Below are 82641 nucleotides of genomic sequence, written 5' to 3' on the forward strand. Positions count from 1 at the left end.
GTGCACGGCCAGGCCGGCGCAGGCAAGTCGGCCCTGGCCGTGCACGCCGCCTGGCGGGCCCGCGAGTCCTTCCCCGACGGCATCCTGTATGCCGACCTGCGCGAGACCACGGCCCCCTCGGCCGTCCTGGAGGACTTCCTGCGCTGGCTCGGCTGCCCGGCCCAGGCCATCCCGGCCGGGCTGGAGCAGCGCGAGCGCCTGTTCCGCACCTACACGGCCAACCGCCGCCTGCTGGTCCTGCTGGACAACGCCGCCGGCGAGGCCCAGGTGCGCCCGCTGCTGACGTCCTGCCCGACGGTCGTGACCAGCCGCTCGTCGCTGGGCGGCCTGACCGGCGCGACCCGGCTGTCGGTCGGCGTGCTCGGTCAGCAGGACGCCCTGGCCCTGCTCGTGGCCGGCTCCGGACGGCCCGCGGACGAGGCGCTGCACCGGCTGGCCCGCTTCTGCGGCGGCCTGCCGATCGCGCTGCGCATCGCCGCGTCCAGGCTGGCGGCCCGCCCGAACTGGACGGTGGACTACCTGGTGGGCCTTCTTGAGGACGAGCACAAGCGGCTCGACCGGCTGCACGCGGGCGACCAGACGGTCCGCAGCGTGTTCGCCATCGGCTACGACGGGCTGCCCGAACCGGCCAGGCGGACGTTACGCGGCCTCGGCGCCCTGTCGGCCCCCGACTTCGCCGACTGGCTCACCGACCGGCTCGGCGGCGGCGCCGAGGCCCTGGTGGACGCCGGCCTGCTGGAGACGCACGGCGTGGACGCGGCCGGCCAGATCCGCTACCGCATGCACGACCTGACCCGGCTGTTCGCGCGCGAGCAGCCGCTGCCGGGCGTGCTGGCCGAGGTGTCGGAGCTCGTTCTGGCCCGGGTGCGCGCCTCGCGCTTCTCGCTGGTGTCGGGCGACCCCGCCACGGCCGTGGCGACCAGGGACATCAGGGAGTCGGTCGAGTGGCTGGACGCCGAGCGGCCGTTCCTGGTGAGCCTGGTGGCCGACCTGCACGCCGCCGGGCTCGACGAGCCGTGCTGGCGGCTGGCGCACCTGCTGGGGCCGTACCTGGAGCGGCACCGGTTCCTCGACGACTGGCGGGCGGTCTCGGAGCGGGCGCTGGAGTCCGCGCGGCGGGCCGGCGACGACCGGGGTGAGGCGCTCGTCCTGCTCGGCCAGGGCGACCTGCACCTGGCCGAGCGCGAATGGGACCTGGCCCACGAGAAGCTGCGGCTGGCGCTCGGCATGTTCCTGCGGCAGGGCCGCACCCGCGACGTCAACCACACCCGCCGCCGCCTGGGCCGGGTGCACCTGGAGCGGGACCGGCTTGAGGAGGCCGAGCGGGCGCTGCTGGCCTGCCTGGAGGCAGCCGACCACCAGCGGGACGCCGCCGACGCCGAGCGCGTGCTCGGCGCGGTGCTGCGCCGCGCGGGCCGGCTGGAGGAGGCCGCCGTCCACCTCCTGGCGGCCGTCGGTCACCTGACGGAGCTGGGCGACCGTCATCGGCAGGCCGACACCCTGCTCGACCTGGCCGCCGTACGGCTGGCGCAGGGCGCCAAGGCCGACGCCAGGTCGGCCGCCGAACGTGCCAGGGGCATCGCCGTACGGCTCGGCGACCGCCTGCTGGACGCGTACGCGCTGCTGGCCCTGGCCGGGGTCAACCGGGCCGAGGGGGCCGCCGGGCGCGCCCGCGAGCTGGCCGCGGCCGCCCTGGAGGTCTTCGACGAGACCGGCGACCGCCGTGCCGCCGCCAACGCCCGCGCCTTCCTCTCCACCCCCTGACCCCGTCCCCCGCCGCCCCCGCTGCTCGGCTTGGTGACGAGTCCGTCGCGTCGGGTGGTGGGGGCCGGGGGCGCGGCTTACAGTGATCGTGTGGCCGATGACCTCAAGCCCGCCCGGACGACGTCCGCCCGCCGCGGCGCCGCGCTGGCCGTCGCCGTCGCGGCCGCCCTCCTGGTGCTCACCGCGATCATGCCCTGGGCCGGCGTCGAGGCCCGCAGCGACCTGATCGGCGCCGGCGTCTCCGACGACGTGCGCGGCGTCGACGTCAGCACGGGCCTCTACACGCTGCTCGCCGGGCTGGCCGCGCTGGCGCTCGGCGTCACGGGCCTGCTGGGCGGCCGGCCGCGCGTGGCGGCGCTGGCGGTGGTGCCGGGCGCGGTGGCCACGCTGCTGCTGGTGATGTTCGTCGCCGACCCGCAGCGCGTCGGCGACCGGCTCTCCATCGACCTGGGCGGGCTGCTGTCGGTCGAGCCGGTCATCAGGTTCGGCTGGTTCGCCGCGCTGGCCTGCTCGGTCGCGATCGTGGTGCTGTCCGTGCTGGCCCTGGTGCGCCGCGCACGCTGACCGCCCGGCCCGGCGGGATCACCGGCGGGGTCAGTCGAAGAAGCCGAGGCGGCGCAGCTGCTTGGGGTCGCGCTGCCAGTCTTTGGCCACGCTGATCCGCAGGTCGAGGTAGACCCGCGTGCCGAGCAGCGCCTCGATCTGCTTGCGGGCCTTGGTGCCCACGTCGCGCAGCCGCTCGCCCTTGTGCCCGATGACGATGGCCTTCTGGGAGGGCCGCTCGACGAACATGTGGGCGTAGATGTCGAGCAGGTCGTCGCGGCCCTCGCGGGGCATCATCTCGTCGACGACCACGGCGATCGAGTGCGGCAGCTCGTCGCGCACGCCCTCCAGGGCCGCCTCCCTGATGAGCTCGCCCACCATCACCTGCTCGGGCTCGTCGGTGAGCTGCCCGCCCTCGTACAGCGGCGGCGACTCGGGCAGGTGCTCGATCAGCACGTCGCCCAGCACGTCGAGCTGCTCGCCCGACTGCGCCGACACCGGCACGACCGCCGCGAACTCGGCCACCTGCGACACCGCGAGCAGCTGCTGGGCGACCTGCTCCCGGCTCGCCAGGTCGCACTTGGTCACCACGGCGACCACTGGCGTCTTCTTCACCGCCGCCAGCTTGTCGGCGATGAAGCGGTCGCCCTTGCCGATCGGCTCGTTGGCCGGCACGCAGAAGCCGATCACGTCGACCTCGGTGAGCGTGGACAGCACCAGGCTGTCCAGTCGCTCGCCGAGGAGGGTGCGCGGCCGGTGCAGGCCCGGCGTGTCCACGATGACGATCTGGGCGTCGGGGCGGTGCACGATGCCCCTGATGACCCGCCTGGTCGTCTGCGGCTTGGACGAAGTGATCGCCACCTTGGCGCCGACCAGGGCGTTCATCAATGTGGACTTGCCGACGTTCGGCCTTCCCACGAAGCAGGCGAATCCGGCGCGATGATTGTCTGGCGAAGTCACATTGTGCATTGTCGCTTATCAGCTGCCATGTTCACGCCACCAGGCGAACGCGTCGGGCAGCGCCAGGGGTGTCCAGGCCGGCGTCGTCAGGCCGCCGGCCTCGTGCTCGGTCACCCACCGGTAGTCGTTGATCTCCTCGCCGTCGGGGGTCGGCGTGCCGGCGGCGAGGGTGCAGGCGTACATGGCGATGACGTACGCCACCTCGTGGCCGTTGGGGTAGACCGTGCGGTACTCGGGGCCGCCGTAGACGCCGACCAGCCCGCGCACCTCGACCTCGATGGCCAGCTCTTCGCGCAGCTCCCTGACCACCGCGTCCTGCGGGCGCTCGCCGGGGTCGACGCCGCCGCCGGGGGTGGCCCACAGGCCGTCGTCGCCGTGCCGGGCCATCAGCACCCGCCCGGCGCGGTCGAAGACGCACCCGTTGACCGACGGCAGCATGAGCAGGTCGTTGCCGATCTTGGCGCGCAACCGGGCCAGGAACGGCGACATGGCCACGTCAGGACCTCAGCGTGCCGTCGGGACCGGCCACGAGCAGGGCTTTGACGCCCAGCTCGGCCGCGACCGCCTCGTCGGCCGGGTCCGGCTCGCCCGCCGTCACCAGCGCGACCGCCTCCAGCGAGCGCGCGCCGCCGGAGACCGCCATGGCCACCGCGACCTGCACGGCCGACAGCCTCAGCGACGACAACGCGACGCCGGTCGCCGAGTACGTGCGGCCGGTCTCGTCGCGCACGGCGGCGCCCTCGGCGGCCTCGTTGCGCGCCCTGACCGCCCGCGCCAGGGTGATGATCTTGCTGTCTTCAGGATCGAGAGTCACGGGAACCAGGTTAGGCCGTGGACATCGACAGCAGGGCGGCGACCAGCTTCCTCGTCCGGTCCCGGTCGACGTCGCTCATGCCCGCGTGCACGACCGACACCAGCGTGTCGCCGTCCCGCGACAGCACGACGTCGAGGGCGTACGGGTAGCCGTTCAGCCGTCCGCGCAGCCGTGCCGCGGCGGCCTCGTCCCCGGAGCGGGCGGCGTCGCCGACGTCCAGCCTGCGGGCCCGCAGGGCGGTGCCGCCCGACGTCCGGATCTCCCTGCACGACTCCAGGGCGTCGCTGAGGTCGTCGAAGCGCGCCTCGGCCTCGTCGCCGGCGTACCTGGCCAGGCCGACGGCCGCCCGCTCGCCCAGGCCGTCCCCCTGGTAGCTGACCGCCGCCTGGCCGGTGAGCCCCTCCTCGGGCGCGTGCCCGGCCGCCACGTCGAGCGCGGCCCGGCACGCCTGGTCCACCCGGCCGAACGGCACCCGCCAGGCCTGCTCCGGCCGTTGCGCGAAGCCGTCCGGCAGGCTCGGCCGCCTGGTGAGCACCTCCCGGAGCTGGGCCATGGCCTGGGCGTCGACGACGGCCGCCACCTTCCCGTCCGCCCCGCCGCCGCTGCCCGCGCAGCCCGCCAGGGTCGCGGCCAGCAGCCCGTACACGATGATCCGCGCTTTCATGATTCCCCCTGGACCGCAGCCTCCCCCGGCGACGAATGCGGCAATCTCCGCAGAGGTTCCACCAAACGCAAAAAGGGTGCCCTCGCCCGGTTTCCAGACGAGAACACCCTTTACGCCGATCGACGTCCTGGCCGGCTAGCTGGCCGGAACGCCGTCGTCCCCCCAGGAGCGCCCTCCGGCCGCGAACCCCACCCGGCGTTCGGACGCTTCCTCGTGACACCCACCGCACCGGGTGTCAGGTATGAGACTGCCGGACCCCGCTTGCAGACGACTTGTAGAACGCTTGCGACATCTCCCCGCAAAGTGGTCAGTCACGGTCGGCGGCGGCCTGGACGTCGTCCTCCGCGGACGGCGCGACCCGGCGGACGACGACCGTGCTGATGCGGTTGCGCCGCCCGGCCAGGCTCTCGGCCGTCAGCTCCAGCCCGGCCACCTCCGCCTGCGACCCGGCGATCGGCACCCGGCCGAGCGCGTGGGCCAGCAGGCCGCCGACGGTCTCGACGTCGTCGACCTCGATCTCGGTGTCGAACAGCTCGCCCAGCTCGTCGACCGGCATGCGGGCGGTCACCCGCAGCGCGCCCTCGGACATGGTCTCCACGCGCGGGGCCTCCTGGTCGTACTCGTCGGTGATCTCGCCGACGATCTCCTCCAGGACGTCTTCGATGGTGACCAGGCCGGCGGTGCCGCCGTACTCGTCGATGACGATCGCGATGTGGATCTGCCGGGCCTGCATCTCGCGCATGAGCTGGTCGATGGGCTTGCTCTCCGGCACGTACGCGGCCCGCCGCATGATCGACTCGACCGTCTCCTTGCCGCCGCCCTCGCCCGACTCGTGGATCTTGCGGGCGATGTCCTTGAGGTAGGCGATGCCGATGACGTCGTCCTCGTTCTCGCCCACGACCGGGATGCGGGAGAAGCCGCTGCGCAGCGCGAGCGACAGCGCCTGGCTGATCGTCTTGCCGCGCTCGATGTAGACCATGTCGGTGCGGGGCACCATGACCTCGCGGACCAGCGTGTCGCCCAGCTCGAAGACCGAGTGGATCATCTCGCGCTCGTCCGGCTCGATCACCCGGCGCTCCTCGGCCAGGTCGACCAGGTCGCGCAGCTCGGCCTCGGAGGTGAAGGGGCCGTCGCGGAAGCCCTTGCCGGGGGTCAGGGCGTTGCCGAGCAGGATGAGCAGCTTGGGCAGCGGGCCGAAGATGCGGGTCAGGCCGTAGACGATCGGCGCCCCGGCCAGCGCGACCGGCTCGGCGTGCTGGCGCCCCAGCGTCCGCGGCATGACCCCGACGACGACGTAGCTGACCACGATCATGACGGCCGCGGCGGCCACGTAGGCCCAGCCCTGGTCGTGCATGAGGTCGATGAACAGCAGCGTGGCGATGACCGTCGCCACCAGCTCGCAGCTCAGGCGCAGCAGCAGGAGCAGGTTGAGGTAGCGGGGCGGGTCGGTGACGATGGCCTGGAGCCGATCGGCCCCGCGCCGGCCCTCGCGCACGAACTCCTCCGCGCGCACCCGGGAGATGCGCGTCAGTGCCGTTTCCGCACTGGCGATCAGGCCACCGATGATCACAAGGGCGATGGCCCACAGCAACCAGGCGTTCACCGCGAGTCGCGCACCTCCTGCCAGGACTCGAGCATCTGGGCCTGCAGCCCGAACATCTCCTTGTGCTCCTCGGGCTCGGCGTGGTCGTAGCCGAGCAGGTGCAGGATGCCGTGGGTGCACAGCAGCTCCAGCTCGGCCTGGGCGCTGTGCCCGGCCTCCTTGGCCTGCCTGGCCGCGACCTGCGGGCAGAGCACGACGTCGCCGAGCAGCGCCGGGTCGGCCGGGCTCTCGCCGTCGCCGCGCGCGCCGCCGCCGGGACGCAGCTCGTCCATCGGGAAGGCCAGCACGTCGGTCGGGCCTGGCTCGCCCATCCACTTCTCGTGCAGCTCGGACATGGCGTCTTCGTCGACCACCACGATGGACAGCTCGGCGAGCGGGTTGATGCCCATCTCGCCGAGCACGTGGGTGGCCAGCGCGACGAGGTTCTCCTCGTCGACGCCGACGCCGGACTCGTTGTTGATCTCGATGCTCACGGGCGTCGTTTCCCCCGGTGGATGGCCTTCGGCTCCTGGGCGGCCTGGGTGGCGTCGTAGCGCCCGTAGGCGTCGACGATGTCGCTCACCAGCTTGTGGCGCACCACGTCGGCGCTGGACAGGCGGGCGAAGTGGATGTCGGGGATGCCCTCCAGGATGTCCTGGACGACCCGCAGCCCGCTCACCGTGCCCGAGGGCAGGTCGACCTGGGTCACGTCGCCGGTCACCACGATCTTGGAGTTGAACCCCAGCCGGGTCAGGAACATCTTCATCTGCTCGGCCGAGGAGTTCTGGGCCTCGTCGAGGATGATGAAGGCGTCGTTGAGGGTACGGCCGCGCATGTACGCCAGCGGCGCGACCTCGATCGTGCCCGCGGCCATCAGCTTCGGGATCGAGTCGGGGTCGACCATGTCGTGCAGCGCGTCGTAGAGCGGCCGCAGGTAGGGGTCGATCTTCTCGTAGAGGGTGCCGGGCAGGAAGCCGAGCCGCTCGCCCGCCTCGACCGCCGGCCTGGTCAGGATGATGCGGTTGACCCGCTTCTCCTGCAGCGCGCGCACGGCCTTGGCCATCGCCAGGTACGTCTTGCCGGTGCCCGCGGGCCCGATGCCGAACACGATCGTGTGCTGGTCGATCGCGTCGACGTACCGCTTCTGGTTGACGGTCTTCGGCCTGATCGTGCGGCCGCGGGAGGACAGGATGTCGAGCGAGAGCACCTCGGCCGGACGGTCGGAGGTCATGCGCAGCATGGCGATGCTCCGCTCGACCGCGTCGGGCGTGAGCTCGCCCCCGCTGCGCAGCACCTCGACCAGCTCCTCGAACAGGCGCACGACCGCGCCGCTCTCGTCGGGGCTGCCGGTGACGGTGATCTCGTTGCCCCGCACGTGGATGTCGGCCCTGAAGGCGCCCTCGATGACGCGAAGCAGCTCGTCACGGGAGCCGAGGAGGCTGACCATCGGGTATTCGTCCGGAATCAGCACCTTGGCTTGAGTGCGCGAGGGAGGTGCCGTGCGTCGGGATTCATGTAGTTCGGACATGGGCAGGCCAGCGGCCTGATGCCTCCCGGTCTGTTCGGTGTTCTTCTCCGCCCATCGTATCCGGCACCAGGCTGATTGCTCGCGTCAATATCAGCCGGGCGGCCACGTGAGGTCACGCCCTCCGAGAACATGGGCGTGCACGTGGAAGACGGTCTGGCCGGCGCCGGGCCCGGTGTTGAAGACGATCCGGTAGCCCCCCTCGGCCACGCCGTCCTGGACGGCGACGGCGTGCGCGGCCTTGAGCACGTCGTCGGCGAGCCCGTCGTCGGCGGCGGCCATGGAGGCCGCGTCGGGGTGGTGCGCGCGCGGGATGACCAGCACGTGCGTCGGGGCCTGCGGATTGACGTCGCGGAACGCCAGCGCCCTGGCGTTCTCGTAGACGACGTCGGCCGGAATTTCCTTGGCCACGATTTTGCAGAAGAGGCAGTCGCTCACGGCAGTACCCTATCGAGAGCGACCGTTCGGCAGTCCGTTGCGAATCGGTAATCCGTGGTGTCGTGCGCCCGAAGATCCGCGCGGTTAGGGTGAGTGTGCGACACTTCAGAGCAAAAAAGTTGATTCAGGGTCGGGCGAGCGCCACCTGGCGAGGAACACGACTGGGTAATGCACCCTAAGGAACCGGGGAAACCTTCAGAACCGGAAGAGAGTAAACCCTCTGGGAAGGCCGCGCGTCCCACTGATGTGACCACCGAAACCCTTCTGGCCGACAGGTCGATGGGGGCGGTGCCGGTCGGGTGGGATGCCGACATGGCCGTGACCGCGCTCTACAGCGCGCATTTCCGGTCATTGGTGCGTCTCGCGGTGTTGCTGGTGCGTGACATGGCAACCGCCGAGGAAGTCGTGCAGGACGCGTTCGTCGCCATTCACGGCGCCTGGCGCAGACTGCGCGATCCCGACAAAGCACTCGCTTACCTGCGTCAGTCTGTCGTCAACCGGTCCCGTTCCGTGCTGCGTCACCGCGCGGTCGTCGAGAAGTACGCCCCCAAGGGCCTGCCGGACGCCCCGAGCGCCGAGAACGGCGCGATCGGCGAGCTGGAACGCTCCGCCGTCATCGAGGCGTTACGCGCCCTGCCGACCCGACAGAGAGAAGCACTGGTTCTGCGTTATTACGGAGATCTGTCCGAAGCTGAGATCGCCCACGCCATGGGCATCAGCAAGGGCGCGGTCAAGAGCCACACCGCCCGTGGAATGGCCGCGTTGCGGTCCGTCCTGGAGAAGATGTCATGACCCAGCCCCCCGACGAGTACGGCGACGTCCTGCGCCGTGCGCTCCGCGCGGAGGCGGACGCGGTCGTGCCCTCGCCGGAAGGACTGCAGATCATCCGCGCCCGCATCGAGCGGCGCGGCGTCCGTAACCTGTTCTGGTGGCGTGCGGGCGCGGCGGCGGTCAGCGCCGTGCTGGTGGCGGGGACGATCGTGATGGTCGTTCCCGGGCTGCGCTCCCAGATCTTCGAGACGCCCGTCAAGGTGGTGGACAACTCGACCACCACCCCCGGCAACTCCTCGACCAGGCTGTCCACGCCGCCCAGGCGCGACAGTCACAGCGCCGAGCCGCCGCCCGCGGTGATCGTGCCGCCGAGCCACAGCGAGACCCACCGGCCCTCGGAGACGGCCAGGTCGACCAGACAGCCCACGCCGTCGCCGACGCCGTCCTCGACGCCCTGCCCGAGCGGCGAGCCCGCCGGCGACCAGGAGTGCCCCGAGATCACGCCGACCCCCACGCCGACCCCGCCGGAGACGACCGAATCGCCGACGTCGTGCCCCTCCGACGAGTGCCCGCCGGACGACCTGCCCACCGGCCCGAGCGACCTGAGCAGCCCGCTGGTGGACGTGCCGCACACGACACCCTGAGCTGGGATCACCAGCGCCCGGTACGCGCGAGCAGCACGGCCGCCGCCGCCACCCCCGCCGTGGAGGTGCGCAGCACGGTCGGCCCGAGCAGCACGGGCACCGCCTTGGCCGCGGCGAACCTGCGCAGCTCCTCCGCCGAGACCCCGCCCTCCGGCCCCACGACGACGACGATGTCGCCGCCGGGCGGCAGCGCCACCTTCGACAGCGGCTCGGCGGCCTCCTCGTGCAGCACGAGCCCCAGCGCCGCGTCGGCCAGCAGCCCCTCGACCTGGGCGGTGGAGGCGAGCTCGGCCACCTGCGGCAGGTGGAACCGGCGCGCCTGCTTGCCGGCCTCGCGGGCCGTGGCACGCCACCGGCCCAGCGCCTTGGCGATCTTGTCGCCCTTCCACTGCGTGATGCTGCGCGAGGCGGCCCAGGGCACGATCACGTCGACCCCCACCTCGGTCATCATCTCGACGGCCAGCTCGCCCCTGTCGCCCTTGGGCAGCCCCTGGACGACCACCAGCCGCCGCGCGGGCGGCTCGACGGTGTAGCGGGCGAGCACGTCGAGCGCGAGTGCGTCCTTGAACACCTCGCGCACCACGCACTCGGCGACGTCGCCCGCGCCGTTGGTCAGGTCGACCCGCTCGCCGGCGCGCAGGCGCCGCACGGAGGCCGCGTGCCGCCCCTCAGGGCCGTCGAGCGTGAGCTCGGCGCCGTTGAGGTCCTCGGCGAGGAACACGGGGACGGTCACGGGTGATCGTCACCTGCCGTTGAAGGCGTCACGCAGGCGGGAGAAAAAACCCTGCTGCCCCGGGGCGAACTTTCCCGGCGGCCGCTCCTCGCCGCGCAGCCTGGACAGCTCGCGCAGCAGGTCCTCCTGCGTCTGGTCGAGCCGCATCGGGGTCTCGACGTTGACGTGGATGAGCAGGTCGCCCCTGCCGGACTCGTTGAGCCGCTGCACGCCGCGCCCGTACATGGTGATGACCTGGCCGGACTGGGTGCCGGGGCGCACGTCGATCTCCTCGGAGCCGTCGAGCGTCTCGACCGCGAGGATGGTGCCGAGCGCGGCGGCCGTCATCGGGATCTGGACCGTGCAGTGGAGGTCGTCGCCGCGCCGCTCGAAGATCTCGTGCGCGCGTTCGACGATCTCCAGGAACAGGTCTCCGGGCGGGCCGCCGCCGGGGCCGACCTCGCCCTCGCCGGCGAGCTGGATGTGGGTGCCGTCCTCGACGCCCGCGGGGATGCGGACCTTGATCGTACGGCGGGTGCGCACCCGGCCGTCGCCCGAGCACTCCTGGCAGGGGTGGCGGATGATGCTGCCGAAGCCGCCGCACTGGGGGCACGGCCGCGAGGTCATGACCTGGCCCAGGAACGAGCGGGTGACCTGGGAGATCTCGCCGCGCCCGTTACACATGTCACAGGTGTCGGGATGGGTGCCGGGGGCCGCGCCGGCGCCGTGGCACACCTCGCACAGCACGGCGGTGTCCACGACCAGCTCGCGGGTGGTGCCGAACGCCGTCTCGCGCAGGTCGAGCTCGACCCGGATGGTGGCGTTGCGGCCCCTCCTGGCGCGCGAGCGCGGCCCGCGGGTGCCGCCCGCGGTGCCGAAGAAGGCGTCCATGATGTCGCTGAAGGGGAAGCCCGCGCCGAAGCCGCCGGCGCCCGCACCCGCGCCGCCGCCGAAGGGGTCGCCGCCCAGGTCGTACATCTGGCGCTTGTTCGGGTCGGACAGCACCTCGTAGGCCTGCGTGATCTCCTTGAACCGCTCCTGGGTCTCAGGATCGGGGTTCACGTCGGGGTGCAGCTCGCGGGCGAGGCGGCGGTAGGCCTTCTTGATCTCGTCCTGACTGGCGTCACGGCGCACCCCGAGGGTGGCGTAGTAGTCGCTGTTTGCCACTTATCGACCTCTTAAGATGCAGCCAGGATCTGGCTGACGTAGCGTGCCACCGCGCGTACGGCGCCCATCGTCACGGGGTAGTCCATCCTCGTGGGACCCAGCACGCCGAGCCGGGCCAGTTGGTTGTCGCCAGAACCGTATCCGGTTGCGACGATGGACGTGCCGCGAAGGTAGGGGTTTTCCGAGCCGATGCGCACGGTGAGCGCGGACGGGGTGTCTGTGGATGTCTCGCCGAGCAACCGCATGAGCACGACCTGCTCCTCCAGCGCCTCCAGCACGTCGCGCAGGCCGGTGGAGAAGTCGGCGCCCGCGAGATTGGCCGCGCCGGCGAACACGATCTTCTCGTCATGGCGTTCGACGAGGGTTTCGAGCAGCACCGACAGGATCGTGGCCACGGCGGGCCGGTCCTCGGCGGGCAGTCGCTCGGGCAGGTCGGCGACCAGCTCGGGGACGTTGCTCAGCCCGCAGCCGTCGAGGCAGGAGTTGAGCACCGCGCGCAGATGGGCGATGCGGTCGTCCTCCACCACCTCGGGCAGCTCGATCACGCGCTGCTCGACGCGCCCGGTGTTGGTGATCAGCACGAGCATGACCCGCCGCTCGTTGAGCGGGACCAGCTCGACGTGCCTGACCGTGGAACGGGTCAGCGTCGGGTACTGCACGACCGCGACCTGCCTGGTGAGCTGCGCGAGCAGCCGCACGGTGCGGAAGACCACGTCGTCGAGGTCGACCGCGCCGGCGAGGAAGGTCTCGATCGCCCGCCGCTCGGCCCCCGACAGGGGCTTGACCTGCGAGAGCCGGTCGACGAACAGGCGGTAGCCCTTGTCCGTCGGCACGCGGCCCGCGCTGGTGTGCGGCTGGGTGATGTACCCGTCCTCCTCCAGAGCGGCCATGTCGTTCCTGACCGTTGCCGGGGAGACCTTGAGGTTGTGGCGCTCCGCCAGCGCCTTGGAGCCCACCGGTTCGTTGGTGGACACGTAGTCTTCGACAATGGCGCGGAGCACCGCCAGCTTCCGTTCGTCGAGCACGTGCTCACCTCCTGCCTCTGCCTAACAGGGAAACGACAGGTCTAGCACTCCGTGTTCCCGAGTGCCAAGTGTACGGCTCTCGCCCACAAGGTGCGATAACACCAGGTCCCATCCTGTTGCTAGCGACTTACAAGCGACAGGCCTCACACTTGCCGCATGACCGACAATTCCCAGCCCCCGCAGTACGGACCGCCCCAGGGGCAGGGTCCCTACTACGGTCAGCCGAACCAGTACGCCCAGCCTCCGTACCAGCCCCAGCAGCACGGCCAGCCGCCCTACCAGCAGCAACAGCCGCCCGCCCAGTACGGCCCCCCGCCCCAGTACGACCAGCAGAACCAGTACGGCCAGCAGAACCAGTACGCCCACCCCGACCAGTACGGCCCGCACAACCAGTACGGCGGGCAGCCGCAGTTCCCGGCCAGGATCGACGGCAAGGCGATCAAGCCGCGCCTGTGGTGGATCGCCGTCGTGTGGGCGGTGGCCGTCGTGCTCGGCGTCGTGGGCGTGGTCGTGTTCGCCGGCGGCGTGCTGAGCAGCGTCTCGGACATGGCCCCGACGAGCACGTTCGCGTCGGGCGAAAGCGTGAAGGTCGCGATCGACCCCGCCAAGCGTCCGGCCGTCTACATCGCGACCGACACGCGGGTCAACTACCAGTGCGAGATCTCCGGCGGCCCGGCCCAGGCCAGGCTGGTCAAGGTCTCCGGCACCCAGACGCTCAGCGCCGGCGGCACCACCTGGCAGGAGATCCTCGCGGTCAACGCCCCCGCCAAGGGCGACTACCAGCTGACCTGCGCCACGCAGGAGGAGTCGTCGGCCCGCTTCGGCGTGGGCCGTGACGTGCTGTCCGCGGCGGGCGGCCTGTTCGGCGGGGTGGCGGCGCTGTTCCTGTTCCCCGGCGCCGGGCTGCTCATCGGCATCATCGGAACCGTCGTCGTCCTCGTACGGCGCAGCGGCGCGCGTAAGCGCCTTGCGGTCAGCGGGTGATTTGCTACGGTCCCCGTGTGTACGAGGGCGATGTGCTGGCGGGCAATTGGCGGCGGCCGGGCAAGGGCAAGATCCCGAAGGTGCCCGCCGAACTCGACCTGGTCGTGGAGGACGCCGACAGCGGCTTCTGCGGCGCCGTGGTGGCCTGCGACAAGGAGGCCGTCACGCTGGAGGACCGGTTCGGCAAACGCCGCCTGTTCCCGCTGGCGCCGGCCGCGTTCCTGCTGGAGGGCAGGCCCGTGACGCTGGTGCGCCCGGCGGCCGCGGCCCCGGCGGGGCCCAGGCGCAGCGCGTCCGGGTCCATCGCCGTGGAGGGGCTGCGGGCCCGGGTCGCCAAGGAGAGCCGGATCTACGTCGAGGGCGTGCACGACGCCGCGCTCGTGGAGAAGATCTGGGGCCACGACCTGCGGGTCGAGGGGGTCGTGGTCGAGTACCTGGAGGGCGTCGACGACCTGCCCGCCATCGTGGCCGAGTTCGCCCCCGAGCCGGGCCGCAGGCTGGGCGTGCTGGTCGACCATCTGGTGCCGGGGTCGAAGGAGAGCCGGATCGCGGCCCGGATCACCTCGCCGCACGTGCTCGTCGTGGGTCATCCGTACATCGACATCTGGCAGGCGGTCAAACCGTCCGTGCTGCGCATCCCGGGCTGGCCCGACGTGCCGCGCGGGGTGCCGTGGAAGGAGGGCGTGCTCGCCGCACTGGGCTGGCGCATGGAGCCCGCGGACGCCTGGCGGCGCATTCTGGGCGCCGTCTCGTCCTACGCCGACCTGGAGCCGGAGCTGCTCGGCCGGGTCGAGGAACTGATCGACTTCGTTACGGAGGCATCATGAGCCAGGCCCCGCCACCCCCCGACGACTCCACCCCGGACGTCCCGCCCTCTGACGTACCGCCTTACGACGTGCCGCCTTCTGACGTGCCCCGCGACCAGGGCTCGGGCCCCCAGCTCGGCTACGGGCAGCAGCCGGGCTCCCAGCCCGACTACGGGCGGCAGCCGCCGAGCCGGCCCGGTCCGCAGCCCGGCCCCATGCCGACGCCGCCGCCCTACGTGCCCCCGCCGCCCGGCTACGGCCAGCCCCCCGGCCACGGCCAGGCTCCGGGCTACGGGCAGCAGCCGGGCTACGGCTACCCCGCCGGGCCGTACGTGCCCGGCCGGTTCGGCCCGCGCCGCGGCAGCGACGACACCACGATGGCCATGCTCGCCCACCTGCTCGGCCTGCTGGTCTCGTGGATCGGCCCGCTGGTCATCTACCTGATGAAGAAGGACGAGTCCCCCTATGTCAGGGATCAGGCGGCCGAGGCGCTGAACTTCCAGATCACGATGTTCATCGGCTACGCGGTGGCGATGGTGCTGTCGATCGTGCTGGTCGGCCTGCTGCTGTTCCCGATCATCTGGATCGTGTCGCTGATCTTCCACGTCCAGGCGGCCATCGCCACCAACCGGGGCGAGAACTACCGCTACCCGTTCGCCATCCGCCTCGTCACATGAGCTCGGTGATCAGGGCGTCGGCCAGCAGCCGCCCCTTGAGGGTGAGCACCATCCGGCCCGCCCTGAACGGCTCGGGCTCCAGCAGCCCGCGCGCCAGCGCGCTCGCCACGGACGTGCGGGCGCCGGGGGCGACCTCGGCCAGCGGGTAGCCGGAGATCAGCCGCAGCTCCAGCATCAGCCGCTCGGCGGCCCGGTCGTCGCCGGTGAGCACCTCGCGCGCGTGCGCGGGCGAGGTGTCCGCCGCCAGGCGCTGGGCGTAGGCGGCCGGGTGCTTGACGTTCCACCAGCGGGTGCCGCCGACGTGGCTGTGGGCGCCGGGGCCGGCGGCCCACCAGTCGCCGCCGGTCCAGTAGAGCAGGTTGTGCCGGCAGCGGGCCTGCTCGGAGGTGGCCCAGTTGGACACCTCGTACCAGGAGAAACCGGCCTCGGCCAGCATCTCCTCGGCGATCAGGTAGCGGTCGGCGGCGACGTCGTCGTCGGGCATCGGCAGCTCGCCGCGCCGGATCCGGGCCGCGAGCCTGGTGCCGTCCTCCACGATCAGCGAGTACGCCGACACGTGGTCCGGCCCGGCCTCGATCGCGGCGGCCAGCGAGGCCCGCCAGTCGTCGTCGGACTCCCCCGGCGTGCTGTAGATCAGGTCGAGGTTGACGTGCTCGAACCCGGCCGCCCGCGCCTCCTGAACGGCCCGCGCCGGACGGCCCGGCGTGTGCCTGCGGTCGAGCACCTGGAGCACGTGCTCACGCGCGCTCTGCATGCCGAAGCTGACCCGGTTGAAGCCGCCCTGACGGAGTTTGTCGAGGTAGGCGGGGTCGACGGACTCGGGGTTGGCCTCGGTGGTGACCTCCGCCCCCGGCCGCAGCCCGAACTCGGCGTCGATCGCGGCCAGGACGCGCGCCAGGTCCTCGGGCGGCAGCAGCGTGGGCGTGCCGCCGCCGAAGAACACCGTCTCCACGGGCAGGTCGGCGTCGCCGAGCACGCGCCGGGCCAGGCGCACCTCCGCCACGACCGTGTCGGCGTAGTCGCGGTGGGAGGCGCCGGGCCCTAGCTCGGCGGCGGTGTAGGTGTTGAAATCGCAGTAGCCGCAGCGGGTGACGCAGAAGGGCACGTGCACGTAGAAGCCGAACGGGCGCTCGCCGAGCCCGCGCAGCGCGCTGTCGGGCAGCTCGCCGGAGGCGGGCGCCGGATCGCCGTCGGGCAGGGTGGATGGCACGTCATCCAGTGTGCCTGCTCACGGGTGTGCTCCGAGCCATCGAAGGAGGCGGCACATGACGGGCGTGGGAATCGTGGGCGCGGGGATCTCCGGCCTGACGCTGGCCCTGCGACTCCAGCAGCTCGGCGTCGCGACCACGCTCTACAGCGAGGGCGACGCGGCCGACCTGGGCCGCGGGCGGCTGCCGAACACGGTCGGCAGGATGGGCCGCGCGCAGGACCGCGAGCGGGAGCTGGGCAGCCTGCACTTCCTCGACCCCGGCTGCCTGCTGGTCAGCGGCAGGCTCTCGATCAAGGGCGATCCGCCGCTGGAGTTCACCGGCCGCGTGACCGAGCCGTTCCACGGGGTCGACTTCCGGGTGCTGCTGCCGGCGCTCATGGACGACTACACGAGCAGAGGCGGCCGGCTGGTCGTCGATCCCCTCCCGCCGGACGCGGGCCAGGTCGCCCACTGGTCGCGCGACCACGAGCTGATGGTGGTGGCCACCGGGCGGCGCTCGGTGCGCGAGCTGTTCCCGCGCGTTCCGGCCTGGTCTCCGTACGAGGCGCCGCAGCGGATCCTGGCCGCCGGGCTGTTCCACGGGTTCGATCCCGGGCCGGCCTTCGGCTTCAACATCTCGCCCGGCTGCGGCGAGATCCTGTGCATGGCGATGATGACGCGGTCGGGCGTGCATGGCGGCGTCCTGGTCGAGGCGATTCCCGGCGGGCCGCTCGACGTGCTGGCCCGGGTGCCCGCCGACGAGTTCTGCAAGACCTTGCTCGCCCTGCTGCCCGAGCACGCGCCGCGCCTGGCCGAGCTGATCGATGCGGCGGCGTTCGAGCTGCTCGGGCCGGAGGACCTGTTGCAGGGCGCGATCACGCCGGTCGTGCGCGAGGCGGTGGCCGAGCTGCCCGGCGGCGGCGTGGCGCTGGCGATCGGCGACGCCTGGGTCACCAACGACCCGATCACCGGGCAGGGCGCGAACCTGGGCTCGGCCTGCGCCTGGATCGCGGCCGACGCCATCGCGGCGGGCGGCCCCTACGACGCGGCGTTCGCGCGGGAGACGGCCCGGCGCATGTGGGTGGCGGCCGAGCCGGTCGTCGCGTGGACGAACGCCTTCCTGCGGCCGCCGGCCGAGCACGTCCTCACCCTGCTCGCCGCCGCCGCGACCAGGCAGGAGGTGGCCGATCTGGTGCTGTCGCTGTTCGGCGACCCGGCGCGGGCGTGGCGGCTGTTCTCCAGCGCCGAGGAGGTGTCGCGCGTCGTTGACGGCACGGGGTGACGGTTCTACGATCGCGTCAACTTATAGGAAAGTTTCTTATAAGTTCACCCCCCAGGAGCGCCCGTGAAGAAGATCGTCCTCGCACTCTCGCTCTTACTCGGGCTCACGGCGGTGTCCGCGCCCGCCGAGGCCCATCCCGGATTCAAGCGGGTCGCCTACTTCATCCAGTGGGGCGTGTACGGGCGCAACTACCACGTCAAGGACGTGGACACCAGCGGCGCCGCCGCCAAGCTCACCCACCTCAACTACGCCTTCGGCTTCGTCAACGCCGAAGGCTCCTGCTACTCGGCCGACCCCTGGGCCGACTGGCAGCGCCCGGTGCCGGCCGAGCAGAGCGTGGACGGCGTCGCCGACCAGCCGGGCCAGGCGCTCAACGGCAACCTCAACCAGCTGCGCAAGCTCAAGGCCAAGCACCCCGGCCTCAAGGTGCTGATCTCGCTCGGCGGCTGGACCGGGTCCAAGTACTTCTCCGACGCCGTGCTCACCGCCGAGTCGCGGTCCGCGCTGGCCCGGTCGTGCGTCGACCTGTGGCTGCGCGGCAACCTGCCGGGCCTGGAGCCCGGCGCGGGCGCCGGCGTGTTCGACGGCGTCGACCTGGACTGGGAGTGGCCGGGCTCGGCGGGCAACGACGGGAACGTGATCAGGCCCGAGGACCGGCGCAACTTCACCCTCTTCGTCGAGGAACTGCGCGCCCAGCTCCGGGCCTTCTCGGCGAGCTCCCAGCTCACCGCCTTCCTCCCGGCCGCCGCCGCGAAGATCGACGCCGGGTTCGAGGTGCGCCGGGTGTTCCGGTCGCTCGACTTCGCCACCGTCCAGGGGTACGACCTGCACGGCACCTGGGAGTCGCGGACCGGGCACAACGGGAACCTGTTCAACGACCGGCGCGACCCCAACCCCGTCAGGTACAGCGTGGACCAGACCGTCCGCGACTACCTGTCGCGCGGCGCGCCCGGCCGCAAGATCGTCGTGGGCGTGCCCGCGTACGGGCAGGGCTGGACCGGCGTGACCGGCGGCGGCGACGGCCTCTGGCAGCCCGCGACCGGTCCGGCCGCCGGCAAGTGGGGGCCGGGCAGCGAGGACTACAAGGACCTGGCCGCCAAGCCCGGCAAGCGCTACCGGGACGTGCGCACCGGCGCGATGTGGCTCTACGACGGCAACGAGTTCTGGTCCTACGACGACCCGGCGTCGCTGCTGGAGAAGGCGGCCTACATCCGGCTCAAGGGCCTGGGCGGCTCGATGATGTGGTCGATCGACCAGGACGACGCCCGCGCCTCCCTCACCTCGGCCCTGTACACCGTCCTGCGCTAGACGGACGCCCGGCCGGGTGGGCGGTTCTCCAGACGGACGCCCGGCCGGGTGGGCGGTCCCTAGTCGCTCGCCCGGCCCGCGCGCGCGGCCAGCTCGTCCCATTCCGGGGCGTGGCCGGGGACCGCGAGCACCCGGGCCAGCGCGTCGGCGTCGCCGTGGCGGGCGCGGAAGGCGTCCGCCACGGTCATCCCGGTCTCCGGGCGCGAGACGATCTCCACCTCGTCGCCCGCGCCCAGCTCGCCCGGTTCGACCACGGCCAGGTAGGCGCCCGGCCGCGCGGCGCGCGTGAAGCGCTTGAGCCAGCCCGGCTCGTCCATCCAGTTGCGGAACACCACGCAGGGGATGCGCGGGCCGGTGACCTCCAGCAGGGCGCTGCCGACGCGCCACCGCTCGCCCACGAGGGCGCCGTTGACGTCGAGGCCCGCGGTGGTCAGGTTCTCCCCGAAGCGGCCGTCGCGCAGGTCGCGGCCGAGCTCGCCCTGCCACCAGTCGTAGTCCTCGCGGGCGTAGGCGTAGACGGCGTGGGTGGGGGCGCCGTGGTTGGGCGTGTCGGCCCGCTCGTCGCCGGCCAGGCCGTTGCGCAGCACCTCCACCCGGTGGGGCACGGCCCGCTTGTCGATCGCCGTACGGCCGAGCTTGCCGGCCCATTCCGCGTCGGACGACAGCCCGACGTTGACGGAGAGGATGCGCATGCCGCGACGGTAGCGGACGGACGGGCCCGCGACGCACCGATTTTTCCGCCTTTCTCGCCCTACCAACAGAGAAGTACGGACATGTGCCTATTCGGTCTGTTCGCCGAGCCGTCACCCGGGCCTGTCGCCGGGCTCCGGCGCCACCCGGGCGAGCTGCGACTCGGCGTCGAACTCGGCCAGCTGTAACAGGGTCTCCAGGGCCGCCTGCCTGGTCTCCTCGACCGAGCCGCCGCGTTCGCCGAAACATTCGGCCGCGACGTCGAGCAGCGCCGCCACCACCGCCGCGTCGGGATAGGGCACGTCGACCACCACCCTGCCGTCGCCGCCCACCTCGGCGGGTCTCAGGTGAAGCCGCAGCAGCCGCCTGGTCTCCTCCGCCACGGCCACCCCCAGCACAGCGGCACGCTCGAATCGCTCAGAAGCAATCACGTCACCCTCCAGTAGCACTGGTGTTCGGGAACAGCAAAGGTAGCGACCGGCACCGACAGAATCGGCTCTCCCGCCCCGGGAAGGCCCCGGGAAGGCGGGGGGAAGGCCCCGGGAAGGCCCTGGAGACCGGTCGCGCGGGCGGCCGGTGGGGTGGCTACGCTCGAACGGTGAGCGGTTTGATCATCGAAGTCGCGGACCTGTCCGTCGAGCTCGGGGGCAATCCCGTGCTCCGGAGCCTCGACCTGGCCGTCGAGCCGGGTGAGGTCGTGGCGGTCGTCGGGCCCAACGGATCGGGCAAGTCCACGTTGCTGCGCTGCCTGGCCGGCCTCCAGCCCGCCACCTCCGGCGAGGTCCGCGTGTTCGGCGCCGAGCCCGCCGACGACGCGCCCTTCTGGCGCCGCGTTGCGCTGCTCGGCGACGAGCCCGCCTGGTACCCGGGGCTGACGGCGCGCGAGCACCTGGAGCTCATGGGCGCCGTGTACGCCGAGGCGCGCATGACGGTGGACTCGGCGCTGGAGGAGTTCGCGCTGACCGAGCGGGCCGACGCGCCGCCGCTCAACCTGTCCACCGGCCAGCGCCAGCGCCTCTGCCTGGCCGCCACGCTGCTCAGGCCGAGCACGCTGCTGCTGCTCGACGAGCCAGAACGCGGCCTCGACGCGGCCTTCCGCGTCCGGCTCGGGGAGCTGCTGGAGGAGTACGCCGGCGAGGGCGGCACCGTGGTGATGGCCACCCACGACCAGGCCCTGGCCGACGCCGCCCGCCGGGTCTCCCCCGCCGGGGTGCCCGCATGAGCGGCCACGACGCCGTCGTCCGGGAGACCGGCCTGACGGGGAAGGCGGGCGGGCGGTGAGCGCGGGCGAGGTGAGCGTGCGGTCGGTGCGGGCGTTCGTCCGGGCGCGCGGGCGCGCCCCGGCCGGGCTGATCGATCGTTACGTCAGCCTGTTCGGCCTGTGCATGCTGCTCGCCGTCGTCGGGCAGCCGCTGTCCTCGGTGGTCTCCGGCCTGGGCGGGACGGTCGAGCCGGGGCGGATGGGCGCCGGGGTCGCCCTGGTGCTGCTGGGGTTCGCGGGCTGCCTGGCGCTGGCGCGGGCGGCCGGGCCGGTGATGGTGCCGGCGGCGGAGGCGTCCTGGTTGCTGACCTCGCCGCTGGACCGGCGGCGGCTGCTCGGGCGTTCCGGGCGGGTGCTCATGGTCGTCGCGCTGGTGGCGGGGCTGCTGCTCGGGATCGGGCTGCTGGCGGCGCTCGGCGCGCCCGGCGCGCTGGTGTGGCGGCTGCTGGCCGCCCTGGCGGTGGCGACGGCGGCGAGCGTGGCGGGCATGGCGCTGGCGATGCTCGCCCAGTCCTCCCCGACCTGGAACCTGTGGCTGACCGGCGTGCTGGTCGCGCTCCTGGTGCTGGCCGTGGTCGCCGTCAGCGGGCAGGCCCGTACGGCGCTCGCGGCCGCCGCGAACGCGCCCCTGCCCGCGCTGGCTGCAACGGCGTCGGCCATGGCCGCGCTCGCCGCCGTCCTGGCCCGCCGGGCGTGGGGGTCGCTGGCCGCCATCCCCACCCGTCTGCTGCTGACCGCCTCCACCCGGGCCGGGCACGTGGCCAGTGCCGCCGTCACCCTCGATCCCGGCGCGCTGACCTGGATCGCCGAGGACAACCACTGGCGGGCCAGGAAGCTCGCCTCGCGGCCGTGGCCGGGGCTGCCCGCGCCGCTCGCGCTGGCCTGGCAGGACTGGGTGCGGCTCGGCCGCCGGCCCTGGCGGCTGGCGGCCACGGCGGCGAGCGCGGCGTTGCCCGCCGTGTTCGCCCAGGCGGGCGCCGCTCCGGCGGCTCTCGGGCTGGTCGTGCTCGGCGGGGCGCTGGCGGTGGCGGCGTCCGGCACGTCCGGGGCGCGCCGGGACGCCGACAACCCCGCCCTGGCCCGGCTGACCGGCGTGGGCCGGCGTCCGGCGCTGGCGGCGCGGGCGCTGCTGCCCGGCCTGCTGGGTGGCGTGTGGGCGGCCCTGGCCCTGGCCGGTGTCGCGGCGGTGGGCGGCCTTCCGTCCGGCACGTGGGTGTTAGGGCTGCTCACTGCGCCCGCGCTCGCGGCCGGCGCGTTGCGGATGGCCAGGAGGGGGCCGGTCGACCATTCGATGCCGGTCATCGACACCCCCGGCGGCGCGGTCCCGACCGGCCCGGTGTTGTGGGCGGCGACGGGCGCCGACCTGGCGCTGCTCGGCTGCCTGCCCGCGGTGGTCGCGCTGGCCACCGGGCCGGCCGCGCCGGGCGGGTTCCTGGCGGCCCAGGCGGTGGCGGGCCTGGTGGCGCTGGCGGGCGTCCTGGTGCGGCCCCGTCCTGGCGGGCGTTCCCGCCTCTGAGCGGCCAGACGACGGCTCAGGAAACAACTCAGAGCGGCCAGGCGACGGCACACGCGACCCGGCTCAGAGCGGTCAGGCCGCTCTGGGCGGTCAGGCGACGTAGCGGTCAGGCGACGTAGCGGTCAGGCGACGTAGCGGTCAGGCGACGTAGCGGTCAGGCGACGTAGCGGTCAGGCGACGTAGAGGTCGCTCGGCACGCCGCCGTACGGGATCGTGCGCTCCCTGTGCAGGCCCGCCTTCTCCGCCACCCGGCGGGACGGCTCGTTGCCGTCCCCGATCAGGGCCACCACGGTGCCCAGGTCGCGCCCGACGCGCAGGGCCGCCCTGGCGAGCTCGACCGCGTACCCGTGGCCCCAGGCGGTGGGGCGGAAACGGTAGTACAGGTGGAGCACGTCCTCACCGTCCAGGGCCGCGTGCCGCAGGCCGCCGACGCCCAGCACCTGCGAGCCCTCGGTCAGCCGGGCGGCCCAGTAGCCGATCCCCCGGTCCGCCCAGTCGGCCAGCCACAGGTCGAGCATGACCCGGCTGGCCTCCAGGTCGACGGTGGGCCCGGCGGAGCTGTAGACGTTCGTGCGCGGGTCGGAGTGGATCTCGTGCACGGCTTCGAGGTCCTCCGGGCGGATCCGGGACAGGACCATTCGTTCCGTACGCACCACTTCCACCCTTTCAGGGTATCCGCTGCCATCGCTAAGCTATCGGTAGCAATCGAACAGCGATGAGGGAGCGCCGATGGACATCGCCCGCGTGCAGGCCTCGCTGCGTCTGATGGCACGCGGCCTGGAGGAGCTGGCCGCCGCCCTGGGCGACGAGGAACTGGGCGAGGCCGAGCGCACGGCCCGGGTCATCGCGGAGTGGGGCCGCCGCGGTCTCACCCAGAAGGAGGCGTCGGCGCTGTTCCAGCGGCACGGCTTCGCCCCCCAGACCACGGGCGGCTGGGCCCGCGGCGACTGGGTGGAGCTCGGCGACGACGGCCTGCGCTACCTCACCGCCAAATCGCACGCCTGGCTGGAGGAACGATCATGACCTTCTCGGTACGCATCGCCGTACGCGGCTACGAGCTCGACACCCAGGGCCACCTCAACAACGTGGTCTACCACCAGTACGGCGACCACGCCCGCTGGGAGTGCCTGCGCGCGGCCGGCATCTCGACCGAGGACCTGCGGGAGGCCGGCGTCGGTCCGGTGACGCTGGAGAACACCATCCGCTTCCACCGCGAGCTGCGCGCCGGCGACGAGGTTGAGGTGACCTGCGCGTTCGAGTGGGGCGAAGGGAAGACGTTCCGGATCAGGCAGGAGTTCAGGGGCGCGGACGGCGAGCTGGCCGCCGAGCTGACCGGCGTCGGCGGCCTGATGGACCTGCGGGCCCGCCGCCTGCTCCCCGATCCGGGCACGCGCTGGCGGGCGCTCGCGCGAACGCCCGCCGTGCTGGGCCTGTAGCGGCTACTTCTTGCCCTTGTCGGCGGCGGCGCTGGAGTCGGTGGACAGGGCGGCGACGAAGGCCTCCTGGGGCACCTCGACGCGGCCGACCATCTTCATCCGCTTCTTGCCTTCCTTCTGCTTCTCCAGCAGCTTGCGCTTACGGGAGATGTCACCGCCGTAACACTTGGCCAGGACGTCCTTGCGGATGGCCCGGATGTTCTCGCGGGCGATGACCCGGGCGCCGATGGCGGCCTGGATCGGCACCTCGAACTGCTGCCGCGGGATCAGCTCGCGCAGCTTCTTGGCCATGTCGACGCCGTAGGAGTAGGCCTTGTCCTTGTGGACGATCGCGCTGAAGGCGTCGACGGCCTCGCCCTGCAGCAGGATGTCGACCTTGACCAGCTCGGCCTCCTGCTCGCCGGCGGGCTCGTAGTCGAGCGAGGCGTAGCCGCGGGTGCGCGACTTGAGCTGGTCGAAGAAGTCGAAGATGATCTCGCCGAGCGGCAGCGTGTAGCGGATCTCGACGCGGTCCTCGGACAGGTAGTCCATGCCGAGGAGCTGGCCGCGCCGCCCCTGGCAGATCTCCATGATGGCGCCGATGAACTCGGCCGGCGCCAGGATCGTGGACTTGGTGACCGGCTCGAAGACCTGCGCGATCTTGCCGCCCGTCGGGAACTCGGACGGGTTGGTGACCGTGAGCTCCTTGCCGTCCTCCATGACCACGCGGTAGACCACGTTGGGCGCGGTGGAGATCAGCGACAGGCCGAACTCGCGCTCCAGCCGCTCGCGCACGATCTCCATGTGCAGCAGGCCGAGGAAGCCGACGCGGAAGCCGAAGCCGAGCGCGGCCGAGGTCTCCGGCTCGTAGATCAGCGCGGCGTCGTTGAGCTGGAGCTTGTCGAGCGCCTCGCGCAGCTCGGGGTACTCGTCGCCGTCGATCGGGTAGAGCCCGGAGAACACCATCGGCTTGGGGTGCTCGTAGCCGGCCAGCATCTCCTTGGCGGGCTTGACCGAGGAGGTGACGGTGTCACCCACGCGCGACTGGCGCACGTCCTTCACGCCGGTGATCAGGTAGCCCACCTCGCCGACGCCGAGGCCGCGCTCGGCGGGCTTGGGCTCGGGCGAGATGACGCCGATCTCCAGCGTCTCGTGCGTGGCGTTGGTGGACATCATGAGGATGCGCTCGCGCTTGCTCAGATGGCCGTCGATGACCCTGACGTACGTCACGACGCCGCGGTAGGTGTCGTAGACGGAGTCGAAGATCAGCGCCCGCGCGGCGGCGTCGGCCTGGCCCACGGGCGCCGGGACGGTCGCCACCACGTGGTCGAGCAGCTCGCGCACGCCCACGCCGGTCTTGCCCGACACCTTGAGCACGTCGGAGGGGTCGCAGCCGATCAGGCCGGCCAGCTCCTCGGCGAACTTCTCCGGCTGGGCCGCGGGCAGGTCGATCTTGTTGAGCACCGGGATGATGTGCAGGTCGGCGTTCATGGCCAGGTAGAGGTTGGCCAGGGTCTGCGCCTCGATGCCCTGCGCGGCGTCGACCAGCAGGATCGCGCCCTCGCACGCCTGCAGCGACCGGGACACCTCGTAGGTGAAGTCGACGTGCCCGGGGGTGTCGATCATGTTGAGGACGTGGCCGTCCCAGGGCAGCCGCACGGCCTGCGACTTGATCGTGATGCCGCGTTCGCGCTCGATGTCCATCCGGTCGAGGTACTGGGCGCGCATGGAGCGGTCGTCGACCACGCCGGTGATCTGCAGCATCCGGTCGGCAAGGGTCGATTTGCCATGGTCGATGTGCGCGATGATGCAGAAGTTGCGGATCAACGCGGGGTCGGTCTGGCCAGGCTGAGTGCGCACCGAAGTCCGTTTCGACAGGGTTGAGGTCAAGCGTCTTTCATGGTGACATGCCCAGATGATTATCCGGACCGTCGTCCGCCGCGGCCTGCGCCTGGTCGCGCTGGCCTTGGCCGTCGTGGTGGCGCTGGCCGGCCTGCTCGCCGTCGCGCTCCGTCTCCAGTTTACCGGTGCCCCGGCGGCCTGGGCGAAGAGCACCGGCAACGACGCCCTCTGGCTCGGCCACGCCTGGGTCGACGGCCGCCGTACGGAGCGGGACGTGGAACAACTCGCCGTCCGTCTGCGCACCACCGGAATCAAGGACGTGTACGTCCATTCCGGCCCGTTCGAGTGGGACGGCCGCCTTGATCCCGCCAAGTACCCCAAAGCCGCAGATTTCGTGACCTGGATGCATCGGCACCTGCCCGGCGTCCGCGTCTCCGCCTGGCTGGGCCAGTCCGTCAAGAACGGCCTCGACCTCGACGACGCCCGGTCCCGGGCGAACGTCCTGGCCGGCGTGGCCGCCGTCATGAAGGCGGGCTACGACGGCGTCCACTACAACTTCGAGCCGATCGGCGACGGCGACAAGGAGTTCCTCGACCTGCTGGACCGGACGAGGACGCACACGAAGCTGCTGTCCACCTCGACCCCGCAGATCGAGCCCTATCCCCTCATGCGCCCGGCGGGCAGGCTCGTCCTGGGCCACGACAAATACTGGTCGCAGGGCTACTTCCAGGAGGTCGTGAACCGGGTGGACCAGGTCGCGATCATGACGTACGACTCGGGGGCGCCCGCCCAGTCCCTCTACGGCGGCTACGTGGCCAGGCAGGCCGCGCTCGCCCTCGACCTCGTCCCGGAGGGCAAGTCCCTGTTCGTCGGCGCCCCCGCCTACCACGACCACGGCCTGCCCTGGCTGGACGCCGCCGAGAGCGTGGCGATGGCCGCCGAGGGCGCCCGGCTGGCCCTGTCCGGCCATGGCCGCCGCGAACGCTTCGGCCTGGCCCTGTACGTCGACTTCGCCGCCACCGAAGAGGACTGGACGGAGTACATGACCCGCTGGCTGGCCTAAACTGAGAACACCCGGGGCGTTGATTTGAGCAGCCACCTGGGTTATTGGTACCCTGTTCACTTGCGTGTGGCGCGCCCTCTCATCGAGCCCGCGCGCCCCATCCATCCTTAGACTTTCACCGAGGCTTCTTCGTGGCGAACATCAAGTCCCAGATCAAGCGCAACAAGCAGAACGAGAAGGCGCGTCTGCGCAACAAGGCGGTCAAGTCCTCTCTGAAGACGGCCGTCCGCAAGTTCCGCGAGGCCGCCGAGCAGGGCGACGTCGAGCAGGCCGCGGCGCTGCAGCGCGTCGCCGCCCGCCAGCTCGACAAGGCCGTCAGCAAGGGCGTCATCCACAAGAACCAGGCCGCCAACCGCAAGTCGGCGATCGCCAAGCAGGCTGCCGCTCTGGCTGCCAAGTAAGCTCCTGCCGCCCGGACACCCGGGCGAGCGCTGACGCCGCACTCCTTCCCGGGGTGCGGCGTTCTTGGTTTTGTGCACTTCTTGTCACAGTTTCGATATCACATCGGCATCGCCGCGGGGTATCGGCTGAGCATCCCTTAACAAGATCACCTTGCCTCCCGTCCGCCCTCTCCGTGAGGGTTCACCTAAACGGACGAAGGGGGACACATGCGGGGGCCGTTGGTCGTCAAACGGGCGTTCAGCGAGCCTTTGCTCCTCCTGGCCGCGTTCGGCTCGATCCTGCTCGCCACCACCACGCTGGTGGCGCTCACCATGTACGCCTCCTCCATCGCCGACGCCGGCGTGCGCAGGACGATGGAGACCGCCTCCCTGCGCCAGACGTCCGCGACGATCAGCGCGCCGGTCACGGACAAGACGTTCCCCGTCTACGACCGGGCGGTGCGCGCCGAGCTGGCCAAGGCGTACACCAAGGCGCCGGCGCTCACCACGAGCTTCCGCTCCGACTCCTACGCCATGCCCGGCCAGGAGCAGCAGGAGCGGCCCGAGCTGCTCAGGTTCGGCAGCTACGACGGCCTCGACCAGCACGCCAAGCTCGTCTCCGGCGCCTGGCCCAAGGCCGCCGACGGCCGGGTGGAGGCGGCGGTCTCGCTGTCGGCGGCCTCGGCGGCCGGGTTCAAGGTCGGCCAGGAGCTGACCACCGTGGGGCGGTTGTCGCCGGAGCCCGTCCAGGTGCGCATCACCGGCGTGTTCCAGCTCGACGACCCCTTCGGCGAGCGCTGGACCGGGGAGACACTGCTCAGCAGAGGCGTCGAACGCGGCGACTTCACCACGTACGGGCCGCTGATGGTCTCGCGCGAGACGTTCATCGGCCGCTTCGCCACCAACGTGAACGCCACCTGGACCGCCGAGCCCGACCTGCGCTCGCTGACGCCGGCCCAGCTGCGCCCGCTGGCCGCGGCGGTCGGTGAGGTGGGCGCGCACCTGAAGGCCGGCGACTGCCCGAGCTGCGTGACCACCAGCCGCCTGCCCGAGATGCTCACCCAGCTCGACACCGCCTCCCTGGTGGCCCGCTCCACCATGCTGATCCCAGTGCTGCAACTGCTGCTGCTGGCGGCGTACGCGCTGATGCTCACCGCGCGGCTGCTGGCCGACCACCGGCGCATGGAGGTCGCGCTGCTGCGCTCGCGCGGCGCGGGCACGCTGCGGCTGGCCGCGCTGGCCGGGGGCGAGGCGATGCTGGTCGCGCTCCCGTGCGCGATCGTCGCGCCGTTGCTCGGGCCGCCGCTGCTCGGGCTGGTGAGCCGGCTGCCCTGGATCAAGGCGTCGGGCGTGCGGCTCGACCCCTCGGTCGGCCTGGGCACCTTCCTGGTGTCGGTGGCCGTGGCCGTGGCCTCCGCGGTGCTGCTGGTGCTGCCCGCGCTGGCGGGCGCGCGGCGCACGTACGTGGAGGAGCAGTCGGCGCGCGGGCGCGGCGGCGGGCGCGGGCTGATCCAGCGCGCGGGCGCCGACGTCGCGCTGCTGGTCGTGGCCGGCCTCGCGATCTGGCAGCTCCAGCACTACGGCGCGCCGGTCACCACGACCGCGGGCGGCGGGCTCGGCATCGACCCGCTGATCATCTCCGGTCCCGCGCTGGCCCTGCTCACCGGCGGCATGCTCGGCCTGCGGCTGGTCCCGCGCATCTCCGCGGTGGCCGAGCGGATCACCTCCAGGCGCCCGTCCCTCGCCCCGGCGCTCGGCGCGTGGCAGGTCAGCAGGCGCCCGCTCAAGTACGCCGGCCCCGCGCTGCTGCTCACCATGGCCATCGCCATCGGCATCGTGTCCATGGCCACCGCCGCCACCTGGCGTGGTTCCCAGCTCGACCAGGCCCGCCACCAGGCCGGCGCCGACCTGCGCCTGTCCGGCCCGCCGGACGCCCCGGAGCTCGGCCCGCTGGGCCGCGGCACGGCGTTCACCGCCCTGCCCGGCGTGACCGCCGCCTCGCCCGTCTTCCGCGGCCAGACCGAGGTCAGCAGCGAGAACGCCATCCTCATCGGGATCGACGCGGCCAAGCTCGGCACGCTGTTCCAGCTCCGTCCCGACCTGGCCGACCGGCCCGTCGCGGAGATCTCCCGGGCGCTGACCGGGCCGCAGGCGGGCAAACTGGACCTGCCGGGACAGCCGGCCGCGCTCACCCTGCGCGCCACGGCCGACGACGACCTGCCGGTGCGGCTGGTCCTGTCCGACGCGCTCGGGGTGTGGCGCGACGTGTCGCTGGGCGTGCTGAAGAAGGGCGAGAACACCCTCGACGTGGACCTCGCGGCGCTGGCGGGACGGAGCGGGAAGATCACGTACCCGCTGTCGTTGCGCGGGCTGGTCGTGAGCGCGCCGGCCTCCGGCAGCGGGAGTCTGACGGTGACCGGGATCAGCGCCGACGGGCGGCCGGTGACCGCGCCCGCCATGTCGGTGAAGGCGGCCGGGCGGCAGCCCGCGACGGCCGTCTTCGGGTCGCCGCCGGCTCAGGGGCCGCTGCCCGTGGTGCTCACCGCCGGCCTGTCCGAGTCGCTCAAGCTGGGCGTCGGCCAGGTGGGACGGGCCAGCATCGACCGCAGAGTGATGGACGTCAAGGTCGTGGCCGTCGTGGAGACGATGCCGACGACGACCGCCGGGCAACACGCCGTACTGGCCGACTGGGGGACGATGCAGGCGCAGGATCTGGCGGCGGCGCAACTGCCCAGGCCCGCCACCGAGTGGTGGCTCGCCACCCCGGACGGCCGGGCGGCGGCGGCGCTCACCAGCCGCCCCGCATGGGACGTCACCGCGATCGACCAGCGCGCCCTGGCCGCCAAGATGCAGGACGACCCGCTGGCCAGCGGCCTCCAGGGCGCGCTGATGCTGGGCTTCCTCGCGGCGCTGGTGTTCGCGGCGCTCGGCTTCCTGGTCAACGCGGCGGTCGCGGCCCGCGAGCGGATGAACGAGTTCGCGATCCTGCGGGCGCTCGGCGTGAACTCCCGGCAGATGTTCGGGATGCTGGCCATCGAGCAGACGTTCGTGATCGCGCTGTCACTGGCGGCCGGGACCGGGCTGGCCGTGGTCGTGGGCATGCTCGTGGTGCCGCACATCGTGCTGACCGGGCAGGCGTCGGCGGTCACCCCCGGCGTGGTGCTCGACATTCCGTGGGGCGCCACGGGCGCCATGCTCGCCGGAGTGGCCGCCGTGCTGCTCGCCATCGTCGCCGGACTGGCGCGCAACCTGCGCAGGCAGGGTCTCGGCATTCGGGAGGAACAGTGAGGATCCCGCTGCTGGCCCGTACGCACCTGGGCGCGGTGGCCGTGCTCTTCGTGCTGACGCTGAGCGCCTGCCTGCTCGTCGCGGGGCTGCCCAGGGCGATGCAGTCGTCGTTCGACCAGGCGCTGCGCGAGGCGCTCAGGACCGCGCCCGCCGAGCAGGCCGACCTGACCGTGACCGTCGGGTCGATGTCGAAGGAAGAGGACCTGCACGAGCGCGAGCAGTTCGAGTCCAGGGACCGGCGCTGGCGTCAGCTCCTGCCCCCGGCGCTGCGGCCGCTGGTGGTGCCCGCCGGCACGGGCGACAGCCACATGAGCGCCAAGACCGAGGTCACCCCGATCCACGGCTCGGGCGGCACCATGTTCATGAACCTCGGCTGGCTGTCCGACGCCGACCGGCGGGTGGACTGGGTCCAGGGGCAGGCGCCGGGCAAGCCCTCGACCATGCGCTTCGAGGGCGAGACGATCCCGCTCATCGAGGTGGGCCTGGTCGAGTCCGCGCTGACCGCGATGGACCTGAAGATCGGCCAGGTCAAGGTGCTCGGCGAGAGCCACTACGTGGCGGTGAAGCTGGTCGGCGCGTTCAGGGCCAAGAAGGCCGACGACCGCTACTGGAGCCACAACAGCGACATCCTGACCGTCACCAGGATGTTGCCGCCGGGCAAGCTGGAGTTCGAGAAGCACATCACGACGATCATGTCCGACGACGGGCTGACCGCGCTCAGCGGCGACGGGCGCAACCTGTCCTACTACTGGGTGCTCCCCATCGCCCCGGACAAGGCCGACGCGCTGGCCGCGACCGACGTCCAGGCGGCACTCAGCGAGTTCGAGCGGGTGATCGGGTTGCAGGCGTCGGGCTCGTACAGCCCGTACCGGGTGCTGACCGCGCTGGCCAAGCTGCTGACGGACTTCCTGGCCGCCCAGTCCACCGCGCAGACCGTGATGTACCTGGTGCTCGGCGGGCTGCTGCTGGTCGCGGTCGGCGTGATCGTGCTGGCGGTGCAGCTGCTCTCCGGCCGGCTCGACCAGACGCTGGCGCTGACGCGGGCGCGTGGCGGGTCGCTCGTGCAGGTGGCGGGCACCGGCGCGGCGCTGACCGCGCTCGCCGTCGTGCCATCCGGGCTCGCCGGGTACGCGCTGTCCTGGTTCGTCCCCGGGCCCGTGCTGCCGATCGTGCACGTCGGGCCGCTGCTGGTGGTGCTGGCCGCCGTCGGGTTCACCGCCGCCGGGCTGGCGGTCACCCACCGGGTGCCGCTGCACGAGCAGCGCGCGGACGTCAGCACCGCCCGCCCGTCCGCCCGCCGGCTCACGCTGGAGGTGCTGGTCGTGGTGCTCGCGCTGGCCGGGGCGTACCTGCTGCGCACCCGCGGGCTGGCCGCCTCGGCCGGGTTCGACCCGTTCCTGCTGGTGGTGCCGATCGCGCTGACGCTCGCCGCGGCGGTGATCATCCTGCGCTGCTACCCGTACCCGTTGCGGCTGCTCGTCCGGCTGACCGCGCGGCGGCCCGGTGCCGTGCCGTTCCTGGGGTTGACCAGGGCGGCCAGGGCACGCTCCGCGTCGGTGCTGCCGGTGCTGATCCTGCTGCCCGCGCTCGGCGTGTCGGTGTTCGCCGCGGTGATCTCCGACGGCCTGGTGAGCACGCAGCGGCTGGCGTCCTGGCAGCAGGTGGGCGCGCCGGTCAAGATCACGTCCCGGGTCGAGATCCCGGCCGACGTGATCGAGCGGGTGCGCAAGGTCGCCGGCGTCGAGCAGGTCGTGCTCGCGCAGACCGGCCGGGTCCAGGTCGGGTACGGCGCCGAGCGCGCCGAGGCCATCGCCGTGGACCTGCCCGAGTGGCGGCGGCTGCTGGCGGGGGCGCCGATCGGCGTGCCCACCGGGAGCGGCGCCTTCGTCTCGCCCGACCTGAAGGGGCGGGGCACGTACGAGATCGGCTGGCAGTCGCGGCTCAAGGTCCCCGAGGGCGGTGTGATCACCTCCGTGCCCGGCTTCTACACCCAGGGCAAGTTCATGATCCTGCCGATGGACTCGCTCGTGCGGCCCGCCGTGAACACCCTGCTCATCCGCGGCAACCCCGCGCTCGACCAGCTGCGCCCGCTGGTCCCGCTCAGCACCGTGGAGTCCCAGTCGCTGGCCCTGGCCGCCATCCAGGACGACCCGCTGACCAGCACCGTGCGCACCACGCTGGTCGTGGTCACGGTGTCGCTGGCCGCGTACGCGCTGGTCGCCGTCATACTCTCGCTGGTGATCGGCGCGGCCGACCGGGCCAGGGCGCTGTCGTTCCTGCGCACGCTGGGCCTGTCGGACCGGCAGGCGCAGCGGCTCACCGTCCTGGAGATCATGCCGATGATCCTGCTGACCGCCCTGGCCGGCCTGCTGCTCGGCCTCGGGCTGCCCGCGGCGCTCGGGCCGGGCGTCGACCTGTCCTCCTACGCCGGCGACCTGCCCGTCGGCGACTACTCCCTAGACCTGATCACGCCGACCGCGCTGGCGGCCGGGCTGGCCGTCGTGGCCGTGCTCGGCGCGTACACGCACACCGCCATCAGCCGCCGTCGCAGCCTCGGCGCCGTCCTTCGAGTGGGGGACCTCACATGAACCCGACCCTGTCAGAGCTGGAAGCCAAGGCCACGCGGGAGAAGACCGCGTTCGGCGCCGACGCGCACATCGTCTGCGACAACCTGGTGCGCATCTACAAGACCGAGGGCGTCGAGGTCGTCGCCCTGCAGGGCCTCGACCTGGTGATCGACAAGGGCGAGCTGGTGGCCATCGTCGGCGCGTCCGGGTCGGGCAAGTCCACGCTGCTCAACGTGCTGTCGGGGCTCGACGTGCCGACCGCGGGGGTGGCCAGGGTCGCGGGCACCGACCTGCTGGCGATGACCGCCAAGGACCGGCTGCGCTACCGGCGGTCCGTGGTGGGCTTCATCTGGCAGCAGACCGCGCGCAACCTGCTGCCGTACCTGACCGCCAGGGAGAACGTCGAGCTGCCCATGAAGCTGGCCGGCGGCGGCCGGGCGCGCCGCGCCCGCGCCGGCGAGCTGCTGGAGCTCCTCGGCGTCGGCTACTGCGCCGACCGCCGCACGCCCGAGATGTCGGGCGGCGAGCAGCAGCGGGTCGCCATCGCCGTCGCCCTGGCCAACGAGCCGCAGCTCATCCTGGCCGACGAGCCCACCGGCGAGCTGGACAGCGAGACGTCCGAGCAGGTCTTCGACTCCCTGCGCAAGGCGAACCGGGAGCTCGGCGTGACCGTGGTCATCGTGACCCACGACCCGCTGGTGTCGGAGCAGGTGGACCGCACCGTGGGCATCCGCGACGGACGTACCAGCAGCGAGACGCTGCGGCGCGAGGGCGCCGAGGGGCAGATCGTCGCCGAGGAGTACGCCGTGCTGGACCGGGTGGGCCGCCTGCAGCTCCCCCGCGACTTCATGAACGCCCTGGACATGGAACGCCGGGTGCGCCTCGAACTCGAATCCGACCACATCGGCGTCTGGCCCGCCCGAGAGGAGCCCTCCCATGAGCAATGAGCCCCTGGTCGTGGTGGAGGGGGTCCGCAAGGTCTACCGGAGCGGGCCCAAGGAGGTCGTCGCGCTGCGCGAGGTGTCCTTCGAGGTGTTCCCCGGCGAGCTGGTGGCGGTCCGCGGACGTTCGGGGTCGGGCAAGACCACGCTGCTCAACCAGATCGGCGGCCTGGACCGTCCGGACGCCGGACGGGTCGTCGTCGCCGGGCACGAGGTCACGTCCATGTCCGAGGACGCCCTGCTGGCGCTGCGCCGGGACGTGGTGGGCTTCGTGTTCCAGTCGTTCGGGCTGATCCCCGTGCTGTCGGCGGCCGAGAACGTGGGGGTGCCGATGCGGCTGGCCCGCGTGCCGTCCGCCGAGCGGGAGGAGCGGGTCCGGCTGCTGCTGGCGCTGGTGGGGCTGGACAAGCACATGAACCAGCGGCCGTACGAGCTGTCGGGCGGTCAGCGGCAGCGGGTGGCGATCGCCCGCTCCCTGGGCAACCGGCCCAAGCTGCTGGTGGCCGACGAGCCGACGGGGCAGCTCGACTCGCAGACCGGGCGGCAGATCATGGAGCTGTTGCGCGCGCTGGTGCGCAGCGAGGGGGTCACGGCGCTGGTCGCCACGCACGACCCCAACCTGATCACGCTGGCGGACCGGGTGCTGGAGATCAGCGACGGCGTCGTCCGGGAACCCTCCCTCACCTGACCCGCCCCTCCTCTGCCCGCTCCGCCCGCTCACCGGCGGGCGGAGCGGGCGCGGGCCTGGGCGAGCGCGCCACGGCGGCGAGGTTGGCGACGGCGACCACCACCCCACCGGTGACCATCAGCACCCCCATCCCGGTCACGCCCGCCAGCGGCGCCGCGACGGCCAGCCCGACCGGCCGCGCCGCGAACGAGATGAGCTGGTCGAACGAACGCACCCGGCCCAACGCCCCCTCCGGGATCTCCTCGGCCACCACCGTCTCCCACAACGGGCTGAGCACCCCGAGCCCCACCATGGCCACGAAGTACGCCACCGCGACCACCACGGCCGACAGCCCGAACCCCACCGCCACCGGCAACGCCACCATCGGCAGCAGATAGAGCGCGGCCCCCACCTGAACGGCGACCAGCGGCCTGCGCACCGGCAACCGCGGCGCGACCAGCACCCCCGCCAGCAGCCCGACCGTGCCGCTCTGCACGATGATCATCCAACCGGTCTCGCCTCCCAGCCGCTGCACGGCCGCCACCGGCCCCAGGGTGAGGAACAACCCGGCCATGAAGTGCCACACGCCGTGCGACAGGACACAGGCCAGGAACCACGGCCGCCTCCTGACCTCCCCGAACCCCTCGACCAGCTCCCGTCCGAACCCGACCCCCCACCGCCGACCGGCCTCCCCGCCGGGGACCGCCTCCCGCTCCTGCACGACCTTCTCGCGCCCTGCGCCCCCGGCAGCCGTACGGACCCCGCCGAGCGTCAGCGCCGAGCACGCGAACAACATCGCCGTGCCCCCAGCGGCCCACCCGGGCCCGGCGGCCAGCGTGAGCGTCCCCGCGAGCGCCGGCCCCAGGACGGCCGACACGCTGGTCACCACGCCGATCCGGGCGTTCACCCGCAACCGGTCCGGGCCTGGCACCACCGCCACCACCAGCCGCGGCACGGCCGGACTCCCGAACGCGATCGCCGCCCCCGAGACCGCCGACAACACGGCGAGGTCGGGAATCCGAGCCACCCCGGCCAGCAGCTCGACCGCCATGAGCCCCTGGGCCAGGCATCGCGTGAGGTCGGCGAGCAGCACGACCCGTCCGGGCCGGACGCGGTCGGCCAGCACGCCGCCGACCGGCAGCAGCAACAACAGCGGCACCATCTCGCAGGCCAGCACCAGCCCCAGCGCCTCCCCCGACCCCGTGGCGCGCAGCACGGCCAGGGTCAGCGTGGTGGGGATCATGGCTGTGGCCAGCGCGGACATGCAGCGTCCGGCCAGCAGCCGGTTCCTGGGTCCGGCGAACAACGAGAACGACATGACCAGGAAGGTATTTCGTCAGCGAATGATTCGTCAACAAATTACTTGTTGGCGTATGATCCTGTGCCGTGGAGGACTCCGTCGATCGTCATCTGGCCCGCTGGCGCGGCAAGGCGCCCTTCGACGAGCGGGTGGAGGGCATCGTGACCCGCATGCAGTCGCTGGTGAAACACCTCGGCCACGCCAAGGCGGCCGCGCTGGCCCAGACCGGCGTCCAGGACTTCGAGTTCCAGACGCTCCACCGGCTCGCCGCCCACAACGGCACCGCCACCCCGACCGAGCTGGCCGCCGAGCTGCTGCTCTCCCCCGCCGGCATGACGGGCCGCCTCGACACGCTGGAGAAGGCAGGTCTGGTACGCCGCGTCCGCAGCACCGAGGACCGCCGTCGCGTGGACATCGAGCTCACGCCCAAGGGGCACGACCTCTGGATGGAGGCCATGGCCGTCCTGGCCGTGCTGGAGACGGCCATGGTGAACGCCCTCTCCCCCGACGACCAGGACACCCTGGACAACCTGCTCAAACAGCTCCTGCTCTACGTGGAGACGAACCCCCATCAATTGCATTGAGGCGGGCGGGCGTCCGGTGATACCCATGCTGGGATGACACTTCCGACCTCGGAGCCCACATGGCCGTGACGCCGTTCCGCATAGAGGTTCCCGACGACGTACTCGACGACCTGCGCACCCGTCTCCGCAACGCCAGATTCACCCGCTCGCTGGACCACCGCCCCTGGGAGGGCGGAACCGACCCCGCCTACCTGCGGGAACTGGTGACGTACTGGGCCGACGGCTTCGACTTCCGCGCCCAGGAAGCCCGCCTCAACGAGCTGGACCACTGCAAAGCCCCCGTCCGGGGACGAGACCTCCACTTCGTCCGCATCCCCGGCACCGGCCGCGCGCCGCTGCCCATCCTGCTCTGCCACGGCTGGCCGAGCAGTTTCATGGAGATGCTTCCCCTGGCGGCCCGCCTGGCCGACCCCGCCCGGTACGGCGGCGACCCCGGCGACTCCTTCGACGTCGTGATCCCGTCGATGCCCGGCTTCCTCTACTCCGACCTGCCGGACGAGCCCCTCACCCGGCCCGCGATGGCCCGCATGCTGCATCTGCTGATGACCGAGGTCCTGGGCCACGAACGCTACGGGGCCTTCGGCGGCGACATCGGCGGCGCGGCCGTCGGCTGGCTCGGCGCCCTCTATCCGGACCAGGTGACCGGAATCCACCTCATCCACCCGCCCGCCCCCGCGTCCCTGGACGTCCCGCCGCTGACCCCCGACGAACAGGCCTTCCTGGACGCCGAGGCGGCCTACGACGAGCGCGACGGCGGCTACAGCGAGATCATGCTGACCCGTCCGGACACGATCGCCGCCGCCCTGCTCGACTCACCGGCCGGACTGGCCGCGTGGATCGTGGACAAGCTGCGCGCCTGGAGCGACTGCGACGGTGACCTGGAGTCCCGGTTCGACCGCGACACCCTGCTCACCATGCTGACCCTCTACTGGGCCACCGGCTCGATCGGCACGTCGTTCAAGTCGTACTACGACTGGCCGAGCAACCCGCCCCGGCCGCCGATCACCGTGCCGTCCGCCGTGACCCTCAGCCACGAGCCCTCCGTGGCGAGCCTCCCCCGCAGCTTCGCCGAACGTGCCCTGACCGACCTGCGCCACTGGAACACCCCGGCCCGGGGCGGCCACTTCATGGCCCTGGAGGAACCGGCCCAGCTGGCGGCCGACATCACCACGTTCTTCCGCGCCCTACGCCTCGCCTGAGGAGCGCCGCCGCCGTGCGGGTGTTCGCTACCGGCCCGTACGGCTGGCGACGATCACCTGCACGGCATGCTCCAGGGCGTAGGCCGTGTCCGCGCCGCCGCCCTTGACCTGCTCGTCCGCGGTGGCCACCGCCTGGATCGCCCGGGACAGCCCCTCCGGCCCCCAGCCGTTCAGCTGGCGCTTGACCCGGTCGACCTTCCAGGGCGGCATCCCCACATGGGCGGCGAGCTGCCCCCCGCGCAGGTTGCGCGGGGCACTCCCCACCTTGGCCAGCGACCTCAGCCCGCCGGCCAGCGCACTCACCAGCAGCACCGGGGCGACGCCGGTGCTCAGAGCCCAGCGCAACTGCTCCAGGGCCTCGGCCAGGCGCCCCTCGATCGCCGAGTCGGCCACGTTGAAGCCGGTGACCTCGGCCCGGCCCTTGTGATAGCGCGCCACGGCCGCCGCGCTGATCGTCTTGTCCTCGGTGTCGAACGCGAGCTGGCTGCACGCCGCCGCCAGCTCCCGCAGGTCGTTGCCCACCGCGTCGAGCAACGCCTGGGCCGCGTCACCCGCGATGTTCCGCCCGGCCCGCTTGACCTCTCCCTTGATGAACTCCAGCCGCTCGCCGGGCTTGGTGACCTTGTTGATCGTCACCACCTGGGCCCCGGCCTTCTTCACCCCGTCGACCAGCGCCTTCCCCTTCACCCCACCCGGGTGCGCCAGCACGAGAACCGTGTCGTCGGAGGGCTGCTTCGTGTACGACACCACCTCGGTGATGACGTCCTTCGGCAGGTCTTGCGCCGAGCGGATGACGACCACCGAGCGGTCGCCGAAGAGCGAGGGCGAGGTCAGCTGGGTCAGCTCGCCGGTGGCGACCTTTCCGCCGACGAGATCATGCACCTCGGCCCCGGGATCGCCGGCCCGCGCCGCCGCGACGACGGCGCCCACCGCCCGCTCGGCAAGCAGCTCCTCGTCGCCGAGGACCAGGGTGACTAGTGCTGGATCGGTTCCCGCCATGTCAGGCAGCATGCCATGCGGCACCGACAACCTGGTACTCGACCGTTGCAGTTCGTGTCACGAACGACTATAGTTCGGGGCGCGAACTACATTTGGTCGGAGTCATGATGAGTCGTACGGTTGTGATGATCGTGGGGGGCGCGGCGGCTCGGCGGTCCCACGGACGTCGGCCGCCGAGATCGCGTTGCGCGAGGGCCCGTCCGGCAATCGCTTCGCCGAGCAGTCGGTCTGTCGGTGCCCCAGTTGGCTCTGGGCACGATGATTTTCGAGGCGGAGACGTCCGAATCAGACAGTCACGCGATCATGGATCCGCACACGAGCATGGCATCGACTCCTTCGACACCGCCGACGTCTATGCCGACGGCCGCACCGGGCAGATCATCGGCCGCCGATTCGCCCAAGGGGACGGCAGGCGCGACAGTACCGCAAGCACCCCCGACCAGGCTGGACGAGTTGTTCCGCCGCCTGGTCCCACGGCTCCAAACCCGCACCAGAAGCGTAAGCCTGGTGACCTCCTCTTTTTCTCCGTGTGACGTATGAAAGGCAATACTGTGTCTGCATCTGATGTGGTGTTCGGTTTCGGCGCGCATTCCGGTTTCGAGGACCTGCCCGAGCTGTTGCGCATGGTTCAGCAGGCCGACCGGGACGGGCTCGATCTCTTCTCGCTGTCCGACCATCCCTATCTCGGCGAGCGCCTGGACGCCTACGCCACGATCGGCTTCCTGCTGGGCGGCACGCGGCACATCGCCGGTCTGGCCAATGTCACCAACCTGCCGACCAGGCCCGCCCCCATGCTGGCCAGGACGGTGACGTCGTTGTCGGCGCTGTCGAACGGCCGCGTCGTGCTCGGCATGGGCGCGGGCGGGCTGTGGGACCGCATCGCCGACATGGGCGTGCCCCGGCAGTCCCCCGGCGACGCCGTGGACGCCTTCGAGGAGGCGATCGTGCTGATCCGGAAGCTGTCGGGCGGCGGCGCGCCGGTCACCCACGAGGGACGCCACTACCGGGTACGCGGGATCGAGCCCGCCCCCGTGGCCGCACCCCCGGTATGGACCGGCTCGAACGGGCCCAAATCCCTGGCCGCCACGGGCAGGGTGGCCGACGGCTGGATCCCCGGCCACGCGGCCGACTGGCGCAGCGAGCGGTATCGCGCCTCGCGGCCCATCATCGATGAGGCGGCCGCCGCGGTGGGCCGCGACCCACGCGAGATCCGTACGATCTACAACTTCCCGGGCCGCATCACCGACCGCCCGTTGCCCGCCACCCGCGACCACGACGGACGCTGGATCGGCGGCTCGGTCGGGCAGTGGGTCGAGGAGCTGACCGAAGCGGTGCTGGAGCACGACGCCTCGGGTTTCGTCCTCTTCTCCGCCGGCCACGGCGCCACCGACCTCACCACGCTGGCCCGCTGGGCCCAGGAGATCGTGCCGTCCGTCCGCGAGGCGATCGCGAAGTAGCACGACGTGCCGTCCGCCTGCACGCGGCCGCCCTAATCCACGGACTTGCCGAGGGAACGGAGCTCGCGCTGCAGATCCCGCCAGTGGCCAGGCAGTCCCGCGTCGATCAGGGTGATGCCCTCGCTGGTGTCGACGAGATAGCACGCCACGACGTCATTGCCGAGGCGGTGCAGATGAGGCGCCAGTCATGGAACTTCTTCCGGGAGGACTGGACGGAGGACTGGGCTGAGGACGGAGACTGACGGCGCGGCCCTCGGCCCGCGGCCTGACGGCGAAGGCCGCACTCGGCGGGCGAGGCCGCAGCCTGACGGCGAGAGCCGCAGCCTGACGGCGAGAGCCGCAGCCTGACGGCGAGAGCCGCAGCCTGACGGCGAGAGCCGCAGCCTGACGGCGAGAGCCGCAGTCGGAGGGCGAGAGCCGCAGTCGGAGGGTGAGGGGCGCGGACTGAGGGCGAGGGGCGCGGCCGTGATCGCTAGCCCGCCAGGCCGTGCAGTGCGGTGATGACGCCGCGGCCGACGGGGGCGGTGAAGTCACGCACCATGCTCGTGACGAAGCTCGCCACGGACGTCACCGTGCCACCCGCCGCTTCGATCTGGCGGAAGGCCGCGCTCTCCGTGCGCTCCGACATGCCGCCGCTCGCGTCAACCAGCACGATCACGTCGTAGCCGTCAGCCAGGGCGTCGAGCGCGGTGTGCAGGACGACGATCTCCGAGGTCACACCGCAGACGGCCAGCGTCTTGCGGCCCTCGGCGGCGATCGCCTCGCGCCATGCCTGGTCGTCCCAGCAGCACGGTCCGCCGCGCACGAAGGGGGACGCCTCGGGAAGTTCGGCGATGACACCGGGCCCACCGGGCCTGGGGGCGACCGACACGGTGAAGGGGATGTCCAGCGCCTGCGCGACCGCGGCGAGCACGCCAGCCGACCGCCTGATGACGTCGGGGCTGTTCGTGCTGCTCAGGGCGACGATGCTGTCCTGCAGGTCCGCGAAGACGATCTGCACGGTACGGGGGTCGATCACTATTCTCTCCCAAAATCGTTCAGAAGTTGAATGATAAGAGGACAGTAGCATGTCGCACATGAACGATGCCAAGTGAATCTGCCCCCCGTTTTCGGCTCAGCGGGCCGACTCGCGACGCCCTGCCCGCATACCTCGACCCATCCGGGCACCCTCGAACGGCCCCACGCACCGACCGGCCGTGGGCCGCCACGCCGCAAGGCCCGCCCGTGCCACCACCGCCGACCCCGACCCTCAGTGGCCATGGCCTCCCGAAGGCCAGGGGCCCTGGCCGGACGCCAGTGGCCCTGGCCTCCCAAAAAGCGGCCGCCGCAGAGGACCGCGTTTTTCACGGTGGCTGATGGTCACACCTGCCCCTGACCTCTGCAAGCAGCGCAAACACTGCCGAGAGGGTGGGGAGCGGGCCGCCGGTGACTCTCCACGCCGGCGGCAAGCCGATCTCTCGGCAGGAACGCTGCATCAACCGCACAGAGGATCTGCAGGCCGGCCTTCTGATGCGACAGAACACCCGGCAGCCGTTCGAGCGGCCCACGTCGGCGGGGAGCCCTTACTGCCCCGGGCTCCTCCAACCGGCCCAGAGACCCAACTGGGCATGAAGAGACACCGTCCCTCGCCCCACTGACATCCCCGTCGGAAGACCGGCTCGCCACCAGGCGCGAACGGTCACCGCCCCAAGAACCGCTGACATGCCCGTCCAGGGGATCAGCTCCCCCATCGGACGTGAAGGGGCACCGGCCCGAGCCCCAGCGTCACCCCCGTCCGGAAGACCGGCTTGCCACCAGGTGTGAGACGTCACCAGCCCGTGACCCGCTCATGCCTCGACCACGGCTCCGGTGGCCAGTTCCTGATCCGTTCGTGCGACCCACCGGTGCCAGTTCCTGCCCCCTTCCGCCTCAATGAGCCTGGGTCGCGCTCGTTCGGTGTCGGATCACTCATGGCCCACGGGGGACTACGGCCAGGCTGCCTTCGTGTTCGACGACTGCCAGGTCACCCGATCGATCGGTGCGGTAGATGGCGGTGCCGAGGCGGTGGAGGAGGGCGAGGGTCGATGTGGCCGGGTGGCCGTAGTCGTTGCCGGCGCCCACGCTGATCAGGGCGGCCCGTGCACCCAGCGAGCCGAGGAAGGCCGGGGACTGGCGATTCGAGCCGTGGTGCGGGGTCTTGAGGATGTCGGCACGCAGGGCGAGGTGGCGTGCGAGATCGTCCTGGGCCTCGGTCTCCAGGTCTCCGGCGAGCAGGGCGGAACCGGCGCGCCAGCGTACGTGGATCACGACGCTGGAGTTGTTGATCACGCTGCCTTCGCCTTGGCCGTTGCTCCCGCCTGACGTCGGGTCAGGGGCGACGACGGTGAGCTCGGACGGGCCGAACCGCCATCGCGTGCCAGGTTCCGCGTTCCCTTCGGGAATCCGGTGTCGAGCCAGTACGGCCGAGATCCGCGCGCTGGACTGCACCGCCGTCGGCCGAGGGCTGACGATCACGGCTCCCACGCGTCGGTTCCTGAGCACGCCTGGCAGGCCGTCCACGTGGTCGGCGTGCGGGTGGGTCAGGACGAGCAGGGGAACGTCCTCGACGCCGAGCCTGCGCAGGCATCGATCCATGACGACCGGGTCCGGGCCGGTGTCCACGACCACACCTCGTCCAGGTCCGGCCGCCACCACCAGCCCGTCGCCCTGCCCGACGTCGCACATCACCATCAACCAGCCCTTGGGCGGCCAAGCTCCCGCCAGCGGACGGATCACCAGCACGGCGACCAGAGCGGCCCCTGCCGTCAGCAGCGCCATCGTCCGCCAGCGGCGGTGCCTGAGCACCGGGATCGCGACGGCCACGGCGAGGGCGAGGAGCCCCAGACCGGGGAGGCCGCCCGGCCAGGGCAGGGTGGCGAGAGGGACGTTCACGGCCCAGCGAGCCACGGTGACGATCCAGCCCACCGCGTAACCGGCCGGGATGACCAGCATGCCGGCGGCGTCCGGCCAGATCGGGGCCACCAGGGCGGCGGCGAAACCGAGCAGGGTCGCGGGAGCCACGGCGGGAGCCACGAGCAGGTTGGCGGGCACCGCCACCAGCGTCAGCTGACCCGACATGAGCACCAGGACGGGCGTCACGGCCGCTTGCGCGGCAGCCGACACGGCCAGCGCCTCCGCCAGCCATCTCGGCAAGCGGCGCATCCTTGCGACGGCACGTCGTCGTCCGGTGGACGCGGCTTCGAGGGGAGAGGTCGCGCGGCAGTCGCCGGCCTCTTCGGATGCACTTGCCGCACGCCCCTGTACGTTGCCGCGTTCCCTTCCCTTCTCCGGTTTCCGGTCTGTCGTCGTGGGCGCTTCGGTGGCGTCGCGGTCGCCGGTCTCCGTCGGTGGTGGAGTGGAGAGTTTGTCGCGCCAGCGTGGTGCGAGGAGGAGGATGCCGGCGGTGGCCGCGACCGAGAGGGCAAAGCCGTACGAACGTGCCAGTTCCGGCGCGAACAGAACCAGCAAGAGGACGGTTGCCGAGAGGGCGGCGAGGCCGTCCTTCGCCCGCCCGGTACCCAGGGCGAGGGCGGCGGCCAGGCCCATCAACAGGGCACGCAGAACGCTCGGGGACGGCCTGGCCACCACGGTGAACGCGAGCATCGCGACAGCCGCGAAGACGGCTCTCAGCGGCAGGGAGAGGCCGACCAGGCGGGAGAGTGCCAGGGCGGCGCCTGCGACGATGGCGAGGTTCGCGCCGCTTACGGCGTTCAGGTGGCTCAGGCCCGCCTCTTTGAGGTCGGCGGCCACCTGAGGGTCGATGCGGGAGACGTCTCCGACGACCAGGCCGGGCAGGAGGCCGCGCTGGTCGGGCGGGAGAGGGTCGGCGGCTGTCCGGAGGCCGGTTCTGAGGGTGCCCGCCATGGTGTGCATGGACGAAGGCGGCGTCAGGATGCGGGGCTCGCCTCGTACCAGGAGGATGGCTGCCACCAGGTCGCCGGGCGTTGGTTGCGCCAGGCGACCGGTGACCTGGAGGCGTTGGCTCGGCAGCAGGCTGCTCCAGGCGTTGCCGCCGGCGAACACCGTGATGGGGACGTCGACGGCCTGGCGCTCCGGTGGCGGAGATGCCTGCGCCACACCTCCGTCACTGCCTCCAGGGACGTCGGGACGGTTCCCCTCAGGGCCATCAGTAGTGGATCTGCCTCTTTGTCGCACAGCCAGCTCGATGATCTTGAGGGTGGCCGGGATCACGTAGCTGTCCCGGTTGAAGTGGCCGCTTCTGCGTGGCCTGCGCTTCGGGTCGTCGGACAGGACGATCTGAGCGGTCACGTTCGCGTTACTGGCGGCGAGTTCAGCCACTGGGCCGGTGGTCAACGCCTGGACGCGGAAGGCGACAGACGCGGAGGCCGCCGCCGCGCAGATGAGTGTCGCGAGCACCACGTTCCGCCAAGCCCCCAAGAAGGGCGAAGGCCGACCGGGAGGGATCCGTCCTGAGGGAGGGGGCGACGAACGGTGGGGCCTGAACGGTGGGAGCAGTGGGAGGGCGGACAGAACGGATCCGAACGACGCAGGCAGGAACCTGCTGATCAGCGAACCGATGAGGGGCCAGCGGGTGAACGGTGAGCGGGTGCGCCAGGTCAGGACGCCTGCGGCCAGGGCGGTGACGGCGGCTGTCGTCATACCCACAATGGGCGATTGGCCGAGCATGATCAGGGCGCTCGCCCAAGCGGACAGCGCCGGGAGGACCAGTGTCCAGGAGCGCTTGTGCTCGCCGCCGCCTGCGGTGGCCAGGCGCAGAGGGTCGGTGGCGGCAGGGCGCGGAGGATCGGTGGCGGCGAGGCGCAGAGGATCGGTGGCGGCGAGACTCAGAGGGGCGGTGGCAACGGGGCGTATGGGGCTGGCAGAAGGGCCGGGGGCCGAGGGGTCGTTGAAGGACGGCATGTCAGACGCGGACCTTCGGCTTGATTTCCTCATACTTTCTCGGGCCGATGCCACTCACCTCGCGGAGCTGGTCCACGCTGGTGAAGCCGCCGTGGGCGGTACGGAACTCGGCGATCCTGGCGGCCAGCACCTCTCCCACTCCCGGGAGTTCTTCCAGTTGGTCGGGGGTGGCGGCGTTGAGGTCGAGGATGGCTGTGGCGGGGTCCGCGCCGGGATATCCGGGAGGTACGGCGGCGACGACCGCAGAGGGGGCACCCACGATGATCTGCTCTCCGTCGATCAGGCGTCGGGCCAGGTTGAGAGGGCCCGTGGAGGCGCCGTGTTTGAGCCCGCCCGCCGCCGTCACCGCGTCCGTCACACGGGAGCCCTGCGGGAGCAGGTAGACGCCGGGGTTGCGGACCTTGCCCGCCACCTGGACGGTCACCTTGGCAGCGGTCGGGGACGGGGATGGAGGGGTTGTCGCAGGTGGCGGCGGGAGGGGCTCCGGAGTGGGCTGGGAGCGCCAGACGAAGAAGACGGCGACCGCCACGGCCAGGGCACCGACGGCGACGAGCACGCGCAGGCCGGGCTTGCTGAGATCGATGGTGGTGGACGGCTGGGCCGAGGTGATGGCGTCGCGGAACGCTTGGAAGGTCGGGGGCATGGGTGCTGGGCTGCCTGTGACCCGCCGAGGGATGTGCGGGGGCGCCCCTGCGGCGGCCTGGGGCTCGATCCCCGGCCCGCTCCGACGCCCAGCCCGACGCTCGGCTCCGGGGACGCTCTCCTCCGGCTCATCCTGCCGCACTACCTGCTGCTCAGGCTGCGACATCGCCTGAGGCCCCGCCGAACGCCCGCCCCACGATTCAGGCCGAGGCTCACTCCACAGTTCGGACGAAGGCTCATCCCCGCCCTCACTCCCCGGCTCGCGGGAAGGCGCAACCCCACGGTCGCCCCACAGCTCGGAAGCTGACTCAACCCCACGCCCATCCCACCGCTCGGAGCAGGGCTCAACCCCGCGCCCATCCCACCGCCCGGGAGACGCGAACGCAGGAGCATCGAGCACAGGAGCACCGAGCGCAGGAGAAGCGCTCACAGAAGAAGTAGGCGCAGAGGGTGATGGGGATGCGCTGAGTCGGGAGGTCGGAAGGTTCTGGGCCTCGTCGCCGTATGGATGTCGGTTGCGTCGTCCCGGACGCGGCCGCCGGGCAGGACTCGTGATCGACCGGAGCCTGGATTCGGCTATGGTCCGCTCTGCCGTCGGGTCCTGAGATCGCACGCCGACGAACCTAGGGATGTCACCCCCACCTCCGAGCTACCGAACCGAATTCTGGGGACGACGGAGCCAGTACACGAGACGACTGTGGAAAACACAGCACCGACCAGAGAAAGGCCCTCAAAAAAAAAGCCGATCTACCCCTCGTACGCCGTAACAGTCACCCCCAGCATCCCGGGCCCCACATGAGCCCCGATCACCGCCCCCACCTCCACCACCCGCACCTCACAACCCCCCGCCACCCGCTTCGACAACCGCTCCCCCAACGCCTCGGCCCGCCCCCGAGCCCCCATGTGCTGCACCGCCACCCCGGCCCCGCCCAGCTCCACGGCCGCCTCCACCGCCAGGTCCTCCAGCCGCGCGATCGCCCGTCCCGACGTCCGCACCTTCTCCAGCAGGGAGATGCGCCCGTCCACGATGTGCAGCAGCGGTTTGATCATGAGGGCCGACCCGAACAACGACGTGGCGGCGCCGATGCGGCCGCTCCGTCTCAGGTACTCCAGGGTGTCCACGTAGAAGAAGGTCCGGGTGACGGCGGCGGTGCGGCGGGCGGCGTCGGCCACGTCGCCCAAGGAGGCTCCTGCGGCGGCCGAGCGCGCCGCCGCCAGCACGGGATAGCCCAGGCCCATCGCGATGGACCGGCTGTCGATCACCTCCACCGGCACCGGCGCGTCCTTGGCCGCCGCGAGGGCGGACTCGACGGTGCCGGACAGTTCGCCGGACAGGTGGATCGACACCACGCCCGTGGCGCCGGCGGCGGCCAGCTCGTCGTAGCAGGCCGCGAAGCGCGCGGGCGACGGACGTGAGGTGGTGGCGGTGGCCAGGTCGCCGGTGAAGGTGTCCTCGTCGCGTGGGATGCCGCGGGCGACCACTTGTACCGGCACCACCGTCACACCGGGCACAGCGGGCAGGTAAGCGGTGGAATCGGTGACAACAGCGACAGAGGGCGGCATATCCCGAGATTAGCCACCCGCTCCCGAGTCCGGGATTACTGGACCGGCGTGCCGCCCCGCCAGACCCGGCGCGGCTTGAGCCCGAAGGACCAGGCGAAGGCGCCTTCGTGGTCGGCGTCCCACTGGACGATGTCGGCCAGCCGCCCGGGAGCCAGCACCCCGCGGTCGGGCGCCCCGAGGACGGTCGCGCCGCCCAGCGTGGCCGCGCGCAGCGCGTCGTTGACGCTCATGCCGAACGCCGACACCGCCATGGCGATGACCAGCGACATCGAGGTGATGCCGCAGTAGCCGGGGTTGTGGTCGCTGCCGAGGGCGATCTGCACGCCGTGCTTGATCATCTGACGGACCGGCGGCACGTGGCCGCGCTGCAGCGCCGTGGCCGGGCAGACCACCGCGGGCACGCCGTAGCGGGACATGATCGCGATGTCCTCGTCGGACATGTGGTGCAGACCGTCGGCGGAGGCGCAGCCGAGCTCGGCGGCCAGCTGCACGGCGCCGCGACGGCTGAACAGGCCGGCGTGGATGCGCGGGAGCAGCCCCACGTTGCGGCCCGAGGCGAGGACCCAGCGGGACTCCTCGGTGGTGAAGTGGCCCTCGTCGCAGTAGACGTCGACGCTGTCGGCGCCGGCCGCCGCCGCGTCGGCGCACCAGGCGCCCACGGCCTCGACGTACTCGCGCTGACGGCCGAAGTACTCGGGAGGCACGACGTGCGCCGCGAGGAAGGTGACGTGCACCCGCGGCATCATCGGCTCCTTCTCCAGCTCGCGCAGGAGCCGCACGTCGGCCAGCTCGCCGTCGCGGGTGAGGTGGTAGCCGGTCTTGGCCTCGACGGTGGTCGTGCCGCTGAGCAGCCAGCTCCGCAGCCGCTCGCGCACGCCGTTGCACAACGTCCAGGGGTCGGTGCCGCGCGTCACGGTGACGGTGGAGCCGACGCCGCCGCCCGCCGCGGTGATCGAGGCCGCGCTGGAGCCGCCGGTGCGGATGGCCAGCTCGGCGTAGCGGTTGCCGGCGTAGACCGGATGCGTGTGGGCGTCGATGAGGCCGGGCGTGACGAGCGCGCCGCCGAGGTTCTCCACGTGGTCGACGTCGACGATGTCGTCGACGACGCCGGGCACGCTCTGCGGGAGGTCGGGCGCCCGCCCGACCCAGGCGATGCGGTCGTTGTGCACGAGGATGGCCGCGTTGCTGAGGACCTCGTTACCCGTCCACAGGCGGCCGATGTTGGTCAAGAGCCGAACGGTCATCGCACCACCGCCCCCTGCAGGCGCAACACCCAGCGCACGGCCTGTGCCGCGCCCACTGAGTCCGCTCCGGGTCCGGACGACATGGGGGGTCTCCTGCTCTCATCCGCGTGATGTTGTGCGGTGACCGTATCGCCGGAGACATGACCCGGCGATTTCAGTTCAGTTACGTTATTTCACAGCCGGGCTTGGTGTACAGGGTTATTCGGAAGAAAGACCACTCATCCCATCCGTCACCCAGCCACGCCTTGCCCCCCTGGCCCCCGCTGACGACTGCCGCACTCAACGTCATCATCCGAAACCCAGAACCGAAACCAAAAAACCAGACCAACGTTAGGTCTGGCCATCCTAGCAACCCCAGGGTTCCGGGACCACTGCACTATTTGGGCAGCTCTGCGCTACTTTGAGCGAGAGCTGCCCAGCCGTCCCGCTAAGAGACGCGTTCGACCGGCTTGCCCACCCGCTCCAGCTCCTGGAACAGGCTCGGCAGCACGCGGGCGTGCAGGACGGTGCCGTCCTGGACGTGTTCCACGGAGAGCACCTCGCCCTCCTTGTGGGCCCGCGAGACCAGGTCGCCCCGGTCGTAGGGCACCAGCAGGTGGACCTCGTGGTCGAGGCGCGGCAGCCGCTCCTCGATGAGCCGCATGAGCTCGGGGATGCCCTTGCCGGTGCGGGCGGAGACCACGATGCTGTCGCGCTCGCGCCTGGCGATGCGGTCGAGCACCTCCTGGTCGGCCGCGTCGGCCTTGTTGATCACCACGACCTCGGGCACCTCGGAGGCGCCCTCGATGTCGGCGAACACCTCGCGGACGGCCGCGAGCTGCCCCTCGGGGTCGGGGTGCGAGCCGTCGACGACGTGCAGGATCAGGTCGGCGTCGGCGACCTCCTCCAGCGTGGACCGGAACGCCTCGACGAGCTGGTGGGGCAGGTGGCGCACGAAGCCGACGGTGTCGGCGATCGTGAACAGCCGGCCCTCCGGCGTGCGGGCGCGGCGCACGGTCGGGTCGAGCGTGGCGAACAGCGCGTCCTCGACCAGCACGCCCGCACCGGTGATGCGGTTGAGCAGCGAGGACTTGCCAGCGTTGGTGTAGCCCGCGATGGCCACGGCCGGGACCTCGCGCCGCTGGCGCCGGTGGCGCATGGTCTCGCGCGAGGTGGACATGCCGCTGATCTGGCGGCGCAGCTTGGACATGCGGTCGCGGATGCGGCGCCGGTCGAGCTCGATCTTGGTCTCACCGGGGCCGCGGCCGCCGATGCCCACGCCGCCCGCGGCGCGACCGCCGACCTGACGGGACAGGTTGCCACCCCAGCCTCGCAGGCGCGGCAGCAGGTACTGCAGCTGCGCCAGCTCGACCTGGGCCTTGCCCTCACGGCTCTTGGCGTGCTGGGCGAAGATGTCGAGGATCAGCGCCGTACGGTCGATGACCTTGACCTTGACCGTCTCCTCCAGCTGGCGGAGCTGGCCGGGGGTCAGCTCGCCGTCGCAGATCACGGTGTCGGCGCCGGTCGACTCGACCACGTCGCGCAGCTCCAGGGCCTTGCCCGAGCCGATGTAGGTGGCCGGGTCGGGCTTCTGGCGCCGCTGGATGAGCCCTTCGAGCACCTCGGACCCGGCGGTCTCGGCCAGGAGCTTGAGCTCCAGCAGGGAGTTCTCGGCGTCTTCGGCGGTTCCGGAGGTCCAGACACCGACGAGGACGACCCGCTCGAGCCGCAGCTGCCGGTACTCGACCTCGGAGACATCCTGGAGTTCGGTGGAGAGGCCCGCCACGCGGCGCAGCGCCTGGCGCTCCTCGAGGTCCATGTCGCCGGTCTCGAACTCGTCGAGCGCGGTGTATTCGTGCATTCGTGTCATCTCTATGAGGGAACGTCTGGACACCTCGGTGTCTTCCCACGATGGTGGCACGACATCCCCGGCGTCATCACCTGGTTATCCCGCCGAGAGTGTCACGTTGCCGGAACTGGCGGTCAGCGAGATCTTGTGGGGGGAGCTCGGGTCGGACTTGACCGAGACGGTGGCGTCGCCGGAGTCCACGTCGGTCTTCACGTCGTAGGACCCCGTGGGCACCCTCAGGACGACGTCGCCCGAGTCGGCCCGCAGCTCCGCTCTGTCCGGCGCGGTGGCGTACTTGAGCTCGACGTTGCCCGAGTCGGCCTGGACGTACACCTTCTTGCCGGTCATGCCGGAGCCTTCGAGGTCGCCGGAGTCGAGCTTCGCGTCGAGCTGACCGCTCAGCGCCCGCAAGGTGATGTCACCCGAGTCACTGTCGAGGTCGACGGCCAGCCCCCTGGGGATCTCGATCTTGTAGTCGACGCTGCAGCTCCCCCAGTTGGACGGGCAGTCGTACGTCACGAAAAGCGCCTGGCCCTCGACCTTGTGCTGCGGCTTGGGCTTGTCGTCGCCCCGCCAGCGCAACGTCTCGACGACCCGGACGGCGGTGCCGTCGGTCTCGGTGATCACCGTGTCGCCGGCGTCGCTCTTCACCTGCAGCTTGGAAACCTTGTCCGTCACCTGGTAGGACACGGTGTCCTGGTTCGTGGAACCGCCGAAGCTCTCGATCCGGCAACCCGTCAGCACCAGCGCGGCGGCCAGCAGCCCGCCCGCCACAGCAATCGTCTTCATGCCCCGATCCTTTCGCGGGCATGACCCCCTCCGCATCGGGGATGCCCCCGAAGACGCCCCAGGGGTACCCCAGCCTTTGACCCGGGAACCCTGAGCGGAGTAGCTTCACTTCCACAATCCAGAATCAGTTTTCCACTCTACGGAAAAGAGGGGGACATGGAGATCACCGGCCCGATGCTCGAACGGTTCGACGAGATCCTCACGCCGGAGGCGCTCGGCTTCGTGGCGGCTCTCCAGCGGGAGTTCGGCGCCAGGCGGCTGGAGCTGCTCGAAGCCCGCCAGACGCGTCAGGCGGAGCTGTCGGCCGGCGGGACGCTCGACTTCCTGCCGGAGACCAAGGAGGTCAGGGAGGGCGAGTGGCAGGTCGCGCCGCCGGCCCCGGGCCTGGAGGACCGCCGTGTCGAGATCACCGGGCCGGTCGACAGGAAGATGACCATCAACGCGCTCAACTCCGGCGCCAAGGTGTGGCTGGCCGACTTCGAGGACGCCAACTCCCCCCTGTGGGAGAACTGCGTGTCCGGGCAGCTCAACCTGCGCGAGGCGCTCGACCGGGCGATCGACTTCGAGACCGGCGGCAAGACGTACGCGCTGCGGCCCGACGACGAGCTGGCCACGATCGTGGTGCGCCCGCGCGGCTGGCACCTGGACGAGAAGCACGCCCAGGTGGACGGGCGGCCGGTGTCGGCATCGCTGTTCGACTTCGGGCTCTATTTCTTCCATTGCGCGCAGCGTCAGCTGGACAAGGGCAAGGGGCCGTACTTCTACCTGCCGAAGATGGAGTCGCACCTGGAGGCGCGGCTCTGGAACGACGTGTTCACCCGGGCCCAGGAGCTCCTGGGCATCCCGTACGGGACCATCAGGGCGACCGTGCTCATCGAGACCTATCCGGCGGCGTTCGAGATGGAGGAGATCCTCTACGAGCTGCGCGACCACTCGGCCGGGCTGAACGCGGGCCGCTGGGACTACCTGTTCAGCGTGATCAAGAAGTTCCGCACGCGGGGGCGGGAGTTCCTGCTGCCCGAGCGGAACGCGGTGACGATGACCGCGCCGTTCATGCGGGCCTACACCGAGCTGCTGGTGCGCACGTGTCACAAGCGCGGCGCGCACGCCATCGGCGGGATGGCGGCGTTCATCCCCTCCCGGCGCGACCCCGAGGTCAACGCGGTGGCGCTGGAGAAGGTGCGGGCGGACAAGACGCGCGAGTCGGGCGACGGGTTCGACGGCTCCTGGGTGGCGCACCCCGACCTCGTGCCGGTGTGCCGCGAGGTGTTCGACGGCGTCCTGGGGGCGCGGCCCAACCAGCTCGACCAGCTGCGCGAGGACGTCCGCGTCTCGGCCGCCGACCTGCTGTCAGTCTCCGAGACGCCCGGCGAGATCACCGAGACGGGCCTGCGCAACAACGTCGACGTGGCCCTGCGCTACCTGGCCGCCTGGATGGGCGGCCTGGGCGCGGTCGCGATCCACAACCTCATGGAGGACGCCGCGACGGCCGAGATCTCCCGTTCGCAGATCTGGCAGTGGATCCACAACGACATCACGCTGGCCGACACCGGTGAGCAGGTGACCAAGGAGCTGGTCGAGCGGATCATCGCCGAGGAGCTGGCCCGGATCTCGGCCGAGCCGGGCTACGACGAGCGGCTGTTCGGGCAGGCGACGGCGCTGTTCAAGGAGGTCGCGCTGGACGACGACTTCGCCGAGTTCCTGACGCTGCCGGCGTACGCCCAGATGCCGTAGATGTTGAAATTTCCGCTTATGTCCGGCGCGCCAGCGCCGGACATAAGCGGACCTCAAGCGCCGGACATAAGCGGCCCCCCGAAACCCAGCCAAACCGCCTCCGAAAACTGGCCAGACCGGTGGAAACAGTCGCACACTAGAGGTGACGGATCTGGAGAGTGACTGGTGCTCGACACGCTGACGGCGGCGCTGCGCTCGCTGCTGCCTCCCGACTCGGTGATCACCGATCCGGTACGCCTGCGCACCTACGAGTGCGACGGCCTGACCAGCCACCGGGCGACGCCGGGCGTGGTCGTGCTGCCCGCGACGGCCGAGCAGGTCGCCGGGGTCGTCCGGACGTGCAACGACTTCGGGGTGCCGTTCGTGGCCAGGGGGTCGGGCACGGGCCTGTCCGGCGGCGCGCTCCCCCGCGAGGACGGCGTGCTCATCGTCACCTCGAAGATGCGCCGGATCCTGGAGATCGACCTGCCCAACCGCAGGGCCGTGGTCGAGCCGGGCGTGACGAACCTGGCCATCACCGAGGCCGTGCGCGACGCGGGCTACTACTACGCCCCCGACCCCTCCAGCCAGCAGGTCTGCTCGATCGGCGGCAACGTGGCGGAGAACTCCGGCGGCGCCCACTGCCTCAAGTACGGCTTCACCGTCAACCACGTCGAGGCGTGCGAGATCGTCACCCCCGACGGCGACCGGGTCGTCCTCGACCGCATGGACCCGGGCTACGACCTGCTCGGCGCGTTCGTCGGCTCGGAGGGCACGCTGGGCATCGCCACCAGGATCACCGTGCGGCTGAGCCGGGCGCCGGAGGCGGTGACCACGGTGCTGGCCGCGTTCGAGGACATCGAGCAGGGGGGCCGGGCGGTGTCGGCGATCATCGGGGCGGGCATCGTGCCGGCCGCGATCGAGATGATGGACGCGCTGGCCATCGCGGCCGCCGAGGCGGCGGTCGCCTGCTCCTACCCGCGGGGGGCGGGCGCGGTGCTGATCGTGGAGCTGGACGGGCCGCGGGAGTCGGTCGAGCGGGAGTTCGCGCGGCTGACGGAGATCTGCTCGGACGCCTTCGAGCTGCGTGTGGCGGCCGGTCCCGAGGAGCGCGCGGCCATCTGGAAGGGGCGCAAGTCGGCCTTCGCCGCGGTCGGCCGGATCAGCCCGGCCTACATCGTCCAGGACGGCGTCGTGCCGCGCACGTCGCTGCCCGGCGTGCTGGCGGCCATCGACCGGCTCTCGCGCGAGCACGGCATCAGGGTGGCCAACGTCTTCCACGCCGGCGACGGCAACCTGCACCCGCTGGTGCTGTTCGACGACGCCGAGCCGGGGGCGGGCGAGCGGGCCGAGGCGGTCTCGGGCGCGATCCTCGACCTGTGCGTCGAGCACGGCGGCTCGATCACCGGCGAGCACGGCGTCGGGGTGGACAAGGCCCGCTACATGCCGAAGATGTTCACCGGCGCCGATCTGGACACCATGCAGCTCGTCCGGTGCGCGTTCGACCCGGGTGGCCTGTCCAACCCGGGCAAGGTGTTCCCCACGCCGCGGTTGTGCGGCGAGGTGCCGGGCGTGCGCAAGGGCGCGCACCCGCTGGTCGAGTCGGGCAGGGCGGAGCAGTTCTGATGGCGGATCCGTTCTCGGGCGCCGGCGTGCCGGTCAGGGCGGCCGGGCCCGAAGACCCCGCGCACCGGTGGGGCGCCCGGTGGGTGGCGCTGCCGGGGACCGTCGAGGAGGTCTCCGCCGTGCTGCGCGCGTGCGCCGCGGCCGGCCTGGCGGTGGTGCCCGCGGGAGGCGGCACGAAGCTGCACTGGGGTCCGCCGCCGGAGCGGTGCGACGTGCTGCTCGGCCTGTCCCGCCTGGACGCGGTCCTGGAGCACGCGGCGGGCGACCTGGTGGTGCGCGCGCAGGCCGGCGTGCGGACGGCGGCGCTGGCGGCGGCGCTCGCGGCGCGCGGGCAGGAGCTGGCGCTCGACGTGCCGTTCGCCGGGCAGGCCACCGTCGGCGGCACCCTCGCCGCCGCCCTGCCGGGCCCTCGCGCCTTCCGCTACGGCACCGCCCGGGACCTGCTCATCGGCGTCACGGTGGTGCTGGCCGACGGCACGGTCGCCCGGTCGGGCGGCAAGGTGGTCAAGAACGTCGCGGGCTACGACCTCGGCAAGCTGTTCACCGGCTCGTACGGCACCCTCGGGGTGATCGCGGAGGCCACGTTCCGGCTGCATCCGCTGCCCGGCGAGCGGTGCTGGGTGGTCGCCGGGATGCCCGCGGACGACGTGCCGGGCGTCGCGGCGGCGCTGGCGGCCGCGCAGGCCGAGCCGAGCGCGGTCGAGGTGGACCGTCCGGAGCCGGGCGGGCCGGTGACGCTGGCGGTGCTGGTGGAGGGCACGGCCGCGCGGGCGCGCGCCGAGACGCTGCGCGACCTGACCGGCGGCGGGGCGGTGACCGGCGAGCCGCCGTCCTGGTGGGGGGTCGTCCCACGGGGTGAGGTGCTGGTCGAGGTGCGTTTCCCGCCCGCGGCGGCCGGCGCCGTGCTGCGGGCGGCGCAAGGGTGCGGCCTGTCGCTGCGCGGATCGGTGGTCGCCGGCCGGGTGCTGCTGGAGCCGGGCGCGCCCGTCGCCGAGGACGCGCTGCCTGGCCTGGTGAGCGGGCTGCGGGAGCGGGTCGAGGCCGCGGGCGGCCGGGTGAACGTGCTGGCCGCGCCGTATGCCGGGGTCGACAGGTGGGGGCGGGTGAGCGCGCTGCCGTTGATGCGGCGGGTCAAGGAACGGTTCGACCCCGGGCGCATGATGTCGCCCGGACGGCTGGCGGGAGGCCTGTGACCATGGACCCGGAGCTGATCGGCGACTGCGTGCACTGCGGGTTCTGCCTGCCGACGTGCCCGACGTACGCGTTGTGGGGCGAGGAGATGGACTCGCCGCGCGGGCGCATCCACCTGATGAAGCAGCACGTCGAGGGCGTTCCGGTCACCCCTGAGATGGCCGGGCACTTCGACGCCTGCCTGGGCTGCATGGCGTGCGTCACGGCGTGCCCGTCGGGCGTGCGCTACGACCGGCTGATCGAGCAGACCCGCGCCGAGGTCGAGCGCACGCACGTGCGCGAGCCGCGGGATCGGGCGGTGCGGGAGATCGTGTTCAGCCTGTTCCCCTACCCGCGCAGGCTGCGGCTGCTGCGGCCGACGATGTGGCTGGCCGGGCGGATGGCGCCGTTCCTGACGCGGGTCCATCCGAGCCTGGGCGCCATGGCCGCGCTCGCGCCGCGCGTGGAGCACCGGCAGCGCCTGCCGCGCCTGGTCAGGGCCAGGGGCAGGCGCAGGGCCGTGGTCGGGATGCTCACCGGGTGCGTGCAGGGCGAGTTCTTCCCGCAGGTGAACGCGGCCACCGCGCGGGTGCTCGCGCTGGAGGGCTGCGACGTGCTCGTTCCGGCCGGGCAGGGCTGCTGCGGGGCGCTCAGCGTGCACGCCGGGCGCGCCGATCAGGCCCGGCGGCTGGCCCGCCGGACGGTCAGGGCGTTCCGGCGGGCGGGGGTCGAGACGGTCGTGGTGAACGCGGCCGGCTGCGGCTCCGTCATGAAGGAGTACGGCGAGCTGTTCGGCGCCGATCCCGGGTTCCGGGTGCGGGACCTGTCGGAGTTCCTGGCCGAGCTGGGCCCGGCGGCCAGGCGGCATCCGCTGCCGCTCACCGTCGCCTACCACGACGCCTGTCACCTGGCCCACGCCCAGGGCGTCCGGGCGCAGCCGCGCGAGCTGCTGCGCGGCATCCCCGGGCTGGAGCTGCGGGAGGTCCCCGAGTCGGCGATCTGCTGCGGGTCGGCGGGGACGTACAACATCCTGCAACCGGAGGCGGCCCGCGACCTCGGCGACCGGAAGGCCGGGGCGGTCGCCTCGACCGGGGCCGAGCTGCTGGTCTCGGCCAATCCGGGATGCACGATGCAGATCGCCACGGCGATGCGCCGGGCCGGGAAGGAGATCAGGGTGGCCCACACCGCCGAAGTGCTGGACGCCTCCCTGCGCGGGGTGTCGTTGTGAGCGTGCAGTCGGTCGAGCGGGCGCTCGACGTGCTGGAGGCGCTGGCCGAGCACGGCGGCGAGGCGGGGCTGTCGGAGATAGCGGCGCGGACGGGCCTGCCGTACGGGACCATCCACCGGCTGCTGCAGACGCTGCTCGCCCGCGGTTACGTGCGCCAGGAGTCCGACCGACGGTACGCGCTGGGCGGCGGGCTGGTCCGCCTGGGCGGCATCGCGGAGAGCATGGTGGGCGGGTGGGCGCAGCCGTACCTGACGCGGATGGTGGAGCTGTCCGGCGAGACGGCGAACCTGGCGGTGCTCGAAGGCGACTTCGTCGTCTACGTGGCGCAGGTGCCCTCGCCGCGCAGGCTGCGCATGTTCGCCGAGGTCGGCAGGCGGGTGCTGCCGCACAGCACGGCCGTGGGCAAGGCGCTGCTGGCCGGGCGGGCGGCCGCGGAGGCGATGGCGGTGTTCGAGCGTACGGGCATGCCGCGGCGCACCCCGAACACGATCACCGATGCGGCCGGCATGCTGGCCGAGCTCGGCCGGGTCAAGGAGCGCGGCTACGCGACGGACCTGGGCGAGGAGGAGCTGGGCGTCCACTGCCTGGCGGTGCCCGTCCGGGACGGCGAGCGGGTGGTGGCCGCGATGTCGGTGTCGGGGCCGGCCGAGCGCATCGACGCCCTCGACCGCGACGAGCTGGCCGAGGGCATGCGGAGGATCGCCGCCGACTTCGGCCGCGAGCTCGCCCCGGCCTCGTCGAAGTAGCGCCTGCCGAACGGCTCCGGCGGCTATTCTGTTGCGCTGTGAGCAACAGCACGACGGTTCAGTCCGTCGACCGGGCCATCGCGATCCTGGAGATCCTGGCCCGCGAGGGCGCCACCCGGGTGACGGACCTCGCGGTCGAGCTCGACGTGCACAAGTCCACCGCGTTCCGGCTGCTGGCCGCCCTGGAGCAGGGCGGGCTGGTGGAGCAGAGCGGCGACCGGGGGCGCTACCGGCTGGGGTTCGGCGTCGTCCGGCTGGCCGGCGCGGCCACGGCCCAGCTCGACCTGTCCAGGGAGGGCCGCGAGGTCTGCCTGCGGCTGGCCGAGGCGGTCGGCGAGACCGTCAACATCGCGGTCCCCCAGGACGGCGACACGGTCAACATCAGCCAGGTGCGCGGCCCGGCGGCGATCAGCGGCCACAACTGGGTCGGCCAGCGCACCCCGTCGCACGCCACCTCCAGCGGCAAGGTGCTGCTCGCCTTCGGCGCCCTGCGCCTGGCCGGCGAGCTGGAGCGCTACACCCCCCGCACCGTCACCTCCCCGGACGGCCTGGGCCTGGAGGAGATCAGGCGGCGCGGCTGGGCGGCCACGGTGGAGGAGCTGGAGGTCGGGCTGAACGCGGTGGCGGCGCCGATCAGGGGGGCCGACGGCTCGGTGGTGGCCGCGGTCAGCGCGTCCGGGCCGTCGTACCGGCTCACGCCCGAGCGGCTGCCCGAGGTCGGTGAGTTGCTGGCCGCGGGCGCGAGGGAGATAAGCCAGCGCATCGGCTATTACCGTTGAGAGCATGTGCAGAAGCATCAAGACCCTGCGGCCGCCGTACGCCGAGAGCGTGACCGAGGACGACGTGCGGGCCGCCGCGCTCCAGTACGTCCGGAAGATCTCCGGATTCCGCGCCCCGGCCGCCCACAACGCCGAGGCGTTCGACCGGGCCGTGGAGGCGATCACCAGGGCGTCCGAGGAGCTGCTGGGGGCGCTGGAAGTCCGCGGAGGTCGGTGACGCGTCCGCGCCCCGGCGGGCCGGTCAGCGGGTGGCGGGGCCGTCGGGGGTGCAGAAGATCTTGAGTTCGACCTCCTCGCCGTCCTCCGGCTCGAACTCGACCTTCGCCTCGCGGGCCGGGCCGGGCTGGACGCCGTCCACCGAGTAGCCCTGGGCCGGGCTCCAGGAGCGCAGGGTGACCAGGCCGCCGGAGCAGGAGGCGATGACCGTGCCGGCCTCGGTGCGCATGAGCCGGTCCTGGGCGCGGGCGGACGTCCGCGGCATGGGCGTGGCGGCGCGCGCGGTGGCGGTGGAGAGCGCGGCGCGCACCTCCGGCCCGCTGAGCACGCGGCTGGACGTGCCGGTCACCCCGGTTCCGAGCAGGCCGAGCACGGCCACGGCCGCCCCGGTCGCGGCGGCCGCGGTGACGGCCCAGGCCAGCACGAGACGCTTCACGCTCCCACCCTCCCCCACGTACGGCTAAGCGCAGGTTAAGGCGACGCTACCGGTGCTCGGTGCATCACCACGGACCGTCTACGGTTTGGGTATATGGCTGACATCCTGCTCATCGAGGACGACGTGACCATCCGGACGTCGTTGAGCCGGGGCCTGCGCGATCTCGGCCACGCGGTCTCCTCCTCCCCGACCGCGCTGGAGGGGTTGCGGCTGGCCGTGCAGGACCGTCCCGACCTGATCGTGCTCGACCTGGGCCTGCCCGACCTCGACGGCGTCGAGCTGCTGCGCATGTTGCGGGCGGTGAGCCGGGTGCCGGTGATCGTGGCGACCGCCCGCGACGGCGACGCCGAGATGGTGCCCGTCCTGGACGCGGGGGCCGACGACTACGTGGTCAAGCCGTACAGCGCCCGGCAGCTCGACGCCCGGGTGCGGGCGGTGCTGCGGCGCGCGGGCGAGGCCGCGCCGGAGCCGCTGGCCGTGGGCGGGCTGCGGGTCGATCCCCGGGCGCGCACGGCCACGCTCGACGGCGTGTCACTCGACCTCACGCCGCGCGAGTTCGACGTGCTGCACTTCCTCGCGGCCCGGCCCGGCGAGGTGGTCACCAAGCGCGAGCTGCTGACGGAGGTGTGGCGGCTGCCGTACGGCGGCGCCGACAAGACCGTGGACGTGCACCTGTCGTGGCTGCGCAGGAAGCTCGGCGAGACCGCGGCCGAGCCCCGCTACCTGCACACCGTCAGAGGCGTCGGGGTCAAGCTGGTCGGGCCGTCGTGAGGCGCTGGCTGGCGCTGCTGGTGGCGGCGACGACGTCGCTCGTGCTGATCGCCCTGCTGGTGCCGATGGCGCTGCTGATCGGCACCGTGGCCGAGAACGGCGCGATGAGCCGGGCCACCGCCGCCGCCGAGTCCGTCGCGGTCGCGGTCGGCACGCCCGACCTGCCGCTGGCCGTGGAGCAGGTGCCGCGGCGGGTGACGGTCTTCCTGCCCGGCGGGGGCACGATGGGCGCGCCCGCCGCCCGCTCCGACGCCGTGCGGCTGGCCGCGACGGGCCGCAGCGTGACCGCCGTCGCCCCCGGCGGCCGGGAGGTGCTGGTCTCGGCGCAGTCCCCCGACGGCACGGCCGTGATCAGGGTGTTCGTGCCGGACGACGAGCTGACGCACGGCGTGCGGGCGGCCTGGCTGGCGCTGCTCGTGCTCGGGCTGGGGCTCATGGTGCTCGGCATCGTGCTGGCCGACCGGCTGGCGCTGGCCGTGACCAGGCCCGTGGTCGGGCTGGCACGCGTGTCGCACCGGCTGGCCGGCGGCGATCTGAGCGCGCGGGCCGAGCCGGGCGGGCCGCCGGAGGTGCGGTCGGTGGCGCTGGCGCTCAACCATCTGGCCGGGCGCATCGGCGACCTGCTGGCCGCCGAGCGCGAGTCGGTCGCCGACCTGTCCCACCGGCTGCGCACGCCGCTGACCGGGCTGCGGCTGGAGGCCGAGTCGCTGCGCGACCCGGAGGAGGCCGCCCGGGTCCAGAACCGGGTGGACGCGCTGGAGCGGGCGGTCAGCGCGGTCATCACCGAGGCGCGGCGGCGCTCGGCCGGGCGCGGCTCGTGCGACGCGGCCGAGGTGGTGCGCGAGCGGGTGCGGTTCTGGTCGGTGCTGGCCGAGGACCAGGGGCGGCCGGTGTCGGTGTCGCTGCCCGACGCGCCCGCGCCGGTCGCCGTCGGCGGCGAGGAGCTGGCCGCGTGCGTGGACGCGCTGCTCGGCAACGTGTTCGCGCACACCCCGGAGGGGACCGCCATGGCCGTGCGGTTGTCGTCCCGGCCGGGCGGGACGCTGCTGGTCGTCGAGGACTCGGGGCCGGGGTTCGACCCGGGGGCGCTGGAGCGGGGGATCAGCGGGGGCGGCTCGACCGGCCTGGGGCTGGACATCGCGCGGCGCACCGCCGAGTCGTGCGGCGGCACGCTCGCCGTCTCGGCGCCCGAGGGCGGCGGGGCCCGCGTGGAGCTGACGCTGACCGCCCCCGGCGGGGCTCTCAGCAGTCCTTGAGTATGCCTTCCATCGCGCTCTTCTCGCCGTCGGTGATCCAGACGTCGTACTTGCTCTTCACGTCGATCTGGCGGGCGATGTAGGCGCACCGGTACGCCTTGCGCGGCGGCAGCCAGGTGGCCGCGTCGGAGTCGCTCTTCTGGTTGTTCAGCGGGCCGTCCACCGCCAGCAGGTTCAGCGGGTCGTTGGCGAACTCCTTGCGCTTGGCGGGCGACCACTGCTGCGCGCCCTTCTGCCAGGCGTCCGACAGCGGCACCAGGTGGTCGATCTGGACGGCCGTGCTGGTGTCCTGACCGCGCTTGAACGTGATGGTCTTGCCGCTGTAGGGGTCGTCCAGGGTGCCGGTGAGGACGATGCAGTCGTGCGTGCCCGACTTGAACGTCTCGTCCTTCAGGTCGCGCTTGAGGATATCGTTGCGGGTGTCGCAGCCGTTGTGGTCGACGTCGGCCCAGGCGGGGCCGAACTCGTCGCGGTCGAAGCCGGTGCGCGGGGCACGTCCCTTGACCTTGAGCTTGTCCAGCTTCTTGCGGGCGTCCGAGACCGACGCGGAGTCCGGTTTGGCCGGGTCCGGGCCGCCCGACTGCGCCTCCAGGCCGCCGCAGCCGGCCAGCATCGTCACCATGGCCAGACCGGCCGTGAACGCCCGTGTGCGCACGTGATCCCCCAGACTTCGGTTTTCGTAAAGTCTAGGTATAGCAAGTACCCCTAAATGGTCTTATAACGCTAAGAGGGCGTCCAAGAGCCACTCTGCCAGGTACGCGGTGAACGACGACCTGACGTGGATCCGGTACTCCCCGGCCGCCCGCCGTTCCAGGATCACCGAGGCCCGGCCCAGGAGCGTCTGCGCGTGCCCGGGGAACACGTCGGGATGCAGGTCCACGGGACAGCCGGTGATCAGGACGTCGCCCGCCATCGGCCCGGACAGCTCCAGGATCGTCCGCTGCCCCGAGACGTCCACCCAGCCGGGCCCCGGCGCGGCGTCCCCGGTCACCAGCCACCACGACGGGCCGAGCCGCAGCCCCACGCCGGGATCGGCCCCCCTGACCTCCCACATCGGCTCGAACGGCAGCTCGCGCAGCCGCACCGACGGCCCGCTCGCCGCCGCGAACCGGTCGGCGAACGCCGCCGCCGGGCTCTCCCGCGCCGGAACGCCCCCGAGTGCCGCGGGCACGTCCGCCTCCAGGGGATCGCCGTCACGGCGGGTGTTGCCCGGGTCGTACAGGACCGGCTCGACGACCGTCACGCCGGTGGCCGCCGCCCCCGACACCGCCGTGAGCCGGTCCCCGGGCACGACGTCCCTGACCATGGCCAGCCCGAACGTCCGGCCGAGCGCCGCACTGACGTAGCCGGAGGTGACGTGCCCCAGCATGGGCGCGCCCGGCCCGCCCCTGACGAGCTGGGCGCCCTCCTCGATCGGCGTCGCGGGATCGTCGGCGAGCAGGCCGACCAGGCGTTTGCGGCCCTCGCGGGCGGTGTCGGGGCGGGCGTGCGAGCGTTTGCCCACGAAGTCGGGCTTGCGCGCGGAGACGATCCACGACATGCCGAGGTCCTGCGGCGTGACCGTGCCGTCGGTCTCCTGGCCGACGATGGCGAACCCCTTCTCGGCCCGCAGCACGTGCATCGCCTCGGTCCCGTACGGCACCGCGCCCAGCTCCAGCACGGCCTCCCACAACGCCCTGCCGTACGGCCAGGGCACGTTGACCTCGTAGGCCAGCTCGCCGGAGAAGCTGATCCGGAACACCCGGCCGGGCACGCCGAGCACGTCCGTCCCGGCGTACCGCATGAAGGGCAGGCCGAGCGCGCCGGGCGCGACGGCGGCGATCACCCGCCGTGCCTTGGGGCCGGCCACGGCGACCGTCGCCCAGTGGTCGGTGACCGAGGTGAAGGAGACGTCGAGCTCCGGCCACTCGGTCTGCCGCCACTCCTCCAGCCAGTCGAGCACCGCGGCGGCGTTGCCGGTGGTCGTGGTCATCAGGTAGTGGTCGTCGGCGAGCCTGGTCGTGGTGCCGTCGTCGAACACCATGCCGTCGGCCCGGCACATGAGCCCGTAGCGGCAGGCGCCGACGGCGAGCGTGGAGTACAGGTTGGTGTAGATCCGGTCCAGGAACGCGCCCGCGTCCGCGCCCCGGATGTCGATCTTGCCCAGGGTGGAGGCGTCCATGGCGGCGACGGAGGTGCGGGCGGCCCGGCACTCGCGCGCCACGGCCGCTTCCATGCTCTCGCCGTCCAGCGGGAAGTAGCGGGGGCGCTTCCATTGGCCGACGTCCTCGAACACCGCGCCCGCCGCGACGTGCGCGGCGTGCATGGCGGTGGTCCTGACCGGGTCGGAGAGCGCGCCGCGGTCGCGCCCGGCCCACGTCGCGAACGACACCGGCGTGTACGGCGGCCGGAACGTGGTCGTGCCCACCTGCCCCGGCGCGGTCCCGAGCAGCGCCGACATCACGCCCACGACGACCGTCCCCGACGTCTTGCCCTGGTCGGCGCCGGTGCCCGCGGTGGTGTAGCGCTTGACGTGCTCGACCGAGCGCATCCCGGCGCCGGTCGCCCTGGCCAGGTCGGCCACGGTCACGTCGCGGTGCAGGTCGGCGAAGGCGGGCTCGTCGCCGTCCCCCTCGACCAGCCACAACGCGGCGGGTGGCCGCGGGGGGCGCTCGTCGCAGTCGGGCACGCGGAGTTCGCGGGCGGCGGATCCGGCGGCCTCCCGGCCGGCGGCGTGGCCGTCGGCGATGGCCTCGCGGGTGCCGTACCGGCCGCGGCAGGCGCCTGCGGAGCGTTCCGCCTGCGCCGAGACGTCCGGGACGAACGCCTGCACCCCCTCGTCGAAGCGCACCCGTCCCTGCGACTGGCTGAACAGGTGCACGGCGGGGTTCCAGCCGCCCGCCACGGCCAGCAGGTCGGCCTCGATGTGCCGCTCCCCCACCCGCACGCCGGTCAGCACGCCGTCCGCGCCGGCCGTGGTGCCGGTGATCACCTGCCCGGCCAGGGCGTCGGGGGTGAGTCCTGCGGGGCGCGGATCGACGATCGCGGCGATCTCCACGCCGGCCGCGCGCAGGTCCGCGGCGGCCTCGTAGCCGGAGTCGGCGCAGGCCAGGACGACCGCGCGGCGGCCGGGGAGCACGCCGTACCGGTTGGCGTAGGCGCGGGCGGCCGAGGCCAGCATGACGCCCGGCCGGTCGTTGCCGGGGAAGGCGAGCGAACGCTCGTGGGCGCCGGTCGCCAGGATGACCCGGCGGGCCCTGATGTGCCACAGCCGCTCGCCGCGCGCCCGCCGCTCGACGGCCACCACGTAGTTGTGGTCGTGATAGCCGACGGCCGTGGTCCTGGTGAGCACCCGCACGCCGGACAGGTCGAGCGAGTCCACCCAGTCGAGCGCGGGCGCGCCGTCGAGCAGCACCCGGCTGTTCAGCAGGTCGCCGCCGAGGCGGGGCTGGTCGTCGAGCAGGATCACCCGGGCCGCGCGCGCCGCGGCGGCCGCCGCCAGCCCGGCCGGGCCGCCGCCGACCACCAGCACGTCGCAGTGCAGGTAGCCCTTGTCGCAGCGCCGGTCGTCGGCCGCGTCGAGGTCCACCCGGCCCTTGCCGCGCAGGCTCCACGCCTCCAGCCCGTCGTACAGCTCCACCGTCGTGGCCGCCAGCATCGGGTCGGCGCCCACGCGGACCAGGGCGTTCGGCTCCTCGGGACCGGCCGAGAAGACGCCGCGCGGGCGGCCGGACTCCACGCCCCGGCCCACCACCCGCACCCCGTTGCGCAGCAGTGCGGCGGCCAGCGTGTCGCCCGGCTCCCCCTGGAGGGGACGGCCGTCGAAGGTGAACCTCATGGCGCCTTCCTGATCTCGTGCGTGACCGTGTGCCGTTCGACGGTGAACCAGGTCCGGCAGCCGTGCGTGTGGAACCAGCGTTCGCGGAACCAGCCCTTGGGGTTGTCGCGCAGGAAGACGTAGGCGGCCCACTCCTGGTCGGACAGCTCGCCGGGCGCTTGCGGGTAGGGGATCCCGGCCTGGCCGCCGTAGTGGAACTCGGTCTCGTCGCGGGGGCCGCAGTGGGGGCAGTCGAGCAGCAGCATCAGTGGGCCACCGCCGCCGCGCCGTGCTCGTCCACGAGCGCGCCCGTGGTGAACCGCTCCAGCGCGAACGGCTCGGCCAGCGGGTGCGGCCGGCCGTTGGCGATCGTGTCGGCGTACACCCAGCCGGAGCCGGGGGTCGCCTTGAAGCCGCCGGTGCCCCACCCGGCGTTGACGTAGAGACCGTCCACGGGGGTGGCGCCGATGATCGGGGAGGCGTCCGGCGAGACGTCCACGATCCCGGCCCACGTCCGCAGCACGCGGACCCGGCTGAACAGCGGGAACAGCTCCAGGGCCGCCGCCATCTGCGCCTCGATCACGTGGCACCCGCCGCGCTGCCCGTAGGAGTTGTACGCGTCGATGCCCGCCCCCATGACCAGCTCGCCCTTGTGCGCCTGGCTGACGTACACGTGGACGGCGTTGGACATGACGACGCAGTCGAGCACCGGCTCCAGCAGCTCCGACACCAGCGCCTGGAGCGGGTGCGACTGCAGCGGCAGCCGGATCCCGGCCCGTTCGGCCAGGACCGAGGTGTGCCCGGCCGAGGCGAGCGCCACCGTGCCCGCCGCGATGGGCCCGCGCGAGGTGCGCACGCCGGTCACCCGGTTGCCGGTGATCTCGAACCCGGTCACCTCGCAGCCCTGGATCAGGTCCACGCCGTACGCGTCGGCCTGGCGGGCCAGCGCCCAGGCGACGTGGTCGTGCTTGGCGATGCCGCCGCGCCGCTGCAAGGTGGCCCCCAGGACGGGGTAGCGGGCCCGGCCGGAGACGTTGACGATCGGGCAGAACTTCCTGACCTCGTCGGCGTCCAGCCATTCGGCGTCCACGCCGTTGAGCCGGTTGGCGTTGACCCGCCGCCTGCCCTCGCGCACGTCGTGCAGGTTGTGCGCCAGGTTGAGCACGCCGCGCTGGCTGAACTGCAGGTCGTAGTCCAGTTCCGCGCTCAGGCCCTCCCACAGCTTCAGCGAGTGCTCGTAGAGGGCGGCGCTCTCGTCCCACAGGTAGTTGGAGCGGATGATGGTGGTGTTGCGGGCCATGTTGCCGCCGGCCAGCCAGCCCTTCTCCAGGACGGCGACGTTCGTCAGGCCGTGGTTCCTGGCCAGGTAGTAGGCGGTGGCCAGGCCGTGCCCGCCGCCGCCCACGACGACCACGTCGTAGGAGGGCCGCGGATCGGGGTTGCGCCAGAGGAAGCCGGGGTGGGTCAACGTCTGATCTTCTCCATCCGGGGGTCGAACAGCGGCTCGGCGGCGACCTCCGCGGGCACGCGGCGGCCGAAGTACGAGATGTCCACCCGCGTCCCCGGTCCGGCCAGCTCGGCCGGCAGCCAGGCGTAGGCGATCGGACGGCCGATGGTGTGCCCGTACGCGGCGCTGGTGACGTACCCGGCGACGCGGCCGGCGTGCCAGACCGGTTCCTTGCCCATGACCACCTCGGCGCTGAGCAGCGGCACGAGCCTGCGCGACGGCTCGGCGCGCAGCGCGTCGCGGCCGTGGAAGTCCTTGTCCTCCTTGACCGCGAAGCCCAGCCCGGCCTCGTACGGGTCGTGCTCGGTGGTCATGTCCACGCCCCAGAGCCGGTACCCCTTCTCCAGCCGGAGGCTGTTGAACGCGGCCCGCCCGCCCGCGACCGGCGTCCCGGCGGACCGCAGCGTGTCCCACAGCTTGAGCCCCATGTCGGCGCCGGTGTAGAGCTCCCAGCCCAGCTCGCCCACGTACGAGACGCGCATCGCGAGCACCGGCACCTGCCCGACGTACCCGGACCGGCAGGTGAAGTAGCGGAAGCCCTCGTTGGACAGGTCCATGTCCGTGAGCCCCTGCACCAGCTCCCTGGCCTGCGGCCCCCACACGCCGACGCAGCAGGTGCCGGGCGTGATGTCCCTGATGTGCACCCCGCGGGGGGCGTGCCGGGTCAGCCAGTCGAGGTCGAGGTTGCCGTTCGCGCCGAGCTGGAACCTGTCCTCGGCCAGCCGCGCCGCCGTGAGGTCGGAGCGGATGCCGCCGCCGGCGTCCAGCAGCAGGGTGTAGGTGACCGTGCCGGGCTTCTTGTCCACGTTGTTGGTGGTCATGTGCTGGAGGAAGGCCGTCGCGCCCGGACCGCTGACCTCGATGCGCTTGAGCGAGGTCATGTCGTAGAGCGCGACCCGCTCGCGGGTGGCCCACGCCTCGGCGGCCGCGATGGGCGACCAGTGACGGGCGGCCCACGCGTCCCGCCGGTCGGCGCCGATCCGCGGCTCTTCGAGGCCGGCGAGCAGCGGCTCGTTCGCCTCGAACCAGTGCGGCCGCTCCCATCCGGCCGACTCCAGGAAGTACGCGCCCAGCTCCACCTGACGCGGATGGAACGGGCTGGTCCGCATCGGCCGCGGCGACTCCATGGGCTGCAACGGGTGGATGACGTCGTAGACCTCGACGAAGTTCTGCCTGCCGCGCTCCTCGACGTAGGCGGGCGACAGCTGCGCCTGCTCGAACCTGGCCGGTTCGCACTCGTGCAGGTCCACCTGCGACCGGCCGGTCACCAGCAGCTCGGCGACCGCCCTGGCCACCCCCGCCGAGTGCGTCACCCAGACGGCCTCGGCCAGCCAGAACCCGTCCAGCTGCGGCGCCTCGCCGATCAGCGGGAAGCCGTCGGCGGTGAAGGAGAAGACGCCGTTGATGCCGTCCTCGTACTTGGAGCCGGCCAGGGCGGGCAGCAGCTCGGCGGCGTCGCGCCAGGCGGGTTCGAAGTCCTCCTCGGTGAACGACTGGACCGAGGGCATGGTGGTGCCCTTGGGACCGATCTCGTGCTGGGCGACCGGCATGGGGCGGTGGGCGTAGGAGCCGATGCCGATGCGGTCGCCGTGCTGCCGGGCGTACAGGTCGCGGTCCTGGTGGCGCAGGATGGGGCCCTCGGGCTGCGGGGGCAGGGGGCCGGACTTCGCGTACTGGTGGGCCAGCGGCAGCAGCGGCACGGTCAGCCCGGCCATCTCCCCGATCGACGGGCCCCAGAATCCGGCCGCGCACACGACCACGTCGGCCGGGATCGTCCGGTACTCCCCCGCGGCCAGGCAGGAGACGCCGGTGACCCGGCCGCCCTGCTGCTCGACGCCGGTCACGGTGTGCCCGCCGAGGAAGCGCGCCCCGCGTTCGGTGGCCCGCGCCGCCTGCGTCTCGCCGCAGGCCACGGCGGCGGCCAGGCCGTCGCTCGGCACGTGGAAGCCGCCGAGCACCCGGTCGCGGTCCAGCATCGGCCACAGCTCGGCGCACTGCGCGGCGTCCAGCAGGCGGCCCTCGACGCCCCACGACTGCGCCCAGCCGAGCTTGCGGTGCAGGTCGGTCCAGCGCTCGGGGGTGGTGGCCACCTCCAGGCCGCCGACCTGCCGGAAGCAGTGCGCGCCGAGCGCGGTGTACTTGCGCACGGTGTAGGCGGCGAACTCGGTCATGGTCTTGGACGGGTTCGTCTGGAAGACCAGGCCGGGGGCGTGCGAGCTGGAGCCGCCCGCGGCGAAGAGCGGGCCCTGCTCCACCACGGTGACCTCGCTCCAGCCGCGTTCGGTGAGCTCGTCGGCCACCGCGCACCCCACGATCCCGGCTCCGATGATCACCACGCGCGGCCGACCCATCACGCCTCCGGTTGTTCCTTAATACGCAACACGCACCGGACTACGCAACGAACATAAGGCCCTGGCTCCCCGCGGACAAGAGCTAGCCGAGCGGCGAGGTGTCCCGTCCCAGGTACGTCACCGGCCCGGCGTCGGCCACCGCCAGCTCCGCGAAGCCGAGCCGGTCGTAGAAGGCCCGCGCGGGCGCGTTCGTGCTGACCATCCCCAGATGCAGCCGCGGCACCCCGGCGGCGCGCAGGCCGTCGACGAAGGCGCTCATGAGCCGGCGTCCCCAGCCCTTGCCCTGCCAGTCGGGCAGCAGGTCGATGTGCAGGTGGGCGGGGTGGCCGGCCAGCTCGGGCACCAGCATGCGCTCGGGCCGGTGGTGCAGGGCGAGCATCACGTCGTCCGCCGTGACCGGCGGGTCGGCGGGAAGGGGGCAGCGGGCCGCGGACGCCGGGATCCACTCCTCGCGGTAGCGGCGGACGAACGCCGCCGTGTCCGCGGTGCCCACGACGTAGCCGACGGCCTGGCCGGTGCCGTCGTCCACGACGTGGGCGTGCTCGGGCTCCAGGGTGACGTAGGGGGCGGCGAAGATGTCGCCCATGAGCAGGTCGGAGGCGTACTGGCCGCGGGCGTCGCCACCGGCGTCGGCCGTGCGCACGCAGATGTCGTAGACGGCGGCCAGATCGGCCGGACGGTAGGAACGTACGAAGGGGGCGGTCATTCCCGACAACGTACTAGAAGGACCGTCTAGGTGATCAGGATGCCGCCGTCCACCGGCAGCGTGACACCGGTGACGTACGAGGAGGCGTCGGAGGCCAGGAAGACCGCCGCCGCCACCAGCTCGGCCGGGTCGCCGGGCCGTTTCATCGGCACCCGCAGCTCCAGCATGCGTTCCAGGTAGCCGGGCGGGTACTGCTCGGTCATCTCCGAGGCGAAGAACCCCGGCTCCAGGCAGTTGACCCGGATGCCGCGCCGGGCCGTCCACTGCTGGGCCAGGTCGCGGGTGAGCCCGGCCACGGCCGCCTTCGACGCGCTGTAGGCGGCCTGCGGCAGCCCTGCGGTGGTCGCGCCGAGGATGCTGCCGATGTTCACGATCGACGAGCCCGGCCGCATCACCCGCGCGCACGCCTGCGCCATCCAGTACGTGCCGTGCAGGTTGATCTCCACCACCCGGCGGAACTCCTCGGGCCGCTCGCGCAGCGCGGGCACGGCGGTGCCGACCCCCGCGTTGTTGATCAGCACGTCGACCGCCCCGAACTCGGCCACGGCCGCGGCGACCAGCGCGTCGCACTCCTCCGGCGCCGCCACGTCGGTCGGGACCGGGAGGCAGCGGCGCCCGGTCTCCTCGACCAGGCGCCCGGTCTCCGCCAGCCGGTCCGCGCGCCGGGCGCCGATCACGACGTCGGCGCCGGCCTCGGCCAGCCCGCGGGCGAAGGCCACGCCCAGCCCCGACGACGCGCCCGTGACGATGGCGACCTTGCCGTCGAGGCTGAAGCGCTCCAGCACGTCAGAGCCCGTATTCCTTGACGATGCGCTCGTGCCGCTCGACCTCGACGTCGATCTCGCGGGCCAGGTCGAGCCAGGCCAGCGGGTGCACCCAGCGCTCGGTGGCGTCGTCGAGCAGGGCGTCGACCTCGGCGGCCGACACGTCCGGCGGCACCGCGACCCAGCCGAACACGCCCGGCAGCGACTCGCCGCTGGTCGGGTGGGTGACGGTGTAGTTCTCGTCGCTGTAGACCCACATCGGCCAGCCGCGCTCGGCCATGACCTCGGTGAACTCCGCCCAGTCCTCCTCGCTCGGCGCGGCGCCGTCGAAGAAGTAGCTGGTGTAACCGCCGGGACGCAGGATGCGCACGGCCGCGAACGGCGGCACGAAGTTCTGCTGCTCCTGCGGGTCTTCCGGGACGGGCTCCAGCAGCTGCGGGTCGAACACGACCAGGTCGCCGGCGTTGTAGTCCATGCCGCGCGGCTGCGGCAGCGCCAGCCGGGCGGTGGCCGGGCCGGTGCGGATGGACAACACCTGGCGCTGGCCGCCGTCGGGCGCCGGGAGGATGAGCCGGATCAGGCCCATCTCCTCCTCGATCGGGCCCTGCTTGGACTTGATCGGCATGCCGATCTTGGCCGCGCCCTTGCGCACGGTGTCCCAGTCTTCCGCCGAGGTGGCCATGACGACCATGCGCCAGACGTCCTCGTCGGTCAGCTCGTCGAGCACCTCGGCCAGGACGCCGGCGGCCCTGTCGTTGTGGTCGAGCTGCTGGGCGGCGCCGGACAGCAGGCGCCTGGCCTCGATGCCGGCCCCGGCCGCGACCGCGTGCTCGGCGGCGTCGAGCGTCTCCGGCCAGCGCTCGCGGGCGCTGTGGAGCCGGGCCAGCGCGAGGTACTGGGCGGCGTGCGGCAGCAGCGCGGCCATCTGCTCCAGGCGCTCGTCCTGGCGGGCCTCGATGAGCAGGGTGGTCAGGTAGGCGATGTCGTCGGGGTCGGCCGAGGCGATGTCGCCGGAGTCGACCAGCAGCTTCCAGTAGATGTCGGCGCCCGCCGCGGGGAAGCCGAGGAAGCCGAGCGTGGTGGTGTGGCGGCGGGTGGCCTCCAGGTCCTGCCCGGACAGCGGCGCGAGCCAGCCCACCCACTTCTCGGGGTCGGCGTTGAAGCCGTCGGCGGCGTCGAACAGGCCGACCCGCTCGGTCAGGGGCCCGGGGGCCGCGGGCTCGGAGGTGGCGTCGGCGGCGGCCCGCAGCGCGGCGACGCGCTCGGTCAGGTCGCCGGTCTCGCCGCGCAGCTCCGCCGCGCCGGACTCGGCCAGGTCGGCCAGCAGGCGGGCCTGCCACACGCCGTTCCTGGCCAGGGCCAGCTCGCCCGCGACCAGCGCGAGCTCGACGCGGGCGCGGTAGCCGCCCATCATGCCGAAGTAGTCGATCCACTGGCGCAGCACGCGGCCGAGCTGCCAGGTGTTGGTGATCTGGGAGGATCCGGCCAGCTTGGCGACCGCGCGCGACCACTCGACGAAGACCCGCGGGTGCTCGCCGACCACGTCGAGGTCGGGCAGCGCGTCGACGGCCTCGGCCGTGCGGCCGAGCTCGGCCAGGATGAGCGCGCGGCGCACGCCCTCGCGGTGGGCCTTGGCGGGCGGGTCGTCGGGGGCGAAGTCGGCGGCGGCCTGCAGGGCGGCCAGCGCGTCGTCGGCCCGGCCGGCGGCCAGCAGGGCGCGGGCGCCCTCGGCGCCGAGCTCCCAGCTCGCCTCGCGACCGGCCGTGCGCAGCCGCTCGACCGCGGACTCGGCGTAGGCGACGGCCTCGCCGGCCTTGCCCGCGTCGACGAGCGCCGCGACGTACTGGGTGACCAGGCCGCTGAAGGCGGGCCGCTCCGGGCTCATGCCCTCCAGGAAGGCGCCCACCGTCTCCAGGCGGTCACCGGCGTAGCCGGGGCCGTCGGTGTTGGCCCACACGACGGCCATCGCCTCGACGGCGGCCGGGGTGGCCGGGCAGTCGCGCACGTCTTCGCGCTGGGCGAACGTGAGCAGCTGCCGCGCGTCGTCGATGGCCACCGCGCCCTGGGCCCGGTCGCCGATGCGGCCCATGAGGTGCCAGTAGCGGGCGTAGAACTCCAGCCAGGGCAGCTCCAGCGTCTCGGCCTGCTGGGCGATGGCCGGGGCCATCACGTCGAGCTGCGGATACCGGCCCTCGTAGGCCTGTGCGGGAAGGTCTCCCAGCGCCATGGCGAGGCCAACGTTGCCCGCCTCGGAAAGCTGCTGCTGGGTTTCGCCGACCCAGGCCCAGATGTCCACGTCCATGGGCAGTCAGTCTGCCAGGTCAACGAGCGTGCCCAAAACGCAGAAGCTCGATCAGCTCGTCCGATTCGTTGTCGCGCAGGACCGAGAAGACCGGGGCCATCAGGTCGTCGGTGGTCTCCTCGACCTGGGCCCGCCGCGCCACGACGTCAGGGCCGGGGGTGGCGTACGGCTCGGGCCAGGTGAAGAACCTGGCGATCGTCACGCCGTCGGCGTAGCCGAAGGGGGTGGTGTCGTGGACGGCGGCGAGCGTGGCCTCCAGGGGGTGCAGGCCGGCCGCGAGCACGGCGTTGGCGTGCAGGCCCCCGCGCAGCTCGCGCAGGACGTGCATGAGCTGGACGGCGCGCGCGGGCGGGTCGTCCGGCAGCGGCACCGCCCGCCAGCCGGCGAACAGCGGCGCGCCCACCGGCGAGGCCTGCGCGACGACCGGTTCGAGCAGCTCGGCGATCCGGGCGCAGCCGTCGTAACCGCCGAGCTTGCGCCGGCCCCACTGCCTGCACGCCTCGGTGTAGAGCTCGACGGCCTGCTCGACGGGCATCTTCCTGCCGCCGTTCCAGCTCTCCTCGACGTGGGCGGCGGGGAAGAAGACCGCCACCGAGGTGACGACGTCGGCGTGGCATTCGCCGAGCACCCCGCAGCGCCCGCGGAAGTACAGCTCGCGCGGGCCGAGCCCGTGCTGCTCGCAGACGGCCTTGGCCTCGCGGGAGACCATGAAGCCGCCGCCGTACTGACCGATCGGCGCCTTGACCTGGACCGCCGTGGTACGCGGGTCCGCCATCCTCAACCCCTCCTCGGTTCGGAAATTGGACCCAGCATCCCTCAGGAGAACATCATTCTGCAAGCATCAGCTCGCCGCTCGCCAGGATCACCGCCGGGCCGGACAGGTAGCTCGTGTCCTCGTCGAGGATGACGGTCAGCGAGCCGCCGGTGACCTCGACGGTCCAGGTGCCGGTGGTGTCGCCGGACATGTGCGCGGCGGCCACGGCGGTCGCCACGGCGCCGGTGCCGCAGGAGCGCGTCTCGCCCGAGCCGCGCTCGTAGACCCGCATCACCACGCGGCTGACGCCGACCGGGTTGAACAGCTCGATGTTGACGCCGGCCGGGAACACCCCGGTGTCGAAGCCCGGCTGGTGGCTGAGGTCGAGCTGGACGACCGGGTCGCCGATCGCGCAGGCCAGGTGGGGGTTGCCCATGTCGACGTGGAGACCGGGGTACTCGTGGCCGCCGACGCCCGCCACGCTCTCGCCCAGCACGGCCGGCTTGCCCATGTCGACCGTGATGTCGCCGTTGGGCTCGACCCGGACCCGGCGCGGGCCGCCCCTGGTGGCCAGGGAGAACTCCGTCCCCTCCACCAGCCCGGCGTCCACCAGGTAGCGGGCGAAGACGCGTACGCCGTTGCCGCACATCTCCGCGACGCTGCCGTCGGCGTTGCGATAGTCCATGAACCAGTCGGCCACCGCGGCCTGCTCGGCCACCTCGGCGTGCTGCTTGGTCCGGGCGACCCGGAGCACGCCGTCGGCGCCGATCCCGGCCCGCCGGTCACAGATCTTGGCCACGAGCGCGGCCGTCACTTCCACGCCGTCGTCGGGATCGGGCAGGATGACGAAATCGTTCTCGGTGCCGTGCCCCTTGAGAAACCGCATTGCCTGAGTTTATGCCGCACCCGGGTCGGCGATGTGCGCCAGGGATCGTTCAAGCAGGTCGGGGGCGTCGTACGGGAGCCAGCGCACCCGCGGGTCGCGGCGGAACCACGACTCCTGGCGGCGGGCGAAGCGCCGGGTGGCCCTGACCGTCTCGGCGAACGCCTGCTCCTCGGTCCACTCGCCCTCCAGGAACCGGATGACCTGGGCGTAGCCGAGCGCGCGGCCCGCCGTGCGCCCCTCGGCCAGGCCCTGCCCGAGCAGCGCGCGGACCTCCTCGACCAGGCCCGCCGCCCACATGCGCTCGACCCGCAGCTCGATGCGCTCGTCGAGCACGCCCCGCGGCACCTCCAGGCCGAGCTGCACGCTGGGATAGACGGCGTCGTAGGACGGCATGGTGGCCGAGAACGGCCGGCCGGAGTGCTCGATCACCTCCAGCGCGCGCACGATGCGGCGGCCGTTGCTCGGCAGGATCGCCTCGGCGGCGGGCGGGTCGAGCTCGCGCAGCCGCGCGTACAGGGGGGCCGGGCCGCGCTCGGCCAGCTCCGCCTCCAGCCGGGCCCGGATCACCGGGTCGGTGCCGGGGAACTCCAGGTCGTCGAGGGCCGCCCGGACGTAGAGGCCGCTGCCGCCCACCAGCACCGGGACGTCGATCTTCGCGAACAGCTCCCTGGCCAGCCGCTGGTACTCGGCGACGCTGGCCGTGACCGTGACGTCCCAGATGTCCAGCAGATGGTGGGGGACGCCGCGCTGCTCGGCGGGGGTGAGCTTGGCCGTGCCGATGTCCATGCCGCGGTAGAGCTGCATGGAGTCGGCGTTGACGCACTCGCCCCCGAGCCGGAGCGCGAGGTCGACGGCGAGATCGGACTTCCCGGCCGCCGTGGGGCCCACGACGGCGATGACTGGCTGCTGGCGCACACCGACCAGTGTGTCAACTGTCCAGGTGTGGACGGACCACCTACAGGTCGAGGAGCGTCGGCTGGAGGTATCCCTCGTGGGTCAGCAGCCAGCGCTTGGTCTCCACCCCCACGCCGCCGCTGAACCCGCCCAGCCCGTTGCCCGCGACCACCCGGTGGCAGGGCACGATGATGGGGATCGGGTTGGAGCCCATGATCGAGCCGATGCCGCGGGCGGGCACGCTCGACCCGGCCCGCCGGGCCAGCTCGCCGTAGGTGACGGCGGTGCCGTACGGGACGCGGTGCAGGGCCTGGAGCACCTGCAGCCGGGAGCCGGTCATCAGCCGCCAGTCCACGGGGGTGCTGAACGTGCGCAGCTCTCCGGCGAAATATGCGTTCAGCTCGGCGACCGCGCAGGCCGTACGATCCGCATCATGAACCTCAGCCAGGCCGAGGCGGCCGGCCAGTCCGGCGGGCGACCCCCATCCCGAGGCGACCAGCCCCCGCTCGGTGACGGCCAGGACGAACGGGCCGACCGGCGTCGGCACCTCGGCGAACGCGACCGTGGACAGCGTGGACTGCGTGGTCATCATGTCCTCACGTGAACTCGTGGTGCTGGGCACCTCCAGCGCGGTGCCCACCCGACACCGTAACCACAACGGGTACCTTCTGCGCTGGGACGGGCAAGGCTACCTTTTCGACCCGGGCGAGGGCACGCAGCGGCAGATGCTGCACGCCGGGCTGAGCGCGAACGACGTCCACTGGCTGTGCGTGACCCACTTCCACGGCGACCACTGCCTGGGCGTGCCCGGGGTCGTGCAGCGCATCGCCCGCGACCGGGTGCGCCATCCGGTGCGCGCGGTCTTCCCCGCCGCCGGCGAGACGTACTGGCGCCGGCTGCGGCACGCGGCCGCGTTCGCCGACACGAAGGTGATCGAGGAGCATCCGGTCTCCGGCGCGCTGGCCGGGGTGGGGCCGCTGATCGCCCGCCGCCTGTCCCACCCCGTCGAGTCGTACGGCTACCGCGTCCAGGAGCCGCCCGGCCGCCGCATGCTTCCCGACCGGCTGGCCCGCCACGGCATCCGCGGCCCGGAGGTCGGCGAGCTCCAGCGCACCGGCTCGGTCCGGGGCGTCACGCTCGCCGAGTGCAGCGAGCCCAGGCCGGGGCAGAGCGCCGCGTTCGTCATGGACACCCGCCTGTGCGACGCCGTGTTCGAGCTCGCCTTCGGGGCCGACCTGCTGGTGATCGAGTCGACGTTCCTGTCCGCCGAGAGCGCGCTGGCCAAGGAGTACGGGCACCTGACGGCGTTCGAGGCGGGCGTGGTGGCGGCCGACGCGGGGGTGCGCAGGCTGGTGCTCACGCACTTCTCCGAGCGGTACGGGTTCGCCGAGGAGCCGGCGTTCGTGGCGGAGGTACGCCGCAGCTACGACGGCGAAGTGATCACCGCCCGCGACCTGATGCGCATCCCCGTCCCCCGCCGCCCCCAGGCCTGACGCGCCTCCCGGCGCCGCCTCGTCAGCGCCACACGCCCGTGAAGTAGCCGACGCCGTAGGGCGAGGACCGCATGAGCAGCGTGCCGGTCAGCGGCGTCCCCTCGGCGGCGCCGGCCAGCACCTGGAGGGCCGCGCGGCCGGTCACCCACAGCCGGTCGGCCTCGACGGGGTCGAGCGCGGCCAGCGCCGCCGCGTCGGCCCTGCCGACCGCCTCGGCGATCAGGTCGTCGTACGGCCCGGCCGCCTCGTCGTACCGGCCCGGGGCCCGCGGGGTCAGGCAGGCCGAGCCGTCGGCCATGACCAGCAGCGCGACCCGTCCGAGGGCGGCCAGCCCGGCGCCGATCGCCCGGCACTCGGCCGGATCGGCGTCAAAGGCGACCGCCTGCCCGGGAACCCCGTCGGCGTCGGTGGCGGGGAGCTGTTCGGGGTCGTTCAGGAGGCGGCGGCCGACGGTCAGGGACAGCGGCAGCACGGGCCGGCCCTCGCCCACCGTGATGTCGAAGCCCCAGGGCCGCAGGGTGCCCGCCGCGGCGCCGTCGTAGGAGCGGGTCGCCTCCGCGCCGCCCACCACGACCAGCACGTCGGGACGGGCGGCCCGGAGCGCGGCGACCGCGGTACGACAGGCCGCGCGCAGCTCGGGCAGCCCGGTCACGATCAGCGGGGTTTGCGGGCAGACGGCCGCGGCGACAAGCACGAGCGCAAGCGTACGCGCCACCCGCCCCAACCCGGCGGTCAGGTCGTGTAGGGGTCGTGGCCTTGTGCGATGGCGGCGAGCAGGCCCTGGGTGTAGGCGTGGGCCGCCTGGTGGAGGCCGCCGCCGAAGCTGATCCTGGCCACCCCCAGCTCCGCCAGCCGCGCGTACGACGGCGCCTTCGGCCGGAACAGGATGTTCACCGGCCCGCCCACCTCGGCGACGAGGGCCGCGATCTCGCCCTCGTCCGCCAGCGTGATCGGGTACACGCAGTCGGCCCCGGCCTCCAGGTAGCGCCGCCCGCGCGACACCGCCGCCGCCCGGTCGCGCACGCCCCGCACGTAGGTGTCGACCCGGGCGTTGATCACCAGGGCGTCGCCCGCGGCCGCCCGCATCCCGGCCAGGAAATCCGCCTGCGCCCCGGCGTCGACCAGCTCATCGGTCCGCGGGTCGGAGTCCTCCACGTTGCAGCCCGCCGCCCCCGCCTCGGCCAGCCGCTCGGCCAACTCACCCGGCGCGAGCCCGTAACCGCGTTCGACGTCGGCGGTCACGGGCACGTCCACGGCCCTGGCGATGCGGGCGATGGCGGCCATCATCTCGCCGACCGGGGTGCTCTCGCCGTCGGCGTACCCCAGCACGCGGGAGACGGCCGCGCTGCCGGTGGCCACCACCGGGAACCCGGCCTCCTGGACCGCGCGCGCCGAGGCGGCGTCCCAGACGTTGGGCAGGATCAGCGGGCTGCCGGGCACGTGCAGCCGTCGCAACGTGGCCGCTCTGTCAGTCGTCATGCCCGGCACCCTACGAGGACGGCCGGCTCTCCAGCAGATCCATTACCGGCCGGAAAGGGCGAGCCACTTGGGGGCGGTGTCTCAGCAGCCGCTCTTGGCGCACTGGCCGCTGAGCACCCCAGCGGGGCCGTCGGCGGGATTGTCGCCGTCCGGCTGCGGGGCCTTGGCGGACGGCGTGCCGGGCTTCTTGCCGGTGCCCGTCTGCGTCGTGCCGCCGGTGCCGCCGGTGCCGTCGGAACCGGTCGATCCCTTGTCGGCGGGGTCGGAGCCGCCGCCCGTGTCCGTGACGGCGTCGCCCATGGCGGAGTCGTCGGAGCCGTCGGTGGGCAGGCCGTCGTCGGGGGCGTCGGTGGTGGCGTCGCCCATGGTGGCGTCCTCGTCGGCCTCGAACACCTCGTCGCCGGCGCTCGTGGCCGGGGACGGGCGGCCGGAGCCCTGCTCCTGCTGGGTGCTCTGGCCGGGCTTGGCCGCCAGCAGGTAGCCGGCGCCGCCCGCGGCGAGCACGCCAACGAGGGCGAACGCGGCGATGACGGCGGTCTTCCTGCTCTTGCCGGGGGGTCTCGGGGACGAGCCCGGCCCGGAGAGGATCTCCTGACGATCCGTCTCGGTCGGATCATGCATGGTGGTGCAGCTCCCTGCGGTCGTATCGGGGAAAGCTCGCCGGCTTCCGCGGGTGATGGACCACACTAGCCGCATCAGCGGAATGCTCGCACACCAATCACAAAGGAATCACGACTTGTCCCCCCAACGATCTGTTTGCCCAGGTGGCCGTCCCCGGCTGGGCGCCGCGGCCGGGGCGGCCGGGGTACTCGTCACGGCCGGGCTCGGGATTTTCCTCGCATTCACCAGTTCTCCGGAATCGCGCCCGCAAATCCGCCGTGAATTCGATCAGGAAACACCGCTTATCCCAAGATCGTATTTTCCTTCGCAGATCGCGGGCTCGCCGGTGGCCGAGCCGTCCCCGGCGCCGCCCACCCCGTCGGCGGGCCCCTGGTCGCCCGGCCCCTGGTCGCCGGGGTGGATGGAGGCCGTGCCGGCGCCCGACCGGCCCACGACGGCGGAGCCCGAGCCGGGCGAGCCCTCGCTCCCTTCGGGCAGGGGCAGGCCGGTGAAGGGCGAGCTGTCGTCGCCGCTCTCGCCCAGGGCGCTTCCCACGCGTCCGCCGCTGGTCGCGCCGCCGCGTCCGTCCCGGCGGGCCGCCGTACGCCGTCCGGCTCCGCACGCGTCCCCGCAGGCGCCGCCCAGGGAACGGGTCGTCCCCGAGCCGGACCGTCAGGCGCCTCCCCCGCCGCCGCCTCCCTCCGTACGGGCCGGCGGCCCCGATCCGTGCGCCACGTTCGACGACTTCCGCCGGCAGCCGTGCTACAGCTTCCTCGACCGTCTCAGGCGCTGACCCACACGCGACACCCCGCCGTCCCGAAGGAGCGGCGGGGTGTCGGAACGCGGTGGCTCAGTGGGCCGAGCAGGCTCCGGCGGCCGGGGCGGGAGCCGCCGGGCGGCCGACGGACGGCATGCCGAGCAGCACGCCGGCCCCCTTCGCCGGGGCGCCCTGGCGCGCCTCCCAGGCGTCGCCGGCCCGCGTGCGCCGCACCGCCCGGACCGCGCCGTCGGCGACCAGGTGGTGGGGGGCGGCGTAGGTGACCTCGACGGTGACCATGTCACCGGGCCTCGGGGTCTCCTCGCCCACCGCGAAGTGCACGAGCCGGTTGTCGGCGGCGCGGCCGGACAGGCGGCGCGTGGCGTCGTCCTTGCGGCCCTCGCCCTCGGCGACCAGCACCTCCAGCGTGCGGCCGACCTGCTTCTTGTTCTCCTCCCAGGAGATCTCCTCCTGCAGGGCCACCAGGCGCTCGTAACGCTCCTGGACGACCTCCTTCGGGATCTGGTCCTCCATGGTGGCCGCCGGGGTGCCCGGACGGATGGAGTACTGGAAGGTGAAGGCGTTGGCGAAGCGGCTCTGCCGGACGACGTCGAGGGTGGCCTGGAAGTCGTCCTCGGTCTCGCCGGGGAAGCCGACGATGATGTCGGTCGAGATGGCCGCGTCGGGCATGGCGGCCCGCACCCGCTCGATGATGCCGAGGTAGCGCTCGGCCCGGTAGGAGCGGCGCATGGCCTTCAGCACCCGGTCGGAGCCCGACTGCAACGGCATGTGCAGCTGGTGCATGACGTTGGGCGTCTCGGCCATGGCGGCGATGACGTCGTCGGTGAAGGCGGCCGGGTGGGGCGAGGTGAAGCGCACCCGCTCCAGGCCCTCGACGTCGCCGCAGGCGCGCAGCAGCTTGCCGAAGGCCAGCCGGTCGCCGAACTCGACGCCGTAGGTGTTGACGTTCTGGCCGAGCAGCGTCACCTCCAGGACGCCCTGGCCGACGAGCGTGCGCACCTCGGACAGGACGTCGCCGGGACGGCGGTCCTTCTCCTTGCCGCGCAGCGACGGCACGATGCAGAACGTGCAGGTGTTGTTGCAGCCGACCGAGATCGCGACCCACGCCGCGTAGGCCGACTCGCGCTTGGTGGGCAGCGTGGAGGGGAAGACCTCCAGCGACTCCTTCAGCTCGACCTGCGCCTCGCCGGCCACCCGGGCCCGCTCCAGCAGCACCGGCAGGGATCCGATGTTGTGGGTGCCGAAGACGACGTCGACCCAGGGCGCCTTGCGGACGATCTCGCCCTGGTCCTTCTGGGCCAGGCAGCCGCCCACCGCGATCTGCATGCGCGGGTTGTCCATCTTGGCCGGCCGCAGGTGGCCGAGGTTTCCGTAAAGGCGGTTGTCGGCATTCTCCCGCACGGCGCACGTGTTGAACACGACGACGTCGGCCGTCCGGCCGTCGGGGGCCGGCACGTAGCCGGCGTCTTCCAGCAGGCCGGAAAGGCGCTCGGAGTCGTGCACGTTCATCTGGCACCCGTATGTGCGCACTTCGTACGTGCGGGCGCTCTCCTGGGTCACAGTCATGGCAGGTTCAAGGGTAGTCGTTGTCCGGCTCGCGGCAGCCGCCCCCGTCTAAAACACCAGCTTGACGGCTCGATGTGACCGGATCGGTACCACCTGGTTAGTGACCAGCGTCTTAATGACCTCTACCGTTTTGGTCCATGACGGAGAACGGCGACGCCACTCCACTCGTTCAGTTGGAGGGCGTCAACAAGCGCTTCGGGGCGTTGCACGTCCTGAAGGACATCAACTTGACCGTCTCTCGTGGCGAGGTTCTGGTGGTCATCGGGCCTTCGGGCGGTGGAAAGTCCACGCTGTGCCGGACGATCAACCGCCTGGAGACGATCGACGACGGCAGGATCGTGTTCGACGGCCAGGTGCTGCCCGAGGAGGGCAGGGGGCTGGCCAGGCTGCGGTCCGAGGTCGGCATGGTGTTCCAGTCCTTCAACCTGTTCGCGCACAAGACCATCCGCGAGAACGTCACGCTCGGCCCGATCAAGGTGCGCCGCAAGGACCGCCAGGCGGCCGACGCGCGGGCCATGGAGCTGCTGGAACGGGTGGGCATCGCCGCGCAGGCGGACAAGTACCCGGCCCAGCTCTCCGGCGGCCAGCAGCAGCGGGTCGCGATCGCACGTGCGCTGGCCATGGACCCGAAGATGATCCTCTTCGACGAGCCCACCTCGGCCCTGGACCCGGAGATGGTCCAGGAGGTGCTCGACGTGATGATCGGGCTGGCACGTGACGGCATGACGATGATGGTCGTCACGCACGAGATGGGATTCGCCCGCCGGGCCGCCAACCGGGTGGTCTTCATGGCGGACGGGCAGATCGTGGAGGAGAACACCCCCGACGAGTTCTTCACCAACGCGCAGACCGACCGCGCGCGTGATTTCCTTTCGAAGATCCTCACGCACTGAGATTTTGAGGCAGGTATACATGCACATGCGTCGTTTGGGAGCGGTGGTCACGGGAGTGGGCATGCTCGCCGCCCTGGCCGCCTGCGGCGGTGACAAGACCTACGCCAGCGTCCTGGAGAAGGTTCAGGACGGCGGCAAGGTCGTGGTCGGCACCAAGTGGGACCAGCCGAGCCTGGGCTTGAAGAAGGGGTCGGAGCCGGAGGGCTTCGACGTCGACGTCGCCAAGGCCGTGCTGAAGGAGATGAACGGCGGCAAGGACGCCCAGATCGAGTGGAAGGAGTCGGCCTCCTCCAACCGCGAGCCCTTCCTCCAGAACGGCACCGTCGACATCGTCTTCGCCACGTACTCCATCACCGAGGAGCGCAAGGCCAAGGTGTCCTTCGGCGGCCCGTACGTGATCGCGCACCAGGACATCATGGTCCGCAAGGACGACGCCGCGATCAACGCCCCGCAGGACCTCAAGGGCAAGAAGATCTGCAAGGCGGCCGGCTCCAACTCCTACAAGCGCGTCACCGACCCGCCCCCGGACGGCAAGCTCGACATCGACGCCACGACCGTCGACGCGGCCAACTACTCCGAGTGCGTGCAGAAGCTGTCGGGCAGCAACCTCGACGCCGTCACCACCGACGACCTGATCCTGGCGGGCTTCGCCAAGCAGGCCGGCGGCAACTTCAAGGTGCTCGGCCAGGGCTTCACCGACGAGAAGTACGGCATCGGCCTGAAGAAGGGCGACACCAAGACGTGTGAGGCCGTCAACACCGCGGTGAAGAAGATCTGGGACAACGGCACCATGAAGCAGCTGCTGGAGAAGTGGTTCGGCGGCATCGAGGGCCTGAAGCTGTCGGAGACCGCGCCCCCGGCCGAGGGCTGCAGCTAGTCACGCCAGAGGGTCTTCAGGGAGGGGTTCACGACGAAGGCCGCCCTGTCGGGGCCGCGTGGCCT

General features: G+C 72.4%; 76 protein-coding genes and 1 pseudogene. 35 read left to right on the forward strand and 42 right to left on the reverse strand.

The window, feature by feature from the left end:
• Both ACWEJ6_RS37790 and ACWEJ6_RS37795 read left to right on the forward strand, forming a co-directional pair.
• Positions 1-1764, forward strand: a pseudogene (locus tag ACWEJ6_RS37790) (AfsR/SARP family transcriptional regulator); the annotation flags it as partial.
• 90 nt (positions 1765-1854) lie between these two features.
• Positions 1855-2328: a hypothetical protein gene (locus ACWEJ6_RS37795; protein WP_387672486.1), complete on the forward strand. Its 474-nt coding sequence runs from the start codon at positions 1855-1857 to the stop codon at positions 2326-2328.
• A 30-nt stretch (positions 2329-2358) separates the two neighbouring features.
• Here ACWEJ6_RS37795 and era read toward each other — a convergent pair whose 3' ends face one another.
• From era to ACWEJ6_RS37835, 8 genes are all read right to left on the reverse strand, one after another.
• Positions 2359-3267: a GTPase Era gene (gene era, locus ACWEJ6_RS37800; RefSeq protein WP_387672483.1), complete on the reverse strand. Its 909-nt coding sequence runs from the start codon at positions 3265-3267 to the stop codon at positions 2359-2361.
• Between the two features lie 18 nt (positions 3268-3285).
• Entirely contained in the window at positions 3286-3756 is a 471-nt protein-coding gene (locus ACWEJ6_RS37805) for an NUDIX domain-containing protein (RefSeq protein ID WP_352352474.1), read from the reverse strand.
• A gap of 7 nt (positions 3757-3763) precedes the next feature.
• On the reverse strand, positions 3764-4081 hold the full coding sequence (locus ACWEJ6_RS37810) for a cytidine deaminase (RefSeq protein WP_387672480.1): 318 nt from the start codon (positions 4079-4081) through the stop codon (positions 3764-3766).
• Positions 4082-4091: 10 nt separating this feature from the next.
• Positions 4092-4745 carry a hypothetical protein gene (locus tag ACWEJ6_RS37815; protein ID WP_387672478.1) on the reverse strand — a complete coding sequence of 218 codons (654 nt, stop codon included), beginning with the start codon at positions 4743-4745 and terminating at the stop codon, positions 4092-4094.
• Between the two features lie 307 nt (positions 4746-5052).
• Positions 5053-6348: a hemolysin family protein gene (locus ACWEJ6_RS37820; RefSeq protein ID WP_397160652.1), complete on the reverse strand. Its 1296-nt coding sequence runs from the start codon at positions 6346-6348 to the stop codon at positions 5053-5055.
• Positions 6345-6821, reverse strand: a complete 477-nt coding sequence (ybeY, locus tag ACWEJ6_RS37825) for an rRNA maturation RNase YbeY (RefSeq protein ID WP_352329052.1) — start codon at positions 6819-6821, stop codon at positions 6345-6347. Before ybeY ends, ACWEJ6_RS37820 begins: the two co-directional genes overlap by 4 nt.
• The gene (locus ACWEJ6_RS37830; RefSeq protein ID WP_352352470.1) at positions 6818-7855 is read right to left on the reverse strand and encodes a PhoH family protein; all 1038 of its coding nucleotides are present in this window, start codon (positions 7853-7855) and stop codon (positions 6818-6820) included. The genes ybeY and ACWEJ6_RS37830 overlap by 4 nt, the downstream gene beginning before the upstream one ends.
• 90 nt (positions 7856-7945) lie before the next feature.
• Positions 7946-8290, reverse strand: coding sequence for a histidine triad nucleotide-binding protein (locus ACWEJ6_RS37835; protein WP_452430099.1), 345 nt, complete (start codon positions 8288-8290; stop codon positions 7946-7948).
• 279 nt (positions 8291-8569) lie between these two features.
• On the opposite strand from ACWEJ6_RS37835, the gene ACWEJ6_RS37840 reads away from it, so the two are divergent.
• Positions 8570-9082 carry a SigE family RNA polymerase sigma factor gene (locus tag ACWEJ6_RS37840; protein ID WP_049573205.1) on the forward strand — a complete coding sequence of 171 codons (513 nt, stop codon included), beginning with the start codon at positions 8570-8572 and terminating at the stop codon, positions 9080-9082.
• A complete protein-coding gene (locus ACWEJ6_RS37845; protein WP_452430101.1) occupies positions 9079-9705 on the forward strand; it encodes a hypothetical protein in 627 nt (208 codons plus the stop codon). Before ACWEJ6_RS37840 ends, ACWEJ6_RS37845 begins: the two co-directional genes overlap by 4 nt.
• A gap of 7 nt (positions 9706-9712) precedes the next feature.
• Here ACWEJ6_RS37845 and ACWEJ6_RS37850 read toward each other — a convergent pair whose 3' ends face one another.
• The 3 genes from ACWEJ6_RS37850 to hrcA are packed head-to-tail and all read right to left on the reverse strand — an operon-like array spanning position 9713 to position 12609.
• Positions 9713-10438 (reverse strand): 16S rRNA (uracil(1498)-N(3))-methyltransferase, encoded by a 726-nt coding sequence (locus ACWEJ6_RS37850; protein ID WP_452430103.1) that lies wholly within the window; start codon positions 10436-10438, stop codon positions 9713-9715.
• A 9-nt stretch (positions 10439-10447) separates the two neighbouring features.
• The gene (gene dnaJ / locus ACWEJ6_RS37855) at positions 10448-11584 is read right to left on the reverse strand and encodes a molecular chaperone DnaJ (protein WP_397160657.1); all 1137 of its coding nucleotides are present in this window, start codon (positions 11582-11584) and stop codon (positions 10448-10450) included.
• 11 nt (positions 11585-11595) lie between these two features.
• Positions 11596-12609, reverse strand: a complete 1014-nt coding sequence (gene hrcA / locus ACWEJ6_RS37860; RefSeq protein WP_387672467.1) for a heat-inducible transcriptional repressor HrcA — start codon at positions 12607-12609, stop codon at positions 11596-11598.
• A gap of 156 nt (positions 12610-12765) precedes the next feature.
• Here hrcA and ACWEJ6_RS37865 point away from each other — a divergent pair, with 156 nt between their 5' ends.
• From ACWEJ6_RS37865 to ACWEJ6_RS37875, 3 genes are read left to right on the forward strand one after another with little or no spacing between them, the layout of a single operon-like run.
• Positions 12766-13593: a hypothetical protein gene (locus tag ACWEJ6_RS37865; RefSeq protein WP_387672464.1), complete on the forward strand. Its 828-nt coding sequence runs from the start codon at positions 12766-12768 to the stop codon at positions 13591-13593.
• A 17-nt stretch (positions 13594-13610) separates the two neighbouring features.
• Positions 13611-14420, forward strand: a complete 810-nt coding sequence (locus ACWEJ6_RS37870) for a DUF3097 domain-containing protein (RefSeq protein ID WP_452430106.1) — start codon at positions 13611-13613, stop codon at positions 14418-14420.
• Positions 14417-15076, forward strand: coding sequence for a DUF4870 domain-containing protein (locus tag ACWEJ6_RS37875; RefSeq protein WP_449913753.1), 660 nt, complete (start codon positions 14417-14419; stop codon positions 15074-15076). The genes ACWEJ6_RS37870 and ACWEJ6_RS37875 overlap by 4 nt, the downstream gene beginning before the upstream one ends.
• Here ACWEJ6_RS37875 and hemW read toward each other — a convergent pair.
• Entirely contained in the window at positions 15069-16286 is a 1218-nt protein-coding gene (gene hemW / locus ACWEJ6_RS37880) for a radical SAM family heme chaperone HemW (protein ID WP_452430109.1), read from the reverse strand. The genes ACWEJ6_RS37875 and hemW overlap by 8 nt on opposite strands.
• Positions 16287-16341: 55 nt before the next feature.
• On the opposite strand from hemW, the gene ACWEJ6_RS37885 reads away from it, so the two are divergent.
• Together ACWEJ6_RS37885 and ACWEJ6_RS37890 are read left to right on the forward strand one after the other, a co-directional pair.
• Positions 16342-17547: a styrene monooxygenase/indole monooxygenase family protein gene (locus ACWEJ6_RS37885; protein ID WP_452430111.1), complete on the forward strand. Its 1206-nt coding sequence runs from the start codon at positions 16342-16344 to the stop codon at positions 17545-17547.
• Between the two features lie 63 nt (positions 17548-17610).
• On the forward strand, positions 17611-18855 hold the full coding sequence (locus tag ACWEJ6_RS37890) for a glycoside hydrolase family 18 protein (RefSeq protein WP_452430113.1): 1245 nt from the start codon (positions 17611-17613) through the stop codon (positions 18853-18855).
• A 59-nt stretch (positions 18856-18914) separates the two neighbouring features.
• Here ACWEJ6_RS37890 and ACWEJ6_RS37895 read toward each other — a convergent pair whose 3' ends face one another.
• Entirely contained in the window at positions 18915-19547 is a 633-nt protein-coding gene (locus tag ACWEJ6_RS37895) for an MOSC domain-containing protein (RefSeq protein WP_452430115.1), read from the reverse strand.
• Between the two features lie 111 nt (positions 19548-19658).
• Positions 19659-19976, reverse strand: coding sequence for a hypothetical protein (locus tag ACWEJ6_RS37900; RefSeq protein WP_452430117.1), 318 nt, complete (start codon positions 19974-19976; stop codon positions 19659-19661).
• Positions 19977-20143: 167 nt separating this feature from the next.
• On the opposite strand from ACWEJ6_RS37900, the gene ccmA reads away from it, so the two are divergent.
• Both ccmA and ACWEJ6_RS37910 read left to right on the forward strand, forming a co-directional pair.
• The gene (gene ccmA, locus ACWEJ6_RS37905) at positions 20144-20767 is read left to right on the forward strand and encodes a heme ABC exporter ATP-binding protein CcmA (RefSeq protein ID WP_452430119.1); all 624 of its coding nucleotides are present in this window, start codon (positions 20144-20146) and stop codon (positions 20765-20767) included.
• Positions 20768-20822: 55 nt separating this feature from the next.
• On the forward strand, positions 20823-22322 hold the full coding sequence (locus ACWEJ6_RS37910) for a DUF6297 family protein (protein WP_452430121.1): 1500 nt from the start codon (positions 20823-20825) through the stop codon (positions 22320-22322).
• Positions 22323-22492: 170 nt separating this feature from the next.
• Here ACWEJ6_RS37910 and ACWEJ6_RS37915 read toward each other — a convergent pair whose 3' ends face one another.
• A complete protein-coding gene (locus ACWEJ6_RS37915; RefSeq protein ID WP_452430123.1) occupies positions 22493-22975 on the reverse strand; it encodes a GNAT family N-acetyltransferase in 483 nt (160 codons plus the stop codon).
• A gap of 76 nt (positions 22976-23051) precedes the next feature.
• Here ACWEJ6_RS37915 and ACWEJ6_RS37920 point away from each other — a divergent pair, with 76 nt between their 5' ends.
• Both ACWEJ6_RS37920 and ACWEJ6_RS37925 read left to right on the forward strand, forming a co-directional pair.
• Positions 23052-23345, forward strand: a complete 294-nt coding sequence (locus ACWEJ6_RS37920) for a hypothetical protein (RefSeq protein WP_364343244.1) — start codon at positions 23052-23054, stop codon at positions 23343-23345.
• Complete coding sequence (locus tag ACWEJ6_RS37925) at positions 23342-23758, forward strand: acyl-CoA thioesterase (RefSeq protein WP_452430126.1); 417 nt, start codon at positions 23342-23344, stop codon at positions 23756-23758. Before ACWEJ6_RS37920 ends, ACWEJ6_RS37925 begins: the two co-directional genes overlap by 4 nt.
• A gap of 3 nt (positions 23759-23761) precedes the next feature.
• Here ACWEJ6_RS37925 and lepA read toward each other — a convergent pair whose 3' ends face one another.
• Positions 23762-25597, reverse strand: coding sequence for a translation elongation factor 4 (gene lepA / locus ACWEJ6_RS37930; RefSeq protein WP_452430128.1), 1836 nt, complete (start codon positions 25595-25597; stop codon positions 23762-23764).
• Between the two features lie 55 nt (positions 25598-25652).
• On the opposite strand from lepA, the gene ACWEJ6_RS37935 reads away from it, so the two are divergent.
• The 6 genes from ACWEJ6_RS37935 (at position 25653) to ACWEJ6_RS37960 (ending at position 34506) form a co-directional block, all read left to right on the forward strand.
• Positions 25653-26642, forward strand: a complete 990-nt coding sequence (locus ACWEJ6_RS37935; protein ID WP_452430130.1) for a hypothetical protein — start codon at positions 25653-25655, stop codon at positions 26640-26642.
• A gap of 131 nt (positions 26643-26773) precedes the next feature.
• Positions 26774-27043: a 30S ribosomal protein S20 gene (rpsT, locus tag ACWEJ6_RS37940; protein ID WP_106235424.1), complete on the forward strand. Its 270-nt coding sequence runs from the start codon at positions 26774-26776 to the stop codon at positions 27041-27043.
• 207 nt (positions 27044-27250) lie between these two features.
• Positions 27251-30310 (forward strand): ABC transporter permease, encoded by a 3060-nt coding sequence (locus ACWEJ6_RS37945; protein ID WP_452430133.1) that lies wholly within the window; start codon positions 27251-27253, stop codon positions 30308-30310.
• A complete protein-coding gene (locus ACWEJ6_RS37950) occupies positions 30307-32898 on the forward strand; it encodes an FtsX-like permease family protein (RefSeq protein ID WP_452430135.1) in 2592 nt (863 codons plus the stop codon). Before ACWEJ6_RS37945 ends, ACWEJ6_RS37950 begins: the two co-directional genes overlap by 4 nt.
• On the forward strand, positions 32895-33824 hold the full coding sequence (locus tag ACWEJ6_RS37955) for an ABC transporter ATP-binding protein (RefSeq protein ID WP_352352447.1): 930 nt from the start codon (positions 32895-32897) through the stop codon (positions 33822-33824). The genes ACWEJ6_RS37950 and ACWEJ6_RS37955 overlap by 4 nt, the downstream gene beginning before the upstream one ends.
• Complete coding sequence (locus tag ACWEJ6_RS37960; RefSeq protein WP_358291996.1) at positions 33814-34506, forward strand: ABC transporter ATP-binding protein; 693 nt, start codon at positions 33814-33816, stop codon at positions 34504-34506. The genes ACWEJ6_RS37955 and ACWEJ6_RS37960 overlap by 11 nt, the downstream gene beginning before the upstream one ends.
• Here ACWEJ6_RS37960 and ACWEJ6_RS37965 read toward each other — a convergent pair.
• Positions 34499-35803: an MFS transporter gene (locus tag ACWEJ6_RS37965; protein ID WP_452430138.1), complete on the reverse strand. Its 1305-nt coding sequence runs from the start codon at positions 35801-35803 to the stop codon at positions 34499-34501. The genes ACWEJ6_RS37960 and ACWEJ6_RS37965 overlap by 8 nt on opposite strands.
• Positions 35804-35871: 68 nt before the next feature.
• Between ACWEJ6_RS37965 and ACWEJ6_RS37970 the strand changes: the two genes are divergently transcribed.
• Together ACWEJ6_RS37970 and ACWEJ6_RS37975 are read left to right on the forward strand one after the other, a co-directional pair.
• Positions 35872-36369, forward strand: coding sequence for a MarR family winged helix-turn-helix transcriptional regulator (locus ACWEJ6_RS37970; RefSeq protein ID WP_387672412.1), 498 nt, complete (start codon positions 35872-35874; stop codon positions 36367-36369).
• Positions 36370-36428: 59 nt separating this feature from the next.
• Positions 36429-37568 carry an epoxide hydrolase family protein gene (locus ACWEJ6_RS37975; RefSeq protein ID WP_452430140.1) on the forward strand — a complete coding sequence of 380 codons (1140 nt, stop codon included), beginning with the start codon at positions 36429-36431 and terminating at the stop codon, positions 37566-37568.
• A 27-nt stretch (positions 37569-37595) separates the two neighbouring features.
• Here the strand turns inward: ACWEJ6_RS37975 and holA are convergent, their stop codons facing one another.
• Positions 37596-38567, reverse strand: coding sequence for a DNA polymerase III subunit delta (gene holA / locus ACWEJ6_RS37980; RefSeq protein WP_387672407.1), 972 nt, complete (start codon positions 38565-38567; stop codon positions 37596-37598).
• 551 nt (positions 38568-39118) lie between these two features.
• Here holA and ACWEJ6_RS37985 point away from each other — a divergent pair.
• The gene (locus ACWEJ6_RS37985; protein ID WP_452430143.1) at positions 39119-40024 is read left to right on the forward strand and encodes an LLM class flavin-dependent oxidoreductase; all 906 of its coding nucleotides are present in this window, start codon (positions 39119-39121) and stop codon (positions 40022-40024) included.
• Positions 40025-40496: 472 nt separating this feature from the next.
• Here the strand turns inward: ACWEJ6_RS37985 and ACWEJ6_RS37990 are convergent, their stop codons facing one another.
• The 7 genes from ACWEJ6_RS37990 to ACWEJ6_RS38020 all read right to left on the reverse strand — a co-directional run bounded on the left by ACWEJ6_RS37990 (position 40497) and on the right by ACWEJ6_RS38020 (position 50989).
• Positions 40497-41042, reverse strand: coding sequence for an isochorismatase family protein (locus ACWEJ6_RS37990; protein WP_452430145.1), 546 nt, complete (start codon positions 41040-41042; stop codon positions 40497-40499).
• Between the two features lie 929 nt (positions 41043-41971).
• Entirely contained in the window at positions 41972-44923 is a 2952-nt protein-coding gene (locus ACWEJ6_RS37995; protein WP_452430147.1) for a ComEC/Rec2 family competence protein, read from the reverse strand.
• A gap of 1 nt (position 44924) precedes the next feature.
• Positions 44925-45566: a helix-hairpin-helix domain-containing protein gene (locus ACWEJ6_RS38000; RefSeq protein WP_452430149.1), complete on the reverse strand. Its 642-nt coding sequence runs from the start codon at positions 45564-45566 to the stop codon at positions 44925-44927.
• Positions 45567-46312: 746 nt separating this feature from the next.
• Entirely contained in the window at positions 46313-47128 is an 816-nt protein-coding gene (locus ACWEJ6_RS38005; RefSeq protein ID WP_452430152.1) for a DegV family protein, read from the reverse strand.
• 35 nt (positions 47129-47163) lie between these two features.
• Entirely contained in the window at positions 47164-48372 is a 1209-nt protein-coding gene (gene hutI, locus ACWEJ6_RS38010) for an imidazolonepropionase (RefSeq protein ID WP_125633626.1), read from the reverse strand.
• A 427-nt stretch (positions 48373-48799) separates the two neighbouring features.
• Positions 48800-50212, reverse strand: a complete 1413-nt coding sequence (gene hflX / locus ACWEJ6_RS38015; protein ID WP_352352434.1) for a GTPase HflX — start codon at positions 50210-50212, stop codon at positions 48800-48802.
• An 84-nt stretch (positions 50213-50296) separates the two neighbouring features.
• The gene (locus tag ACWEJ6_RS38020; RefSeq protein WP_452430154.1) at positions 50297-50989 is read right to left on the reverse strand and encodes a DUF4097 family beta strand repeat-containing protein; all 693 of its coding nucleotides are present in this window, start codon (positions 50987-50989) and stop codon (positions 50297-50299) included.
• 156 nt (positions 50990-51145) lie between these two features.
• Between ACWEJ6_RS38020 and aceB the strand changes: the two genes are divergently transcribed.
• From aceB to ACWEJ6_RS38055, 7 genes are all read left to right on the forward strand, one after another.
• Positions 51146-52723: a malate synthase A gene (aceB, locus tag ACWEJ6_RS38025; protein WP_452430156.1), complete on the forward strand. Its 1578-nt coding sequence runs from the start codon at positions 51146-51148 to the stop codon at positions 52721-52723.
• 165 nt (positions 52724-52888) lie between these two features.
• Positions 52889-54328 (forward strand): FAD-linked oxidase C-terminal domain-containing protein, encoded by a 1440-nt coding sequence (locus tag ACWEJ6_RS38030; RefSeq protein ID WP_452430158.1) that lies wholly within the window; start codon positions 52889-52891, stop codon positions 54326-54328.
• Positions 54328-55521 carry an FAD-binding oxidoreductase gene (locus ACWEJ6_RS38035; RefSeq protein WP_452430160.1) on the forward strand — a complete coding sequence of 398 codons (1194 nt, stop codon included), beginning with the start codon at positions 54328-54330 and terminating at the stop codon, positions 55519-55521. Before ACWEJ6_RS38030 ends, ACWEJ6_RS38035 begins: the two co-directional genes overlap by 1 nt.
• Positions 55522-55523: 2 nt before the next feature.
• Positions 55524-56726 carry a (Fe-S)-binding protein gene (locus tag ACWEJ6_RS38040; RefSeq protein ID WP_452430186.1) on the forward strand — a complete coding sequence of 401 codons (1203 nt, stop codon included), beginning with the start codon at positions 55524-55526 and terminating at the stop codon, positions 56724-56726.
• A 2-nt stretch (positions 56727-56728) separates the two neighbouring features.
• Positions 56729-57472: an IclR family transcriptional regulator gene (locus tag ACWEJ6_RS38045; protein WP_397161071.1), complete on the forward strand. Its 744-nt coding sequence runs from the start codon at positions 56729-56731 to the stop codon at positions 57470-57472.
• Positions 57473-57510: 38 nt separating this feature from the next.
• Positions 57511-58251, forward strand: a complete 741-nt coding sequence (locus ACWEJ6_RS38050; RefSeq protein WP_358291960.1) for an IclR family transcriptional regulator — start codon at positions 57511-57513, stop codon at positions 58249-58251.
• 4 nt (positions 58252-58255) lie between these two features.
• Entirely contained in the window at positions 58256-58468 is a 213-nt protein-coding gene (locus ACWEJ6_RS38055; protein WP_352322770.1) for a DUF2277 domain-containing protein, read from the forward strand.
• A gap of 24 nt (positions 58469-58492) precedes the next feature.
• On the opposite strand, the gene ACWEJ6_RS38060 is transcribed toward ACWEJ6_RS38055, so the two are convergent.
• Positions 58493-58903 carry a hypothetical protein gene (locus ACWEJ6_RS38060; protein WP_352322769.1) on the reverse strand — a complete coding sequence of 137 codons (411 nt, stop codon included), beginning with the start codon at positions 58901-58903 and terminating at the stop codon, positions 58493-58495.
• 93 nt (positions 58904-58996) lie between these two features.
• Here ACWEJ6_RS38060 and ACWEJ6_RS38065 point away from each other — a divergent pair, with 93 nt between their 5' ends.
• Both ACWEJ6_RS38065 and ACWEJ6_RS38070 read left to right on the forward strand, forming a co-directional pair.
• Entirely contained in the window at positions 58997-59674 is a 678-nt protein-coding gene (locus ACWEJ6_RS38065) for a response regulator transcription factor (protein WP_352322768.1), read from the forward strand.
• Positions 59671-60930, forward strand: coding sequence for a sensor histidine kinase (locus ACWEJ6_RS38070; protein WP_387672373.1), 1260 nt, complete (start codon positions 59671-59673; stop codon positions 60928-60930). The genes ACWEJ6_RS38065 and ACWEJ6_RS38070 overlap by 4 nt, the downstream gene beginning before the upstream one ends.
• On the opposite strand, the gene ACWEJ6_RS38075 is transcribed toward ACWEJ6_RS38070, so the two are convergent.
• The 12 genes from ACWEJ6_RS38075 to ACWEJ6_RS38130 all read right to left on the reverse strand — a co-directional run bounded on the left by ACWEJ6_RS38075 (position 60917) and on the right by ACWEJ6_RS38130 (position 75482).
• Complete coding sequence (locus ACWEJ6_RS38075; protein ID WP_452430163.1) at positions 60917-61585, reverse strand: HNH endonuclease family protein; 669 nt, start codon at positions 61583-61585, stop codon at positions 60917-60919. The genes ACWEJ6_RS38070 and ACWEJ6_RS38075 overlap by 14 nt on opposite strands.
• A gap of 60 nt (positions 61586-61645) precedes the next feature.
• Positions 61646-64747: a 2Fe-2S iron-sulfur cluster-binding protein gene (locus ACWEJ6_RS38080; protein WP_452430165.1), complete on the reverse strand. Its 3102-nt coding sequence runs from the start codon at positions 64745-64747 to the stop codon at positions 61646-61648.
• On the reverse strand, positions 64744-64992 hold the full coding sequence (locus ACWEJ6_RS38085) for a sarcosine oxidase subunit delta (RefSeq protein ID WP_358291951.1): 249 nt from the start codon (positions 64990-64992) through the stop codon (positions 64744-64746). Before ACWEJ6_RS38085 ends, ACWEJ6_RS38080 begins: the two co-directional genes overlap by 4 nt.
• A complete protein-coding gene (locus ACWEJ6_RS38090) occupies positions 64992-66194 on the reverse strand; it encodes a sarcosine oxidase subunit beta family protein (protein WP_364343325.1) in 1203 nt (400 codons plus the stop codon). Before ACWEJ6_RS38090 ends, ACWEJ6_RS38085 begins: the two co-directional genes overlap by 1 nt.
• Positions 66191-68584 carry a GcvT family protein gene (locus tag ACWEJ6_RS38095; protein WP_452430168.1) on the reverse strand — a complete coding sequence of 798 codons (2394 nt, stop codon included), beginning with the start codon at positions 68582-68584 and terminating at the stop codon, positions 66191-66193. The genes ACWEJ6_RS38090 and ACWEJ6_RS38095 overlap by 4 nt, the downstream gene beginning before the upstream one ends.
• A gap of 82 nt (positions 68585-68666) precedes the next feature.
• Positions 68667-69290 carry a GNAT family N-acetyltransferase gene (locus ACWEJ6_RS38100; RefSeq protein WP_397214572.1) on the reverse strand — a complete coding sequence of 208 codons (624 nt, stop codon included), beginning with the start codon at positions 69288-69290 and terminating at the stop codon, positions 68667-68669.
• 26 nt (positions 69291-69316) lie between these two features.
• Positions 69317-70075 carry an SDR family NAD(P)-dependent oxidoreductase gene (locus ACWEJ6_RS38105; protein WP_358291943.1) on the reverse strand — a complete coding sequence of 253 codons (759 nt, stop codon included), beginning with the start codon at positions 70073-70075 and terminating at the stop codon, positions 69317-69319.
• Between the two features lies 1 nt (position 70076).
• A complete protein-coding gene (locus ACWEJ6_RS38110; protein WP_387672355.1) occupies positions 70077-72356 on the reverse strand; it encodes a tetratricopeptide repeat protein in 2280 nt (759 codons plus the stop codon).
• Between the two features lie 19 nt (positions 72357-72375).
• Positions 72376-73131, reverse strand: coding sequence for an SCO6745 family protein (locus ACWEJ6_RS38115; protein WP_452430171.1), 756 nt, complete (start codon positions 73129-73131; stop codon positions 72376-72378).
• Positions 73132-73183: 52 nt separating this feature from the next.
• Entirely contained in the window at positions 73184-73996 is an 813-nt protein-coding gene (dapF, locus tag ACWEJ6_RS38120; RefSeq protein WP_387672349.1) for a diaminopimelate epimerase, read from the reverse strand.
• Positions 73997-74005: 9 nt separating this feature from the next.
• Entirely contained in the window at positions 74006-74911 is a 906-nt protein-coding gene (gene miaA, locus ACWEJ6_RS38125; protein WP_452430174.1) for a tRNA (adenosine(37)-N6)-dimethylallyltransferase MiaA, read from the reverse strand.
• 40 nt (positions 74912-74951) lie between these two features.
• Entirely contained in the window at positions 74952-75482 is a 531-nt protein-coding gene (locus ACWEJ6_RS38130; protein WP_358291934.1) for a methylated-DNA--[protein]-cysteine S-methyltransferase, read from the reverse strand.
• Here ACWEJ6_RS38130 and ACWEJ6_RS38135 point away from each other — a divergent pair.
• Positions 75481-76383 carry a ribonuclease Z gene (locus tag ACWEJ6_RS38135; protein WP_358291932.1) on the forward strand — a complete coding sequence of 301 codons (903 nt, stop codon included), beginning with the start codon at positions 75481-75483 and terminating at the stop codon, positions 76381-76383. The two genes, ACWEJ6_RS38130 and ACWEJ6_RS38135, sit on opposite strands and share 2 nt — an antisense overlap.
• 22 nt (positions 76384-76405) lie before the next feature.
• Here the strand turns inward: ACWEJ6_RS38135 and ACWEJ6_RS38140 are convergent, their stop codons facing one another.
• The 3 genes from ACWEJ6_RS38140 to ACWEJ6_RS38150 form a co-directional block, all read right to left on the reverse strand.
• Complete coding sequence (locus ACWEJ6_RS38140; RefSeq protein ID WP_452430177.1) at positions 76406-77077, reverse strand: hypothetical protein; 672 nt, start codon at positions 77075-77077, stop codon at positions 76406-76408.
• 38 nt (positions 77078-77115) lie between these two features.
• On the reverse strand, positions 77116-77862 hold the full coding sequence (locus ACWEJ6_RS38145) for an isocitrate lyase/PEP mutase family protein (RefSeq protein ID WP_452430179.1): 747 nt from the start codon (positions 77860-77862) through the stop codon (positions 77116-77118).
• A gap of 81 nt (positions 77863-77943) precedes the next feature.
• Positions 77944-78483: a flagellar basal body-associated FliL family protein gene (locus ACWEJ6_RS38150; protein WP_364343351.1), complete on the reverse strand. Its 540-nt coding sequence runs from the start codon at positions 78481-78483 to the stop codon at positions 77944-77946.
• A gap of 325 nt (positions 78484-78808) precedes the next feature.
• Between ACWEJ6_RS38150 and ACWEJ6_RS38155 the strand changes: the two genes are divergently transcribed.
• Positions 78809-79255: a hypothetical protein gene (locus ACWEJ6_RS38155; protein WP_452430181.1), complete on the forward strand. Its 447-nt coding sequence runs from the start codon at positions 78809-78811 to the stop codon at positions 79253-79255.
• Between the two features lie 57 nt (positions 79256-79312).
• On the opposite strand, the gene miaB is transcribed toward ACWEJ6_RS38155, so the two are convergent.
• Complete coding sequence (gene miaB, locus ACWEJ6_RS38160) at positions 79313-80806, reverse strand: tRNA (N6-isopentenyl adenosine(37)-C2)-methylthiotransferase MiaB (RefSeq protein WP_387672328.1); 1494 nt, start codon at positions 80804-80806, stop codon at positions 79313-79315.
• A gap of 137 nt (positions 80807-80943) precedes the next feature.
• Between miaB and ACWEJ6_RS38165 the strand changes: the two genes are divergently transcribed.
• Positions 80944-81699: an amino acid ABC transporter ATP-binding protein gene (locus tag ACWEJ6_RS38165; RefSeq protein ID WP_358291921.1), complete on the forward strand. Its 756-nt coding sequence runs from the start codon at positions 80944-80946 to the stop codon at positions 81697-81699.
• 25 nt (positions 81700-81724) lie between these two features.
• A complete protein-coding gene (locus tag ACWEJ6_RS38170; RefSeq protein ID WP_358291919.1) occupies positions 81725-82576 on the forward strand; it encodes a glutamate ABC transporter substrate-binding protein in 852 nt (283 codons plus the stop codon).
• Positions 82577-82641: the final 65 nt, after the last annotated feature.

The organism is Nonomuraea sp. NPDC004702 (assembly GCF_053601695.1).

Coding starts and splice junctions, on each gene's coding strand:
- ACWEJ6_RS37875 (WP_449913753.1), top strand. CDS start 14,417: ATGAGCCAGGCCCCGCCACCCCCCGACGACTCCACCCCGGACGTCCCG.
- ACWEJ6_RS37840 (WP_049573205.1), top strand. CDS start 8,570: ATGGGGGCGGTGCCGGTCGGGTGGGATGCCGACATGGCCGTGACCGCG.
- miaB (WP_387672328.1), bottom strand. CDS start 80,806: ATGACTGTGACCCAGGAGAGCGCCCGCACGTACGAAGTGCGCACATAC.
- dapF (WP_387672349.1), bottom strand. CDS start 73,996: ATGCGGTTTCTCAAGGGGCACGGCACCGAGAACGATTTCGTCATCCTG.
- ACWEJ6_RS37945 (WP_452430133.1), top strand. CDS start 27,251: ATGCGGGGGCCGTTGGTCGTCAAACGGGCGTTCAGCGAGCCTTTGCTC.
- ACWEJ6_RS38170 (WP_358291919.1), top strand. CDS start 81,725: ATGCGTCGTTTGGGAGCGGTGGTCACGGGAGTGGGCATGCTCGCCGCC.
- ACWEJ6_RS37975 (WP_452430140.1), top strand. CDS start 36,429: ATGGCCGTGACGCCGTTCCGCATAGAGGTTCCCGACGACGTACTCGAC.
- ACWEJ6_RS38115 (WP_452430171.1), bottom strand. CDS start 73,131: ATGGCGGACCCGCGTACCACGGCGGTCCAGGTCAAGGCGCCGATCGGT.
- hutI (WP_125633626.1), bottom strand. CDS start 48,372: ATGACCGTTCGGCTCTTGACCAACATCGGCCGCCTGTGGACGGGTAAC.
- ACWEJ6_RS37815 (WP_387672478.1), bottom strand. CDS start 4,745: ATGAAAGCGCGGATCATCGTGTACGGGCTGCTGGCCGCGACCCTGGCG.
- hflX (WP_352352434.1), bottom strand. CDS start 50,212: ATGCACGAATACACCGCGCTCGACGAGTTCGAGACCGGCGACATGGAC.
- ACWEJ6_RS38040 (WP_452430186.1), top strand. CDS start 55,524: ATGGACCCGGAGCTGATCGGCGACTGCGTGCACTGCGGGTTCTGCCTG.
- ACWEJ6_RS38110 (WP_387672355.1), bottom strand. CDS start 72,356: ATGGACGTGGACATCTGGGCCTGGGTCGGCGAAACCCAGCAGCAGCTT.
- ACWEJ6_RS38035 (WP_452430160.1), top strand. CDS start 54,328: ATGGCGGATCCGTTCTCGGGCGCCGGCGTGCCGGTCAGGGCGGCCGGG.
- ACWEJ6_RS38135 (WP_358291932.1), top strand. CDS start 75,481: ATGTCCTCACGTGAACTCGTGGTGCTGGGCACCTCCAGCGCGGTGCCC.
- ACWEJ6_RS37830 (WP_352352470.1), bottom strand. CDS start 7,855: ATGTCCGAACTACATGAATCCCGACGCACGGCACCTCCCTCGCGCACT.
- ACWEJ6_RS38065 (WP_352322768.1), top strand. CDS start 58,997: ATGGCTGACATCCTGCTCATCGAGGACGACGTGACCATCCGGACGTCG.
- ACWEJ6_RS38005 (WP_452430152.1), bottom strand. CDS start 47,128: ATGCCGCCCTCTGTCGCTGTTGTCACCGATTCCACCGCTTACCTGCCC.
- ACWEJ6_RS38000 (WP_452430149.1), bottom strand. CDS start 45,566: ATGCCCCCGACCTTCCAAGCGTTCCGCGACGCCATCACCTCGGCCCAG.
- ACWEJ6_RS37965 (WP_452430138.1), bottom strand. CDS start 35,803: ATGTCGTTCTCGTTGTTCGCCGGACCCAGGAACCGGCTGCTGGCCGGA.
- ACWEJ6_RS37925 (WP_452430126.1), top strand. CDS start 23,342: ATGACCTTCTCGGTACGCATCGCCGTACGCGGCTACGAGCTCGACACC.
- ACWEJ6_RS37885 (WP_452430111.1), top strand. CDS start 16,342: ATGACGGGCGTGGGAATCGTGGGCGCGGGGATCTCCGGCCTGACGCTG.
- ACWEJ6_RS38095 (WP_452430168.1), bottom strand. CDS start 68,584: ATGGGTCGGCCGCGCGTGGTGATCATCGGAGCCGGGATCGTGGGGTGC.
- ACWEJ6_RS37865 (WP_387672464.1), top strand. CDS start 12,766: ATGACCGACAATTCCCAGCCCCCGCAGTACGGACCGCCCCAGGGGCAG.
- ACWEJ6_RS37995 (WP_452430147.1), bottom strand. CDS start 44,923: ATGCCGTCCTTCAACGACCCCTCGGCCCCCGGCCCTTCTGCCAGCCCC.
- ACWEJ6_RS38020 (WP_452430154.1), bottom strand. CDS start 50,989: ATGAAGACGATTGCTGTGGCGGGCGGGCTGCTGGCCGCCGCGCTGGTG.
- ACWEJ6_RS37935 (WP_452430130.1), top strand. CDS start 25,653: ATGATTATCCGGACCGTCGTCCGCCGCGGCCTGCGCCTGGTCGCGCTG.
- ACWEJ6_RS38130 (WP_358291934.1), bottom strand. CDS start 75,482: ATGATGACCACGCAGTCCACGCTGTCCACGGTCGCGTTCGCCGAGGTG.
- ACWEJ6_RS38150 (WP_364343351.1), bottom strand. CDS start 78,483: ATGCATGATCCGACCGAGACGGATCGTCAGGAGATCCTCTCCGGGCCG.
- ACWEJ6_RS38085 (WP_358291951.1), bottom strand. CDS start 64,992: ATGCTGCTGCTCGACTGCCCCCACTGCGGCCCCCGCGACGAGACCGAG.
- ACWEJ6_RS38080 (WP_452430165.1), bottom strand. CDS start 64,747: ATGAGGTTCACCTTCGACGGCCGTCCCCTCCAGGGGGAGCCGGGCGAC.
- ACWEJ6_RS38165 (WP_358291921.1), top strand. CDS start 80,944: ATGACGGAGAACGGCGACGCCACTCCACTCGTTCAGTTGGAGGGCGTC.
- ACWEJ6_RS37920 (WP_364343244.1), top strand. CDS start 23,052: ATGGACATCGCCCGCGTGCAGGCCTCGCTGCGTCTGATGGCACGCGGC.
- holA (WP_387672407.1), bottom strand. CDS start 38,567: ATGGCGGGAACCGATCCAGCACTAGTCACCCTGGTCCTCGGCGACGAG.
- ACWEJ6_RS37895 (WP_452430115.1), bottom strand. CDS start 19,547: ATGCGCATCCTCTCCGTCAACGTCGGGCTGTCGTCCGACGCGGAATGG.
- ACWEJ6_RS38055 (WP_352322770.1), top strand. CDS start 58,256: ATGTGCAGAAGCATCAAGACCCTGCGGCCGCCGTACGCCGAGAGCGTG.
- ACWEJ6_RS38100 (WP_397214572.1), bottom strand. CDS start 69,290: ATGACCGCCCCCTTCGTACGTTCCTACCGTCCGGCCGATCTGGCCGCC.
- ACWEJ6_RS37805 (WP_352352474.1), bottom strand. CDS start 3,756: ATGTCGCCGTTCCTGGCCCGGTTGCGCGCCAAGATCGGCAACGACCTG.
- aceB (WP_452430156.1), top strand. CDS start 51,146: ATGGAGATCACCGGCCCGATGCTCGAACGGTTCGACGAGATCCTCACG.
- ACWEJ6_RS37960 (WP_358291996.1), top strand. CDS start 33,814: ATGAGCAATGAGCCCCTGGTCGTGGTGGAGGGGGTCCGCAAGGTCTAC.
- ACWEJ6_RS37845 (WP_452430101.1), top strand. CDS start 9,079: ATGACCCAGCCCCCCGACGAGTACGGCGACGTCCTGCGCCGTGCGCTC.
- ACWEJ6_RS38145 (WP_452430179.1), bottom strand. CDS start 77,862: ATGACGACTGACAGAGCGGCCACGTTGCGACGGCTGCACGTGCCCGGC.
- ACWEJ6_RS37955 (WP_352352447.1), top strand. CDS start 32,895: ATGAACCCGACCCTGTCAGAGCTGGAAGCCAAGGCCACGCGGGAGAAG.